Source organism: Amycolatopsis sp. WGS_07, from assembly GCF_045278895.1.
In the GTDB taxonomy this organism is placed as follows: domain Bacteria; phylum Actinomycetota; class Actinomycetes; order Mycobacteriales; family Pseudonocardiaceae; genus Amycolatopsis.
In genome coordinates, this window is sequence record NZ_CP136053.1 from 2,509,352 (window position 1) to 2,621,619 (window position 112,268).

Genomic DNA, 112,268 nt, shown 5'->3' on the forward strand with positions numbered 1-112,268 from the left:
TGCACGGCACGGACGGCCCGCTGCACGTCGAGGACCGGCGGTTCACCCACGAGCTGTCGCACGCGTGGGTGGACAGCGCCGTGTCGTGGGGGCTCAAGCACACCGACGACTTCAACGGCGAGTCGCAGGAGGGGGCCGGGCTCTACCAGGTCACCTGCAAACGCGGCCGCCGCTGGTCCACGGCGGACGCGTACCTGCGACCGGCACTGGAGCGGCCGAACCTGACGGTGCGGACGAACGCGCAGGTCACCCGGGTGGTCTTCGAGGGCACCCGAGCGGTCGGAGTGTCCTATCTGGACAAAGGCGTGCCGACGACGGTCCGCGCGGACGCCGAGGTGCTGCTGTCCGGCGGCGCGATCAACTCGCCGCAGCTGCTGATGCTGTCCGGCGTCGGACCGGCCGAGCACCTGCGCGAACTGGGCATCGACGTGGTCGCCGCGCTGCCCGGCGTCGGCGACAACCTGCACGACCACCCGGCGGTCGGCGTGATCTGGTCGACGAAGGGCACGACCGACATCGCGGACTCGGCGACGCCGGCCGGGCTGGTGCGCTACCAGCTGACCAAACGCGGTCCGCTGGCGTCGAACATCGGCGAGGCAGGCGCGTTCTACTCCACGCGAGACGGCTTGGCCGCGCCGGACATGCAGATCCACGTAGCCCCGACATTGTTCTACGACAACGGAATGCGCGAACCGACCTGCCCCGGCTTCACGTCCGCGGCGACTTTGGTCGACGTCGCGAGCCGCGGGCGACTCCGGCTGAAGTCGGCGAATCCGTTGTGGAAGCCGGAAATCGACCCGGCTTACTACTCGGAGTCGATCGACCTGGAGTCCGTGAAGTCGGCACTGCGTTCACTGATCGAGATCGGCCGTTCGGGCCCGCTGGCGAAGTTCCTGGACCGGCCGTTCCTGCCGGCGACGCACGAACTGTCGGACGAGGCGCTCACCGAGCACGTCCGGGAGAACACGCAGACGCTCTATCACCCGGTCGGCACGTGCGCGATCGGCAGCGTGGTGGATCCGGACCTGAAGGTGCACGGGGTTTCGGGGCTGCGGGTGGTGGACGCTTCGGTGATGCCGGTGGTGCCGCGCGGGAACACGAACGCGCCGACGATCATGGTGGCGGAGAAGGCGGCGGACTTGATCCGGGCTCGATGAACGCTCTGTCGACCTGGCGGGATCTCCTCGCCGCCTGGGCGATTCCGGACACCGTGCAGCCGCCGGAATCGCCCTGGGTTCTGCCGCGCGAGGTGTTTCTGCGGCGGGCCGACCGGCAGATCGCCGATCCGATCGGGGCGACGCACCGGTTGGCCGCCGAGGCGCTGCGGGAGCCGGGCACGGTGCTCGACATCGGCGCGGCGGCCGGGGCGGCGAGTCTGCCCCTGGTCGGCCGGTCGGAAGTTACCGCAGTGACCGCGCTGGACACCGATGACGAGTTGCTCGCCGCGTTCGCCGAGCGGGCTGCGGGCGTTGAGCATCGGCTGTTGTCCGGCCGGTGGCCCGATCTCGCTGTGGAGGCCGGCGCGGCGGATGTCGTGGTGTGCGGGAATGTCGTCTACAACGTCCCCGATCTGGCTCCGTTCGCCGCGGCGCTCACGGCGGCGGCTCGGCGGCTAGTGGTGGTCGAGCTGGCCGCGCGGCATCCGTTGACCGAGCTTAACCCGCTGTGGCAACGGTTTCACGGCATTGAACGACCGGCCGGACCGACTGCCGAGGATTGTGTCGCGGCGCTCTCGGAAGTGGGGATCGAGCCGGAAGTCGTGGCCTGGCGGCGACCGCCGGAGCCGGAGTACGCGGAGTTCGCGACGCTGGTGGACGTTGTGCGGCGGCGGTTGTGTTTGCCGTCGTCCGCGGCGGCCGACGTCGAGCGGGCGCTGCTGGAGATGGGCGTCGACCCTGAGGTGCCGCCAGATCTCGGGTCATCCGGCAGGGAGCTGGTGACCCTGGCTTGGCCCGGCACGAATAGCTGACCGACAAGGAAACCCAGGGCGACGAGCAGGTAGGCGTCGCCGACGAGGTGCTCCCACGGTCCCCACGCGAGTTCCCTCATCCCGCTGGACGGCACAAGCGTGTGCGGCCCGATGACGAAGACCGCGATACCCGCGATCAACGCAGCGGCGGCGTACGGGGTGCGGACCCGGGCGGCGAGGATGAGCGCGGCGGGCACGACCCAAACCCAGTGGTGCGACCAGGAAATTGGCGAAAGGACCAGCACGGCCGCCGCGTTGACGACGAACGCGAGCGGGCCGTCGACGCGCCGCATGACGACTACAGTGGCGATCAGGACGAACGCGGACAGGGCCAGCCACCACAGGTCGTAGGTGCCGGGCAGCAGGGCGAGACGGTTGAGGGCGCCTTGGATGGTCTGATTGGTCGCGTAGGGCGCGCCGCTGAAGCCGCCGGCACCGGTGAGGCCGCCGCCGAAGAAGTACTGGGCGGACGCGTGCGGGGCGATCAGAAAGCCGAGTAACGTGGCTCCGGCACCGGTGATCAACGCATTGCGGATGGCTCGGAAGTCCTTGGCCAGCACAAAGAACAGCAGGAAACCGGCGGGGGTTACCTTGATCGCGGCAGCCAGGCCGACGAGTACGCCGCGTGGCAAGCGTGTGGTCGGCGCTAGGCAATCGACGGCGACCAGTGCCATCAGGACGAGGTTGATCTGTCCAAAAGAGAGGGTCGCGCGTACTGGCTCGAAGGCAAGCGCGGCAACGGTGAGTGCGCACGCGGTTACCGTTGCTGTGCAGCGATTCCAGCCCTGCCGCACTCGACGGACTACCACGTACAGAACGACCCAGAGCGACACGACGGAGACGAGATCGAGCAGAACGGACGCGACGGACAGCGGCGGAAGTGCCAAGGCGGAGAAGAGAATCGCGGCGAACGGTGGATAGATGAACGGCAGCATGGAGCCCGCCGTGGTGGCGGGAAGTGGCCCGTAGAGGTCGCCACCGTGCAGGACGGCGTCCGCGCCGAAGCGGTAGACCTGCAGGTCAACCGGGTTGAAGCTGCTGGTGAGGACCGCTAGACCTGCTGCCGCGGCGAAGGCCAGCACCGAAGCGAGGACCTGCCCGGATTTTCCTTGCCACCACATACGAAGCCGAGTGTAACCTCGCTGCCGTTGCTCAGCTGAATGGCCGAGGCGAACGCTCTTCCCGGTAGGCGTGCAGGATTTCGCGCGCCTCCTCCGCGGAACGGCGGATGCTGTCCGCGACGACGTCGACAAAGCGCGCGATGCCCTCGAGCCGGATAGCGGCCTGCGTGTCGGGACCTAGCACTTCGACGCCGCGCCGCGCGGTTTCCGCGAGGCGGAGGTTGGCGCGGACGGTGGCCATGATCGACTCGTAGAAGACGTCGTCGTCGACCAGGTAGCGCTCGCGGCGGCCCTCGTCGCGTTCCCGCCGGACCAGGCCCTGGTGTTCCAGGAACGCGATCGCCTTCGACACCGACGCGGGGCTGACCTGCAGCCGGCGGACGAGTTCGGCGGCGGTGAGGCCGCCGGAATCGGTGGTGTAGAGCGCGACCAGCAACCGGGCGGTCATTTTGGGCAGCCCGGCGTCGGTGAAGACGGCGGCGAACGCTTCCTCATACTCGCGGACCGCTTCGGCGTCGCGTCCGCCCTCCGGCGAGACCGGCCGAGTCCGGCGGGCGGCCGACTGCCTGCTCCGGTGGGCGCGGTGCTCGGTGGCGTGCTGGGCGAGGTCGGCGCGGTAGCCGGCGGGGCCGCCGTTGCGCAGCACCTCGCGCGTGACCGTCGAAGTGGGGCGGCCGAGACCGCGGGCGATCTCCGCGTACGCGAGACCGTCGGCGAGGCCGAGCGCGATCTGACGCCGGTCCTGCTGCGTGAGCCTGCCACCTGGCATGGGGCCTCCTGTCGTCCGCTGCCGAGGATAGCGTTGATCTTACTGTCATTGCAACGCGCCCGTTGCGTTGACTTCAGCCCTCGTTGCAACGATCCACTGTCGTTTACCTGGTGTTATGCATGTTCAGCGCAATAACCAGGCTGGCACATTTTTGAAACGCAACGTAGCGTTTCGCAGGTCAGAAACCACTGAGGGAAGGAACCCGATCGTGACCGCCACCGAGAACTACCAAGCAGCCGAACTGCTCCTGCGCCGCCCCGCCCGCCCTGGCGAGCTGGTCGTCGGCGACCGCGTCCGTCCACAGTGGATCGACGGCGGGGCGCGGTTCTGGTACGCCGTGAACCACGGCGGCCACAAGCAGTTCTTCCTCGTCGACCCGGCCGCGGGCACCCGCACCCCGGACTTCGATCCGGCACAGCTGCCCGTCGCTACGCCGCCGGGCGGCCCGCTGGACGTGCCCTCGCCGGACGGAAAGGTCGCGGTGTCGCAGCGCGGCGCGGACCTGTGGGCGGTGTCCGGCGACCGGGAATGGCCGCTGACCACCGACGGCGCGCCCGGCTACCAGTACGGCACCAGCCCGGAAAGCCTCGGCAACGGCACCCTGTTGCGCAAGTTCGGGCTGCCGCACCTGCCGCCCGCAGTGGTGTGGTCGCCGGACTCGACCAAGGTGCTGACCCACCGGACGGACGAGCGCGCGGTCCGCGAAACGCATCTGCTCGAAGCCCGGCCCGCGGACGGCAGCGCGCCGGCCCTGCACACGCAGCGCTATCCCTATGCAGGCGACGAAAACATGGCACTCGCCGAACTGGTGGTGCTGGACGTCGCTACCGGCACGACGGTCCGCGCGCAGGCAGAACCGCTGCTCGCACCGATGTTGTCGCCGGTCACGGGCAAGTGGGCGTGGTGGTCGGCGGACGGTTCGGCGGTGTATTTCCTCCGCCAGCCGCGCGACCGGCACACCCTCGCGCTGCACCGGATGGACCCGGCGACCGGCGAGGTCACCACGGTGCTGAGCGAAACCGGGCCGACGCGCGTCGAGCCCAACCAGTGGCTTTACGAGCCGCCGATCGTGCGCGTGCTGGAGAACGAGGTGCTGTGGTACTCGCAGCGCGACGGCTGGGGCCACCTGTATCGCTACGACCTGCACACCGGCGAGCTGCTGAACCAGGTCACCTCAGGCGAGTGGGCGGTGCGGCAGATCCTGCACGTCGAGGCGGAGACGGTGTACTTCGTCGCGTCCGGACTGGTCGCCGAGGATCCGTACCGGCGCACGGTGTGCCGGATCGCCTTGGACGGCACCGGATTCGCCAAGGTGACCGACGATTCGCTCGACCACGTCGTCGCGATGCCGGACAGCATGGCGTACTTCGTCGACTCAGCGTCCACTGTGGATACTCCGCCGGTGTCGACGGTCCGCGACTGGTCCGGTCGCGTGCTGGTCGAGCTGGAACAGGCGGATATCACGAAGCTCGTCGCGACCGGGTGGACGCCGCCGGAACCATTCTGTGTCAAGGCGGCCGACGGGGTCACCGACATCTACGGCGTGCTTTACCGGCCGCACGACTTCGATCCGGCGAAGACGTATCCGGTGGTGGACAACATCTATCCCGGCCCGCAGGTCACCCGGGTCTCGCCGTCGTTCGACCCGGGCGGTATGGGCTTGGACGCGGAACCCCTTGCCGCACTGGGCTTTGTGGTGCTGGCGGTGGACGGACGCGGTACGCCGGGCCGAAGCAAGGCGTTCCACGACGCGTCCTACGGCAAGCTCGCCGACGCAGGCAGCCTGGACGATCACGTCGCGGCATTGCGGCAGCTCGCCGAGACGCGGCCGTGGATGGATCTCGACCGGGTGGGCGCGTTCGGGCATTCTGGTGGCGGATTCGCGACTGTGCGGGCGATGCTGGACTTTCCCGAAGTGTACCGGACTGGCGTCGCGTTGTCCGGCTCCCACGACGCGCGGTACTTCAGTTTGGACTTCGTGGAGGCTTACGACGGCGCGGACAATCCGGAAGCTTGGACCGCTTCGTCCAATGTGGAGATAGCGGATCGGTTGGCGGGCAAGCTGTTGCTGGTGCACGGGGAGATGGACGACCGGGTGCATCCGGATCACACGATGCGGCTGGCGGATCGGCTGATCGCGGCCAACAAGGACTTCGAGCTGCTCATCGTGCCCGGTGCCGAGCACGTGTTCATCGACTGCCTGTCCTATGTCCGCACGCGTGGCTGGGATTTCCTGGTGCGCGAACTGCTCGGCGAGCAGCCGCCTGCCTACCGGCCCGCGCCGATCACGATCGATCCGGAGCTGCTTGGCGAGCTGTTCGCCTGACGATCTCCGTTTTTGTCGGACCCCGTCGATACTCTCGGGCCATGAGCACTTCCCTCTACTACGACGCGAGCCGGGCGACCGCGCTCACCTCAACCGAGACGGCCGCCGTCGAGCGTATCGTCACCGCACACCAATCGAATTTTCCTTACCAGGACGAGGAATCCCTCTTCCTGTACGAGGAGGGCGGCAGCGAACCGGACGCGATCGTGGCCGGGTCCACCAAAATGCCGTTCGATCCGGACCGGGTCATGCCGGTGCTCGAGCAGGTGCTCGGCTCGGTGACCGAGTTGCGCCGTGCCCTTCCGGACGCGGAGTGGCGGGTGCACCTGGACGATTTCGACCTCCCGTGGAACGAGAACGAGGGATATTTCCTGCCCTCGTAATCGTGTCGGGCCTAGGCGACCCGGCGCAGCGCCTCACGGGTGAGGACCGCCAGTGTCGGATAACCGTCCACCGCCATGATCAGATCCGCTTCAGCCAGCAAGGTACGCAGAACATGGACAACGCCGTCTTCACCAGCCAGCGACAAGCCCCACGCGTAAGGGCGGCCGACGCCCACCGCCGTCGCGCCCAAGGCCAGCGCCTTGACCACGTCGGCTCCGGAGCGAACGCCGGAGTCGAACAGCACCGGCGTGCTGCCCGCGGCGTCCACCACGTCGGCAAGGCAGTCCAGCGCCGGGAGACCGCCGTTGGCCTGCCTGCCGCCGTGGTTCGAGCAGTAGATCCCGTCGACCCCGCCGTCGATGGCGCGGCGGGCGTCGTCGGGATGCTGAATGCCTTTGACCAGCAGCGGCAGCTTCGTCAGCGAGCGCAGCCAGGGCAGGTCTTCCCAGGTCAGCGGGTTGCCGAAGAGCTGCGCCCACAGTCCGATGGCGGCCGCCGGATCGTCCTCGGGAGCCTTGCCGAGCCGCTGCCGGAACACCGGGTCGGTGAAGTAGTTGGCCAGGCAATGTCCGCGCAGCTGCGGGAAGTTCGCCGTCGACAGGTCACGCGGGCGCCAGCCGGTCACCCAGGTGTCGAGCGTGACGACGATGCCGCGGAAGCCCGCCGCCTCGGCGCGCTGCACGAGCGACGCGGCGAGGTCACGGTCGGTGGGCGTGTACAGCTGGAAGAACCCCGGAGTGTCGCCCAGTTCAGGGACGAGCGTTTCCATCGGGTCGACGCTCAGCGTCGAAGCGACCATTGGCACGCCCGTGCGCGCGCTGGCCTTGGCGGTCGCGAGGTCGCCGTGCCCGTCCTGCGCGCACAGGCCGATCACCCCGACCGGTGCCAGGAACAGCGGCGACGGCAGTTTCATCCCGAACAGGTCCACCGACAGGTCGCGTTCGTTCGCGCCGACGAACATGCGTGGGACCAGGCCCCAGCGCTCGAATGCCTCGACATTCCCGCGCTGGGTCCGCTCGTCGCCCGCCCCACCGGCCACATAGGACAGTACGGACGGCGGAAGTGCTTGTGCCGCACGCGCTTCCAGTTCCGCGTACGCCATCGGCAGGTCCGGGACGCGGCCGGTCAGCCCGGCGAAGTAGATCTCGTGCTGGAAATCGCCGAAGCCGGGCAACAGTTCTCCTCAGCGCTTGCCGTGCAGGACGGTGACCAGCTTGGCGACCAGCGCGTCCGTGGATTCTTTGCGGGAAAACGAGGTGAGCGTGAGCGGCGCGGTGAACCGCTGCCGCGCCACCGCCTTCGGCCGCGCGAACTCGCGCAACCCCTCCGGGCCGTGGATCCGCCCGAACCCCGAATCGCCGACGCCGCCGAAGGGCAGCGACGCGATGCCGGCGAACGACAGCGGCGCGTTCACCGAGGTCATTCCCGCGCGCAGCCGCGACGCCAGCTCAGCCCCGCGCGCCCGGGAGAACACGGTCGAGCCGAGGCCGTACTTGGTCGCGTTGGCCTTCTCGATCGCCTCGTCCATGTCGCGGACCTTGGCGATGGTGACCGTCGGCCCGAACGTCTCCTCGCGCACGGCCTCGGAGTCCTCCGGGACGTCGACCAGCACGGTCGGCTGCACGTAGCGGTCGCCGACGCTCTCCACGCCGCCGACCAGTGCCTTCCCGCCGCGTTGGAGCGCGTCCTCGATGTGCCGACGGATCACCGCGAGCTGCGAGGGCATGGTCACCGGCCCGTACTGCGCGTCCTCGTCCGAGCCCGCACGCACGTTCTTCGCCTTCTCCACCACCCGCGCGACGAACTCGTCGGCCACCCGCTCGTGCACATAGACACGCTCGACCCCGATGCAGGTCTGGCCGGAGTTGGAGAACGCGCCCCACACCGTCGCATCCGCCGCCGCCTCCAGATCCGCGTCCGTGTCGACCAGCAGCGCGTCCTTCCCGCCCGCCTCGATCACCACCGGGGTGAGCGTGTCCGCGGCGGCGGCCATGATCTTCTTGCCGGTCGCCGCCGAACCGGTGAACGCGATCTTGTCCACGCCGGAGCCGACCAGCGCGGCCCCGGTCTCGCCGAAACCGGTGACCAGCTGCAGCACCGGCTGCTCCGGCACGATCTCGGCGAACGCATCCACCAGCCACTTCCCGACGCCGGGGGTGTACTCGCTCGGCTTGAACACCACGGCATTGCCCGCCGCCAGCGCGTACGCGATGGAGCCGAGCGGCGTGAACACCGGATAATTCCACGGCCCGATCACGCCGACGACGCCGAGCGGGAGGTATTCGACGGTCGCGGCCTGGTTGGCCATCAGGAGGCCGGACGAGCGGCGGTGCTTGCCGAGCACCTTGCGGGCGTTCTTCGCCGCCCACGCGATGTGCTCGATCGCCAAAACGCTCTCGAGCTGGGCGTCCGCGATCGGCTTGCCGGTCTCGTCGCGCACCACCTGGCACAGTTGCGGGAGCCGCCGGGTGAGCACGCCCTTCCAGCGCTGCAGCCGCTCCGCGCGCCCGGCGAAGCCGAGGCCGTCCCACCAGCGGGCGGCCGCCCTGGCGCGCTCGACGGCGGCACCGACCTCGTCGGCCGTGTGCACCGGATAGGTGCCGACGACCTCGTCGGTGGCCGGGCTGAGCGAATCGAACGTCTCGCCGACGGGCGTCGGCTTCGGCTGGACCGCGGTCATCGGCGTCTCCCCGTCTCGGTGAACCCCCAGGCTACGAGGTTGCTGACACTCTGCCAACAGTTGCCCGGGCTTCCCGTCAGCATGTCATCCGGGAGCAGGCGCGGAAAGTCCTCAGACCGGGAGCCCTGGCCGGAAGCCGTCGGCGAACCCGCTCCGGAGCGTAAGGTTGAGCTGACCAATCTGGTAAGGAGAAAACCTGATGCGGATCGTCCATTTCGGACATTCCTGCGTATTGCTCGAGACGGCCGCGGAGCGGATTCTGCTCGACCCGGGCACGTTCTCCACCGGCTTCGAGGCCGAGCGCGAACTGTCCGCGGTGCTGATCACCCACCAGCACTTCGACCACCTCGACGTCGAACGGCTGCCCGGCCTGCTCAAGGCGAACCCGGACGCGAAGCTGATCGTCGACCCCGGTTCGGCCGAGGCGATCGAGAAGCTGCACCTGGAGTTCGAGGTCGCCAACCCGGGGGACGCGTTCGAGTTCGGCGGCACCTCGGTGTCGGTCGTCGGCGGCCAGCACGCGGTGATCCACGCCGACATCCCGGTGATCCCGAACATCGGCTACCTGGTCGACCACGGCGCGTTCTACCACCCGGGCGACTCGTTCTTCGTGCCCGAGCAGAAGGTCGACGTGCTCGGCCTGCCGACCGGAGCGCCGTGGCTGAAGGCCGGCGAAGCGGTCGACTTCCTGCGCGCCGTCGCCCCGCGCCGGTCGGTGCCGATCCACGAGGCGGTGCTGGCCAACCCGGCGATGCACTACGGGCTGTTCCAGAACCTCGCCCCGGAGGGCACCGACGTGAAGGTGCTGGAGCGAGGCGTCGCGACGGAGGTCTAGGCGGGAGCGGTGTGTCGCAGGGAGCCGTAGGTGCTCCCGAAGGCCCGGTTTTCGAGGGCGACGTCCACCGCGTCCAGCAGCGCTTGCCGCAAGCCGGGGCGGCTGAGGTCAGCGGCGTCAATGCCAAGCCGCACCAGCCCGCCTCGGCGCGCGGCCCGCGCGGAAGCCAGCACGAGCGCGAAGCAGCGGACAGTCTCCGTACGGTGCGACTGACTCGCGAAGTCCTGCACCCGCGCGCGCCGAACCTCGCCGGTCACCAGGTCCCGGACGGCGTTCTGGTCGGCACACAGCGTGAAGCCATGCTCCCGCAACGCCTGCACCGTCCCAGGCGAGGCCAGCCAACGCGGCGGCGCGAAGCCGTCGACAGTCACGCCGGTCGCGTCGAGCGCAGCCTTCGCGGCGATGAGCCGAAGCCGCGCTTCGTGCGCGGGAAGCGCGGCGAACTCAGCCTTGCGGCCTAGGTGCACTGCGCGGTGCGTCGGAGTGACGCGGTGGTCGTAACCGTTGAGGAGCACCGAGTCGCCCGCAGCGGCGCGCGTACGGACCCAGGCCGTCACGGGCCCGTCCTCGGTGCGCGCGACATGCAGAATCGATAGCGGGACGCGGCGACGTTCGAGTTCGGCCGCCAAATGCGCACAACGGTGCAGCGTGCGTGTGGTGACCCCGGACAGCGAGACCAGCAGGCGAGCATCCACGCCACCATTGCGCCGCAGCTGTGTGGCGACCGCCTGACGGAACCGTGAACTACGAGTGAGACTTTCGCGGCGGACAGTCACCGTCGAGTCAGCTCCGGCGGTTATGCCGCTTTCCGGCAGTGCCAGATAAGCAGCGACGGCACGTCCTTGGCCGCTGCCGCCAAGGCGTCCGGGACCAGGCCGTTGAGCGACCACGGCCAGAGATCCCACGGCCCACCGCCGGGGACATGCTGCGGAGTGCCCGGCGTGGGCGTCGGCTCCTCGCAGCTCACCGGCGTCAGCCCCGCAGCAAGGAACGCACGCACGTACTCGCCGACGCGATGATGACTCGTGCGCACCCGCGCCGGTGCGCCGTCAACCGTGCGTACAGACGGGATCGACCCGCGCTGGACCTGCTCCGGGTGCACGTCGGACAGCACGAGGTGCCCGCCCGGGGCGAGGACGCGAGCGAACTCCGCGATGACCTGCGCCAGATCCGGTACGTGCGGCAGCGCGAGCCCGCAGAGCACCACGTCCTGCGAACCGTCGTCAACTGGGAGTTCGTGCAGGTCAGCGACGTGGGTCGAGTCAGCCTTGGCGCGACTGAGCATCTCGGGCGAACCGTCGACGGCGACCACGTGATGTCCGCGTTCAACCAGCAGGCGGGTGAGCCGACCGGTGCCGCAGGCGGCGTCGAGCGCCCGGCCGGGCGGGATGGTGTCGAGGATCGACGCAAGGTAGGGCTCGTCGGCGAAGGCAGCGTTCTCACCGCTGTCGTACGCGGCGGCCCAGCGGGCATAACCATCTCGCGGGCCGAGCTGGGTTACCTCAACACCGTCGGCCAGGCCCTGGTCGGCCAGCAGCGCACGGATCTCCGCCAGCCGCGCCTCGACGAACTCGCGGTCGTGCTCGCCGGTGAATGCGCGGAGCAGCGCGGCTCCTTCGATGCCGAGAAGATAGGCGAGGGGATGCTCGTAGCTCACTCTTGCGGAGGCTAACCAGGCAACTGCCGCAGAGCCACTGATTTTCGCGCTACCCTCCCGTGCCATGGCCCTGTGGCGACGGATTACGTGCCACAACAGGAGAAATCGCGACGGATCGTGCTGTCCGCAGGCTCCGTGCAGGCCACCATCTCACCCCAAGAATTGCGAGACTTCGACTGCGGCCGCCTCGAAATCGCGGAGTCGCTGGACTTCCTATTCCGGGTATCCGCGGCAGCACCGACTTCCTTTGCCGAGGAACAGGTACGCACCCTGCCGAAGGACGCCGTGGTGCTGGCCCTTCCGGAAACCCCACCCGCCACGGTACTGACCGGCGACGAGCGGAACAGTTTCCTCGAATGGACTCAGCAGCTCACGGATTGACCGGTTTGGCCGCCTCCACCAGCCGCCGCACCGCGACCGCGACCCGCCCACGCAGATCGGGGTCGATGAGGGTCCCGTTTTCGACCGCCTGGCGCGGAATAGGAATCCGCGCACAAGCGTCGTCGACGATGCGAGTGCCCGCGTAGGTGAGCGTCTTGCGGAGGGACTCGTGCGCGTCCGCACCTCCGGTCGGCGCGGCGGCTGAAGACGCGTTGATCCACGCGACGGGCTTGCCGTACATCTCCCCGCCGCCGATGGTCCAGTCGAGCAGATTCTTAAAGGAACCCGGCAGACCACCGGCGTACTCCGGGGTGCAGAAGAGGACGCCATCCGCCGCACCGATCGCCTCCCGCAACGAAGCAACCTCGGCAGGCAACGGATCCCGATCATGATCGGGATTGAAGTGCGGCAGCCCAGCAAGCCCACCGTACACAGTGGACGGCGCAAACCCGGCCGCGGTCGCGATGACAGCCGCGTTGACCGAACCGGCCCGCAGGCTGCCGCTGATGAGCAGAAGCACGGACCCCAGTGTGCCAGTACGGATGCCGCTGCGGGGATGTCTTTCGGGGCGCGCCTGACTTTTCACCCGCTGCGACCGGGCGATTGCCGCGCGAGGCTGGCGAGCAACCTGCCGAGGAAGTCGTCGGCCGAGCGCGATTCCCGACGCAGCCTGGACTCAGCGACAGCGCGCCGACACCGAAACTGGCCTACCCCTGAGGCAACATCGGCCGAACGCAACTTCCGGCAGACCTCGGGCTCAGCGGCGACAGGTCCGCAGCAATCTGAGAGCTGCCTGTCCGAAGGATTGCTCAGCGAACACAGCTCCCGGCACAGCAGGACCACAACGACGTCTGGCCTGCAACAAGCCGACAACCGCCCCAGCCGAACAGCCACTCAGCCGAACGCAGCCCCGTTCTGCGGCGGCCAGCGATCGAAGCCGCCAGGGCCGGGGTCGCCCGGACCCTGATCGAACTCCGCGGACCGCCCAGACTCAACGGCACCAGGTTCCGCAGCGCAACTGGTAACCGCACCCGCCGGAGCATTACCCCGGCACAGCCCGGACTGAACGGCGGCACCTCGCCACCGGCCCGGCGGATAGCCTGGCCGAGACAGCAGTCAACCAGCCAACCGGTCAGCCGTGCGCAGTCAGTGCACTAGCCTCACTCCCACACCACCCCGCCTCGTTGTCCTTGTGCCAACCCGGCCGCCGCGGCTGCCGCGCGGGTTTCTGGGGCCAGGGGGTTAGGGCCGATTGCTGCGGTTGAGGCTTCGTCTGGTTCCAGCACCGCCACCTTCGCGCCCGCTGCGCGGAGGTTTGCCAGCACCTGCTCGAATGACGGCTCCGTCGGGAATACCTCCGCCGATCCCATCGGGACGATCACCGTCACCTGGGCGGAACCTGTTGCGTAGTCGGCATTCGCGGACGAACGGACACCTCCGTCGACATAACGCTTGCCCTTGATCGACACCGCTGGCCAGACGCCGGGGACCGCGCAGCTCGCTGCTACCGCGTCGACCAGTAGGACGTCGGATGAGCGGTCGAATACCACCGCCTCACCGGTTTCCGCGTCTACCGCAACGATTTTCACCGCACGCTCGGGCCAATCGTGCGACGGCAGGCGGGATTCGATCACCGCGCGGCGCCTCGATTCCGACACGGTTTCCGCGGACAGGGCGAATTTTCCCACTGCACGGCGGACTTCCGCCGCGGTGCCGCCCTCCTGCAGCACCGCGGCGAAATCCTCGCCGAACTTTTCCGCGTCGAACTCGGCCGCGATCTCCGCTGCTTGCTGAGCCGGTTCGGTTTGCCGCTCGTACAACCGCGGCAGCGCCAACCCGCTGCCCAGCTGCGCCGCCACCGCCGCGCCCGCCGACGTGCCGATCAGCACGTCGGCTCCGGTGACGTCCTGGCCCGCTTCCGCCAGCCCGGCCAGCAAACCGGTCGCCCACGCGATCCCGGCGACGCCACCGCCGCCCAACACCAAAGCTCGGCTCATGCCGCTCCTTTCGCCACTGCCCACTCTGCCTTAGGGCACCGACAATTTCCGGAGCGCCGACTCCAACAGGGCATCCGTCTCGGCCCTCGGCAAGGCCAGCTCCAGCAGCGTTTCCGCCACCTCGCGGTACTTCGCCACCCGCGCCGGGCTCGAACTGCTCGCGCTCTCTCGCAGCAACCGCTCGTGCACGATCGACGGCAGGTCCGCGAAATCAAAAATCGTGAACGCCCTGCCCAGATCGGGACGGCGGCCCGCCGGGACCACTCGTACCTGCGCCTTGCCTTCCGCCAGCCTCTCGCGCAGGTGGCGCAACTGCTCCGCCATCACTTCCGCGTCGCCGATCCTCTTGTACAGCGCCGTTTCCCCCAGCACCAGCACACACCGTGTGCCTGACTCGAGCACCGCGCGCCTCGCCAGCCTCTCGGCTACCCGCGCGTCCACCTCGTCCGCCGTCGTGCCCGACAGCAGCGCTCGCGCGTACCCGCTCGTCTGCAACAACGGCGGCACCACCTCCGGGTCCCAGCCGAACACTGCCTTCGCCGTGCGCTCCCACTCCAGGTACGGCTCTTCTCCGCCGCTGTCTATCCAGTCCTGCTCTCGCGCTCCTCGCGCCATCTCCACTATTCGCCTGCGGTCCGGCCCGATCACCCTGCAATGCGCCAGGACCGCTCCGATGTCCTCCGGCTTCGGCAACCGCAGTCCTCGCTCCCAGTTCGTCACAAAACCAGGCGTCATTCCCAGCAACCGGGCCAACTCTCTTACACCCAGTCTTCTTCTCTCCCGCGCCGCGCGTAACTCCAGGCCCAATGCCCTCGCGCGCGGTGTTGCGTACGGTGTGGTCATGGTTACAGTGTGTCAGGGGGTGCCGACAGTTTTCGGGGTTCTCTCCCTAGGGTCCTTCGCTTCCTTCCCCCTCTCCTACAACCACTCCTCCAGCGACAACCCCGTCATCCTCTCGTACGCCTCCACGTACCTCTTCCTCGTCGCCTCCACCACTTCCTCCGGCAACGGCGGCGGCTGTACGTTCGACGCCCTCTCCCAGCCCGACTCCGGCCCCGTCAGCCAATTGCGCACGTACTGCTTGTCGAACGACGGCTGCACCCTTCCCGGCTCGTACCCCTCCGCCGGCCAGTACCTCGACGAATCCGGCGTCAGCACTTCGTCCGCCAGCACCAGTGCGCCCGTCTCGTCCACTCCGAACTCGAACTTCGTGTCCGCCAGCAGGATTCCGCGCTTCGCCGCCAGTTCCGCGCCACGGCGGTACACCGCGAGCGTCGCCTCGCGTAGCTCCTCCGCGCGCTTCGCGCCGATAGACGCGACCACAGCGTCGAACGAAACGTTCTCGTCGTGCTCGCCGAACGCCGCCTTCGTCGCGGGCGTGAAGATCGGCGACGGCAGCTTCGACGCCTCCACGAGGCCTTCCGGCAGCTCTACGCCGCACACTGCGCCCGTACGCTGGTAGTCCGTGTACCCGGACCCCGTCAGGTACCCGCGCGCGACAGCTTCCACCGGCAGCATGTCGAGACGGCGTACGAGCAGCGCGCGTCCGCGTACCTCAGCAGGGATGCGCGGGTCGTCGTACGCGACAAGGTGGTTCGGAACCAGGTCCGAAAGCTGCTCGAACCAGAACACGCTCATCGCCGTGAGCACGCGGCCCTTGTCGGGGATAGGCGTGTCCAGGATGAAGTCGTAGGCGGAGATGCGGTCCGAGGTCACCAGCAGCAGGTGGTCGTCTCCGACCGCGTACAGGTCCCGGACCTTGCCGGCGGCGATCTTCGGGTAATCGGCGAGCGTCGTCACCGCTGCACCCTAACCCGCGAGCCGCTACAGCGAGGATGATGCAGGTCATGGCCTACCGCTGGATCTCGTTCACCTCCGACTACGGGCTGCACGACGGCTTCGTGGCCGCCTGCCACGGGGTCATCGCCGGCATCGCGCCCGACGTACGCGTTCTCGACGTGACACACCTGGTACCGCCGCAACAGGTGCGCTCAGGCGCGGCAGTGCTCGCGCAGACCGTGCCGTCGCTGCCTAAGGCCGTACACCTCGCTGTCGTCGACCCAGGTGTCGGCACGGAGCGCCGTGGCCTCGTGGTGGTCGCGACGCACGGCATATTGGTCGGCCCGGACAACGGTCTGCTCCTACCCGCCGCCGAGGCGCTAGGTGGCGTGTACGCGGCGTACGTGATCGACGTGCGCACGCCGACGTCCGCGACCTTTCACGGCCGAGACATCTTCGCCCCGACTGCCGCACGGCTCGCCCTCGGCGCGCACCCCGGCTCCTTCGGACCCGCCATCCGGGACCTGGTGCGACTGCCGGAACCACTGGTCGCCGCGTTCCCCGGCAAGCTCGTGTCGGACGTGCTGACCGTCGACCACTTCGGCAACGTCCAGCTCGCCGCCAGCCCCGCCGACCTCGAACTAACCGGCTTGACCGGTGAGGTGACGGTGCACAGCGAGCACGTCGCGGTGTCCGCCGCGATCGGCCGGACCTTCGCCGACGTGCCGCGCGGCGCGAACCTCGTCTACACCGACTCCGCGGGCAAGCTGGCCGTCGCTGTCAACGGCGGTTCGGCGGCTTCCGTGCTGCGGATCGGGCCGACTGAGGAGTGCACCATCACCGCGTCGCCGACCGCCAGCTGACCGGGCCGGGTCACCGCCGCCTTCATCCCGAAGAGGACTCCGCCAGCCGGGTCGCGGTGGTACGCCGCGAGCGAGCGAATCGGCTCCGGACCTGAGCGTTTGCCGGTTTCCTGGTCGACCATCGGCACCGCGCACCGGACGCACAGCTTCGCGTAGGCGAACTCGGCGCCGCCCGCCTCCATCCGGCGCACGGAGTCCTCGGCGTGCGGTTCCGCCCAGCCGCGGATCACGAGGTTCGGCCGGAACCGGTCCATCGGCACGGGTTCGCCGCCGCGCTCGGCGATTCGCTCGTTCAGGTGGTCCAAAGAGGACTCCGAGATGACGAGGATCGCGTGCCCGTCGGCGAACCTCGCGGTGCCCGCGGTCTCGCCGCTCGTCACCCGGTCGTGTTCGGGCGTGACTCCGAGCAACACGGACGGCTTCCCGACGACGGTGGAGAACCACTCGGCGGCGTCGGTGCCCTGGTGGACGCCCTCGCCGCTCCAGCCGAAGGTGGCCGCGGGGTGCCGGGGGCCGTCCTTCTTGACCTCGACGGTCAGGTCTTCGATCCCGGGCGCGGACAGGACGAGGCGGGTGCCGCCGTCCAGCAGGCGAGGCCGGACAGCGGCCATGACCGGGAAGCGACGCTGGCTGCGGAAATCGCCGTCGGCCGCGGTGACGATGAACTCGCGGTCGTGCGCGAGACCGGCAGGGGTGACGTCGGCGGACTGGACCGTGGTTCCGGCGCAGCCTTTGACCGGGTAGTACGTGAGCCGAGAGATCGTCCCCATGGGGTCCACGGTACCTGTTGGTCCGAAGGGGACTTGGGAGCGCGATCCCGCGCAGACCGCCACCACGCCGGTATCCTGCGGCCCCGTGGACCTGCTGCCGTTCGACGAGTACGTACGCTCGCTGCCGCGGAAGCGGATGTCAGCAGGCACCCTGCTCCGTGACGAGACCGAGCGTGTCCTTCTCGTCGAGCCGTCCTATAAGGACAGTTGGGACATACCCGGCGGGGTGTGTGACGCGGGCGAGCCACCGTGGCGCACCGCGCGCCGGGAGCAAGCTGAGGAAATCGGCATCGACCGCCCACTCGGCTCGCTGCTGGTCATCGACTACACACCGGACGACGGGCGAATGCCGGAAGGTCTCGCGTTCATCTTCGACGGCGGGCGAATCTCCGCGGCGGAAACCGCCCGGCTCCGCCTCACCGACCCGGAAATCCTGGCCGTGCACCTACTGCCGCTCGACGTCGCGACTCAGCGAGTCGCTCCGTCGCTGGCCAGGCGGCTCCGAGTCGCCTGGGAGGCGGCGCGCACCGGCGAGAACTTCATCCTCTGCGAGGACGGCCAGCCGATCACCGGCTAGCCGTCCCTCACAACACCTGTGACAAGAACTGCTGCAACCGCGGGCTAGCCGGTGCCTCGAACACCTGCTCCGGCGTCCCCTGCTCCACGATCCGTCCGGCGTCCATGAACGCGACCTCGTCCGCCACGCTTCGGGCGAAGCCCATCTCGTGCGTTACCACGATCAGGGTGAGACCCCGCGACGCCAGCCCCGCCATCAGGTCCAGGACGCCCTTCACCAGTTCCGGGTCCAGCGCGCTCGTGGCCTCGTCGAACAGCATCACTTCCGGTTCCATCGCCAGTGCGCGGGCGATCGCTACCCGCTGCTGCTGGCCACCGGACAACGCTGCCGGGCGGTATGGGGCCTTGTCCGCGAGGCCGACTTCCGCCAGGCGGGCCCGGGCGACCTCCGCCGCGTCCTCTTTGGACAGACCGCGCACACTGCGCAGCGGCAAGACAATATTGTCCAGAACGCTTCGATGGCCGAAAAGGTTGAAGTGCTGGAAGACCATCCCCACTCGCTGGCGCAGCGCGTCCGGGTCCGAGGCGATGACGCTTTCGCCGTCCAGCAGCAGATCGCCGCTGTCGGGCTCCTGCAGGCGGTTCACGCAGCGCAGCAGCGTCGACTTTCCGGAACCGGACGGGCCGATCACGCACGTGGTGCTTCCGCTGGGCACCTTCAGGTTTACCCCGCGCAGCACCTCCAGCGTCCCGAAACGGACGTGGATGTCCTTCAGCTCCACCGAAGAAGAACGAATCGCCGTGCTCATATCGCCGCCCCGCCCGCGAGCATTTCGTTGTTCTCCGCCGTCACCTTGCGGCCGGTTTGCAGCCGCTTGTCGATGTAGTTCACCAGGTGCGTCAGCGGCACGGTGATCACTAGGTAGACGACCCCGGCCGCGACCAGCGGGGACAGATTACCGGTGTTCGCCGCGAGATCCTGGCCGATGCGGAACAGTTCCCGTTGCGAGGTAAGGAAACCCAGGAAGTACACCAGGGTCGAGTCCTTCACCAGCGCGATGAACTGGTTCACCAGCGCGGGCAGCACCCGCCGCACGCCCTGCGGGATCACCACCAGCAGCATCGCCTTGGAATAGCTCATGCCGAGCGCACGGCTCGCCTCCAGCTGTCCCTTGTCGACGCTCTGGATGCCCGCCCGGAAGATCTCGCCGATGTACGCGGCGGCGATCAGGCTCAGCGCGGCGATGCCCAGCGGGTACGGGTTGTTCCCGACCAGCCCGCGGGCGAGCAGGCCGACGCCCTGACCGATCACCAGGATCGTCAGAATCGCGGGAAGGCCACGGAAAATGTCCGTGTACACCCGCGCGGGCCAGCGCAGCCAGCGTTTCGTGGACAGCCCCATCACCGCGAGCACCATGCCGAGCAGGGTTCCGATGATAGCCGCCGCCACCGACAGGATCAGGGTGTTGAGGAGGCCGGTCTTGAGCAGGTCCGGGAAAACTTCCCAGATGTACTGCCAGTTGAGGAAAGTGTCGAAAAACTGGTCCATCAGGCTACTTCGTCTTGAAATCCGCGGGAACCGGAATGCTCGGCTCGAACTGCTGGTGCACCTTCGCCCAGGTGCCGTCCGCGACGGCCTTCTTGATGCCGTCGTTCAGCTTGGTCAGCAGCTCGTTGTTGCCCTTCCGCACCGCGTATCCGTGCGGGATGCTGGTCGTGATCGCCTTCGTGACCTTCAGCTGGGGGTTCTTCTTCGCGTAATCCTCCGCGGACACCTGGTCGAACACCGCGCCGTCGACCGCCGCGGAGTTCAGTGCGCTCAGCGCCGCCGCGTCGTTCGGGAACCGGACCGCCTGCGCCTTCGGCGCGTTCGCGGCGAGCCAGGTGTCCGACACCGTGCCCTGCACCACGCCGATCCGCTTGCCCGCCAACGAGTTCTCGTCGGTGATGCCCGCGCTCGCCTTCGCCTCGATGCCGAGCGACTGGTAGTTGTACGGATCGCTGAACGCCACCGTCTTCTTGCGCTCGTCGGTCTGCGCGATCGCCGAGCTGCCGATGTCGAACCGGCCGTTCGCGACGCTGCCGAGCAGCGCCGAGAAATCGGTCGCCACGAATTCCAGCTTCAGGCCCTCTTTCGCGGCGATATCCTTCAGCAACGCGTTGTCGAAGCCGGTGAATTCGCCGTTCTCCTGATACGCGTTGGGCCGCGAGTCACTGAGGGTGCCGACTCGGAGGGTGGTCTCGCCGGCGTCGCCACCGCACGCGGTGAGACCGGCGACCAGTGCCGCCGCGAAGGCGGTGACGATCAGTTTCTTCATGCCACCAGTGTGCCCTCGCATCAGGAGTTCGCCACCGGGAGGCCCGGTCCGCCCTTCTCCAACTCCTTCGCGACCGGCGCTTCCTTGAAGAACTGCGCGTGCAGCCGGGCGACAGTGCCGTCGGCGATCGCCTTGGCCAGACCGTCGTTGATCTTCTTCAGCAGCTCGGGGTTCGACTTGGCGACCGCGAAAGCCGACGGAGTGTCCTTGTCCGCGACGGTGTAGCCGAACTCGAGCGGCACCGCCGGGTTCTGGTCGAGGTACTTCTGGCCGATGTCCTTCGGCACGACCCAGCCGTCGAGGCCGCCGGTCTTCAGCTGCGCAAAACCGGCGTTGTAGTCCGGGAACCGCACGACCTGGGCGCCGGCGAGCTTGCCGGCGAACTCGTCCTGCACCGAACCCTGCACGACGCCGACCCGCTTGCCCGCGAACGAGTTCGCGGCGGGCAGCGCGGCGCCCTTCTTGCTGACGACGGTGGTGTAGCTGGTGTCGTAGCCGTTGCTGAACGCCACGGTCTTCTTGCGCGCGGCGGTCGCGGAGATCGTCGAGCTGCCGATGTCGAGCTGGCCGCCCGCGACCTTGGCGAGCAGGCTGGAGAACTCGGTGCCGACGAAGTCGACCTGGAAGCCCTCGCGCTTCGCGATGTCCCGCAGGAGTTCGTTGTCGTAGCCGGTGAACTTGCCGTTTTCGAGGTAGATGCTGGGCGGCGCGTCGGTGAGGGTGCCGACGCGCAGGGTTTCCCCAGAAGCGTCCGAGGATCCGCACGCCGTAAGGCCCGCGGTGGCGGCGACTACGACGGCGAGCGTGCTGAGGATCTTTCTCATGACTTCTTCCTGAATATCCGGGGTGCGCAGACAGGAAGCGCCAGGCCGCGGGTCGGCGGCCTGGCGCTTCCGGGTTCGGCACGAAGACTAAAAGCTTCGCCCGATCGAGTAATGCCGTCTCAGCACGTGGACGGCGTGCGCGCACTCACAGAATCGGCTGCGGCGCGTAGGCCGCGGCGTCCGGGAATCGCTTCAGCACGTCCTCGACGCGCGCCGCGACTTCTTCGACCTGACGCGGGGCCACGCCGGTGAACGAGATCCGGTCGGCGAGGAGTTCGTCCAGGTCAGCGCGGTTGAGCGGGAGCCGTTCGTCGGCCGCGAGCCGGTCGAGGAGGTCGTTCTCCGCACCGCGTTCGCGCATCGCGAGGGCGACGCCGACGGCGTTCTCCTTGATGGCCTCGTGAGCGGTCTCACGCCCGACGCCCCGGCGCACGGACGCCATGAGCACCTTCGTGGTCGCGAGGAACGGAAGATAGCGATCAAGCTCACGCTCGACCACGGCCGGGAACGCACCGAACTCGCCGAGCACGGTGAGGAAGGTCTCGAGCAGGCCGTCGAGCGCGAAGAACGCGTCCGGCAGCGCGACGCGGCGCACCACGGAATCCGAGACGTCGCCCTCGTTCCACTGGTCGCCAGCCAGCTCACCGATCATCGACAGGTAGCCGCGCAGGACCACGGCGAGACCGTTGACGCGCTCGCAGGACCGGGTGTTCATCTTGTGCGGCATGGCCGACGACCCGACCTGGCCCGGTTTGAAGCCCTCGGTGACCAGCTCGTGCCCGGCCATCAGGCGGATCGTCTTGGCCAGGCTGGACGGCGCGGCGGCGAGCTGGACCACGGTGGACAGCACGTCGAAGTCGAGCGAGCGCGGGTACACCTGGCCGACGCTGACGAAGCGGTTGCCGAAGCCGAGGTGCTCGGCGATCCGCGCTTCCAGCTGGTCCAAAGTGGACTCGTCGCCGAGCAGGTCGAGCATGTCCTGCGCGGTGCCGACCGGGCCCTTGATGCCGCGCAGCGGGTAGCGCTCGATCAGGTTGTCCAGCCGGGAGAACGCGACGAGCAGCTCGTCGGCGGCGGTCGCGAAGCGCTTGCCGAGGGTGGTCGCCTGCGCGGCGACGTTGTGCGAGCGGCCGGCCATGACCAGGTCGGAGTGCTCGACCGCCAGCGCGGCCAGCCGCGACAGCACCGTGGCGACGCGGCCGCGGACCAGTTCCAGCGACCGCAGCTGCTGCAGCTGCTCGACGTTCTCGGTGAGGTCGCGCGAGGTCATGCCCTTGTGCACGTGCTCGTGCCCGGCGAGGGCGTTGAACTCCTCGATCCGGGCCTTGACGTCGTGCCGGGTGACGCGTTCGCGGGCGGCGATCGATTCGAGGTCGACCTGCTCGACGACGCGTTCGTAGTCGTCGAGCACGCCTTCGGGCACCTCGACGCCCAGCTCGGCCTGCGCCCGCAGCACGGCGAGCCACAGCCGCCGCTCGAGCACGACCTTGCGTTCGGGCGACCAGAGCGCCACCAGCTCAGGCGAGGCGTAGCGGGCGGCGAGCACGTTCGGAATGCGGGGCTTGTCCGTCACGCGGCCACGATACCTGCGCAGGTCAGCGCGGCGGTCACCACTCCGTGAAGCTGCCGTCGGGCAGCCGCCACACCGGCGACCGCCAGGCATGCCCAGCCTCGTCGGCGCGGCGGACGGCCTCCTCGTCCACCTCGATGCCGAGGCCCGGCGCGGTCGGGCGCGCGGCATAGCCGTCGGTGAAACGGAACAGCGCGTCGTCGGCGAGATAGGCGACCGGCTCGCGGCCGTCGTGATAGTGCATGCCGAGGCTTTGTTCCTGGATCAGGAAGTTCGGCGTCGCGAACGCCACCTGCAGCGCGGCGGCCAGCGAGATCGGGCCGAGCGGGCAGTGCGGGGCCAGGTTCGCGCCGTACATCTCGGCCAGCGCGGCGATCCGGCGCAGCTCCGAGATGCCGCCCGCGTGCGACGGATCTGGCTGCACCACGGCGACGCCCGCGTCCAGCACCGGCTTGAACTCCCAGCGCGAGAACAGCCGTTCCCCGAGCGCGATCGGCACCGTCGAGGCCTCGACCACCGACTTGACCACGTCCGCGGACAGCTCCGGCAGCACCGGCTCCTCCACGAACATCGGCTGCACTTCTTCGAGCATCTTCACCAGCCGACGCGCCATCGCGGGCGAGACGCGGCCGTGGAAGTCGATCGCCAGGTCCCGGTCGGGTCCGAGCGCTTCCCGGGCCTCCCGGGCACGGGCTAGCGCGGCGTTCGCCTCGGCAGGCGTGGCGATCGGCCCGAGCGGACCGGCGACGTTCATCTTCACCGCGGTAAAACCACGCTCGACCTGCGCGGATACCGCGTCGAAGATCCCCGACGGACGGTCGCCGCCAACCCACGAATACACCCGCACGCGATCGCGCACCGGACCGCCGAGCAGCTCGTGCACCGGGGCGTTCCGCGCCTTGCCCGCGATGTCCCACAGCGCCTGGTCGAACCCGGCGAGCGCGCTGGAAAGCACCGGGCCACCGCGGTAGAAGCCGCCGCGCCGCAGTACCTGCCAGTGGTCCTCGATGCGCAGCGGGTCTTTCCCGATGACCAGCTCGGCCAGCTCGTGCACGGCCGCGCGAACGGTCCCGGCCCGCCCTTCGACGACCGGTTCTCCCCAGCCCGCGATGCCCTCGTCGGTGCTGACCTTGAGGAACAACCAGCGCGGCGCGACGAGGAACGTCTCGATCCCGGTGATCTGCACCTTGTCTCCTAAGCAGAATCCTTCGCGGCCGACCAGCCGCCGTCGACAGTCAGCTCGGCACCCGTGACGAACGACGCCGCAGGCGAGAGCAGGAACGCGATCACGGAGGCGACCTCAGCCGGGTCGCCGAGCCGTCCGGCGGGCGTCGCGCGGGCGCTGCGTTCGCGATCTTCCACGCTGATCCGGCCCCACGCCTCGGTCTGCACTGGACCGGGAAGCACCGAATTCACCCGCACCTCTGGCGCGTACTCCACGGCCAATTGCCGCGCCAGAGAGACCAAAGCGCCTTTGCTGGCCGCGTACGCCGGGTGTCCAGGCAGTCCGAATCGCGCGTGGACAGAGGAAACCAGCACCACGGAGCCGCGTCGAGCCTGTAGCGACGGCAGGCAGGTTCGCATGGCCAGGTACGACGCAGTGAGGTTCACGTCCAGCTGTCGTTGCCATTGCGCGCGGTCGGTTTCGTGCAGTGAGCCCAAAGTCGGCAGGTAAGCGTTGCTGACCACGGCATCGACTTCCCCGGCCAGGTCGAGAACGCGTTGCCACGTCTCGTCATCGGCCACGTCGCCCTGTATCCCGCCGGGTACCGGGGCGAGGTCGACGCCGATCACCCGGTAGCCGTCGGCGTCGAGCTGGAGTGCGGTCGCGGCGCCGATCCCGGACGCCGCACCGGTCACCACGGCGGTACGCATGGTTCGCAAGCATGCCGGGACATCGTGAAGCCAGTCAAGAATAATTAGTAATTTATAATTCTGCTGCTAGGCTGGCGGACATGGGTTACCGGTGGGAGATCACGCACGCAGCGGTGCGCCAGGGCGTCGTCGGGATCGTGCGGACGGCGGACGCCGCGTCGGCCGTCGCCGCGGCGCGGGCAGTGCTCGACGCTGGGTTGAAGTCGGTCGAAGTCCCGCTCACCAACGCGGGCGCGCTCGTCGCGCTCGAAGAGCTGAGCGCCGCGTATCCGGACGCCACGATCGGCGCGGGCACGGTGCTCGACGAGTCGTCCGCGACGGCCGCGATCCGCGCAGGGGCCCAGTTTCTCGTGTCCCCGTCGCTGCACACCGAAGTGCTGCGTACCGCTCATCGGTACGGCGTCGCGGCGTTGCCGGGCACCGGTTCGGTCACCGAGATCGTGCGTGCGATGGAGGAAGGTGCCGATGCCGTAAAGGTTTTCCCCGCTTCCGCGCTCGGGCCACAGTGGATCAAGGACGTGCGCGCCGCGCTTCCGCAGGCTCCGCTCGTGCCGACGGGTGGAATCGCTCCCGAGGACGTGCCACGCTGGCTCGACGCGGGCGCCGTCGCCTGCGGGATCGGGTCGGCGCTGACCCGTGGTTCCGCTGAGGACATCCGGGCCCGAGTGGCCGCATTGGTGAGGGAGAACTAGTGAGCGACGTCGTACTCGTCGGCTGCCGCACCGCCGAAACCGGCGGGAAGGGCACGGGAATCTCGGTTTTCCGGCGCTCGGACGGCGAGCTGACAGTGGATTCGACGTTGCCGATGGTGTCGCCGACCTGGCTGACCCAGCATCCCGCGCTGCCGATGGTGTACGCGACCAACGAGACGAGCTACGGCGAGATCACCTCCGTTTCGGTCGCCGACGGGCTGACCGCGCTCGACGTGGTCGAATCCGGCGGGGCCAGCCCGTGCCACCTCGCGGTGACGCCGGACGGCCGGTTCCTGTTGTGCGCCAACTACGGCGGCGGCAGCCTCGCCGTGTTCGCCCTCCGCGCGGACGGCCGGATCGACGGCCGCACCGACCTGGTGCAACACACCGGCAGCGGGCCGCGCGCCGACCGGCAGGAGGGCCCGCACGTCCACATGGCGGTGTCCTCGGCGGACAGTTCGGTGGTGAGCGCCGTCGACCTCGGCACCGACGAAATCCGCAGCTATTCGCTGTCTCCGGAAGGAAAACTGACGCCGCTGGCGATTTCGTCGCTGCCGCCGGGCACCGGACCGCGACAGCTCGTGCGCGGCTCGGACGGCATCGCTTACGTGGCCGGGGAATTGTCCGGCGAGCTGATCACGATGCGCGAGACTTCGCCGGGAGCCTTCGAGTTCGTCGAGGCGACTCCGTCGACAGTGGCCGGCGGCGAATCGCTGGTAGCGCACCTGGAAGTGCTCGAATCCGGGATCTACCTGTCGAACCGCGGCCCGGAATACATCACGTCGTTCGGCGGCTCGCCGCTGCGGGCGATCGCTGATCAGCCGTGCGGGTCCTTCCCGTGGAATTTCGCGGTGGCGGACGGAATGTGCTACACCGCAGCGTTCAAGGACGACGTCATCTCCGTTTTCCCGTTGGAGGACTTGGGAAACGCTAAGGTGCGCAAGTACCCGGCCGGCTCACCGACGTGCGTGCTTCCGCTCCGGTGACCGACCATCGCCCTCGCGGCCTGCATGGACAGACCGTGGAAACGCTCGCCGCGCGCATCCTGTCCGGCGAATGGCGCGAGGGCATGGTGCTCGACCTTCCCGCGCTGCGCGAGGAGCTGGACATCAGCCTCACCGCGCTCCGGGAAGCGTTAAAGGTTTTGGCAGCAAAGGGAATGATCGGCGCGCGACAGAAGCACGGCACGTTCGTGCAACCGCGCGAAAGCTGGCAGCTCCTGGACGCCGACGTCATGCGCTGGCAAACCACCGCCCGCGGAAACGCTGGCTTGCTGGACGAGTTGGCCGAGGTACGCGCCGTGGTCGAACCCGCGGCGGCGCGGATGGCCGCCGAGCGCGCGACCGTCGAAGACCTCGACGCGATGGCGTCCGCGCTTGACGCGATGGTCGCCGCGCCGGACGCGGAGGCGAGCGTCGAGGCGGATCTGGCGTTCCACCGCGGTTTGCTGACCGCCGCGCACAACAACTTCCTGCTCCAGATCGAACGCGTCATCGCGATCGGACTGGCGGAACGGGACAAGCTCGTCCACAGCGGCGGCCCCACCGACGATCCGGTGCCGAGCCACCGCCGGGTGCTGGACGCCATCGCCGCCCACGACCCGGTCGCCGCCGAGACCGCGATGCTGGAGCTGCTGGTGAAGTCCGCCGCCGACGCCGCCCGGACGCGTCAGGAAACGCCGGGCTGACCGTTCTCAAGGAACGCCCGCGGACTCCCCGAGCGCGGTCCGCAGCATCCGCCCGGCAGCGGCGCGCGGGGCTGGGTCGACCGCGATCAGCGCGTTGACCACCGCCCCGTCCACCAGCGCGACCAGCCGGTCCAGCTCGTCCTTGGCCACCGGCGTCCCGGAGCGGGCGAAGATCTCCGTCAGCAGTTCGTTGAGCTGCTGGGACAACGTCCGCATCAACGGGCGCAGGTACGGCCTCCGCCCCGTCGCGACCAGGCGTTCGTAGCGCAGCAGGACCGCCTCGGCATCCGCCTCCGGGTCGCCGCTCTGCGGGCCGAGCAGCATGTCCAGCACGAGTTCCACGGTCGCCTGCACACCCCGGTTGCGGGTCGTCAGGTCGTCCAGCTGCCGTCGTCCGTTGGCCAGCTCGGTCTGCCCGTGGTGTTCCACCGCGGCGGTGACGAGGTCTTCCAGCGAGTCGAAGTAGTACGTCGTGGACGCCAGCGGCAGGCCCGCCCGCTCCGCGACGGCACGGTGCCGTACCGCGTTGAAACCGCCCTCGGCCAGCAGCTCGGCGGCGGCTTCGACGAGTGCTGCCCGTCGTCGCTCGCCCTTCGGGGTGGTGGCTGCTGCCGTCATGCCCGGATATTCTGCCAGCCGCCTCGTGGGCCGCTGGTCAGAACCGGGGGCCAGCGAAGCGGCGACGCGCGCCAGGTCGGTTGCGTACGGTGCTGGATGCCCGGAAGTACCCGGCACGCTGACCAGCACGAGAGTCCCCCCACTGCCGGTTTCCTGACGCACAGTGACGGCTCCGGCCGGTTGCGTGGGCACGGTCACCGGGGTGCCCCGAGCGAACACCGCCGCGCCGATCGCCCCGTCCGGAAGCGGGAACCCCGCGCCGCGCGACGACGTCGTACAAACGCTGCCTGGGGAAGCCTGCGCGGCGTTCAAGTGGCCTGGAAGCTCGCCAGCGAGGGCAGTGGCGAGCTTCCAGTCCACCCTTGCGCACCCGGAGGTGCCTTCGACCCGAGGGCCGGTCCTCCCGGTTTCGCCGGCTCCCTGCCGAGACGGCTGACCCGGGAAGTCATCCCCATTGCTGAAAGGACGCGCCGCCGAGCCGCCGGGTTGCGCCGGTGCGGCCACGGAATTCGCGGTCGAATCGGACTTCTCGCTCGTAATCCCGACAATTCCCCACGTACCGAACCCAGCGGCCACCACGACGGCCGCCGCACCGACGGTGATCCGGTTGCGCCGGCGCAGCGTTTCGCGCTTCGAGCGGCGCACCACGTCCTCCACCGAGAACGTCGGAGGCGGCACCTCGCCGGGAGCGGCGGAGAACAACGTCTCCGCTTCGCGCTCATCCATTGGTCTCCACCTCCCGTTCCAGCACCTGACGCAGATTCGCCAGCCCGCGCGCCGTCTGGCTCTTCACGTTGCCCTCGCTGCAGCCCAGCGCCGTCGCCGCGGCCCCGACGTCCAAACCGTCGAAGAACCGCAGCACCAGCACCGCCCGCTGCTTCGGCGGCACCTCCTTCAACGCCGCGAGCAGGTCTTCCCTGGTCGCGACGCGTTCGGCGAGCCCTGGACCGTCGTCAACGGGTTCCGGCAGCACCTCGGTCTGCCGCTCCCGCCGCCACGGACGGCGAGACTCGTCGATGACCGCGCGCACCAGCGTCTTGCGCACGTACGCGTCGGTCGCCGCGCGGTCTCTGATCTTCTTCCACCTCCGGTGCAGTGCGACGAACGCTGTCTGCGCGAGGTCGTCGGCCTTGTGCCAATCCCCGCACAGCAAATACGCGGTCCGGCGCACGGCGTCCCTCCTCGCGGCGAAGTACTCCGCGAACTCTTGTTCGTCGCGCTGGTCCACGCGCTTTGCAGCTCCGCTCTGGCCATGTCCGGTGAAGGGACGGATCCGGGGGCGTCCACGGTTGCACGTCCGGCCGGAGACGTTCCACCCCCGCCGCATTGATGCCGCGCCCACCTGTGTGATGTGATCGGACTGTGACCATGACTGGGCAGCTGATCGACTTCCGTTCCGACACCGTCACCCGCCCGGACGCGATCATGCGCGCGGCCATGGCCGAGGCCGAGGTCGACGACAACGTCATCGGCACCGACCCGACCATCGCCGAACTCGAGCGCCGGGCCGCGCAGACGCTCGGCATGCCGGCGGCGCTGTGGACGCCGAGCGGCACGATGGCGAACCTGATCGCGCTGAGCGTCCACCTGCAGCGCGGCGACCGGTTCCTCGCCACCCGCGGCGCGCACGTGCTCATCAACGAACTCGGCTCGGCCGCCTGGCTGGCCGGCGGCATGCCGGACATCCTCGAACACGACGCGGGCCCCGGCCGCTGCCTGCCGGAAACGCTCGAAGCCGCGATCGGCAACCCCGGCCCGTACTTCGCGCTCCGCACCACGCTGTTGTGCCTGGAGAACACGCACAACGCGGCCGGCGGCGCGGTCACTCCGCCCGACGAGCACGCCCAACTGCTGTCCGTGGCGAAGCAAGCCGGCCTCACCGTGCACCTCGACGGCGCGCGGATCTGGCACGCGGCCGTCGCGTTGCAGGTGCCGCCGGCGGCGCTGACCGTCGGCGTCGACACCGTGTCGGCGTGCTTCAGCAAGGGCCTCGGCGCGCCGGTCGGCTCGGTCGTCGCGGGCAGCGTCGAGTTCGTGGAGCGCGCCCGCCGGATGCGGCAGATGCTCGGCGGCGGCGTACGGCAGGGCGGGGTGCTCGCCGCAGCCTGCCTGGTCGCGCTGGACCGCGTCGACGAGCTGGCCGAGACGCACGAGTTCGCGAAACGGCTGGCCGCCGGTCTTTCCGAGCACGGCTGGGACGTGCGGACGCCGGACACCAACATCGTCCTGGCCGGCGTGCCGGACGTGCCGACCGCGGTGAACTGGCTCGGCTCGCTCGGCATTCAAGCCCTGCCCATGGCCGGCAAGGTCCGGTTCGTGACGCACCGGGACCTGTCGTCCGCTGACATCGACGAAGCACTGCACCGGATCAAGGCCGGTGCCTGAAACCCTGGGGGACTTGGGTGACCAACTGGATCGTGTTCGACTACGGCGAGGTACTCAGCCTGCGCACCGCCGCGGTGCCGAAGCTGGCTGCCGCCATGGGCGTCTCGCTGGAGACGTTCGAGCCGGTGTACTGGAGCGTGCGCGACCCGTACGACCGCGGCTGCCCTGACCTGGAGTACTGGACGTCCATCGGCGACCAGGTGGGCGCGAAGGTGGACGACGCGCTGTCGGCCGAGCTGACCGCGCTCGACGTCGCGGGCTGGGGACAGCTCGCGCCGGGATCGCTGGACCTGCTGCAGTCGCTGTCCGAAGCCGGGGCCTCGCTCGCGCTGCTGTCAAACGCGCCCTCGGCGTTCGGCGTGTGGGTGCGCGAGCAGGAATGGGCGAAGCTGTTCAAGCACACGCTGTTCTCCGGCGACGTGAAGGTCGCGAAGCCGGACGCCGAGATTTTCCAGCTGCTGCTGGACAAACTGGGTGCCAAGCCGGACGAGTGCCTGTTCTTCGACGACCGCCAGGTGAACATCGACGGTGCCCGCGCGGTCGGCATCCGCGCGCACCTGTGGGACGGCGCCGAGGCCGCCCGCGCGGCGCTGGCCTGAGCCGCGAACGGCTCCCGCACCTTGTCGGCGCGGGAGCCGTCGTCTGCTCAGTATGGTCCGGCGCCGGTCAGCGGCTGATCCGCTTCGACTGCTTCTTCCCGGTGATCGCCCCGTAGGCCGCGGTGCCCAGGAACAGCACCCCGCCGATGATGCCGATCCACAGCACGGCCTTGAACACGAAGCCGATCACTGACCCGAGCACCATAAAGGCGATCCAGGCCACGACGAGCGCTCCGACGATCTTCCAGAACATGGCTCCTCCGATGCCGTTTCCGCGCCACGTCGGCCCGGTGCCCTCCAGCGTGCCATCCGTACGACGGAAACTCTCTCCATCCGGCCAACGTTCAGGGAAAGCTCCGGGTTCCCCCTGACCGGTTTCCTGGTCGTCTCGCGCGGCGGGTCCGGCGGTGACACTCGGCGTGACCTGCGATGCGGGCGGCAGAGCAAGCCGACAGCTTGGTCACCGAGCCGGCCGGTGCTGGCCGAGACAGCATGGAATGCAGTTTTACGGCTTTACGACTGTCCGTTGAAAGGCACCTACTATCGGACCGTTGTTCATTCGACGCCCCGGACCAATTATCAGTGGTGAATTATTCACCACTGAGTCGGGAGCAAAATCAATGCGCAAGAAATTGATCGCAGGCGGTGCCTTCGCCGTCGCGCTCGCCCTCACCACCGGTGGAACTGCCACCGCGCAGCAATTCTCCGCCGCCCCCTCGGGCACCGGTGGTCCGGCGGTGAAAAACGCCTGTGCGCAGGTGCGCGCGGCAGGCCATATGTCCTGCTTCGCACAGGTGCGCACCGACATCAAGCAGGCCCGGCGCGCCCCCGGCGCAGCCCCTCCGGCTACGGCCCCGCAGAGCTGCAAGCCGCCTATCAGCTGAAGGCCGACGGCGGTGCGGGCCAGACGATCGCCGTCACCGAGTCCGGCGATTACCCCTCTCTCAAAGCAGATCTGGCCGCCTACCGCAAGCAGTTCGGATTACCCGCCGGCGACGTACAGATCGTGAATGAAGACGGCCAGGAGAGCCCGCTGCCGGCCGCCGACCCGGACTGGGCCGTCGAGACCGCGCTGGACGTCGACATGATCGCGGCGACCGCGCCGAACGCCAAGATCCTCGTGGTCGAGGCCAATCAGGCCACCACCGACGACTTGGGCAAGGCGGTGGACACCGCGGTAAAGCTCGGCGCGAAGTTCGTCTCCAACAGCTGGGGCGGCGACGAGTCCGAGGGGAGCGCGGGCGACGCGCACTTCAAGCACCCCGGCGTGGCGATCACCGCGTCCAGCGGTGACAGCGGCTACGGCGCGAGCTGGCCGGCGTCCTCCCCGTACGCCGTCGGCGTCGGCGGCACGACCCTGAAGAGCAGCGGCGGCTCGTACACCGAGACGGCATGGAAGGGCGCGGGCTCGGGTTGCTCCAGCTACGCGGCGAAGCCCGACTACCAGACCGACGCGACCGGCTGCGACAAGAAGGCCATCGCGGACGTCTCCGCGGTCGCCGACCCGGCCACCGGTGTCGCGGTATATGACACCTTCCAGCAGAGCGGTTGGCAGGTCGTCGGCGGCACCAGCGCTTCGTCACCGATCATCGCGAGCGTCTACGCCGATGCCGGCACCCCCGGTGCGCAGGACTGGCCCGCCCAGTACCCGTGGTCGCACACCGACCAGCTGACCGACGTCACCTCGGGCAGCAACGGCAGCTGCGACACCAAGCAGTGGTGCAACGCGGGCGCTGGATGGGACGGCCCGACCGGGCTGGGCACCCCGAAGGGCACCGCCGCCTTCACCAAGTAAGAATCGACAATTTCAGATAGTTCACCTTAACCGGGCAAAATAGCGGCCAGCGATCAGGCAGAACAAATACGACGTTCCGCCCGATCGCTGGTCATTGCCTTTGTCCCACCCGCTTCACTCGATAGGGTTCCGCACAAGGGAAGGCCGCAGCGGAGGGTGACGCGCATTGACGCTCCACGATTATTCGAGTGCGCCGCACAGCCCCGATCAGCGGAATAACCTTGACTCCCTCGATCCAGGCGAACCCTCCTTCGCCGAAACACTGCGCAGCGCGATCGATGCCAGCGGCCTCACCCTGGAACGCATCCGGGCCAGGCTGACCGAGCGCGGAAGCCGGGTCAGCCTGGCGACGCTGAGCAACTGGCAGTCCGGCAGCCGCCAGCCCGAACAACGCCGGTCGATGGAAGCGGTGCGCCAGCTCGAGAACGTCCTCGAACTGCCGATGGGCAGGCTGTCCGGCAGGCTGGGACCGCCCCGGCCGAGGGGCAGGCAAGTCGCCGCCGAGGAGTCCGCGGCGCCCGACGAGCAGTGGCTGGACTCCAGTGAGCTGTCGGCGCTGATGACCGACGCCGACATCGCGCCGCAGAACGGACTGCGCCGGATCAGCTTGCACCTGCGCTGTCACCTCGACTCCGGCCGGGCGGTGCACCGGATCAGCTACCGGCACGTCCTGCGGGCCGAACGGGACGGCCTCAGCCGCGACCTCAACCTGCTGGAACTCTCCCCTGGTGCCCGCAGGCGGCCCACGCTCATCTCGACGCACAACTGCAGGCTGGGCCGCCAGTCGGTGAGCGAAGAGAAGCACCTGATGATCAACGAACTACTCTTCGACAGTGCGCTGCGCCGCGGCGAAACCGTGGTCCTCGAGTACGAGATCGAGCTGCACCCTGAGCCGGGACAGCCGTCCGACAACGGCTGGACCGCCAGTTTCCGGCTGCCCATCCAGGAATTCCTGATCGAGGCCCAGTTCGGTCCCGGCGCCGTCCCCGTCCGCTGCCGGGAGGTCCGCCGCCCGTTCAGCGATCCGACCCCGACCGAACGACCGGTGCGCATCGGCGAATCGGCCAACACGCACGCCGTCATGCTCGGACTGCGCGCCGGGAGGTACGGGCTCGAATGGGACTGGCCCGAGCAGCACGGCTGACCGGACCGCTCAAGCCCACGCGGCGGAACCACGCTGCCTCTCAGCGGCCGATGGCCGGAGATCTCCGAGTTCTCACCTCAGCCAGGCGCCGAGCCGACGCACCCCCTCGGTCACGTCCTCGGTCGCGCCCGCGAAGGAAAACCGCACGTAGCGGCCGCCGTCGACCGGGTCGAAGTCGATGCCCGGGGTGATCGCGAGGCCGGTGTCGGCGAGCAGCCGCTGGCACCAGCTCAGGCTGTCGGTGGTGTGGTCGGACACGTCGGCGTAGGCGTAGAACGCGCCGTCGGCCGGGGCGAGCTTGTCGAGCCCGATCTCGCGCAGGCCGGCGAAAAGCAGGTCGCGATTGCGCCGGTAATGCTCGACGTGCGCGTCCGCCTCTGCGTACGACTCCGGCGTGAACGCCGCGACCGCCGCGTACTGCGAGACCGCGGGCGGGCAGATGGTGAAGTTGCCGGTGAGGACGTCGACCGCGCGGTGCAGCCGCTGCGGCACCAACATCCAGCCGAGCCGCCAGCCGGTCATCGCGAAGTACTTCGAGAACGACCCAAGCACCAGCGCTTCCCGGCCGTACTGCCAGGCGCAATCGAGCTGTTTCCCGTACGAGATGCCGTGGTAGATCTCGTCGCTGATCAGCTGCACGCCGTGCGACGCGCACCAGCCGGAGATCGCGGCCAGCTCGCCCGGCGGCAGCACCGTCCCGGTGGGGTTGCTGGGGCTCGCGACGATGAGCCCGTCGATCGGCCCGAGCCGTTCAAGCTGCTCGACGGTCGGCTGGAAATTCGTCTCGGCGGTGGTGGCGAACTCGACGACCTCGCAGCCGAGGACGTTCAGCAGATTCCGGTACGCCGGGTAACCCGGCCGCGCCATCGCGACCCGCGCGCCAGGGTCGAACGCACTGAGGAACGACAGTAGGAACCCGCCGGACGAGCCGGTAGTCATGACGACGTCGGACGCGGCGACATCGACGTCGTAGGTGCGCCGGTAGTGCCCGGCGACGGCTTCGCGCAGCTCAGGGATGCCGAGCTGTTCGGTGTAACCGAGAGTGTGCTGCCCCAGCGCTTCCTGGGCAGCCTTGAGCACCGGTGCCGGCGCGGGCACGGACGGCTGCCCGGCAGCCAGCGAAATCAGGTCACCGTGACTGCGCTGCCGCGCTTGCGCCGCGGACAGCACGTCCATCACGTGGAAAGGGGGCACACCTGCCCGCAACGCGGGCCCGCCGAAAGCACCGATGTCGACCATGCGGCCAGGCTAACCGGCGGGACCGCGTGCGGGGTGTGCCTTTGCTCCCGTCAGTAACCGCGGTACGCGCCGCCGTGGGCCATCGCCGCGATGCCCGGGACGTTGGACATCGAGCCGTAGCGGTCGAGCGAGTACCGGACGCCGGCGATGATGTTGTCGACCGGGTTGTAGATGTTGTCGTGGCCGGGCAGCTTGTGCGCGTTGAACGTGGAGTCGATGCACTGCATCAGGCCCTTGGACGGGTGGCCTGCCGCGGCGTTGGAATCCCAGTTGTTGATCGCGTTCGGATTGCCGCCGGACTCGTGCTGGATGATCGCCCAGATGTTCTTGATGTCCGCGTCGGTCACGTTGACCCCCGCGGCCTGCAGCGCCTTGATCGCTTCCTGGATCCACTGCTGAACATTGCCGGGCGGAGGCGACGAGGGCGGACCACCGCTCGGGCCGAGCCCGCCGCCACCGGCACCGCCGCCCCCTCCGCCGCCGCTGCCCCCGCCGCCGTGGTGGCCGGTGTGCAGCCCGCCGGTGCTCTGCGGGATGGTGCCGTCGGAGTTCGGGAGCGGGACCTTCGAGTAGCCGCCCTCGATCTGGGTCTTCATCAGGTCCTGCGACTTCTTGACCATGTCGTCGGCCTGCTTGAGGAGCGGATCGATGGCCTGTTCGGCGTTCGTGGCGTCCGTTTGGTTGGCCTTGTTCGCCTCGTCGATGATCGACTGCGACGTCGGACTGGGGGCCGGGCCTTTCTTGTCCGATTTGGCGTACTCAGCCTCGGCCGTCTGCGCTTTCTGCGCACGATCCGACTCGGTCTTGATGCGGTTGTCGATCGCCGTCTTGGCGTTGTTGAAGGCCTCGGTGACCTTGGTCTTGATCCCGCCGAGGTCGCTCGACAGCTGGGTCAGGTCCTTGCCGACGTCGTCGAGGTGCCCCTGCACCTTGTCGCCCGCTTTGGTGATCTGCGTGACGTACTCGACGAAGGCGTCCGCTGCCGGACCCTCCCACACTCCGCCTGCCAACGACTTCGTGGAATTGTTCAGCGCGGCACTGTGGTCGCCCGCCTGCTTCGCGGCGTCGCTGAACTGCTGCCCGGCTTTGCTGATCGCGTCCGGGTTGATCTTGTCGACCTTCTTGGACTTCTCGACAATGCCGTTCCAGTTCGGCGGATAGTCGATCAGCGCCATCCTCTTGCCCCCTCGTGCGTGCTCAGCGGTCTTCGTGGACGGTCAGGTCGGTCTTGTGGACCTGATCGGTCTCCTGGATCAGCCCGGCGGCCTTCTTGAGAATGAAGCTGGTCGCCTCCATCAGCTTCCCGGCCGCGTCGAACTCGCTGTGCACGCCCTGTTTGAACGTGCCGACCGCGCCGTGCACGTCCTTGGAGCCGCCCATCGTGCCGAACGGGCTTTCCGGCTCGTCGTCAACGCCGGTGAGATGCTTCTTGGACTTTTCGAACTCGTCCTTCAGCTTCTCCACGTTCCTGGCGGCGATAGCCATGGAATCCGGATCGTAGACAGGCACCGTTCGTCATCCCCTTCGCGACACTCGCTTCCCGACCAGTTCGGACGCTCCGCTCACCGAGTCGGTTCCCTGTTTACTCTAAGACTTCGAGCGCGTGCCGTGTGCAGTTCTCCCCGACTTCCGACCGTGAACCCCCGGACTGGGTTAGCGCACGGACGAAACGGGATAAAACGGTCGTCCCCAAGGCGTCAAATCGCGGCCTGCAACTCCCGCACCCGCTCCGCCAGCACCGCATTGTCCGCCGGGCTCACCGTCGCCCAGGTGTGGCCGTCCGAATCGTCGGTGAGCTGGAACAGATACCGCCCGGAATCAGTGTCGTAAAAGGCGGCCACATGCGGTGACCGGCGCACCGTCCCGTCCCGCAGCACCCGTTCCGCGCAGAACTGGCCGCGCGCCGCCTGGCCCATCAGCATGCCCGCCAGCTCCTGCGCCTCCCACAACGCCACGCCCTGGTCCTCCAAGGCCGTGACCAGCGCTTTCGGGTCGCCAGCGGCAGCCGTGTCGGCGGCGACGAGCGTGCTGTGCGGCACCGAGATCGACTGGCCGACGCCCGGGTCAAGCGACCCGGCCACCGACACCACCGCGTCGGCGAGCCCGCTGGCGTCGGCGGGGATCAGCCACACCTCGTCCCGGTCGACCACCGCGAGCACGGCCTGGCTGCCCCGGCTCACCGCGCGGCCGTGGATCTCGCGGTCCGCCCACACCCAGACGTCCACGGCTTCCCGCGGCCGCGCCAGCAGGTGCAACTGGTCCAGCACCGTCCCGGATGGACGGCGGCCGCGTGCCAATCGCCGCTCCGCCAGCGAATCCCAGACGGACTCGATCAGTTCGGCCCGTTCGGTGTGCGTGCGCCCCGGCGACGGGACCGCGAGCGCGGCCGGTCGCCCGCCCAGATCGAGCGATTCCCACAGCACGTCGAATTCGAGGGCGGTCAGTACCAGGTTCACGGTCGGCGCACGTCTCCCGTGCCGTCGCCGAGGACGTCGCGCGCGACCATCCGGCCGTCGGCGAACAGATCCTTGTCGTCGACGCCGAAGCGGCGCACGTGTTCGTCGTCGCTTTCCTGCGGAGCCGCTTCGGAAAGGAATTTGGCGTCGCCGCTTCCCGATTTCGGCGCGATCTGCTCGGCTTTCCGCAATGCGACGGCCTCTTCCTCAGGAAGCTCGTCCACCGGCAACGGCCGGGCCAAGCCCTTTGCGGACCGTCTTGCCCGCGTCCTTGCCGTTCGCGATCACCGGAAAGCGCCCCACCGGCCACGCCCGCGCCCAAGGCAGCGGCACCCGCACCGATTTCGCCAGCCGACGCTCCGCCTCCGCGCGGGGCTGGGGCACCGCCGGGGGTTTCGGCGACGGGGGCCGGTGGCGGTGGCGGGACACTGCCGACCAGCCGACCTCGTTGCAGCGCTTGGTTTTCGTGACCGCCGCCGGTGTTTCCGCCCGGACCGCTGGAACGACCGGATCCGCTTGCGCCACCGAGGCTTTCCGAACTACCGACGGTCCCGCGGTTAGCCGGGCTGCCGCCGTCAGATCCGCCAGTCCCACGCGGACCAGTCGGCAGGAACGTGCCCGGCTCTCCCGGCCGCATTCCGCCGGGAACCCGCGTCCCGCCCGAAGCGCCGGGTCCGCCCGAAGTGCTTGGCCCGCTGGGGATTCCCGGCCCGTTGGTCGAACCGACCGACCGCGGTGGCGTGGTCCCCGGAGCCTTCTCCCAGCCCGGCGGCGGAGGAGGAGCAGCTGGCGGAACGTAGTGAGCCGCGACCACCGGCGCAACGGGCCGCGCGGGCGGTGCCTGCGAAGCCGTGCCGTGCACCGGTGTCGGCGGGTCCACGACCGGAGGCGGCGGGGGAACGTACTGCGACTTCACCGACGCCGCGGCGGGCCGCACCTGGCCGTCCGGCGTCACCTCGACCGCCGATGCCGCCCGATCGACCGGGCTCGGCCCGCTGCCGGGCTGGACCATCGTGAGCGATTGCGGCTGCCCCAACGGCTCGGAGGACAGCAGGTTTTCCCCGCTCTGCTGGGCATACGAGTTCAACGCCTCGACCGCCTGGCCGCGCGCGTTGTCCGCGGCCTGCACCTGCGCCGCGTGATCGGTCTCGAATCCGAGGAAGCTCGCCACCGAATCGACGAGCGTGAGGCTCTCCGCGCCTTTGCGCACCGCGGCCGGGTCGGGCAGCTTGTACTTGGTCCGGTTGAACGCTTCCCCTTGCGCGAAAAGCATTTCCGCGGTGTGCGTGACCTTCTGCATCGCGTCCTGCGAGAAGCCAGCCTGATCCGACAGCACCTGCCCGGCCTGTCCGCCCGCCTGGCTCTGCCATTCGACGCCGAGCTTCGCCAGCTGGTCGCGCAGCGTGCGGTCGGTGCCCGCGAGCGCGGTCGCGACCTCCCGCAGCGCCTCGACCGCGGTGGCGATGCTGGCGATCCCGTCGCCGGTGCCGAACTTCTCGATCTCGTCGGCGATGGCGGTGTCGGTCCACCCGTCGAAACGGTGGTCGCGGATCCTGCCCGCGAGTTCGGAGATCTCCACGCGCCCTCCCTAGGTCCGGTTCTTCAGGCCCTGCACGGCCAGGCCGGCGGCCTGGGTGGCGATTTCGCACAACTGCGGCTGACTGAACGCGCCCGCGGTGACCGCGAACTCCTGCGCCGCCATGGTCTGTCCCGCGGCGACGCCGACGAGCACCTCACAGTCGGCGGGTGTGCCGGCCGCGCGGTAGTTCGTGATCGCCGGATAGCCCTCGACGCTGGTCGGAGCCGTGGTCATGCTGTTCTTGCGCCGCGAACCAGTGAGCCATTCCTGCACGTCCGTGCCGATGATCCGCAGGTGCAACGCGTGGAACGGCTCAGTTTTGTCCGAGTCGAACACGCAGGTGGGCCCGTCCTTCGGGTCGGCGGCCTTGCGCGGGACGCTCGTGACCTTCAGCAGGTCAAGCTGCGCCTGGCCGAGCAGATCGCACGGATCGGTCCCGGCGATCGGCAAGTCCGACGGCCGCCCCGGGAGCGCGGCCGCTTTCGTCTGCTGCGCCAGGGAACTCATCGCGGGCTGTACGGGGTACGCGGTGCCCTGCGCGCCCGACGAGCAACCCGCGACACCGAGTACCGCGACAACGGCGAGGATCGGCTTAGTGGATGCCGTGCGCACCGCGGTCCCCGAACGCCGCGGCCTTGTCCGCGTCGCTGGCCTCGTACGTCTTCGCTGCTTCGCGCAACTGTCCGACAAGCTTGTGCAGATTGGCGACGTACGCGCGCACCTGCGCCGCGTACGACTGATCACCTTCCGCGACCACGGTGTTCCACGCGGACATCGCGTTCACGCTCACCGTGTCCGAAGAAGGAGTGTCGACGCGCAGCTCGCCGAGCCGCGTGAGGAGCTTGTCTTCGAGCGCACTGACCTGCTCGTCGACCACCCGCGCGACCTCAAGCAGCTTCGCCGGCTCGACCACGATGTCCGCCACGCCCGGCGCTGCCGGTACGGACGAAGCCAGGTCGGTGAGCGGTGTGCTTCCCGGCATGCGCTAACCCCTCCCGTGATACGGACGGTGACCGTACGGACCCGTTTTGAGGCTACCAACCGGCGCGTGAACCCGAGGCGAACTTCGCCCGAGAAACTGCTCAGGCAGGAGCGCTTACTTCCCCGTTGGCCGCGCGCAGTGCGATATCGGTGCGATGGTGCGAGCCAGCGAGGTGTACGCGCTCGACAGTCTCGTACGCGTGCTTACGCGCCGCCTTGAGCGTCTTACCAGTGCCGACGACGGACAACACGCGTCCGCCAGCCGAAATCACCGCACCGTCGTCGCGACGCCGCGTACCCGCGTGAAGCACGCCTTCGATCTCGCCGCCGGTGATGACGTCCCCAGTACGCGGCTTGCCCGGGTACCCGTCAGCAGCGATCACGACGGTGACCGCGGCCCCGCCCGACCACTCCAGCGGCGGCAGCTCGGCCAGCTTCCCGGTCGCCGTCGCGTTCAGCACCGTCGCCAGCGACGTGCGCAGCAACGCGAGCACAACCTGCGTCTCGGGGTCACCGAAGCGGCAGTTGAACTCGATGACCTGCGGGCCTTCCGAGGTGAGCGCGAGACCGGCATAGAGCAGGCCGGAGAACGGGCAGCCTCGGTCGGCGAGTTCGTCGACCACCGGCTGCACAACCCGCGCGACGACGTCGTACACCAGGTCCGCGGGCGCCCACGGCAGCGGCGCGTACGCACCCATGCCGCCGGTATTCGGGCCGGTGTCGCCGTCGCCGACACGCTTGAAGTCCTGTGCGGGCAGCATCGGCACCACGGTGCGGCCGTCGACGAAGCAGAAGAGCGAGGCCTCCGGACCGTCCAAAAAGGACTCCAGAAGAACCGGGTGCCCGCCGTCGAGCAGCATCAGCGCGTGCTTGCGCGCGACCTCGACGTCCTCGGTCACGACCACGCCCTTGCCCGCGGCGAGACCGTCGTCCTTCACCACCCAGGTGGGACCGAAGCGCTGAAGCGCGGCGTCGAGACGCGCGGGGGTGTCGACGACTTCACTGCGGGCCGTCGGCACCTTCGCAGCCGCCATGACGTCCTTCGCGAACGCCTTGGACCCCTCGATGCGCGCGGCCGCGGCGGACGGCCCGAAGCAGGCGATGCCAGCTTCGCGCACCGCGTCAGCGACGCCCGCGACGAGCGGCACCTCCGGCCCGACCACGACGAGGTCGGCCTTCCACTCCTTGGCCAGGGCCGCGACAGCCTCCGGCTCGGCCAGCTCGACCCCGAGCTGCTCCGCGACCGCAGTCGTGCCGGCGTTGCCGGGGGCGCAAGCGAGCGCCGTGACCGCGGGGTCGCCTGCCACCGCGAGGACGAGTGCATGCTCCCGGGCGCCGGAGCCGATTACCAGTACGCGCACGCCGGACAGCGTAACGGTGGGGGTCGCGCCGCGGCAGCGCGCCGTCCGCGACCCCGGTCCGGACCAGGTGCGCGACTGGTCCGGTCCCGATCGCCCGGTGCCCGGAATCGGGTGCCATCCACCGTTTACCCGGTTGTCAACCGCCCGTCCGGCTGGTGCCGCGCGCGCGACGCTTGCGGCGGTGAGGGTGACGCGGTAGTCGTGGCGAGCTGCGGATCGCCCGGTAGAGAAAGGTCCCCCCCATGAAGCGCAAACGCCTCGGCGTGCTCGCCCTGTCCGGCCTGGCCCTGCTCGGCGTCGCCGGCCTCGCGATCGGACCGGCCGCCGCGAGCGAGGACACGGCCGCAGGTGCGGCCGCGCACGGTCCCCGGCACGATGGCCCGGTGATCGTCGGACACCGGGGAGCGCCCGGCTACCGCCCGGAGCACACGCTCGCGTCGTACGAACTCGCCTACCGGATGGGCGTGGACTACGTCGACGTCGACCTCGTGCCGACCAAGGACGGCCAGCTCGTCGCCCGGCACGAGCCGGAGATCGGCGGCACCACCGACGTCGCGGCCCACCCGGAGTTCGCCGGGCGCAAGACCACCAAGGTCATCGACGGAACCAAGATGACCGGCTGGTTCACCGAGGACTTCACCCTCGCCGAGCTGAAGACGCTGTACGCCAAGGAGCGGATCCCGCAGAACCGGCCGAGCAACCAGCTCTACGACGGCCGCTACCGGATCGCGACGTACCAGGAGGTGCTCGACCTGACCCGGCGGCTCGGCCACGAACTGCACCGCACGCTGGGCACCTACCCAGAGGTCAAGCACTCGACCTACTTCAGCTCGATCGGGAACCCGACCGAACCGAAGCTGGTGTCGATCCTCAACCGCAACGGCCTGAACCGGCCGAACGCGCCGGTGATCATCCAGTCGTTCGAGGTGTCGAACCTGCAGGCGCTGAGCAAGCAGGTGCGCGTCCCGCTGCTGCAGCTGACCGAGGCGAAGGGCGCTCCGGCGGACTTCATCGCGAAGGGCGACAAGCGCACGTACGCGGACCTGGTCACGCCGGCCGGACTGCGCGAGATCGCCAAGTACGCGAAGTACCTCGGCCCGGAGAAGGGCCAGATCATCCCGCGCGACGCGCAGGACAACCTCGGCAAGCCGACCACGCTGATCGCCGACGCGCACCGTGCCGGGCTCGAGGTGCAGCCTTACACCTTCCGCAACGAAAACCCGTTCCTGCCCGCGAACCTGCGCTCGTCGGCAAGCCCGAGCGCGTTCGGCAACGTGTTCGCGGAGGAAGCGGCGTTCCTCAAGGCCGGGGTCGACGGATTTTTCGCCGACCAGCCGGACACCGCACTGGAGTCCGTGCGGGACTTCACCGGCCGCTGATTTTCCTTTGCAGACCTTTCGGCCCGCCGGTGGAAGTCACCGGCGGGCCGTTTCGCGTCAGCCTTGCGGAGCGAGCAGAACGATCGGGATCACGCGGTCGGTTTTCTGCGCGTACTCGTCGTACAGCGGGAAAACACGCGCCATCTGCGGCCAAAGCACCTCGCTCTTCCGGAGACGCGACGCGAGCGCGGGCGGTCAACCGGCGCGCGCCGACCTGCACGCCGACGCTCGGTTCCGCCACGATGTTCTTGAACCACTCCGGGTCCTCGTCGGCTCCGCCCTTGGAAGCGACGACCACGAATTCGTCGCCGGAGGTGCCGTAGATCAAGCAGGTGCGCCGGGGCACGCCGGTCTTGCGTCCGGTCGTGGCGAGCACGAGCATGCGGAGACCGTCGGATTCGTGGCCCTCCGCGCCGTTCGAGGCCAGGTAGGCCCGAGTCTGCTCGGCGACCCAGTCCCACTGGGAGTCAGTGGCGCGGTCAATGTCTTCGGCGACAGCCATGGCGGCGATCCTTTCCGGCGCGGGCGGTGAGTCTCTCGGCCCGGAGACGGAGCCGCCGCGTCGTTCTCGACATCGGGGCGGCATCGAATAGTGAACCGATTCGAGTGATGCGGTCTCGAACATTCGTTCGAGATACTGGTCTCATGTTGATCACCGAAACCCGGACCGCCCTGGGCCGTTCGGAGGAGCTTCCGCCCAGCCACCAGCGAAACCTTGACACCCGCGAACGCCGGGGGCTAACTTCTGCGCACTCTCAATGGTCTGTCCGCATACCTTTCAGGTGGGTGCCCGATGGATGTCTCCGACCAGCAGACCGGCCAACCCGACGAAGACAGCGCTCGCCTGCACGCGCTCGGCTATGCGCAGGAACTGAAACGCACGATGTCGGCGTTCTCGAACTTCGCCGTGTCGTTCACGATCATCTCGATCCTGTCCGGCTGCCTCACGCTGTACGGCTTCGGCATGAAAACCGGCGGACCGGCGGCGATGATCTGGGGCTGGCCGCTGGTCGGACTCTTCGTGGTGCTGGTGGGGCTCGGCATGGCGGAGGTGTGCTCGAGCTACCCGACCGCGGGCGGGCTCTACTACTGGGCGGCGAAGCTGGCGACGCGCAACGGTCCGGCGTGGTCGTGGTTCACCGGCTGGTTCAACCTGATCGGGCAGATCGCGGTCACCGCTGGCATCGACTTCGGCGCTGCCCTGTTCCTCAACGCGTTCCTCGACCTGCAGTGGGGCTTCAGCGCGACACCGGGGCACACGATTCTGTTGCTGGCCATCATTCTCGTGGTGCACGGGGTGCTGAACACCTTCGGCGTGCGCGTGGTGGCGGTGCTGAACAGCGTCAGCGTGTGGTGGCATCTGCTGGGCGTGCTGGTGATCGTGGGCGTGCTCGTGTTCGTGCCGGCGAAGCACCAGAACGCGTCGTTCGTGTTCGGCAGCTTCGTGAACCAGACCGGCTGGGGTTCCGCGCCGTACGTGTTCCTGCTCGGCTTGCTGCTGGCGCAATACACTCTCACCGGCTACGACGCCTCGGCACACATGACCGAGGAAACCAAGAACGCCGCGAAAGCGGGCCCGCGCGGAATCATCAACTCGATTCTCGTGTCGCTCGTCGCGGGCTGGATCCTGTTGATCGGCCTGACGTTCGCGATCCAGGACTACGACGGAGCCGTCAACTCGGCCACCGGCGTCCCGCCAGCACAGATCTTCATCGACGCGACCGGGGCGGTCACCGGCAAATTCCTGCTCCTGATCTGCATCGGCGCACAGCTGTTCTGCGGCATGGCATCAGTGACAGCGAACTCCCGCATGATCTACGCTTTCGCCCGCGACGGCGCGATCCCGGGGTCGAAGATCTGGCACAGCATCAACAAACGAACCCAAACGCCGACCAACGCAGTGTGGCTGGCCGCTGGCGGCGCACTGGTGCTCGCCCTGCCATACCTGTGGAGCGCGACGGCTTACGCGGCAGTCACGTCAATCGCGACAGTGGGCCTGTACGTGGCGTACGTGATCCCGGTGTTCCTCCGCGTCCGCCGCGGCGACAGTTTCGAGAAGGGCCCATGGAATCTGGGCCGCTGGGGCAAACCGATCGGCATCGTCGCGACGGCGTGGGTCGTGGTGATCTTCGTGCTCTTCATGCTGCCCCAGGCGAGCCCCATCACGGTCGACACGTTCAACTACACGCCGATCGCCTTCCTGGTAGTTCTGGGCGGAGCCGCACTGTGGTGGGTCGTGTCGGCACGGAAGTGGTTCACCGGGCCGAAGGTGCAAGGGTCGGCGGAAGAACTGGCTGCGGTGGAAAAGGAACTGAAGGAACTCGGCTAGTCCCGAGGGTTCTGAAGACGACCGGCCGGGCTCCGCCCCGATGAGCGCCCAGCCGCGAACACTGCCGCAGTGAGGCCGGCGGCTCGGCAACCGCTCCACGTTGATGCCTTCAGCGACCGGCAGCCCGCCGATCGCCACCGCATCGATGCCCGGGCGCGTGCCCCTCCTCGACCGCACCGGTCCGTCGATGCCACGCGACCTACCGACAACCAGCTCGCCAGCCGTTCCGCCTCGACGCCAAGCCGCCTAACCCCATCCACGCCATCCGCCCCGCGCAGATGCCTCAGCACTCGCGGCCATCCCGCATCGTTGCCACATAACCCCATCCACCAACCAATAGCGCGTCGACGCCAGCCTGCCTCGCCCATCCACGGCATCCGCCCGCGCAGATGGCTCAGCACTCGCGGCCACCCCGCGTCGCTGCCGCACCACCGACCGATAACCCGTCCACCAACCGACAGCGCGTCGACGCCAACCCGCCTACCCCATCCACCAATCACCCCGCGTGGGCCTCACCGACCACATCTATCCGAAACACCCGCAGCCGCCCCGCGTCGATGCCACATCGCCAACCGCTAGCCCGCCAACCAGCCCCGCGAGTACGCACCCACGCGAACCCCCGGCGGCCGCACCACACCCGTCCACCCACACCCGAAGGGAGTCCCGACACGAACCCACACCATCCGTGCCTCGCCGGATTCATGAGTCAAGATGCGAAGCATGGAGACCTTGACGCTGGTCGGCGTGCTCGCCGGATCGCTGGGGCTGACCGCGATCGCGCGGCGGTTCAACCTTTCCGCGCCGCTGCTCATCGTGGTGGTCGGGCTGGGGATCGCGCTGATTCCGGGCGTTCCGCGGGTCGAGCTGGAGCCTGAGCTGATCCTGACCGTCGTGTTGCCGCCGCTGCTGTACTCGACGTCGCTGGAGAGTTCGATCTCCCACTTTCGTGCGAATCTGCGGCCGATCATCACGCTCGGGGTGCTGCTCGTCGTGGCCACCGCTTTCGTGATCGCGTTCGTGGTGCACCTGCTGCTGCCTGATCTGCCGTGGGCGTCGGCGCTGGTGCTCGGGGCGGTCGTGTCTCCGCCGGACGCGGTGACGGCCGTCGCGATTGGACGACGGCTCGGCTTGCCGCGAGGCGTCATGACAGTGCTGACCGGCGAGAGCCTGGTCAACGACGCGGCCGCGCTCACCTTGTACAAGGTGGCGCTCGCGGCGGTGGTCGGGACGGCCGGGTCGCTCGGGCACGGCTTCGCGGTCTTCGCCGTCGCGACGGTGGTCGGCATTCTCGTCGGGCTGGCCGCGGGCGGGGTGGTCGAGCTGATCCGCACGAGGCTGGACGATCCGCTGCTCGAGTCGGCGTTCGGGATCGTGGTGCCGTTCGCGGCGTACGTCACCGCGGAGCATCTGCATCCGTTCGGAGCGGAGTTCAGCGGGTCCGGCGTGCTGGCGGTCGTCACGGCGGGGCTGTTCCTCGGGCACCGGTCGTTGCGGGCGTCGCCGGCGACGCGGGTACAAGACCGGTCGGTGTGGGCATCGATCGACGTCATGCTCGAAGCGCTGGTGTTCGCGTTGATGGCGCTGCAACTGCCGTTCGTGCTCGACGGGGCGCAGCATGCCGCGCGGGACAACGGGACGCTCGCGTTATCGGCGATCGTCGTGCTGCTCGCGACGATGTTCGTCCGGATTCCCGCGGTGTTCCTGTCCAGCTACCTGCCCCGGTCGCTGCAACTGCTCAGACGCACCAAGCACGATCCACCGGCTTGGCGGTCGCTGGCGGTGATCTCGTGGACCGGCATGCGCGGCGTCGTCACGATCGCTGCCGCGTCCGGTGTTCCTGCGGACACTCCTGGGCGCGCGGAGATCCAGCTGTTCGCGTTCGCCGTCGCGGTCGGGACCGTGCTGATCCAAGGTCTTACGCTGCCGCCGCTGATTCGGTTGCTCAAGGTCCAGGACCCGGACGAGGACGCTCGCGATCAGGCCGAGGAGCTGGCTGCCCGGGAGGTCGCGCAAAAGGCCGCGCACGAGCGGCTGCGCGAACTCGCCCGCGATCAACTGTCCACATTAGACATACCACCGGAGAAGATGAAACGGCTCGAGCAACGGCTGGAGCGCGTCGTGGACACCCGGTTCCGGTTCGCGCAGGCGGCGATCACGCTGTCCGGCGAGGAGCGTCGCGACAGTCCGCAGGCGCAGTTCGCCAAGGCGCGGCGGGAACTCCTCATCACCCAGCGTGCGGCGATGATCGAGGAGAACCGCGCCGGTCGCCTTGACGACGACGTCCTGCAGAAGGTCCTGCACGAACTCGACTTGGAGGAAATGTCCGTAACGACGACCCTTACGAACCGGATGAGTTGAGTTCGCCGGTCAGCCGCCACGTACGCCGGCGGTCCTCGTCGGTGTGCAGGGCGGTCTGGGTGAGCAGCACGTCGGTCGCACCGGCGTCGAAGTAACGCTGCACGCCGGCGGCGACCGTCTCCTCGTCGCCGATCAGCACCAGGTCCGCCGCGCTTTCGACGCCACCCGCGGCAAGCACCCGCTGGTACGACGGGATCGAACCGTAGAAGCCGAGTTCCTGCGCAGCGGCCTCGCGTACCGCATCGACATCGCTGGTCACCACGGCCGGGACGGCGGCGATCACTCGCTTGCCCGGACCGAGCGCGGGCACGATCAGGTTCGACAGCGCCTTTGGGCTGGCCAGATATGGCAGCGTGCCGTCGGCCAGTTCGTCGGTGACGCGCAGCGCCTGCGGCCCCATCGCCGCGACGACCACCGAGATCGGCGTCGCCGGCGCGGGCTCCGACAGATGCACCTCAACCGTCGAGCCGGCGAAGTCGACTTGTTCCCCGGCGAACAGTGCGCGCAACGCGGTCAGGTACTCCCGCAGGTGCCGCACCGGCGGCGGGTATGGCGTGCCGTAGATGGGTTCGAGGAAGTTCTTCGCGCCAAGGCCGATGCCGAGGGTGAACCGCCCGCCGGACGCCTCGCTCGCGGTGCGCGCCGCGGACGCCACCACCAGCGGATGCCGCGGATAGATCGGCACGACGGAGGTGCCGATCTCGATGCGCGACGTCACCTGGCCGGCGAGCGCGGCCACCGTCAGTGCGTCATGGCTCGAGGGCAGTTGGGCGAACCAGATCGACGCCGCGCCCGCCTCCTCGGCCTCGCGCGCTTGGTCCAGCACTTCGGTCACCGTGATTTTCGCCGCAGGAAGGGCGGGCAAGGTCAGTCCGACGCTCATGTCTTCAAATTATTCAGGCGCACCACCGGTTTCTCACCAGCCAAAACGACAACGCGGCTTTGTGCCAGCGGGATTCTCATTCGCCGGGAGCCCCTGCCCGAGTACCCGGGAGACCGCACCCTGGACGCCCGACGACCCAGGAGGACCGATGTCACTGACCGACGTCATCGACGGCACCCGCCAAGCCGTGCAGGCGGACCGGCACAACGCGGCGGTGTCGTTCAGCGTGGACCACGCACTGGTCGCGAACACCGCGACCGTCGTGGACGTCCGCGTGCGCGACCACGCGTTCACCGTCGACGAGCCGCCCGCCCTCGGCGGTACCGACCAGGCAGCCAGCCCGGTCGAGTACGCGCTGGCCGCGCTCGGGTCCTGCCAGGTGATCACCTACCAGTTCTGGGCGGCCCGCCTCGGCATCCCGCTGGACGCGGTGCGCGTGACCGTCGACGGAGACCTGGACCTGCACGGCTTCTTCGGCTTCGACCAGTCGACCCGGCCCGGCTTCAGCGACGTGCGGGTGTCCGTGGAACTCGAAGGCCCGGCCTCGGCCGACGCCTACGAACAACTCCGCCGCGCGGTGGACGAGCACTGCCCGGTGCTCGACCTGTTCCGCAACCAAACCCCAGTCACCACAACGGTTCGCTGAGAAAGCCGATCACGCCGGATTCAGTTCGCCGCGATAGGTCAGTGCCCCGTCAGCGGAAACGCGCCACCGGTCGGGCAGCGTCGGCTCCTTCGCCAGCTGCCCGGCCCTGGCACGTCGGAAGTTGAAGCGGGTACCGGGAAGACCATCCCACGACACCGGATCGCTGAGCTTCGGCTGCTCGTCGAACTCGATGAATTGATCGAACTCCCCGTCGCGGAAATCGCATATCCCGCAAAACTTCGAGGGAGTGAACCAGGCTCCGCCGAGAAATCGCGTGCCTCTCGCCGGGAGCGTCCCTCAAGCCGGAAATCGATCAAGACCACGCGGCTCAGGTCCAGATCGAGGGCACCCTGCGCGGCGAGCCGTACCGGAAATTCCTCGCGTTCCCGCCGAGTCGGACGGGTGCCTTGTCCGAGCCGATCTGTTCGACAGCCTTGGCGTACAGCTCGGTGATCCGCCGCTCGGTCAGGTCGAACTCGGTCGCGAGCTGGAGGTCGGTGCGGTCGCCACCTGGCTCACCAGCAGCCAGGTGGCCAGCGCGATCACGACCGCGGTCGCCGCGGCGGCAGCGGTTACCCACCACCGCAGCTCCGGCAGCTTCCGCACCCGGCCAGCCCGGTCGAGCCAGCCAGCCTCAGCCCAGCCAGCCGCAGCCGGCCAGCCTCAGCGCGGTCAGCCCGGCCAGGCCGGTCCAGCCAGTCCGGCCGATCCGCCGACGCCATCGTCTGTCATGCCGCTCTCATCGAACGCCACACGACAGACGCAACAACCTCAGGCGAACTCGTGCCGCACGATCGTCTGCTCCCGCCCGGGACCGACGCCGATCGCCGAAACCCGCGCGCCCGACAGCTCCTCGATCCGCTCGACGTAAGCCCGCGCGTTGGCAGGCAACTCGTCGTACGTGCGGCAGTTCGAGATGTCCTCGAACCAGCCCGGCAGCTCTTCGTAGATCGGGACCGCGTGGTGCACGTCGGTCTGCGTCATCGGCATGTCCGAGGTGCGGAAGCCGTCCACCTCGTAGCCGACGCACACCGGGACCTTTTCCAGGCCGGACAGCACGTCCAGCTTGGTCAGGAAGTAGTCGGTGATCCCGTTGACCCGCACCGCGTAGCGCGCGATCACCGCGTCGAACCAGCCGGTGCGCCGGGAGCGGCCGGTGGTGACGCCGAACTCGCCGCCCTGTTTGCGCAGGTACTCGCCGGACTCGTCGTCCAGTTCGGTCGGGAACGGGCCGGAGCCGACGCGGGTCGTGTACGCCTTCAGGATGCCCAGCACGGTCGTGATGCGGCCGGGGCCGATGCCGGAGCCCGCGCTCGCGCCGCCGGAGGTCGGGTTCGACGACGTGACGAACGGGTACGTGCCGTGGTCGACGTCGAGCAGCGTGCCCTGCGAACCCTCCAGCAGCACCGTTTCGCCGCGCTCCAGCGCCTGGTTCAGCTGCAGCCGGGTGTCGGCGATGCGGTGCGCGAACTTCTCGCCGGCCGCGAGCACCTCGTCGGCGACCCGGTCGGCGTCGAGCGCCTTGCGGTTGTAGACCTTGACCAGCACCTGGTTCTTGAACTCCAGTGCCGCCTCGACCTTCTGGCGGAAGATCTTCTCGTCGAGCAGGTCCTGCACGCGGACGCCGACGCGGGCGATCTTGTCCTGGTAGCACGGCCCGATGCCGCGGCCGGTGGTGCCGATCTTGCGGCTGCCGAGATAGCGCTCGGTGACTTTGTCGATCGCCACGTGGTACGGCATGATCAAGTGCGCGTCGGCCGAGATCAGCAGCTTGCTGGTGTCGACGTCGCGCTCCTCGAGGCCGGCCAGTTCGTCCAGCAGCACGCCGGGGTCGATGACCACGCCGTTGCCGATGACGTTCGTCACGCCCGGCGTCAGGATCCCCGACGGGATGAGGTGCAGCGCGAAGTTCTCGCCGTTCGGCAGCACGACCGTGTGGCCCGCGTTGTTGCCGCCCTGGTAGCGGACGACCCACTGGACGCGGTCGCCGAGCAGGTCGGTGGCCTTGCCCTTGCCCTCGTCCCCCCACTGGGCACCGATCAGCACGATGGCCGGCATGTGACACTCCAGGTGTTCGGCAATAGGAATAGTGCTCCCGGACGGGGGCACGGGTGGCGCTGGTAAATGCCGGTGCATGACTTTAACGGAGGACGCCGGAGTGCGCGGAATAGTGGTGGCCTGCGGCGCCGCGGCGGATCTGCCCGCACGGCTCGGCGACGTCCCGCTGACGCAGGTCGGCCCCCGTCCCGGCAAGGCGGAAATCGACCCCTTGCTGGGAGAACACGACCGGCTCGTGGTGCTGGGCTCGGACGCCGACCTCGCCGCCGTGGTGGTGCGTCTCATGCGCCGCGAACTCCTCCCGGGCGTGTCAGTCGGTTTCGTGGCCACTGAGCCCGGCTCTCGGGTCGCCCCGCTTTGGCGGCTGCCTTCGGACCCGGACGAGGCGTTCGCGCTCGCGTGGAAGGGCGAGGACGCCGAGATCTCCCTCGTGCGCGACGACACCGGCGGTGTACTCCTCGGGCACGCGACCCTGCGCGATGTCAAGGGCCAGGCGTATTGCGACGAACAGGTGGCTTTCGACGGCGTCGTTTCCGGCATCGAGGTCGCACCGGACGACTCCGGGGTCACCGCTCGCATCACCCGCGGCAAGTTCGTGAAGCGGTCCTCGACGTATCGCGGGCGCGCCTTCCAGCTCGGCTGCGTGCCGACGTCTTCGCTGGTCATCGACGGCGTGCCGCAGGAACGCGAGATCACCCGGCGGACCTGGTACCGGCACACAGTCGATCTTCGGGCGGTCCGCGGCTGACCCGGAGCGCCGGGAGGAGTTCGGTCCCGCGTGGACCCACAGTGACTTTCTGTTTACCGAAGGTCGTTTACCTGTCACCTGACGGTGTTGCGCAGGCCACTTTCGTGGTCAAAGGTGAATCAGTCCCGCACCCGACTGGGGAGGCAGCAATATGCCGACCACTCGTACAGTTCGCAACTCCTTGACCATCCTGGCCGGCGTCGCGCTGCTCGGCTCGGTCACGGTCGGCGTCGCCGACGCCACGCCGCCCGGCATTCCGTCAGCGGACACCGCGAAGAGCCAGCTCGCCGGTCTGACGGTGAAGCCGGACGGCTCGCAGGACGGCTACAGCCGCGACAAGTTCCCGCACTGGATCGACCAGGGCAACAGCTGCAACACGCGCGAGATGGTCCTCAAGCGCGACGGCACGAACGTCCAGGTCGGCTCCGACTGCTACCCGACGTCCGGCAAGTGGACCTCGCCGTACGACGACGCCACGTGGAGTTCTCCGTCCGATGTGGACATCGACCACGTGGTTCCGCTCGCCGACGCGTGGCGCACCGGCGCCTCGTCCTGGACCCAGGACCAGCGTCAGGCCTACGCCAACGACCTGTCCGACCCGCAGCTGATCGCGGTGACCGACAACGTGAACCAGGAAAAGGGCGACAAATCGCCGGACCAGTGGAAGCCGCCGTCCACCGGTTACTGGTGCACCTACGCCAAGATGTGGGTGGCGGTCAAGTCCAAGTTCAAGCTCACCGTGAATTCGGCGGAGAAGTCTGCGCTGACGGACATGCTGGGCCGCTGCTGACCTTTCGTAGCTACCGCGGGCACCGCCGCCGTTTTATGGTCTGAACCATGAGGAAGGTCACGGCGGCGGTGCTGGCGGTGTTCCTGGTGCTCTGCGGAGCGACCTCGGCGTCGGCGGCGACCGGGCGCAGAGTGGTCGTCTATTACCAGACGACGCACCAAAACGGGTCCTACATTTCCCCGCTGGGGCTCACCGACCACGACACCGGCGTCACCGACGTGATCGTCGGAGCCGTGCACCTCAACGACGGCGGAACCATGACGCTCAACGACGATCCGCCGTCGGACCCCAAGTTCACGCAGATGTGGGCCGATCTCGCCACGATGCAAAGCAAAGGCGTGCACGCGCTCGCGTTCGTCGGCGGCGCGGCGAAAGGCAGCTTCCAGCGCCTGGAGCAGGATTTCGATACCTACTATCCGTTGCTGCGCAACCTGATCCGCGACCACTCGCTGTCCGGAATCGACCTCGACGTCGAGGAACAGATGTCGAACGACGCGCTGAACCGGGTGATCGACGCACTGCGCACCGACTTCGGCCCGGACTTCCTGATCACTCTCGCCCCGGTCGCGACCGAACTCAGCGGCGGAGGCGGCCTTTCCGGTCTCGACTACGACCGGCTCTACCGCGAACGCGGCGACAAGATTTCCTGGTTCAACGCGCAGTTCTACTGCGGCTGGGGTTCACTGGCGGACACCTCGGGCTACGACCAGATCGTCAGCCACGGCGTCGTCCCGGCGAGCAAGGTCGTCGCCGGAACGGTCACGAATCCCGCTAACTGCAACGGTTACGTCGACATGCCAACGCTGAAGAACACCGTCAGCAGCCTCGTGGGGAAATACTCGGATTTCGGCGGGATCGACGGCTGGGAGTATTTCAACTCGCTGCCTGGCGACACCGGGGCACCGTGGGAGTGGGCACAGCAGATCGCGCCGACGGTCAAGGGTTAGCCAGTCGCAGGATTTCCCTTGCCAGCGCGTCGTTCTGCCGGAACGAGACCGCGTTCGTACGCGGCCTCGTGAACGCACCAGCGGAACGGACACTCGTGTGCGGGCCCACCGCGAACCGTGTCGGATGTGCGGCTCCGTCCACAGTGACCAGACGGAAGTCGTTGAGCGTCGTGGCAATTCGCCCGGACGGCAACGTCGCGCCATCGACATCCGGCACGGTTTCTTCGGCCAGCGCACCGGTGTCGCGCAGGCTGCGCAACAGCGGATCGGACACGCGCGGGACGCTCGCGTTCGGCAACCGTGCCTCGATCAACGTGCGTGCGGCGACCGTGTCCGGGTGGCTCGCGCTCGACGCGACGAACGTTCCGGCTGCCTCGTCGGCCTCGATCGAGATGTCGGCACCGAGGAACGAGACGACGCCAGCGTCCTCGAGCGCGAGCAGTTCGTCGAGCCGACGTGGCGGCGGACCGCTTGCGTAATAAGAGAAAACCCGTGAAACCAACCGTCCATATCGGACACTTGAGACGCCGCGGTCAGCTGTCCGGTCGCGAGCAGCGCGGGCAGCTGGCCGATCACCGACAGCAGCGCCATGAACGCGCCAAGGTCCGCACTGTGGTGTACATCCGCCCGTCGCGCGAGATCGGACTCGATGTACTTCCGCAGCGCTTTCCCGAATTCCTCACCGGAATCAAAGCGACGGCCAGCGAAAGGCCGGTCCAGCCGCTCCAGGTCGAGCCGATCTTCCAAGGCAGGCACCGCAGTTGCGATCAGAGCGTCCATTTCGGACGTTCCCCACGGCAGGTCGGCGAACTTGTCCGCGAAGACCGCGAAATCGGTCCGTACGCGATCCGGATGCCCGGTGAACAATTCGGTGTAATACGCCCAGGCGAGTTCCTTCGCGATCAGCGGCCACACGTCCGCGCGGAAGTCGAGCGGGCCGGAAAGCCCGTCTATGGCCCGCTTGTCGAAGAACCTGGGCAGCTGCAACGGTTTCCCTCGCAGCCGGTAGCCGGTCTTCGCGTGGTACGGCACCCCGCGCCGGGAACCGACGTGCAGCACCGGCTCGGCGCCGCTCGGGTGGTAACGCAAGCCGCCGCACGGCAACTCCTCGAACCGGCCGCCGCGACCCTCGGTGAGCAACAGCATCAAGTCCACGAACGCGAGCCCGAAACCGCGCACCAGCACCGGTTCCCGAGCGGGCACCGCGGAGTAGTCGACGTCCGCGGTGTAGCCAGCGGGGTAGTAGGACAACTCGTGTTTCTCGGCGAACGCCTCCAGTTCGCGTTCGCGAGAGTCAGGGACCGCATCGAGGTGGCCGACAGTCAGCACCACGGCGTCGGCGGTCACGGTCGTGCCATCGGACAGCCGCACCGTCTCGTCGGCGTCGATGCTCTCCGCAGTGGCGAGGTGTTCGACCACCGTGATTCCGGGCGGCAGTTCGGCCACCACCTTGCGGTAGAACCACTCCAGGTACCGGCTTTGCAACCGCCGAGTCGGGAAATCCGTGGAGGCGAGCGACTCGAATTCGGCGCGGACGTCGTCCGGCACCGGATACGACAGGGTGCCCGCGCGCACCTGCCGCACCCACTCGATCAGCGACGGCCCAGGCCGCACCGGACCGTCGATCCGGACGGTGTCGTCGGTGAACACCGTGACGTCCTCGGGCATCGAGTTCATCCGCAGCAGCGGCGACTGCTCGTACCGCCACACCCGGCCGGGGCCAGGCGGGAACGGGTCGATGAGATGGACTTCGACGCGCCGGTCGCCGAGCAGTTCGGCGGCGTTCGCGGACAGCCGTTCGAGGACGCCGACCCCGCGAGGTCCGGCGCCCACGATGGCGAGCGTGAACGTCGGGAGAGCGGTCACCCGGGCGAAGCTACGCGGCTGAGTGACCGGACGGCGGCCGTTCCACAGTGCGGACGGTCGACACGAACGAGGGTGACACAAACCACAAAGATCGAACTGTCCCCAGCGGAGAGTGCGGAGCGCTATCGTCTGGACACGTGGCGAACTGATCGTGACCTGTCGGATACCGGCGAAAGAACCTAGAGAATCACCAACAGTCACGAGACACTGACCTTGGCAACTCACTTCGTGTGACCGGCCCGTGACCAGGAGGATCTAGGGTCACCCGTTGGTCACTAGTGCGGCACAGTCCGCACACAGCAGCGGGGAGAACACGCATGACGACAGCACCAGACCGGGTCACGTTCCGCGAGGTGTTCGGAGTCGCCGAGTTCCGCGCGATGTGGTTCGGCGAACTGCTGTCGATCGCCGGTGACCAGCTCGCCCGAGTCGCGCTCTCCGTGCTCGTCTACGCCAACACCGGTTCCGCGACGCTGACCGGCCTCACGTACGCGCTGACGTTCTTCCCGTCGTTGCTCGGCGGCATCTTCCTCACCGGATTCGCCGACCGATTCCCGCGCCGGACTGTCATGGTCACGGTCGACCTCATGCGCGCGGTGCTGATTCTGTGCGTAGCCATTCCCGGGCTGCCGTTCTGGGCACTATGTGTGCTCGTCGGCTGTGTTTCCCTGCTGAATCCGCCGTTTAAAGCGTCCCAGCTGGCGTTGCTGCCGCAGGTGCTCGAAGGCGACCGATTCGTGGTCGGCATGGGCATCCGAAGCATGACAGTCCAGTCCGCGCAGCTGCTCGGTTTCGCCGGCGGTGGCGCACTGCTGCTCGCGATGGACGCCCGTCTCGCCCTGGTGCTCGACGCGGGCACCTTCGTGCTCTCCGCGCTCTTCCTCCGTTTCGGACTGAAGTACCGCCCCGCCGCGGCCACCGGAGAGAAGCGCAAGCCGTTCCTCTCCTCGTTGAGCGCGGGCGGCAAGGTCGCCTTCGCGACCGGTGCGTTGCGGTCCCTGATGATCTTCACGTGGCTCGCCGGCCTGATGCCGGTGTACGAAGGCATCGCCGCGCCTTACGTCGCGTCCTCGGGCGGCGGCTCCGAAATGATCGGTTTCCTGCTCGCCGCCGACCCGGTGGGCAGCGTGATCTTCACCTTCATCTACACGCGCTGGGTGCCCGCCGGGATCCGGCCGAAGCTGATCGGCCCGATGACCGCGCTCGCCGCGATCCCGCTGCTGCTGTGCTTCCTGCAGCCGGGCCCGGTCGTCTCGGTGATCCTGTTCGTGATCTCCGGTGGTTTCGGCACGATCGCGCTGCTGCAGGCGACGGCCTCGCTGACGGTCGCGGTGCCGGACGAGAGCCGCGCGCAGACGATGGGGCTGTCGAACACCGGGTTGACCACGACGATGGGCGTGTCCCCGCTGATCGGCGGGGTCATCGCGGACCACGTGAGCGCGCAGACGACGGTCGGAATCTTCGGATTGGCCGGGCTGCTGATCACGATTCCGCTCGCGATCGCGTGGCAGCGGAGCCTTTCCGGGCAGGCTGAAGAGGGGTCAGCGAAGGAAGCCACACGCGCCGAGCCTGCCTAATTTACCCCGGCATGCCCCGCGCGTGAGGCTCTGACCTGCGCGACCTTGCGGTGCTGCTACGCGGTCACTGTTCCTTGCTGCGCATCGCTGGTCACCCTTCATCCGGCGTGTTCGGGAAAAATGTACACACCTAAGGCCCTTGTGGACAGGCGGCAAACGGTCTGAAACTGTGCGTAAGGCGAGTGTCACTGGAGATCCGCGCAAGACCCGGGGGGAAGAATGGTCACATTGGGGGAATTTTCAGGTCTGGGGCTGCGCGATGCGGTTTCCCGGTGGTCGCTCTGGACTCGGCCGCGGCAGTGGGTCGCGGTCACGCTGACGAGCATGGCCGTCACCGCGGTGCTCACCGTGGTGAGCGCGCTGGTGTTCCCGGTCAGCCTCGGCCAGCTCGGCATTCTCGGCATTCTCGCTGGTCTGGCGATCGCGCAGACCGAGGTCACCCGGCAGATCGAGCGGCAGCGCCGGATGTTGAGCCAGGGCCCGCACATCACCGTGACGTCGGTGTGGCTGCTTCCGGCGGCGCTGCTGGTGCCGCCGCAGCTGGTGGCTGCGCTGGGCGTGATCATCTACGTCTACCTGGCGTTCCGAAGCTGGAACGGCACGCGCCCCGGTGAGGCGCACCGCGTCGCGGCCAACGCCACCACGATGATTCTTTCCGGTTTCGGCGCCGCACTGGCCGGCCACCTCGCGGCGGGCCACAGCGTCACCACCGTGGTCGCGGGCGCACTCGGCTATTTCCTGGTCAACACCGCGTTGACCGGCCTTGGTCTGTACCTCACCGACCCGGCGAAGGCGACGCCCGAATCGTGCCTCGGCACGATGGACGACAACCTGCTGGAGCTGGCGACCCTGTGCGTCGGCGGCCTGCTGGTGATGGTGCTGAGCAACGAACCGCTGCTGTCGGTGCTGGTGATCCTGCCGCTGTACGTGTTGCAGCGGTCGATGCTGATCAAGCGGCTCGAGGAACTCGCGACCACGGACCAGAAGACGCAGCTGCTCAACGCCACCACCTGGCAGGACGGCGCGCAGCGCGAGATTTCCCGCGCCGAGCGCGAGAACGGCAGCTTCGGCGCGCTGATGATCGACCTCGACCACTTCAAGCGGATCAACGACACCTACGGCCACCTCGCGGGCGACGACGTGCTCAAAGCCGTTGCCGCCGTGGTGAAACAGGAAACCCGAGCGCACGACCTCGTCGGCCGGTTCGGCGGTGAGGAGTTCGTCGCACTGCTGCCAGCGACGTCGAAGGAAGACGCGATCGTGACCGCGGAACGGATCCGGCAGCGCATCAGCGAGCTGGTGATCCCGACGCGGACGAACGAAGGCGAGGCAGTGACGATCGAACAGCGCACGGCGTCGATCGGCGTCGCCGCGTTCCCGATGGACGGGACAAGTATCGAGGAAGTGATGGCGGCGGCCGACGCTGCCGTTTACGCGGCGAAGAACAGCGGCCGCAACCGGGTTGTCGGTTCGGTAACGCCAACCAGGGAACTCGCGGCGGTCGCCTGACGGACCTCGGGCCCGGCCGGTCTCCTCCCCGATCGGCCGGGCCCATCCTCCGCGAGAGAACTCGGAAATGACGCCCGCACCCGAAATCCGCCTCGCCCACCCCGACGAATTCGCCGCCGTCGCCGCGTTGCGCTGGCGGTGGGTGGCGGAACAAGACGGCCCGCCAGACCGTGACCAAGCCGCCTTCGTGTGCGACTTCGCCGCCTGGGCTCGCGCACACGCTGACACACATCGCTGTCTGGTCGCGGTGCAAGACGAGCAGGTGCTCGGCATGGCGTTCCTCGCGCTCACCCCCAGAGTGCCGACGCCGCACGACTTTTCGCGCATCTGCGGTGACGTGCAATGCGTGTACATCGTGCCGGAAGCACGCGACAGCGGCCTCGGTGGACTCCTGATCGACGAAACCCTGCGGCTCGCCACAGAATTCGGGCTGGAGCGGGTGACCGTGCACTCCTCGGATCGCGCGATCCCGGCCTATCTGCGGCATGGATTCGCGAGGTCGGAGAACCTGCTCCAGAGCGAACCGCGGATCGCGGCCGAGCGGCCGCCTAGCTGAACGTGATCCTCGGTTCGTCCGGGTCATTCCCTTGCGAGATCTCGCGAAAGTAGTGCGCGGTGTTCTGCACGAACGCTGCCGACTCGCGGCAATTCAGGGACATCGCGCGGATCCGTTCGGCGATGCCGCGATAGGTGTCGACCCCTTCGTCGAGGAGGAAGGCACCCGCGTGCTGGTGTTCGAAGTAGACGATCGGATCGCCGATTTCCACGGAGTACACGCAAAACCGCCCGGCCAGCCCGGAATGCCCGCCGCTGTAGGCGGGTACGACGCGGACCGTCAGCTTCGCCGACGTCGCCATCAGGTCGGCGAGGAACCGCAGCTGCCGGGCCATCGTCGCGGGCCCGCCGACGGGATTGCGCACCGCCGCCTCGCCCAGCAGCACCTCGCACGGGACCGCGCCGGGGCCGACGATCAGCGGGCGGCGCATCATCCGGATCTCGGCCTGGCGTTCCGCGTCCTTCAGCGGCAATCCGTCGCCGAGGAACAGCGCCCGCGCGTAGTCCGGGATCTGCAGCAGCCCCGGTACGACGAGCGGCTGCCATTCGACCACCGACGTCGCGGCGCGTTCGCAGGCGAGCAGCCCGCCGAGGTGGTCCGGGTCGGACTGCTTGCCGCGGGCGACCCAGCCCGGTTCGGCGGTGCCGCGCGCCAGTTGCAGGATTCGCTGTTTCTCCTCCCCGACGATGCCGAGCGCGCCGAGGATGCCCGCGACGTCCTCCAGCGCGGGAATCCGTTGTCCCAGCTCCCAATTCGACACCAGCGCGGGGTTGGTGCCGATGCGCCGGGAGAGTTCGCGCAGTCCGAAACGGGCGTCGATCCGGGCCTCGCGCAACGCGGTGCCGAGGGTGCGGATCCGGGGGTGAGCATGGCCGTGCCTCGCATGGCCGCCTTTGTAGGTGTCACCAAATGCGAACACCTCTAGCTGTCACCCGAAGGTGGAAAACGGGCCGGTCGCGCCCCCGTTTTCGGGGCGCGACCGGCCCGTGCGCGTCACTTCAGCCCGGTCGCCTCGGCCGCCGCCGGGTCGGAGTCGGCGAGGAACGTCTTGCAGCGCTCGTACTCCTCGGTCTCGCCGATCTGGCCGGCGGCGGTGCCGAGTGCGGCGAGCGCGCGCAGGAAGCCCTGGTTCGGCCGGTGCGCCCACGGCACCGGGCCGAAGCCCTTCCAGCCGGCGCGGCGCAGCTGGTCGAGGCCGCGGTGGTAGCCGGTGCGGGCGTAGGCGTACGCGGCGACGGTCTCGCCGCCGGCGAGCGCGCGTTCGGCCAGCGCGGCCCAGGCCTCGCTGTAGTCGGGGTGATCGGCGGCCACGGCGGTCGGGTCGGTACCGGAGTCGAGCGCGGCCTGCGCGTCGGTGTGCTCGGGCAGCAGCGTGGGCTCGGGGCCCAGCAGGTTGTGCGTCATGCCGCCATTGTGCCCACGATGTCCCCGGGTCAGAGGAACAGGCTGGTCAGCACGCCTCCGCCGGCCAGCACGAGTGCGGCGATCAGCACGGCGGCGACGGCTCGTTTCGGCATCATGGGCCGACACCATGCCGTGCCGGACCGCGGTCAGGCAAATCCGCCACCCGTAGGGGTGAACCCGGGTTTTGCCCCTTCCGCGACCAGCGGGTCTTGCGGCAGGGGATGATGGCGCCTATGACGAAGGCGGTTGAGGACGTCGCCGGACCGGCGGTCCCGCGTGGCCCGGTCGGCAAGACCAGGCTTTTCTTCGCGACGCACTGGCACCGCGGCGCGCCGGGACAGCCGACGCCGGCCTGGGTGCTGCGGTTCTGTTACGGCATGTGGCTGACCGCGTTCGCGTTCAAGCTGGTCGGGTCGTCGTGGGACATGTCGTGGCACTTCAAGTGGCTGCGCGACGACCTCGCGCCGCCGCATCTGATCAACACCGTCGGCACGGTGATCATCGTCGTGCTGGTGGCGATCCACAGCTACACCGGCCTCGGCTGCGACCGCCGCTCGCTGCGGCTCATGCAGGCCGGGCTGATCGTGTTCCTGGTCGCCGCGCCGCTCGACGTCATCAACCACCGCGTGAACGGCCTCGACCTGACCGCGTGGAGCCCGTCGCACATGATGCTGTACCTCGGCACCGGCATCATGCAGGCAGGCGTCCTGCTCGGCTGGCTGCGGCTGGCCCCGCCGGGCCGGTTCCGCACCGGGGTGCTGCTGGCGCTGTGGGCGTTCTTCCTGGAGAACACCTTCTTCCCGAACGGCCAGCAGGAGTACGGCATCCTCGGCCTGCGCGCGTGGGAACGCGGCACGCCGGAGGCCGAGCCGACGCTGCTTTCCTTCGCCGCCAACCAGATCGGCCACCCGGTCGACCGGGCCGCGGTAATGCACTTCACGATGCCGATCCCGGAATGGGTGTATCCGCTGTGGGGGATCGGTGTTTCGGCGCTGATCCTCGTGCTGGCTCGGAAGACCGTCGGACGCCGCTGGGCTGGCCTGACCGTGGCCGGCGCGTATGTGGCGTACCGGTGCGTGATGTGGCCGCTGCTGCTCGCGCTGGGCTTCCCGGTGTCGACGGTGCCGTTCTATCTGCTGGCGGTCGGGTTGGCGGTGGATCTGGCCTTCCTCCTGCCCTGGCCAGCGGTGACGGGCGCGGTTTTGGTGACGGTGCTGGGGTATGGCGCGTTCTGGGTGCAGGCTCAGTTGCGGCCTTGGCTGCTTGGGGGAGCGCAGACGGAATCGGCACCGCCGGTGGCGTATTGGACGGCGCTGGTGGCTGTGGCGGGGTTGTTCGCGTTGTGGGCTGGGGCTGGTCCGGCGAAGGAGTGGTGGGCTTCTCGGCGCTCAGTCGCGGCGTAGGACGGCGCTGCCATTCGAGTGATTCGCGATCATGAGCGCCCCGGGCTGACTCCTTTCCGGAATACTGCGGACACCAGCAGTAACCTCGGGGAGGGGGTTCCGTGGCGCTCAGTTCGCACGCCCGAAAACGACAGCTTGCCGCAAACCCGGTCGCGCAGCGGTATCCCGGGCTGAATTCCTTGCGGCGCACCATTTTCACCGAGCTGGTGGCCCGTACCGCGGAAGGCTGGCAGCTCGCGGTGCGCACCGGGCCCGCTCCGGCCGCGGACGCCTACCTGATCGGCCGGGTCGGGGTGTTCGCCATTGTTGTCGCTGATCCAGCCCCGGATGCCGGGACGATGCGGGCGGTGCTCCGCCAGGTTGACGAACGGTTCGCCGGACTGTCGCTTTCCGGCGGGCAGCGGGTCGCCGCGAGCGCGGTCACCCCGGTCGTGATCGGCACCCCGGATTCCCCGGCCGGACCACGCAACGCCGGGCCGTTCTGGTCGCTGCCCTTTTCCCGGCTGGACCAGCTTTTCCAGCGCGACGCCGTGCATCTGACCACCAAACAAGCCGCGCGGATCGCCGAGGCGCTGCGACCGCTGCTCGACGGATATGACTGGCCGAAAGTCGAGGCCCCGGCCGCGAAAGCGGAGTCCTTCGAACTGCTCACTGCGGAGAGCGTCGCCGACAACCAGCTGGCGGCAGCGGTGGCCCGGCCATTCGACACATGGATGACGTTCCTGCACCCGGACCAGGCAGCGTTGGCGACGCGAAACTACGGCGGTCCGACCCGGATCAGCGGACCGGCCGGTACGGGCAAGACCGTGGTGGCGCTGCACCGGCTGCGGCACGCAGGGAGGCGGAGCACGGGGCCATTGCTGTTCACGACGTTCGTGCGGAATCTGCCGCCGGTGAGCGAGACTGCGTTTCGGCGGCTGGCACCGGAGATGGCGGACCGGGCGGAGTTTGTCAGCCTGCACTCGTGGGCGAGCGCATTCCTCGCCAACAGGGGAATCCACCTGAACATCTCGTTCGAGACCTCGTTCAGCCTCGCCTGGAAAGCACACAGCGGCGCGCTCCAGGACGACGGACCGCAGTATTGGGCGGACGAGGTGCACCGGGTGATCAAGGGCAGAGGCATTAAAACCCTCGCCGAGTATCAGCGGGTGGTCCGGCGCGGACGGCGAAGGCGTCTCGACAATCGCCAGCGCGCCACGGTCTGGCAGGTGTACTTGGACTACCAAAAGAACCTCGCGGAACGAGACGCCCACGACTTTGACGATCTGCTGGCCCGAGCGCTGGAAGAGCTTGAGCGGCAACCGCTCGAAGTGCCGTACGCCGCCGTGGTCGTCGACGAAGTGCAGGACATCACGCTGACCGGCCTGCGGCTGCTTCGCCTGATCGCCGGCGACGGACCGAACCAGCTGCTGCTCGTCGGGGACGGCCAGCAACAGGTCTACCCGGGCGGCTGGCGGCTTTCTGACGCCGGAATCCCCGTCCAGGGCAGGGGCGAAGTGCTCAAGGTCAACTACCGCAACCGCACCGGCATCCTGGATTTCGCCCGGCGGATCGCCGCGCTCAACGAGGTCGACGACCTGGACGGAGCGGCTGGGGTCGCATTGCGCGACGCGGCGGCGGTCAACGACGGCGGGACCGCGAAGTCGTGGGAGGGCACCGAAGCCGAGCTTCCGGACGCGCTGGCCGCCGCTGTGCGCGACCTTGGCGTCCCGCACGGCGAGGCCGCGCTGATCACCTTCAGCAACAAGGATGCCGTTAAGTGCCGGAAGCTGCTGGAATCGGCTGGTGTCGCCACCCGGCCGATCGAACAGCACACCGGCGAGACCGGCGACCGGCTGTACGCAGGGACCGTGCACAAGGCGAAAGGGCTGGACTTCCGCGCGGTGCTGGTCGTCGACTTCACACAGCCCGAGCTGGAAGACCCGGCCACCGAACAAGAACAGCGCGAGTTGCGTAATCGGCAGCGGCTCGTCGCCGCGACTCGCGCACGGGACTTCCTGTGGTGGGGCGTCGTTCGGTCCTAATTGGACAGCAGGCGGCGGTAATGATCCGTGGCCGGTTTGATGCCGTGGTCCGGATCGGCGTTGTACAAGCCGTCCGGGCCTTTCGGGCCGAAGCTGTACGGTTGATACAGCGTCGCGCAGGACGGTTCGGTTTTGGCGAGTCGTTGCCAGCGTTGCCATTCCGCGTCGTAGCGGGCCAGGTGGTAGCGCATGGCGGCTTTGTCGTACCGGCCGTTCTGGTCGCCGGCGTAGCCGCGCAGCATCACTTCCCAGCCGTGGTGCACGACGCGGTGCCAGGATTGGCCGTAGCGCGCGGACACTCTCAGGTACGTCCGGTCGGCGTGGTTGCGCAACGGGAGCGTCCCGGACAGCGCGACGATTTCGTCCCACATCCGGGCCGCCAAGGCCTTCTCCGCGAGCACCGGCTCGACCCGGCCGTTTGCGACGATTGAGGCATAATCGCTGGTCAAGTCCTTGTCGGAGCCGCCGAGGAACTGGTCGCGCGTCCACATCAGCCGGCCCATCGGGTGCACCACGCTGTAGTGCCCGCGGAGCACAGCGGCCGCCGACAGCAACGCTAGCCGTCGGAAGCGGCGGACTTGCTCGCCGCGCAAGCCGAGCCTCGTTGTCGCGTACTCGGTGAACGCGCCTTCCTCGCCGAGGCCGGTGTTGCGGGCCCACCGCGCGACTACCCAGGTGTTGAGATCGCACCACAACTCGTTCTGCAGATACGGTCCGCGCCAGCCACCGCCGCGCGACCAGGTCCAGATTCCGGCGATAATGGGGTTGTCGACGACCTCCGCCAGCCCGATCGGACCGGTGCGCGGCTGGGTGCGGAATTCCTCGAAGCCGTTGACCACACCGTCGATCACGTAATTCGGGAACGCGCCTTTGCCCTCGTACTCGCGCTGGCATTCCACTTCGATGATCTGCCGGTGCTTGCCGACGCCGATGGTCCGGTTGAACGGGATAGTCCGCCAGAAATCTTTCTCGGTGTGCTTGATCGAGAAGACCAGCTTCTCGTGCGTTTCGACCTGGTCGGTCACCTGTCGGTAGAAGTCCGGGTCGCTGGTCAGCTTGTCGCTGCCGGTGGACCAGGTGCGGTAGAAGACCCGCTTGTTCGCGCGTACGCACATCTCGTCGCGCAGGATGCCGAGCAGTGTCATGTGGCTCGTGGCACCGTTGGTGATCGGGTTGTTTCCGGTGTGGAACGGCACGTTCTGCACGTACGTTTCGCCGGTGCGGACGACAATTCCGTCCAGGTCAGGGAAACGCGCGCAGATCTCGCGCAGCATCAACCGGTGGATCTGCTGAGTGAGCGGCCGGTCGAAGCTGATTCTGCCTTTGCTGTCGAGAATTTGATCACCGTACAGTTCGACCAGGCGTTTCGGCAGCACGATGATGTCGGTGAAGAAATACGCCGCGATACCCGCCGCGTGCGCTCGCGCGATGTGTGCGTCGATCTTCTTCGCCGCCGCTTCGACCCAGGCGCGGCCGTCCGAGCCAGCGGGAAAGATGCGCTGGTCGAACGTGTCGAAGGTGATCGCGGTCTGCGGCGGGATGAACTCGTTGATCACCTGACCGTCGTAGCCGTAGCTCTTCAACGTCGCGGGATCGTTGAAGCGACTGGAAAACAGCGGTTCACCGGGGTTGTTCTGGACCATATCGAGCAGGAACGGCAGCCGTCGGCCGGCGGGTTCCGCGAACGCTGTCCCGGCGGTGGCCGCGAGAGCCGCGAGCGCGATCCCGCCGCGCAACGCCGTCCGCCGACTGGTTTCCCACGCTGCGCCCATGCCTGCGGCCTCCCACAATGATCAGAATAGATCTGATGTATTTACCCGAGAATAAGAAGTGCGCCAGACCGAGTCAACCGCATTCATATCCATGAACAACAGGTCAGATCAGACAGATTCCTTGCTCTGCGCCCGGCAGACCTGATACCCCTGGAAGACCAAGACATCTGATGACTGCCGCCGCGACGAAGTGGATGCGATCATGGACCAAGCAGGATTCAGCCGCCGCAGCATGCTCGCCGCGGCCGGTGCCGCCGGACTGCTCGGCCTCACCGCGCCCCGCGCGCAAGCCGCCCCCGCCGCCACCCCGTGGTACCCCTCAGCCAAATTCGGCATCTTCATCCACTGGGGCGCCTACTCGGCCGCAGCCTGGGGCGACGCCAAACATGCCGCGGAGTGGTACCTCTACGCCATGAACGTCACGGATCCCGCGCGCGGCACCGGAACCCGTGACCACCACCTGAAAACCTACGGCGCGGACTTCGCCTACGACCAGTTCATCCCGCGCTTCACCGCCCGCCGCTACAACCCGCACTCCTGGGTACGCCTGTTCGAACAGGCTGGTGCCCGGTATTTCGTGCTGACTTCCAAACACCACGACGGTTTCCAGCTGTTCCGCAACACGGTGTCAGACCGCAATTCCGTCCGGTTAGGCCCAGGCCGCGACCTAGTCGGCGAACTGTTCTCCGCCGCCGCACACTCTCGACTCAAACGCGGCGTCTACTACTCACTGGGCGAGTTCTACAGCCCCGCACTCGGCACCGCGCCGAGAAACCCTTACACCGGCGCGGAAATCCCCTACACCGGCTATCGTCCAGTCACCGACTACGTGACACAATACGAGCACGCGCACCTGAAAACCCTGATCGACCAGTACGACCCAGACGTACTGTGGGCAGACGGCCAGGGCTACCACGAATTCGGCGGCGGCCCGATCTTCCGGCCGAAGACCTGGGACTGGCGCAGCGACGAAATTCTGTCCTACTACTACCGCAACGCCGCCGACCGCCCGCACCCGAAGAGCGTCCTGGCAAACGACCGCTTCGAGGCTTCGCATGCGGATTTCGTGACAGTAGAAGGGGATAACAAGAAGTACGTCCTGCGCCCCGACCCGTGGGAAGCCTGCCTGAACATCGGAAAGTCGTGGGGATACAACGAAAACGAGGACCCGGCGAAGATCAAATCCTCGGTACAGCTGATTCGCCTGCTGGCCGAAGTCGTCAGCAAGAACGGCAACCTGTTGCTCAACATCGGCCCCCGCGAGGACGGCACCATCGCGGATTGGATGAGCACCCGCCTCCTCGACATGGGCCGCTGGCTACGCATCAACGGCCGCGCGATCTACGGTTCGACCCCGTGGCAACGAGCCATGGACGGCGACCTCTGTTATACCCGCACGCGCGGCGCGTTCAACCTGATCCCGCTCCACTGGCCGGGCGCGCGGCTTCTCGTGCCGGGGGATGTCCCGATCGGAGCCCGCTCGCGAATCCGCTTGCTGGGCGGGCATTCCCGGCCGTTGCCGTGGAGCCGAACGGCGGATGGGGTGGTGATCGAGCTGCCCGCACGGCGAACGGACGACTTCGGGGAGGACTTTCCGGCGGTGCTCACGGTGACGGATTGGTAGGTGGCGCAAACCGCTATCCTCCGACGGTACTCAACCTGGCGCGGATCACCGCGCACCGTAATCCGGAGGGTCCGTTGCCGAAGGTTCCTAACTCTCGAAGACCCGGCCGTGCCGCAGTTAACGCGCTGCGGGCCCTTCTGGAGCAGCACAATCACATCGTTCAAGAGGTCGACGGCCAGAACGACTTCGGCGAGGATCTACTCGTTACGTTCACCGAGGACGGCGAAGTCACCGGCGACCTGGTCAAGATCCAGGTCAAAGGCGGCCGTTCGTGGCGCAGGGCCGATGGGTACGCCGTACCGGTCGGTGACCACGGCAGTACCTGGGCCGATGGCAACATCCCGGTGCTCTGCGTTGTGCACGACCCGGATACCGACAGTCTCTACTGGGCCAACGCCACCAAGCAACTGCGGTCGGCGCGGCGCAACGGCGAGGCGCTCAAGACGATCATCGTCAGCCCGGACCCGGAGTTGGACGACGAATCCATCGCGGACTTCGTCGCCGAGGTCAGGCGCTACCTGAGCCGCTATCGCGGTAACCGAATCATCCAGGCTCAGCTAGGCGAGATGGCAGGCGTCGAGTTCGGTCCATCGGACATCGTGCGGCACCACGTGAACGTATACGGCGAGGATCTGATCTTCTGGCAGCGCAGAGGCGAGGGATTCGCAACCCTGTTGCACAGTGACCTCGACTGGCACCCGGAGCACTTTGGCCCTGAGCATTTCTACCCTGACGGTCGACCAGGTCTGCTTTCCGGCACGCCCGTAGTGGCAGGCACGATACTGAACGCGGGTGAAGCAAGTTGGTTGGCGGCCTGCTTTGACGCGGCTCGGTGGGCCCGCGAACCAATTGCCGATGATCCGCCGCTTCAGACCAATGACGACGCACGTGACAACTACGTGGCCAGACGAGTTGAACATCGCCTTCGGGTCGAACCCGGGGCTTTGCCACGGTCCCTCCAGAAGCTTCGCAACGAAGCCGTGAACGACCCTGATTTAGCCGCCATTGCCGCGGAGCTGGAGTCGGATGCCACGGTCTCTGCCGAAGCGCTCTCGAAACCTTGGGATGAGATGTCGGAGAAATCTCGCCGGCTAGTCACGTTTTACCTGGTCAAAGAAGTGCACGTAGGTTCGCCTTCGCTGCCGATCGACAAGCAGTTCCAAATCGAGTGGCGACACTCCCAGTCGACCGGGGAATACGGTTTCAACGCGCGGGTCGGACAACCGAGCACTCACATGTCTTCGCACCGGGAGCGCGTATCAGCCTATCGGCTAAGGCCGGGTGACCGGATCTACTGGCTGAGCCGGTACGGAAACGAACGCGGCCGGGAGGTATCGGCCGTCTGGGATTCTGAGGACAATCCCGGCACCGTCTGCGTGCGTTTCGATCAACTTACGCTGGCCGACACCTTCTGGCCGGGAGAACGGTTCGTCCGGAAAGTGTCGGCCAACCGCGGGTGATGGAGCCCCCGGTCACCAGCCGCGTTCGCGCCACTCCGGCAGGCTCGGTCGCTCCGCGCCCAGTGTCGTGTCCTTGCCGTGGCCGGGATAAACCCAGGTCTCATCCGGCAACTCGCCAAAGATCTTCTGCTCAACATCATCGAGCAACGACGCGAACCGAGCCGGATCCTTCTCCGTGTTCCCAATCCCGCCAGGAAACAGCGAGTCCCCCGTGAAAACGTGCGGAATACCCTCCGGATCCCGATAAACGAGCGCGATGCTCCCCGGCGAATGCCCGACCAGATGCCGCGCCGTCAGCTCGACCTCCCCGACCTGGATGGTGTCGCCGTCATCCACCGGGACGTCGATGCGCGCCTTGATTCCCTCGACGTCGTCGCGCCCAGCGTAGGTGCGGGCACCGGTAGCCTCCGCGACCTCGGCCAGCGCGATCCAGTGGTCCCAGTGCTGATGCGTAGTCACGATCGACGCGAGACCGCGGTCGCCGATCAACTCCAGCAGCGTCTGTGGGTCAGCCGCCGCGTCGATCAGCAGTTGTTCGCCGGTGGCTCGGCAGCGCAGCAGGTACGCGTTGTTGTCGATCGTGCCGACGGAGACTTTCGAGATGGTCAGGCCGCTGGTCTCCCGCACGTCAGCGGGGCCGCCGGTGGTCACCACTCCGGTGTACGTCATGGAAGTCCTCCCTCGTCGTCGTCCACCCAACCGACGTGGCAGCTAACCGTCAACTGGGGCAGCACGCGGCTGCGCTGGATTTCTTGCGCGGAGTTTGAGTCGGAGCGCTAGGTTTCGGGGATCGGTGTCCCGTTCGACCACACGCACGGCGACGTGCTGGTGAGGAACAGGCCGCCGGCGGAATTTGCTTGGAGTGCCATGCGGAAACCGTCCGCGTTGTTCTCGACCCAGAGGTATTCGTTCGGCGGGTTGTTGTCGAGCACGCGGAAGTTGTGGTTCTGCCACCAGGCGCGGAGCGCGTCGAAGTACCGGGGGAAGTTGTCTTTCGCCAGTCCCTCGATCCGGTAGTCGCGGCTGGCTAGGACGCGGTTCTTGGCACCGTGGTCGCTGGGGTCGCTGCAGTCGCCTCGCTGTTCTGAGGAGAACAACGTGTACCGCGCCTCGGCGGGCAGCGCTTCGCGGGCCTTCAGCGAGTAATCCTCGACCTGCAGGTTGGCCTGGTCAGCCGTGATCGTGGGCTGCGCTCCGCTCCCGCACGCAGTCGACATCAGCACAGCGGCAAAGCAGCTCATGCCCGCAGCTTTCCGCGGATTGACCACGCCAGTCCCCTCAATAGCAGGCAAAAATAGGAAGGCCGCCCCGACCAAAAGATCGAGGCGGCCTTCCGCGAGCAAACGCCGTCAGCCCAGCTTGTTGCCAGCCGAGCCGAGGGCCTGGGTCGCCTCGACGACGCGGGCCGCCATGCCGGCTTCCGCTGCCTTCAGGTAGCTGCGCGGGTCGTAGACCTTCTTGTTGCCGACCTCGCCGTCGATCTTCAGCACTCCGTCGTAGTTCTTGAAGAAGTGGTCCGCGATCGGGCGGGTGAACGCGTACTGCGTGTCGGTGTCCACGTTCATCTTCACCACGCCGTACGACACCGCCTCGCGGATTTCCTCCGGGAGCGAGCCCGAGCCGCCGTGGAAGACCAGTTCGAAGGGCTTCGAGCCGGCGTCGAGGCCGAGCTTCTTCGCCGCCGCTTCCTGGCCGCCCTTGAGCACGTCCGGGCGCAGCTTCACGTTGCCCGGCTTGTACACGCCGTGCACGTTGCCGAACGTCGCGGCCAGCAGGTAGCGGCCCTTCTCACCGGCGCCGAGCGCGTCGATCGTCTTCAGGAAGTCGCCCTCGGCGGTGTACAGCTTCTCGTTGATCTCCGCCTCGACGCCGTCCTCCTCGCCGCCGACGACGCCGATTTCGACCTCGAGGATGATCTTCGCCGCCGCTGCCTTGGCGAGCAGCTCCTGCGCGATCTGCAGGTTCTCGTCAAGGTCGATCGCCGAACCGTCCCACATGTGGGACTGGAACAGCGGCAGCCCGCCGCCGCGGACGCGTTCGGCGGAGATCTCGATCAGCGGGCGGACGAAGCCGTCCAGCTTGTCCTTCGGGCAGTGGTCGGTGTGCAGGGCGACGTTGACGTCGTACTTCGCCGCCACCACCTGAGCGAACTCGGCCAGCGCGGTCGCGCCGACAACCATGTCCTTCACCTTCTGCCCGGACGCGAACTCCGCGCCGCCGGTGGAGAACTGGATGATCCCGTCGCTTTCCGCCTCGGCGAACCCGCGGATCGCGGCGTTCACGGTTTCCGACGAGGTCACGTTGATGGCCGGGTAGGCGAACTCGTTCGCCTTCGCCCGGTCGAGCATCTCCGCGTACACCTCGGGGGTGGCGATGGGCATCGGTTCCTCCTCGAGACGACTGGCTTCTACAGCGGCATCGTACGAGGTGGACCGGCCGGGCCGACCGGTCCTACCTCACACGAGACGAAACCGACTGGAGCGATTCAGAGCAGCTCGGCCGCGATTGCCCGGTAGGCAGGGAACGGATCGTCGTCCAGCGCCTGCACGCTGACGTGCTCAGCGCCCGCGTCGAGGTGCGCCCGCAGGCCCTTGGCCAGCGCTTTCGCGTCGCCGTGGACGGCGAGCGCGTCGATCAGGCGGTCGCTGCCCTTCCCTGCGATGTCTTCCTCGGAGAAGCCGTATTTGCGCAGGTTGGCGGTGTAGTTGGACAGGCCGAGGTAGAACTGCACCGTCTTGCGGCCGGTCTCGCGCGCCCGCTCCGGATCTGTGTCGAAGACGACCTTCTGCTCGGGCGCGAGCAGCGCCGCCGAGCCGAGGATCTCCCGCGCGGCCCGGGTGTGCTCCGGGGTGGTCAGGTACGGGTGCGCGGCCGCGGTGCGGTCGCGGGCGAGTTCGAGCACCTTCGGACCGAGGGCGGCGAGCGCGAGCGATTCCTTCGGCACCCCGGCCGCGTCGAGCGCGTCCAGGTATTCGACCAGCGCCGCGTACGGCTTCTTGTACTCCTGCGTGTGCTCGCGGTGGCCCGCGCCGACCCCGAGCAGGAAGCGTCCCGGGTGCTTTCCCTCGATCCGGTGGAACGCCTGTGCGACGCTCTCGGGCGCGTCGGCCCAGATGTTGACGATCCCGGTGGCGACCTTGATCCGCTCGGTCGCGTCCAGCACTTCGTCGACGATCGCCAGGTCGCCTCCGGGCGAACCGCCGAGCCAGATCGTGCCGTAGCCCAGTTTCTCCACCTCGGCGGCGAACGCGCCGTCCACCTGAGCCGACATCCGCCACACGCCTAGCTTGCCCAATTCGATAGCCATGCCCCGCCCAACGCACGGGAACTCGGTTTTCCTCCCGCCGCGGCCGGATTAGGTTCGAAAGCATGACGAAGCTCGGCTCCACGGAACTGGACATCCACGGCCTCAACCTCGGCTGCAACGTCTTCGGCCACACAGCGGACGAACCCACGTCATTCGCTGTTCTCGACGCGTACACCGCGGCCGGCGGCAACTTCCTCGACACGGCTAACACCTATGGCGGCGGTGGCGGTTCCGAAACGATCATCGGCAACTGGCTCGCCAAGCGCGGCCGCCGCGACGACATCGTCCTCGCCACCAAGATCGGCGCCGGGGAGCAGCGGCCGGGCCTCGCCGCCGCGAACATCGCCGAAGGCGTCGAGGAATCCTTGCGCCGCCTGCAAACCGACCACATCGACCTTTACTACGCGCACAAGGACGATCTCGACACCCCGCTGGAGGAGACGCTCGCCGCGTTCGACCAGCTCGTGCGCGCGGGCAAGGTCCGCTACATCGCGGCCTCCAACTACGAGCCGGACCGGCTCGCCGCCGCACTGTCCATTTCGGACGAAAACAACCTCGCCCGATACGTTGCCCTGCAACCGCATTACAACCTCGTCGAGCGGGATTACGAGCGGGAGCTGGCCCCGCTGGTCGCCCGCGAGAACCTGGCGACGCTGCCGTATTTCGGGCTGGCCATGGGATTCCTCACCGGCAAGTACCGTTCGAAGGACGAGCCGGGCGACTCGCCGCGTGCCCCGCGAGCGCTGAAATACCTCGACGAACGCGGCGAACGTGTGCTCGCCGCGCTGGACGAAGTGGCTGCCGCGCACCAGGCTTCGGTCGCCAGCGTCGCGCTCGCGTGGCTCCGTCAGCAGCCGACCGTGGCCGCCCCGATCGCCAGCGCGCGCAACCCCGAACAGCTCGTCGATCTGCTCGCGTCGGTCGAGCTGAATCTGACCGACGCCGAACTCACCGCTTTGAGCGAAGCGTCGAACTGATACCTACCGATTAGTAGCTTACTGCGGGTAGGTTGTTGTACGGTGCCCTCCGAACAGGCGAAAACCGGCTCAGGAGGGCACCGTGGCTCAGCAGAACCAGGTCGACGGCAAAGTCGTGCTCATCACCGGAGCCGCTCGCGGGATCGGAGCCGGCCTGGCCGAGCGGCTCTCCGCGCGCGGAGCCAAGGTCGCGCTCGTCGGGCTCGAAGCCGACGAACAGGAAGCGGTCGCCAAGCGGATCGGGCCGAACGCGAAGTCCTGGGAAGCCGACGTCACCAGCTGGGACGACCTCGAACGCGTCACCGCGGGCGTCGTCGAGCACTTCGGCGGCATCGACATCGTCATCGCCAACGCCGGCATCGCGACCGCCGGATTCGTGCGCTCGGTGGACCGCGACGCGTTCGAGCGGGTGATCGAGGTCGATCTGCTCGGCGTGTGGCGCACGTTCCGCGTCACGCTCCCGCACGTGATCGAACGCCGTGGCTACCTGCTTGGCATCTCCTCGCTCGCCGCGATCACGCACGCACCCGGCATGGCGAACTACGCCGCCGCGAAGGCCGGCGTCGAAGCGTTCTGCAACAGCCTGCGCGCGGAGGTCGCGCACCTCGGCGTGAAGGTCGGCGTCGCGCACCCGACCTGGATCCGCACCGACCTGGTCGAAAGCGCCGACGCGCATCCGGTGTTCGGCAAGCTGCGCTCCGGGATGCCCGGCCTGCTCGGCAAGACGTACCCGCTGGACGTCGCGCTCGACGACCTGGAGGCCGGGATTCTGCGCCGCGCCAGGACGATCCACGTGCCACGCTGGGTCGGCGGACTGAAGCTGCTGCGCTCGTTCCTGCCGCCGATCGTCGAATTCGGCGCGCGGAGCCGGGTGCCGGCGGCGGACCGGGCCGCGCTGAAGGACGTCGAGGAACGCGGCGCGTTCGAGTCGTCGGTCAACGGCCACGGCGGGCGCGCGGCCACGAAGCGCAGCTAGAGGAGCGGCCATGTCCCGTCGCGACCAGATCCGGATGACCCCGGACGAGGTGCAGGCCTATCTCGCCGAGCAGAAGGTCATCAACGTGGCCTCGATCGGCCCGAACGGCAGGCCGCACCTCACCGCCCTCTGGTACTACCCGCACGAGGGCGGGGTCGCGACGTGGACATACGGCACCTCGCAGAAAGCCAAAAACCTGCGGCGGCTGCCCGAAGCGACCGTGTTGATCGAAAGCGGCGAGGCGTACGACCAGCTGCGCGGGCTGTCCTTCGAGGCGGACGTCGAGTTCGTCGAGGACACCGACCAGGTCACGGCCATGGGGATCGCGCTGATGATGCGCTACTCCGGCGCCGAACCGGGCGCACCGGTGCCGGACGAGCTGCGGACCTTCATCGAACGGCAGGCCCCGAAGCGGGTCGGGCTGATCCTGCGTCCGACGAAGGTCGCGAGCTGGGACCACTCGAAACTCGCCGGGGTCTACTAGGGAACGAGGGCGACGAAGCTCAGCCCTGAGGTGCGTTCTGCCAGGTCAAGCGCGGTTTCTGCTTCGTCAAGGCCCACCGTGAGCAGCTCGACCGCCGACAGGTCCAGCACGCCGGAGCGGATCAGGTTCCACACCGTCAGCACCGTCTCGTCGTTGCTCATCCAGGAGCCACGCAGGGTGAGCCGACGGTGCATGAAGTCGCCGTACGGAATGGCCAGATCCTGGCGTACCCCGCCGACGAGCACCATCGTGCCGCGTACCCGCAGGCTGTCGTAGGCGGCCATGGTCGCGTCCGCCGTCGGCGTGGCCCCGAGCGCGTCGAGGACCACGTCCACCGGGCCGATGCCTGCCGCGTCCGTCGCGCGATCGCCGGTCAGCTGGTGGGTGCGCACGCGCGGGCCGAGTTCGGCCAGCCGGTCGAGCGCCTTTTTGTTGCGCCCCACCGCGGTCACGGTCGCCGCGCCTTCCGCCAAGGCCAGCAGCACTGCCGCGCCGCCCATCTGACCGGTCGCGCCGAGCACCGCGACGTCGCGGCCAGCCAGCGGACCCGCGGCGTGCAATCCCTCCGCGGCGACGCAAAGCCAGGTCAGGAAAGACAATCGGGCCGGGTCTGGGTAATCCTCCGCTCCGGGCAGCTTGATCATCGTTTCCTTGGCACACAACGCTTTCTCCGCGAAGACGCCGTCGTGCCACACCTCGCGCATCCGGTCCGTGCGCTCGCTGCCCGCACCGGAGCCGCCGAGACCGACCCAGCCAACCAGGATTTCGTCGCCGCCACCCGCGTCGAGCAGCGCCGTGTCCAGCACGATGTCGCCTGGCGCGACATGGAAGACGTCAGGTGCCACGTCGATCACGCGCCCAACGCAGGCGGGGCCAAGGACCAGCGGAACCGGCAGACCGCCGCGGCCGCCCGTCACCACCACGTTCGTATAAGCCGGGACGTGCGCGGCGAGCACCTCCACGACTACACCTCCGCCCTGAAGAGCGGGTTCTGGCACCTCAGAGAGGCGCAGGCCTTGTGCATCAACAGTCCAAGCTCGCATGCGACCTAGCCTCGCGCGCAGTTAAGCTGGTATCCAGAATCGCGTTATTCTGGTACTGGAGGTTCTAGGGTGAGCGTCGAACTGGGCACCTTCCTGCGCAGCCGCCGCGAACGGATCTCCCCGGCCGACGCGGGCCTGCCGTCGACCGGCCGCCGCCGCACCCCCGGGTTGCGCCGCGAGGAGCTGGCCCTGCTCGCCGGAATCAGCGCCACCTGGCTCACGTATCTCGAACAGGGCCGCGACGTCCGCCCGTCCGGCCAGGTGCTCGACGCACTGGCCCGGGCGCTGCGGCTGACCAACGCAGAGCAGGAACACCTGCGCCGTCTCGCCGACGGAGGAACGACGCCCGAAGACGCTCCCGAAGAGGCTGCCCCGGAGGTCGCGAAAGTCCCGGCCTTGCTGGGCGACAACCCCGCGTACGTCACCGGCATCTGCTATGACCTGCTCGCCTACAACGACGCCGCCGCGGAGCTGTTCCGGAACATCACGCCAGGGGCCAACATCGTCCGCTGGATGTTCACCGAGCCCGCCGCGCGCGAGGTCCTGGTCGACTGGGAGCACGAGGCGCGCAACATCCTGGCCCGGCTTCGCGCGATCGCCGGACGGCATCCCGACCACCCGCGCGTGACCCGTCTCGTGGCCGAGCTGACCGAGGCGAGCCCCGAGGTGCGCGAGTGGTGGCCGCACTACGAAATCCAGTTCAGCCACGCAGGTCACAAGCGCTTTCGGCACCCCCGGCTTGGCGTGCTCACCGCGACGCACGCCGCGTTCCACGTGGCCGAGCGTCCGGAGCAGACGCTGGTGGTCTATCAGCTGCCGAACGGTACTGGCGAGTAGGAAGTACTTTGAAGTAACTGTTACCTGAGGTAACATCAACGCTGCCAGACCCCCAGCGCAGCGGAGGCCGACAAGATGACCGAGCGGTTCAAGGTCGTGATCGTGGGTACCGGATTTTCCGGGCTCGGCCAGGCGATCCAGCTCGAAAAAGCGGGCATCCGGGACTACGTGATCCTGGAGAAGGCCGACGAGGTCGGCGGCACCTGGCGGGACAATTCGTACCCGGGCTGCGCGTGCGACGTGCAGTCGCACATGTACTCGTTCTCCTACGCGCAGAACCCGGACTGGAGCCGGTCGTTCTCGCCGCAGCCGGAGATCTTCGACTACCTCAAGGGCATCGCCGACAAGTACCGGCTGCGCGACAAGATCCGGTTCGGCACCGAGATCACCGGCGCGCACTGGGACGAGGGCGAACGCCGCTGGACGGTGGAAACCAAGGGCGGCACCGAGTTTTCCGCCCAGTTCCTCGTCGCCGGCGTCGGCGGGCTGCACATCCCGCAGATCCCGAAGCTGCCGGGGATCGCCAAGTTCAAGGGCCAGACCTGGCATTCGGCGCAGTGGAACCACGAGTTCGACCTGACCGGCAAGCGGGTCGCGGTGATCGGCACCGGAGCGAGCGCGGTCCAGTTCGTACCGAAGATCGCGCCCGAGGTCGCCGAGTTGACGCTGTTCCAGCGCACGCCGCCGTGGATCATGCCGAAGCCGGACCACGCGATGCCGGGCTGGGCCAAGCAGCTGTTCAAGCGCGTTCCGGGCACGCAGCGGCTGTACCGCAACGCGTTGTACTGGATGCTCGAAGCCCGCGCGATCGGGTTCAACGGGCATCCGAAGCTCATGCAGGCCGCCGAGGTGATCGGGCGCAGGCACATCGCGAAGGGCATCAAAGACCCCGCGCTGCGCCGGAAAGTCACGCCCGACTACACGATGGGCTGCAAACGCGTCCTGCTGTCGAATGACTATTTCCCCGCACTGGACCGCCCGAACGTCGACGTGGTCACCGACGGTGTCGCGGAAGTCCGCGCGCACAGCATCGTCGACACCGCCGGGGTCGAGCACGAGGTCGACGCGATCATCTACGGCACCGGCTTCAAGGTGACCGACGCGCTGGAATACCTCGACATCACCGGCGTCGGCGGCCGCGATCTCGCGAAATCCTGGGCCACCGAAGGGATCCAGACGCACAAGGGGATCACCGTCTCCGGGTTCCCCAACCTGTTCTTCCTGCTCGGCCCGAACACCGCACTCGGCCACAACTCCGTGGTGTTCATGATCGAATCGCAGTCCCGCTACGTGGTCGACGCGATCCGGCTGGCCGATTCGCGCGGTGCGGCGGCACTGGACGTGCGGCCGTCGGTGCAGGACGAATTCCAGGAGCAGATCCAGGAAAAGCTCGTCAAGGGCGTGTGGACGCAGGGCGGCTGCAAGAGCTGGTACCTCGACGCGAAGGGCGTCAACCGGACGATCTGGCCGGGCTTCACGTGGCGGTACTGGCTGGAGACGCGACGCGTCGAGCCGAGCGACTACGAGCTGAGCGGCCGGTCATGAGCGCCGACCACGAGCAGATCGTGCTCCACGCGCGCGACGTGGAGTTCGACTTCTCCAAGCTGCCGATGCACTGGATTCCCGGGCAGCCGCAGGCCACGCACAGCATCAACGTGCTGCATCTGGCGCTGCCCGAGGGCGAACGCTGGTTCGTCGAGGTGTTCAAACAGGCCGTCCCGCTGATCCGCGACGAGCGGCTCAAGGAGGACGTGCTCGGGTTCATCGGCCAGGAGGCGATGCACGCCGAGGCGCACGACGGAGCGGCCGAACACCTGGAGTCCGCCGGGGTTTCCGTGCGGCCCTACATCGCGCAGATGGAGTGGATGTTCCGGCGTCTCCTCGGCGATCGGCCCGGATCGAGCCGGGAATGGCTGATCGAACGGCTCGCGCTGGTCGCCGCGATCGAGCACTACACCGCGTTCCTCGGCCAGTGGATCCTCGACGCGAAGGAACTCGACGCGGCCGGTGCCGACGAGACGATGCTGGATCTCCTTCGCTGGCACGGCGCCGAGGAAGTCGAGCACCGTTCGGTGGCCTACGACCTGTTCTGTCACCTCGACGGCCGTTACGGTCGGCGGGTGCGTTCGATGCTCGTGGTGACGCCGGTGCTGGCGTGGGTTTTCCTGCGCGGGACCCGGTTTCTGATGAAGAACGACCCGACGCGCCCAGGCCGCACCAGCTGGCGGGCCTACCGGCGCGCCGCCCGTCAGGGGCTGCTGCCCGGACCGCGCGAACTGCTGCGCGAGATCCGGCCGTACTTCCGGAAGTCCTATCACCCCACCGAAACCGGCAACACCGACCAGGCGGTGGCGTACCTGGCGAGTTCACCCGCCGCGCAGGCCGCCGACGCGCCGCGATGACCGCACCGCAGTTCCCGCCCCGGCTCGACGGCAGCGGCAGGCGCGACCGGCTGATGTCCACTTTGGTCGCGGTCGGCGCGGCTTATCGAAAACTGGCCGAGGTTTCCGGCCGACGCCGTCCGCCAGTGCGGGAAGTCGACCGCTGGCTGCCGTTGGTCGTCGATGCCGTGCGCGCCGAGGCGGACGGTGTGGTGAGCCTGCGGCTCGTGCGTCCGGACGGAAGTCCGCTGCCCGCTTGGCGTCCGGGCGCGCATATCGACCTGATGCTGCCCTCGGGGGAAGTGCGGCAGTACTCGCTGTGCGGCTCGCCTTCGGACCTGTCGCACTACCGGATTGCCGTGCGGCTCATCGGTTCCGCGTCCGCTGAGGTGCATACACTCACGGCCGGAACTCGCGTCACGGTTCGCGGGCCGCGCAACGCTTTCCCGTTCGTCACCGCGCCCGCGTACCACTTCGTGGCAGGCGGAATCGGGATCACGCCGATCCTGCCGATGGTGCACCGTGCGGCGGAGAGCGGCGCGGAGTGGCGGCTGGTCTACACCGGCCGCGACCGGGAATCGATGCCATTTCTCGACGAACTCCCGGCCGAGCGGGTGCGGATCCGGCCGGACAAGGAGTTCGGCATTCCCGCGTCCGGCGCGGAACTGCTGGAGGAAATGCCTTCCGGCGCTTCGGTTTACTGCTGCGGCCCGGTGCCGATGATCACCAGCGTCCGCGTCGATCTGGCCCGCACGGACGCCGCCGCGGTGTACTACGAACGGTTCGCGCCGCCGCCGATCGTGGACGGCGAACCGTTCCGCGTGGTGCTGCGCCGCAGCGGCCGTACTCTCGACGTGCCCGCCGACCGCTCCACGCTCGACGTGGTGCGCGACGTGCTGCCAGACGTGCCGTACTCGTGCCGCCAAGGGTTCTGCGGCACCTGCGAGGTGGCGGCCGAGGACGGCGGGCGCGTCCGGATCTGCGTCGACCGCGGGCCCGCCGTCCTCGAGCTTTAGCCCTGCGCGGGAACCCAGTCGCCGAGGACCGGCTTGAACTCGCGGACAGTGCGCTCGGCCACCACGCCCTCGAGCGCGTACGGGTCGTTGTCGATCAGCTTGGCCAGCGCCTCCTCGTCCTCGGCCTGCCACAGCACCAGGCCGCCGGTGTTGTCGGCGAGCGGACCGGCGACCGCGACGCGACCAGCCGCTACGTGCTCTTTCAGGTACTCCCGGTGCCGCGGCCGGACGTCGGCCAGCTTCTCCTGGACGTAGCGGATTTCGACGAGGTACCAGGCCATGCGCTTACTCCCGGGGTGAGCACGACAGTGACCCCGCAAACGCTACCGGTGACCGCCGGGCGGACGCACCATGCGAGCGGTGGCAGCGCAGTGCCAACCCGATAGGCTAGGCACGGGTCGGAACCTGTGTGCACGCTGTGCCTATCGCGCACCAACGGGCAGCCCGAGCGGACACGTCGAGGACAGGCGGGGATACATGCTGGAGGGGAACGCGGAACGCAGCGTCGAGGCGACCCTCGGCCACCTGCGGACCATGGACGGGCCGGTCCCGGCGCAGCCGCCGACCGCCCCGTTGAACCTGGAAGACCTCTACCGGCAGCACCGGATGCGGCTCGTGCGGCTCGCGATCCTGCTGGTCGACGAGCCGGCCACCGCCGAGGACGTCGTGCAGGAGGCCTTCACCGGCCTGCACCGCAACTGGGGCAGGCTGCGCGACGCCGCGGCGGCGGTCGGCTACCTGCGCACCGCGGTGGTCAACGGGTCGCGCAGCGTGCTGCGCCGCCGCAAGACCGCCCGCGAGTACGTGCCCCCGCACGCGGTGAACGCCCGGTCCGCGGAAAGCCTCGCGATGCTCTCCAGCGAGCACCAGGCCGTGGTCAACGCGTTGTCGAAGCTTCCGCCGCGCCAGCGCGAGGTGCTCGTGCTGCGGTACTACGGCGGGCTGAGCGAAGCGGAGATTTCGGAAGCGGCGGGCATTTCGAAGGGCACCGTGAAGTCAACCGCCAGCCGGGCGCTGGAGGCGTTGCAGAAGGCAATGCAGCCGCCTCAGTGACCTGGGCGGACCAATCTCGCGCTGGTCGGCCCTCCTTGGTCCAGACCAATATATGCTGGACGGCGTGAAGCACGCCGGAGACTTCGTCATCACGGGCGGCCGCGTCGTGGCCCCGGACCGCGTACTCGACGACGGCTGGCTCGCCGTGTCCGGCGGGCAGATCGCCGCGGTAGGCACCGGAACGCCCCCGAGCAGCCCGGACACCGCGACGGTGGACGTCGCCGGGGCGCTGGTCGTGCCCGGTTTCGTGGACACCCACTGCCACGGCGGTGGCGGCGGCTCGTTCTCGACGCTCGACCCGGACGAGATCCGCACCGCGGTCCGCGCGCACCGCCGCCACGGCACCACGACCATGCTCGCGAGCCTGGTCTCCGACCCGATCGACCTGCTCACCGAGCAGATCGCGGCGCTGCGCGAACTCGTGCAGGAGGGCGACCTCGCGGGCATCCACCTGGAGGGCCCGTTCATCTCGCGCGCCCGCTGCGGCGCGCACGATCCGGACACTCTGCGTGAACCGGACACCGGCACCGTCGAGAAGCTGCTGCGCGCCGGACACGGTTCGATCCGGATGGTCACGCTCGCGCCGGAGCTGAACGGCGGCGTCAAGGCGGTCCGGCAGCTGGCCGAGTCGGGCGTGATCGCCGCGATCGGCCACACCGACGGGGTCGCCGACCAGCTGGTCCCGGCCATCGACGCCGGCGCGACGGTCGCCACCCATCTGTTCAACGGCATGCGCCCGCTGCACCACCGCGAGCCGGGCCCGGTCGGCGTGCTGCTCGACGACGAGCGCGTGACGGTTGAGTTGATCTGCGACCTGGTCCACCTGCACCCGACGGTCGTGCGGCTGGCCGCCCAGCACGCGGGCCGCGGCCGGACGGTGCTGATCACTGACGCCATGTCGGCCACCGACGCCGCCGACGGCCGCTACACCCTCGGCAGGCTGGAGGTCGACGTCCACGACGGCGTCGCCACCTTGGACAACGGTTCCCTGGCCGGGAGCACGTTGACCATGGACAACGCCTTCCGCAACCTGGTGAAGGGCGCCAAACTCGACGTACTGGACGCGGTCCGGGCGACCTCGGCGCGACCCGCCGAACTGCTCGGCATCGCCGACCGCACGGGTGCGCTGCGACCTGGACTGGCCGCGGATGCCGTGATCCTGGACGACGACCTGCGCCCGTCCCGGGTCCTGCACCGGGGCGAATGGGTGGCCGAGGCGGGCCGGGCTACCTTGAGTACGTGACGGCCTAGCACTTCGACAGGCGGACGGAGCGGATGAGCGAGCCGAAAGACCCAGAACGGCTACTGGCGGATGCGCTGCGTGCACAAGCCGTCTTCGCTCCGCACGTCCTGCCGAACCCGGTCGAAGAGCCTGGCAACGGCGAGGGCGCCGCGTCCCCGGAGGCTGGCGCGCCTGGAACGTCCGGCACGGGCTCGTCCGGCGCGGGTGCCGCTGGTTCTGGCACCGGATCGTTCGGCGCGGGTGCTCCTGGCTCCGGCACGGGGTCCTTCGGCGCGGCTGGCGGCCCTGGTTCGTTCAGCACGTCCGGCGGGCCTGGCATGCCCGGCCCCTCCGGCGCTCCCGGCGAGGCGTCCGGCGCACTGTCCGCCGCCCCGTCACAGACCGGCCCCACCACCGAACTGCCGCCCAACTACGGCCTGTTGTCCGGGGCAGGCGCGGACTCGCTCGCCCGCGAACGCGCCGCCCTCGACGCGGCCGACCACACCTCGCCCGGCACCACCGGCTCGATCCCGCCGGTCGGAGCCAACGACGCGACCCTGCGCCGCCCCGCTCAGGCCGCGCAGAGCGGCCCGCTGCCCGCGCACTGGGTGCTGCTGCTGGCGGTGCTGCTCGGGCTCGCCGCCGGGTCCGTCATCGGGCTGCTCACGCTGATCTGAGCCTCGCCAGCTGGCCGCGCCCGCCGCGCTTCACCGGTCCGCCAAACCTCTGCGCTCGCCACTCGCCGTGTCCGCGAGCCCGCCGTGCCCACCCGAACTTGCCCGGACGGGCGCCCTCGGCGGGCACTCCCGGGCCGATTTCTTCACTCCGATCCCACACCGATGACCTGCGATTCCTTGCCCGGTGAGGCCACTGCGAGTCACCCTGTACCGTTTTCGGTGTGATTCTCGCCCAGAACACAGTGACCACCATGTCCCTGCTGCCGTCGTGGCTGGACCCGCAGCATCTGCTGAACGGGCTGACGGTGCCCGTGATCGCCGTGCTGTGCTTGATCATCTTCATCGAGAGCAGCATCTTCCCGGTGCTGCCCGGCGACTCGCTGCTCTTCACCGCGGGCCTGTTCATCGCGAACGGCACGCTGAAGGCTCCGCTGTGGCTGGTGTGCGTGCTGGTCACGGTCGCCGCGCTGGTGGGCAACGTCGCGGGGTACTACCTCGGCTACTTCGTCGGGCCGAAGCTGTTCAGCAGGCCGGATTCGAAGTTCTTCAAGCAGGAGTACGTCGACAAGACGCACTCCTTCCTGGAGAAGCACGGTCCGAAGGCCGTCGTGCTGGCGCGGTTCGTGCCGTTCGTGCGGACGTTCATCACGTGGATCGCCGGCATCGGCCGGATGGACCCGAAGCGCTACTTCACGTACACGGTCATCGGCGGCATCCTCTGGGCCGCGGGCATCACCGTGCTGGGTTCGCTGCTCGGCAACATCGGTTTCATCCGGGACAACGTCGACGCGATCTTCGTCCTCATCGTGCTGGTGTCGGTGGTGCCGATCGCCATCGAGTACCTGAAGAGCCGCCGCGAGAAGAAGGCGGCCCCGGCCGACAATTCGGCCGACGTCACGCAGCAGATTCCGCGCGTGCGCGACTGACTCTCAGCTCTCACACGACGAAGCGGCGTCCGGACTTTCCCGGACGCCGCTTCGTCGTTTCCGGATCAGTCGGTCATCGAGAACATCGACCCCGGGTTGAAGAGATTTTCCGGGTCGAGGGCCTGCTTGATCTGCCGGTGCACGCGAATCCCGACCGGCCCGATCTCGCGGGCGAGCCATTCGCGCTTGATCTTGCCGACGCCGTGCTCGCCGGTCACCGTGCCGCCGAGCGACAGGCCGACTTCGAGGATCTCGTCGAACGCCTGCTGGGCGCGCGCGAACTCTTCCTCGGAATCGGGCGCGTACACGATGGTCGGGTGCATGTTTCCGTCCCCGGCGTGCCCGACGACGGCGATTTTGAGGCCGACTTTTTCGCTGATCCGCTCGCAGCCGCGGATCAGTTCGGCGATCCGGGTGCGGGGCACGCTGACGTCGTCGGTGAGCCAGACGCCGTAGGTCTCGAGCGCGGTCAGGACGACGCGGCGGGCCTGCAGCAGCATCTTGCCCTCTTCGAGGTCGTCCGTGGCGTAGACGAGGTCCGCACCGCAGTCGGTGCAGATCTGTTCAAGCAACGCCAGTTCGCGACGTGCTGCCTCGCCGCCAGCGTCGGACTGGCCGAGCAGCAACGCCTGACAGTCCGAACCCGCGCCGAGGTCGGTGTTGAGGTAGGTCTCGGACGCCTTGATCGACGCCGCGTCCATGATCTCCAGCAGCGACGGCACCAACCCCTCGCGCACCGCCCGCGCGACCGCTTCGCCAGCCGCCTCGGTGGTGTTGAACCCAGCGACAAAAGTGGCCGGGGCCTGCGGAAGCGGCCGCAGCGAGACGGTCGCCTGAGTGATGACGCCGAGCGTGCCCTCGCTGCCGATGAACAGCTTGGTGAGGTCGTACCCCGCGACGCCTTTCACCGTGCGGCGACCGGTCTTCAGCAGCGACCCATCGGCGAGCACGACCTCCAGTCCAAGCACCGAATCCGTGGTCACGCCGTACTTCACGCAGCAAAGCCCACCCGCGTTGGTGGAGAGATTGCCGCCGATGGTGCACCAGTCGTAGCTGGACGGGTCAGGCGGATAGAAGAGGCCGTGCTTCTCCACCGCGGACCGAAAGTCGAGGTTGACCACCCCCGGCTGCACCACCGCGAGCCGGTTGCCCGCGTCGACCTCGACGATCTCGTTCAGTTTGGTCAGCGACAGCACGACACAGCCGTCGATGGCGTTGGCCGCGCCGGAAAGCCCGCTACCCGCCCCGCGCGGCACGATGGGGACTCTCGCTTCAGCACAGGCACGGACCGTCGCCTGCACTCCCGCGGTATCCGCCGGAAGCACTACCGCCAGTGGTTTTCCCGAGGGAGCGAGCGGCATCATGTCGCGCGCGTAGGCGTCGGTGACGTCAGCGTCGGTGAGCACCGCGGCCGGGCCGAGGTCGTCCCGAAGCCGCTGGAGGAGGGCGTCGTTGCTCATCTCCGCATGGTAAACCGGGATCTCCGCAGTGCGGAATATTAATTCCGATATTAGCTGGTCCGCAGGGCACGCAGGACGGTGTCGCGCGTGTGCGGGGTCCCCGGAGGCGCGGGCCTCACCCGCGGCCGACTCTCCTTGACGAGGACGGTCCACTCGTCGCCGAGGACCTGCGCGATGTCGTCAGGCTGGCAGTAGTCGCCGTGCTCCTGCCCGAGATCCCGTGGATCGTGACTGCCGAAGAGGAACGTCCCGCCCGGAGCGACCGCGTCGAGCAGCTTCCGCAACACCCGGCTGTCCTTGCGAAGCGGGAAATACTGCACGCTGACGAGGTCAAACGCCCGAGCCGGAACCGGACTGGCGGCCAGATCCGAACACACCCAAGCAATCCCAGCGTTAGCAGCGGCCGCCCGCTGCAAGGCGGTCCGGGAGATGTCGAGCGCCGTCACCTGCCAACCGCGCGAGGCCAACCACCGCGCATCGGCCCCCTCACCGCACCCAACGTCCAACGCCTGCCCCGGCGGCAACCCCTCGACCTCGGTAACCAGCACACCGTTCGGCTCACCACTGAACAACTGCTCCTGGCTGCGATAGAGATCCTCCCAAGCCTGCGCGTCCTGCGGCTGGCCTTGTGCTTCGGACTTTCCGGACGGAACCATTTTCGCGACCACCTCCACCCGTTCACGATTCCGCTGGCCGAGGTTGACGGCAAGATTCTTTGCTGGAACCGCAAAACTGGTGGGGGTGGGGCGCTTCTCCAGCAACGGGCGCTGGTGACAGCCGGATGGGATGCTGCTCGGATGCCGCATTTTGTTTGCTGGCAAGGGAAATGGGCTCGGCTGACAACGAATTGCGCCGCCCCGCTTCCAGCTGCGCTCCGGTTCCGCCTGACCGCTCACCAGTCGCAGCAGGCGAGGTCCGGCCACCACCGCCGGTGACCGCGCCCGGCAGGTGGCGCGGACGAGCGGCCCCCTTGCGCAGGCTGCCACCGGCCACGCGGCGATTCCCGCCCAGGCCGGTCAGGAACCGGGTTCCGCACCACCGCCTAGCTAGGCAGGTCCGTGGGCAAGCCCAAACCAGCTCGGCCCAGGCCAGTCGGTCGCAGCAGGCGGCGGGTCAGCTCCGGTCACCGCCGCAGGTTGGTGCACCGACCGTCCGGCAGGCGGCCCGAGCCACGGCACTCCGGCTCGGCGCAGGTGGCCGCCAACCGGGGCGGGAGTCGCTGCCCTGCCGGGCGGTACCGGCTCCGCGCCCCGCTCAGCACAGGTCGCCAACCGCGCAGCAACTCGTGCCCGGCCGAGCGCACCAGGTTCCGGACCCGGGCCCAGCGCAAGCCGCAACCGCACGGCAGCCCCTGCCCAGCCGAGCGCACCAGGCTGCGGACCCCGAGCCAGCACGAGTCGCCAACCGGCGCAGCGGCCCCTGCCCGGCACCGGTTTCGCGCCTAGCTCAGCACGGGTCACCAGCCGCGCGACGGCCCCTGCCCAGCCGAGCGCACCGGGTTACGGATCTCAGCCCAGCACGGGTCACCACCCGCGCAGCGGCTCGTGCCCAGCCGAGCGCACCAGGTTTCGGACCCCGGCCCAGCACGGGCCACCGGCCGCACGGCGATCCCTGCCCGGCACCGGTTCCGCGCCCCACTCAGCACGGGTCACCAGCCGCGCGGCGGCTCGTGTCCGGCTGAGCGCACCGGGTTCCGTGTCCGGCGAGGCGGCGGTGCCGGGGCAGAGGAACCCAGCCTGGGCCGCGTGCGGCGAGTGCGTCATGCGGACATCGCGGCCTCCTCCGGTTGGGTGGTCTGCGGGCGGTTTCGGCGGCGTCCCAACAGGAAGTACGCCTGCAGTGCCGTGTACACGAGGATCGCGGCACCGACCCACGCGCTTGTGTGCAGTGCTGTCACGAAGGACTCGCGGGCGGTGTTCAGCAGTTCCGCTCCTTCGGCCGCGGGCAGGGCGTGTGCGGTGGCTACTGCGCCGCCCAAGGTGTCGTGGGCTGCGGCGGGGGTGGTGGCGGGCAGGCCTGACTGGTAGACCGCCGTGGCGAGGCTGCCCAGTAGGGCGGTGCCCAGTGCGCCGCCTAGTTCGTAGCCGGTTTCCGAGATCGCTGACGCGGCACCGGCGCGGTTGACTGGGGCGGCGGAGATCACGAGGTCGTTCGTCAGGGTCTCCGACAGCGCAACTCCGCCGCCGACCAGGACGAATGCCACTACGACCGCGGCCAGGCCGGCGTCGGCGCCGATGGTGGTCAGGACCAGGAAGCCGGCCGCGCCGAGCAGGAGGCCGAGGCTGATCAGGACCGGGACCCGGACTCGGCGGGCGAGCCAGGCCGCTGCCAGGGCACCGACCACTCCGGCGACCGTCGCGGGCAGCATCCACAACGCCGCGATCAGCGGGGTCAGGCCGAGGACCAGCTGCAGGTACTGCGGCAGCAGGAACAGCAGGCCGACCAGCGCGAATACGCCGAGCAGGTTCGTGATCACCGAACCGGCGAACTTGCGGTTGGCGAAGAGCCCGAGGTCCAGCATCGGCTGCTCAAGCCGCCGCTGCCGGCGCACGAACACCACGCCCAGCGCGAGCCCGGCGACCATCGCGGCGCCAGCCGACCAGGTGAGCCCCGACGTCGCGGCGATCTTCACGCCGTAGACGACCGGCAGCATCGTGCCCAGCGACAGCAGCGCCGACCACGGGTCGAAGCGGCCCGGGTTCGGGTCGCGGAACTCCGGCAGCAGCAGCGGGCCCGCGACGAGCAGCAGCACCATCACCGGCACGTTGATCAGGAAGACCGAACCCCACCAGAAGTGTTCGAGCAGCCAGCCGCCGACGACCGGGCCAACCGCCATCCCGCCGGAGAACGCCGCGCTCCAGATCGCGACCGCGGTGCGCCGCGTGCGGTCCTCGGTGAAGATGCTGCGGATCAGCGACAGCGTGGACGGCATCAGCGTCGCACCGCCGACGCCCAGCAGCGCCCGCGCGACGATCAGCATCATCGGCGACGTGGCGAACGCCGCGAGCACCGAGGCCGCGCCGAACGCGGCACCGCCGATGAGCAACAGCCGCCGCCTGCCGATCCGGTCGCCCAGCGTGCCCATGAAGACCAGCAATCCGGCCAGGACGAACGAGTAGACGTCGACGATCCACAGCTGTTCCGCGCCCGTGGGCGCGAGATCCTCGCTGAGGTAGGGCAGGGCAAAGCCCAGGACTGTCGTGTCCACGCTGATCAGGAGGACCGGCAGCACCAGAACTGCCAAAGCCCACCACTGGCCTCCGCGCCGCACCATGGCGCACTCTTCCTTTCTTGAACCGTCTTTCTTATACCGTCCAGACGGTACAGTTTTGTTCCTGAGGTAGAAGGTAAACCGTCTGGACGGTATAGTCAAGGCGATGCCCAAGCCTTCAGCACGTGAACGCATCCTCGGCTCGTACGAGGTCATCCTCGCCGACCGCGGCCCGGCCGAGATCACCCTCGACTCCGTCGCGGCGCACGCCGGGGTGTCCAAGGGCGGCCTGCTCTACCACTTCGGCTCGAAGGACGCCCTGCGCGACGGCCTTCTCGAACGGCTGGAGCGGCTGACCGACGAAGACCTCGAACGCGCGCGCAACGCACCCGAAGGGGTGGTCCGGTACTACCTGCGCTCGGCGATCACCGACGTCGCGAGCGACCTGGCGCTGCACCGCACGACGATGGCCGCGATCCGGCTGGTGCTCAACGACCCGATCGCGGCGGAGGTGACCCGGCGCTGCACCGCGCGCGCCCGCGAGCTGATGCTGGAACACGTCGAGGATCCGCTGACGGCGGAGCTGGTGCTGCTGGTCGGCGAGGGCCTCTACATGCGCGCGGCACTGGGCGAGGAGGCGACGGAAAGCCTGCTGGAGCGGATCGACGAGATCGCGGACCGGCTCGAGGCCGGGGAGCCGGCCAAGGCAGTGATCGCGGCGGGGCAGGGGAAAGGCTGAGGAGCGGGGCCGCGAGACGCCGACGCGGTTGGGCTATTCAGGCACCGAGCGCCGGGAGCGGCTGGGCCGATTCAGGCACCAAGCACCGGAAGCGGCTGAGCCGATTCAGGCACCGAGCACCGGAAGCGGTTGGGCTGATCGGGCTGAGCCGAGGCAGGGCACCGAACGCGGCTGCCCGCGGAGGGACCGAGCCGCCGGGACCGCCGCGCGCATGACGAGGCCAGTGCATCTGGACCGACGCGGGGCCACGGCGGGACTCGCCCGAATACCGGTGCGCACATGCGGGGCACGGGGTTAGCCAGCAAGCCAAACCCCAAACGCGATCCACGCCCGATGCGGCCCGAGGTCGAATCCACGCCCGTCCCCCGAACGAAGCCGCGATCCACCCCGACATCAAAAGCCCAAGATGCGAGCCACGCACCAAACCCAAGGCGCGCGAGCACAACGCGGGCCACGCGCCAAAACCCAAGGCGCGCAAGCAAAACCCAGCCCAGCCGACCTCTCAGCGAGCCAGCCCGTAAACCCGCTCGATCTCCACCGTCAGCACCAGCCGCCGGTCCGCCACCATCGCCTCGCGGTACTCCGCCCAGTCGGGATGCTCGCCCGCCACCTCCCGGTACAGCGCGATCAACGCCTCCACCGCCTCGTCGTCCGGCGACGACGCGACCGGCGACAGCACCGCCCGCCCCTCCGCCACCGCGTACGACCAGCCATCCGGCGACGACACGTGGTAGCTCACCCGCGGATCCCGGCGCATGTTCTTCGTCTTCGCGCGCGTATCCGTAATCGACACCCGCAACTGCCGCGCCTCCCGATCGAAGTGGTGCGTCACCGTCGACAGCTGAGGACGGCCGTCTCGCTTCAGGGTCGCCAGGACGCCCCGCTTGCTCGCCGCGATGAGGTCGTAGAGCGCTGTGTCGTCAGTCATACCCCTATGAAACCCCGGCAAGACGGATCTGTTCCCGCCCGAGACCCCCAGTGACCAGGGGCGTCCCAATATCGGGAGAAAACGGACGCTACCCCTCCGGTTGAAATCTGCTTGCATGCGGCAACTAAAGTGTCTTGTGACACAACCACGGGTCGGCCGCTTGCGAAATACGCCGTACGGGCACACTCTTGCTTGAGGCAACTAGTTGCAGTCGCCAACCAATGGTTTGCTCCATCCCAAGGAAGACCCACATGGCACCTCAGAACTCCGCCGTCAGGCCCGAGGCCGACCTCGACCTTGCCGACCAGCTCGGACACGAGCTGGTCCGGTTCATGCGCTTGATCACCAAGGCGAAGTCACAGGTCGCCAAGCACGGTCCGGACGGGATCGAAAGGGCCGCGTACGCGATCCTCTTCTGCCTCGTCCACGAAGGTCCGCAACGCACCAGCAAGCTGGCCGAGTTCCTGCACTCCGAGATCTCCACGATCAGCAGGCAGTCCAGTTCGCTCGTGCAGCACGGACTCGTCGAACGGCAGGCCGACCCCGAGGACGGCCGCGCCTGCTTGCTCGCCCCGACCGCCGAAGGCCTTCGCGTCTTCGACGAAAACCGCAAGCACCGCGCCCGGTGGCTCGCCGACGTACTCGGCGATTGGAGCCAGGAGGAGCGCGAGACGCTCAACGAGCTTCTCGCGCGGCTCAACACAGGTATCGAAAAGAACGATCCGTCGCTGTCCGACACCACGGCGACGGCACAGGCCAAGGGGGCCTCGAACGCATGACGTCCACCGTTGAAAAACAACCTCAGTCGCGAGGGGGAGCGCCCGCCGAAGACGGCGAAGGCGGTCCGCGGCTGACTCACCGCCAAATCGTCACGATCATCAGCGGCCTGATGTGCGGCATGTTCCTCGCCGCGCTCGACCAGACGATCGTGGGCACCTCGATCGTCCGGATCGCCAACGACCTGCACGGCTTCGACCTGCAGGCGTGGGCGACCACGGCGTACCTGATCACGTCGACCATCGCGACGCCGATCTACGGCAAGCTGTCCGACATCTACGGCCGCAAGCCGTTCTACCTCGCCGCGATCGCGATCTTCGTCGTCGGTTCGGCGGCCGCGTCGTTCTCGACGTCGATGTACGAACTGGCCGCGTTCCGCGCGGTGCAGGGTCTCGGCGCCGGCGGTCTGATGTCGCTGGCCATGACGATCATCGGCGACGTGGTCCCGCCGCGGGAACGCGCTCGCTACCAGGGGTACTTCCTCGCCGTGTTCGGCACTTCGACCGTGCTCGGCCCGGTGCTCGGCGGCTTCTTCGCCGGCTTCGACAGCCTCGGCGGCCTGCACGGCTGGCGCTGGGTCTTCCTGATCAACGTGCCGATCGGTGTCATCGCGCTGTTCGTCGTCGCGAAGGTGCTGAACGTCCCGCACAACCGCCACGACCATAAGATCGACTGGTGGGGCGCGCTCACCATGGTCATCGCCGTGGTGCCGTTCCTGATCGTCGCCGAACAGGGCCAGAAGTGGGGCTGGGGCGACCAGAAGTCGATCTGGATGTACATCATCGGCGGCGTCGGCATCGTGCTGTTCATCGTCGTCGAGAAGCTCATGAAGGACGCCGCGCTGATTCCGCTGCGGCTGTTCAAGAACTCGACCTTCACCGTGGCCATCATCGGCGGCGTGATCGTCGGTGTGGCGATGTTCGGCGCGATCACGATGATCCCGCAGTACCTGCAGGTCGTGCAGGGCTACACGCCGACCGAATCGGGCCTGCTGATGCTGCCGCTGATGGTCGGCATCATGTCCAGCTCGATCATCTCCGGCAAGATCACCTCGAAGACCGGGCGCTACAAGATCTTCCCGGTCGTCGGCACGATCCTGATCGCCGCGGGCGCGTTCTTCTTCGCCATGGTCAAGTACGACACGGCGATCTGGCACCCGCTGCTGGCCGCCCTGATCATCGGCCTCGGCCTCGGCCAGTGCATGCAGACGCTGATCATCGCGGTGCAGAACGCGGGCCCGCGCAAGGACATGGGCGTGTCGACCGCGTCGGCCACGTTCTTCCGCCAGATCGGTGGTACCGCCGGGGTCGCGGTGTTCCTGACGATTCTGTTCAACGTCCTGCCGGGCAACATCACCAAGGCGTTCGGCGGGCACCTGCCTCCGGGCGCGGGCGCCAACCTTGGCGACCTGTCGAGCAACACGAGCGTCATCCAGACGCTGCCGGAAGCGGTGCGCACGCCGATCCTGATCGGCTTCACCGACTCCATCACCACGGTGTTCTGGGTGGCGGGCGGCGTCGCGCTGCTGGCCACGCTGGTGCTGCTGTTCATGAAGGAGATCCCGCTCGCGGGCATGAACCCGGCGGCGGCCGCGGTCGAAGGCGGCGAGGCGCTGCTGGACCTGGACGAGAAAGCTCCGGTTTCGGACGACGACACCGCGGAGTTGAAGACGGGATCGCTGTTCGAGGAGGCCCCGAAGCAGGAGCCGGTGCTCGTCGGAGCCGGGGGCAGGCATGCCCTGACCAACGGCCACGGCGACGCGCAGGCGGTGGCTGACGCCCGGCCGATGCCGATCACCAACTCGGTGGCCGACGCGGAACTGGGCATGACCACCGGCGGCGTGCCGGTCACCGGCCACGTGCGCCGCCAGGACGGCAGCCACGTGAGCGCGGCCGCGCTGACGCTGATCGACCAGCAGGGCCGTCAGGTGGCGCGGGCGACCGGCAACGGCGACGGCAGCTACTCGATCCCGACCCAGGGTCCGGGAACGTACGTGCTGATCGTGTCCGCTCCCGGGCACCAGCCGCAGGCCTCCAGCGTGATCGTCGGCGGGCACCCGGCGAAGCTGGACGTCACGCTCACCGGCTCCGGCGAGCTGACCGGCGTGGTCCGTTCGATCGGCACCGCGACCCCGCTGGCGAACGCGACGGTCACGCTGACCGACTCGCGCGGCGAGGTCAACGGCGCGTTCATCACCGCCGAGGACGGTGTCTACACCTTCAGCGGCGTCGGCGCCGGGCAGTACACGCTGGTCGCGAGCGGCCCGCACTACCGCCCGGTCGCGGTCACCCTGACGGTGCCCGACAGCGGCGTGCTGCGCCACGACGTCGAACTCGCCGGCGCGGTGCTGCTCCAGGGCGTCGCGCGCACCGAGGGCGACCGGATCGTGCCGGACGCGCGGATCACCGTGCTCGACGCGAACGGCAACGTCGCGGCGGTGGCCCGCACCGACAGCGAGGGCCGGTACGTGGTCAGCGACCTGCCGATCGGCTCCTACACGGTCGTGGCCAGCGGATACCCGCCCGCCACGAGCCAGGTGACGCTGGACGACGGCGAGGCGCAGCACGACGTGCGGCTGAGCTACGACCAGGCGCTCGACGAGCTGGTCGACCGGTCATGAGCGGGGGCCTGCGCGCACAGCTGCGCTCGAACGGCGGATGGCCGGTCGAGAACGCGGTGCTCACGGTCACCGACTTGAACGGACGACAGGTCGCGCGGCAGGTCACGGACGCGAAGGGGGCAGTGGTCACCGATCCGCTGCCCCCGGGCGTCTACACCGCCGTGATCACCGCGCCGGGGTACACGCCGCTGGCCCGGACCGTGCAGATCGGCTCCGACGGGGCCGGGCTGCTCGGCGACATCGCGCTCGTGCCGGTCTCCGGCGCGGTCGAGCTGCCGCCGGAGGGTCCGTGGACGATCGACCCGATGCACTCGTCGGTGGTCGCCACCGCGCGGCACATGGGCATCGCGAGCATCAAGGTGCGGTTCCCGGACGTGGCCGGGCGGATCGACGTCGCGCGTCCGGTGGAGCGGTCGACGGTGCGCGCCGAGATCAAGGCGGGCAGCATCGAAAGCGGCATCAAGATGCGCGACGACCACCTGCGTTCGGCCGAATTCCTCGACGTCGACGCGTATCCGCTCATCACGTTCGAAAGCACCGGGCTGTCCCAGCTCGGCACGGACAACTGGGCGCTGCGCGGCGTGCTGACGCTGCACGGCGAACGCCGCGACGTCACCCTCGACCTGCGCTACACCGGACACGGTCCGGACCCGTGGGGCGGCGTGCGTGCCGCGTTCCACGCCGAAACGCAATTGCACCGCAACGATTTCGCGATCAACTACAGCGCGATGGTGCGGGCCGGCGTGGCCGCGATCGGCACGACCGTCAAGGTGGAGCTGGACATCGAGGCGGTGCAGGGCGAGTCCCTGCCGCAGTTCTGAGAAATCCGCGACAGGCCGCCCGGGAACTGTTCCGGGCGGCCTGTTCGTTGTTAAGGGCGAAAAGGGTGAACAGTCTGGTTACCCCAGGAATACCCAAAGTCACCGAATGCGGAGGATTTGATGGTTGCGTACTGCAGCCGGTCCCAGCCACGTAGGCTCTTCGCGTGAACCTCGCCGCCGCCCAGCCCGCGCACGCCGCGGGAATCGGCCTGAGCTGGCTGGATACCGCCGGCCCGGTGCTCGTCTGGGTCATCGTGCTGTCGTTCGTGCTCATCGAGTGCGCGCTCATCATCGGGCTGTTCCTGCCGGGCGATTCCCTGCTGTTCGGCGCCGGAGTGGTGCTGGCCCAGCACGGATCCGACCTCAACGCGTGGCTGCTGTCCGGGGCCGCGCTGCTCACCGCCGTGTTCGGCAACCAGATCGGCTACTACATCGGCCGCGGCGCGGGCACCACGCTGATCGCCCGGCGCGGCGGGCGGATGCTCAACCGGCACAACCTCGAACGCGCGCAGGAGTTCCTGGACCGCAAGGGATTCTTCGCGATCGTCGCGGCGAGGTGGATCCCGTGGATCCGCACGCTGGCCCCGCTCATCGCCGGAGCCGCGCGGATGGATTCGCGGCGGTTCCTGCTCGCCACCACCGTCGGCGGGCTGCTGTGGGTGCCGACGCTGGTGCTGCTCGGCTACTACGGGGCGGGCCTGCTCGACGCCATCCCGTGGGTCAAGACCGCGGCGCTGTGGGTGAGCATCGCGTTCTTCGTGTTCGGCACCGGATACGGCGTGCTGCGCTACCGCCAGGAAATGCGGCGTCCGGTCGACGAACCCGACGACGCGCACGCCTGAGTTCTCACGCCGGGTCGGACCACACTTCCAGCTGGATGCCGTCCGGATCGCGGAACACGATCACCGCCGAGCCTTCGAAGGTCTGCGATTCGGTCGCGGGCAGGTAGGACACGCCGTACTCCCGCAGCCGGTCCTCCCATTCGGCGACCTCGGCGCGCGACGACACCGAGAACGCGACATGGTCCAGACCAGTGCGTCTTTCGTCGAATACCGGCCGTTCGGTGTCCGGATGCTGGACCAGCACCACGGAGAAACCGTCTCCCGCCGAACGCAGGACTACCTTGCGGACCCCGGTTTCCGGGTCTTCGCGCCGATGGCTTTCCTCGAGGTCGAGCACCCGGACGTACCAGGGAACACTTCGGTCCACATCGGTCACGGTGAGCGCCAGATGGTGCACAGACGTGAGCTTGGGCATGACTTTCGCGGCCGTCCTTTCAACCCCTCGTTCCAGACTGGCACACCGGGACAACCGCGACGGACGAGTTCACCGACTTCCGGGGTCAATCGTGATCTGGCCGTCTCCGGGCGTCTCACAGTCCGGGAGGATCAGCGGCCGCCGCCGACCTCGAGCACCGCGCCCACGGTGAAGGACGCGTCCGGGGACAGCAGCCACAGCACGGCCGCGGCGATCTCGCCCGGCTGCCCCGCGCGCCGGAGCGGGATCACGGCGCTGAACCGCTCGGGCCGGTCCGGCATCCCCGCTGCGGCGTGCAATCCGGTCTCGACCAGGCCGGGCGACACGACGTTGACCCGGATTCCCTCGTCGGCGACCTCCTGCGCGAGGCCGAAGCTGAGCGTGTTGACCGCCGCCTTGGACGCCGCGTAGTGCACCCATTCGCCCGCCGACCCGGTCCGCGAGGCCGTGGAAGACACGTTCACGATCGCGCCGCCGGACCCGCCGTACCGCGTCGACAGCCGGCGCACCGCCTCGCGGCAGCACAGGAAAACGCCGGTGACGTTGACGTCCAGCACCCGGCGCACGGTCTCGGCGCGCTGCTCGTCGAGCCGGCCCGGGGTGTTGCCGGTGATGCCTGCGTTGTTCACCACGCCGACGAGCGGGCCCAGCTCGGCCGCCGCCGAAAAAAGGTTGCTGACCTGCTGTTCGTTGGAGACGTCGGCACGGTACGCAAGCGCTTGCGCGCCGTGGGAACGCACCCGTTCGGCGACCTCCTCGGCCGGGGCCGGGTCGCCGGAGTAGTTCACCACCACGTCGTAACCGCGGGTGGCGGCCAGTTCGCAGATCGCCGCGCCGATGCCCCGGCTGCCACCGGTGACGACCAAAACCCCCACGAGCACTCCTTAACCAGGTTTCAGCGGCTCCACGAACTGGGCGTCGAGCCACCGCATCTGCGCCATCCACATCCACCACGTCGCGTCGTCCGGACAGTGCTGCCCGTCGACCGCCTCGCCCTGCAGCCACGCCCCCAGCAGCGCGGTGATCGCCGTGCACACATCCAGCAGCGCGCGTCCCCACCACCATTGGTGCATCGGGGTGTGCAATTCGAGGACACCGCCGTGTTCCGGCAGCACCGACAACGCCCACTCAAGCCGGGTGCGGACCTCGGCGAGCACCTCTGGTTCGAGCTGCGGTTCGCCGCTGGCCTCCCGCATCCGCTCGACCAGCAGCGCCAGCCGCGGATCCGGGCCGTGCACAGCGGGTTCGGAAAGCCGCCGCTCGACCAGCGTCCGCAGCCCGTTCAGGTGCGTGCGCACCAGCGGGACGTACGGCGGGTACAGCACGGCGATCCTGGCCTCGCCCGCCCGATCCCACGTGACCGCGCCCGCGTAGGGGTCCGTCGTGGCCGGGTCCTCGAACAGCACCTGCTCAGAGGGCGAAATTCGTCAGCGGCAGGTTCTCGAGCACCAGGTCGGCGCGGTCGCGGGTGTTCGCGATCAGGTCCGCGTTGCGCTGGTCCGAGCCGAGCGCGCGCTGCCGGGCCTCGACCAGCGAACGGCCGTAGCGCCGGTGCCGCGACACCAGCCGCTCGATCCGCTCCGGTTCGTCCGGGGCGAGGAACCAGGCCTCGGTGAGGTACTGCCGCACGCCGCTCCACGGGTCGTCCGGAAGCAGCAGGTAGTTGCCCTCGGTGATGACCAGCTGCACCTCGGGCGCGACCGGGACCGCGCCGGCGATCGGCTCTTCGATCTCGCGGCGGAACTCCGGCGCGTACACCGTCTCGCAGCCGTCGGCGAGCCGGCGGATCAGATGCACGTAACCGGCCGCGTCGAAGGTGTCCGGCGCGCCCTTGCGGTCGGTGCGGCCGAGCCGCTGCAGCTCGACCTGGGCCAGGTGGAAGCCGTCCATCCCGACGACCGCGGCCCGCGAGCCGAGCGCGTTGGCGATCGCCCAGGCCAGCGTGGTCTTGCCGGAGGCGGGCGCGCCGATGATGCCGAGCACGTGCCGTTCCCGCGGTTTGGCCAGCTTCTCGGCCCGCGCCAGCAGATCCTCGAACGCCGTCATCGCACTCCCTCTTCTCTGCTCTTCGCCAGTTCCCCGACCGGCCCGGTCCACGAGCGCGGACCCACGTGCCGGACACGTTCCGCGGCCACCGCGTTCGCGTAGCCGATCCAGTCCGGGACCGCGTTGTCCCGTGCCGCCACGGCGTACGCGAGCGCACCGTGCCACACATCCCCGGCCCCCAGCGTGTCCCGCGCCTCGACGGCCGGAACGGGGACCTGCCCAGAGTCTTCCGTAGTGCTCCAGGCGACCGGCTCCGGGCCCGCCGTCGTGATCGTCACTGACACTCCGCGTTCGGCCAAACTCGGTGCGGGAGCACGGAACCGCGCTGAACAGGCTGCCACGTGGACCAGTGGCAGCAACTGGTCCAGTACCGGTTTCCAGCTGCCCGCGTCGAGGATCACCGGCACCTCGCGAGCGCGGGCTTCCCGCGCGACAGCAAGCGCCAGCTCGGGATGGTGCCCGTCGACGAGAACCGCGCCTACACCGTCGAAAAGCGGTGCCAGGTCAGGCAATTCCAGGGGCTGGTCGGCGGCAGCGTTGCGGGAGACGACGGTTCGTTCGCCGTCGCCGTCTCGCACCACGACCGCGCTTACCGGCGGCGCTTGCGTGCGTTGTGGTGCGAGGTCGACCAGGTCAACGCCGCAAGCTTCCAGGTCAGCGCGGGCGAGCGCGGCCAGCGGGTGTGTACCGAGAGCCGTCACGAGAGTCGCTTCGGCACCGAGCGCCGCGACGGTCACCGCGGCGTTCGTCGCTGGCCCACCGGCCGCGACATCCACCTGCAGCGACTGCACTTTCTCGCTCGGTTCCGGGAATTCCTCGACCCGCTGTACGACATCGACGGTGCACAGCCCCGCCAGCAGCACTCGCACGTCAGGTCAACCCGGCGTGCGTGGTGGACGCGACCTCGACGACTTCGCCGTTCTCGTCGAGCTTCAACGCACCGGTGAGCAGGCCGACGACCTGGTTCATGCTGTGCGTCTTCGGCGACACCACGGCGACCCGCTTGCCGAGCCGGTGCACGTGGATCCGGTCGGCGATTTCGAAGACGTGCGGCATGTTGTGGCTGATCAGCACCACCGGCAGGCCGCGCTCGCGGATCCGGCCGATCAGCTCCAGCACCTTCGCGGATTCCGCGACGCCCAGCGCGGCCGTCGGCTCGTCCATGATCACCGCTTTGGTGCCGAACGCCGCCGCGCGCGCCACCGCGACGCCTTGCCGCTGCCCGCCGGACAGCGTTTCCACCAGCTGGGTAATGGATTTGACCTTGATGCCGAGGTCGTCGAGGATCCGCTGCGCTTCGGTGCGCATGGCCGCGCTGTCGAGCTTGCGCAACCCGATGCCGAACGGTCCCTTCAGCCGTTTTTCCCGGCCGAGGAACATGTTCGACGCGATGTCCAGTGCCGGCGCGACCGCCAGATCCTGGTACACCGTCTCGATTCCGTAGTGCCGAGCGTCCAAAGGGGACTTGAAGTGGACCGTCTTGCCGTCCACTTTGATCTCTCCGGCATCCGGCACCACTGCACCGGACAACGCCTTGATGAGACTGGACTTTCCGGCCCCGTTGTCGCCGACCACGGCAAGCACCTCGCCGGGGTAGAGGTCGAAATCGGCACCGTCGATGGCGGTGACCCGGCCGTAGCGTTTCACCAGGCCGCGCGCGGAAAGCGTGGGCTGCTGCTCGTTCGAGGAAGTCATGACTGCTGCTGCCTCCGTGCGATCCGGTCCACGACCACCGCGGCGATCAGCAACGCGCCGGTCGCCAGGTCCTGGTAGTTGCCGTCCACGCCCATCTGCGTCAGCCCCGAGCGCAGCACCGCGACGACCAGCGCGCCGAACAGCGTGCCCAGCACCGAACCGCGGCCGCCGAACAGGCTCGTGCCGCCCAGGACCACGGCGGTGATCGAGTCGAGGTTGCCGAGCTGGAACTGGTTCGGGTCGGCGTTCGGCGTGCGGCCGAGCGCCTGCCACGCGGCGATGCCGAAGCACAGCCCGGCGACGAGGTAGACCGACAGCACGGTGCGGTTGACCTTGATCCCGGACAGCCGCGCGGACTCCGGCGCGTTGCCGACCGCGTAAACGTGCTTGCCCCACGCGGTTTTCGTGAGCGCGTACCAGACGGCGAGGAACATGAGCAGCGCGAGCGTCATGCCGTAGGTGATCGGGATGCCGCCGAAGAGGTACCGCTTCGTGCCGAGCCAGGTGAGCAGCCCGTCGGAGACCGGAACCGCCTGTCCGCCCGCGATCAGCTTCGCCACCGCGGTCAAGCCGGTGAACGTGCCGAGCGTGATGATGAAGGCGGGCAACTTGATCCGCGTCGCGAGGGTGCCGATGAACAGGCCGACGACGACCGTCAGCACGACCCCGGCGATCAGGGCGAAGAAAACGTTGGTGACCGCCGCCAGTTTCGCCATCACCAGCGTTGCCACGACCATCGACGACGCGTTGGAGAGGTCGATGCCCGCGATCAGGATGATCAGCGTCTGGCCGAGCGCGAGCGTGCCGACCACCAGCGACTGCTGGACCACTGTGGACAGATTGTCCAGGTCGAAAAAGGTGTCCGTGGCGAAGGAAAACACCAGTACCGCCACGACCAGCGCCAGCGCCGGGCCGACCGCGGGGGCGCGCAGGAAGAACTCGCCGAGCGTTTCGCGCTCGCGGTTGTTGACCGTCTTTGCCGTCGCGGTCGTCATTTCCCGCCTCCCCAGCAGTTCTGCAGACCCCAGGCGGTGTCCTTGCTCGGCACCCCCGGCATCGGGTGGTCGGTGATCGCGGTCGAGCCCGTGTTCACGAACCCGCTCGGCTTCTTCCCGGTCTTCGCGTACTCGACCGCCGCGAGCACGCCCTGTTCGGCCATCTTCCGCGGGAACTGCATCACGGTGACGGCGAACTGGCCGTTCTTGACGTTCTGCACGCCCTCGCAGCCGCCGTCGATCGAGCCGACGGTGAGCTGGCTGTTGAGGCCCCGTGCCTTGAGCGCCGCGTACGCGCCGCGGCCCATCGGCTCGTTCATCGTGTAGACCGCGTTGAGGTCGGTGGTGCGCTGGAGGAGGTTCTCCATGCCCTGCTGGGCGAGGCTCTGGTCGCCGTTGGCGTTGGCGTGCCCCTTGATCTGCGGCGCGCCGTCCTTGAGCCCGATGCCCTTGAGGAACCCGCCGTGCCGCTGGGTGTCGACCGAACTGCCCGCGGTGCCGTCGACCATCAGGATCTTCGGGTCCGCGCCCTTCAGCGCCGCCTTGACGTACGCGCCCTGCTGCTCGCCGGCCGCGAAGTTGTCGGTGGCGAAGGTGGCGTCGACCGCGTCCGGCGGTTCGGTTGCGGTGTCGAGGGCGATCACCAGGATGCCTGCGTCGCGAGCGTCCTTGATGGCCTTGAGCACGCCGGTGGACGAGCTTGGCGTGATCAGGATGGTGTTGACGCCCTGCTGCATCAGGTTCTCGATGGCGCGCACCTGACCGTCGTTGTCGCCGTCGAACTGACCGGCGAGCGCGCTGAAGTCAGCGCCGTTGGCCTTCGCCGCGGCGGACGCGGCATTACGCAGTTCGACGAAGTACGGGTTGGTGTCGGTCTTCGTGACGAGGCCGACCTTGGCCTTGCCGCTGCCGCCGGTTTTGGAGCTGCCGCCCCAGTGACGTTCGACGGTGCACCCGGCGGTGGAGACCGCGACAGCGGCCGCCAAAGCGAGTGCGGTGAGACTCCGGTGTCTCATGGAGATGCCCTCCGAATCGAGGTGCGAGCTTGCCGATGGACGGGAAGGTAGACAGACTCAGGGGTTGACGCAAGCGTTTGCGCAAACGCTTGCCGACGCTCCTGGTTTCGCTCTCTTGGTGAAGGACAGACATGCCGCGACCCCGCTCCGCCCGCCCGACCCAGCGCGACATCGCCGAAATGGCGGGCGTGTCGATCACGACGGTCTCACACGTCGTGAACGGCACGCGGGCGGTGGCCGAGGAGACGAAAGCCGCGGTGCTGCGGGCGATCGAGACCACCGGGTACACCGGCGACGCGATCGCGCGTTCGCTGGTCACCGGGGGTACGCGGTCGATCGGGATGGCGATCTCGCTGGTCGCGAACCCGTACTTCGCGGCGCTGATGCACGCGATCGAGCGGGAGGCGTCGGCAAATGGCTACACCGTGCTGCTGGCGGACACGCACGACACGGCGGGCACCGAACGGGACGTGGTGCGCGCGCTGCGGTCGCGACGGGTCGACGGCCTGCTGATCACGCCCGCGCCCGGCGACGGGTCGGTGCTCGGCGAACTGGTGTCGCTGGACGTGCCGACCGTGCTCATGGACCGGCTCACCACCCGGACCGACATCGACCAGGTCGGCGCGGAGAACATCCAGGCGACCTCGGCGCTGACCGCGCATCTGGCGTCGCTCGGCCACCGCCGGATCGGCATGATCTCCGGCGCTCCTGGCCTAACGACGAGCGACGAGCGTGTCCTTGGCTACCGCCTCGGCCTTGGTCGCTCGGGCCTGACCTGGTCGCCCGACCTCGTGGCGTGTGGACAGTCCTCGCGCGACGGCGGCGGACTGGCTTTGAGCACGCTGCTGGCCCTGCCGGAACCGCCGACCGCGCTGGTGGTCGCCAACGACAGCATGATGGTCGGCGTCCTGCACGAGGCGCGGCGGCGTGGTTTGCGGATCGGCCAGGACCTGCCGGTGGTGGTGTACGACGACGTCGAGTGGGCCGATCTCGTGGACCCGCCGCTGACGACCATGGCCCAGCCGATCGACGAAATCGGCAAGCGAGCGGTGCAGTTGCTGCTGGCTCGACTGGCGGATCCCGGCCGTCCCGCCGAGACTGTGCGGTTGCCGCCAACCCTGCGGCACCGGGCTTCGTGCGGGTGCTCGTAGCCTGCGGTCTTGACTGCCCGGTGTAACCAAGCAGGTGCTTCGTTCACTCACCTCAGTGATTCTCGGGACCCGATCGTCTCGGACCCTCTCGCCGGTGGCCCAACACTGGCTACTGTTGGGTAGGTATCGACGACGAGGGCCATGAGAAATGACCGTTCTGGCGCCGGAGGTCTCCCACTGGGACCTGCCGGTCACCCATCGGTTCGGGGTGGCATTGGGGAGGCACGCCAGCCCGTACCACGACCAGTTGCTGCGTGCCATCCGCGGCGCTGCCGCGCGCGCGGGTTGCGACCTGCTGCTGGCCGACACCAGCGATTCGGCGCGCGAGGAAGCCGAAGTGCTGCGCGCGCTGCAAGCGGACCGGGTCGACGGCGTCCTGTTGGTGCCCGCCCCCGGTGACGAGGCCGTGGTCAATGGGCTCGTGCGCACCGGCGTGCCCACCGTGCTGGTCGACCGCGTCGCCGGCCGCAACGACGTCGACCAGGTCGGGTCGGAGAACTTCCAGGCCATGTCCGCACTCGTCGAGCACCTGGCCTCGCGGCGGCACCGGCGGATCGCGCTGATCACCGGAGCCGAGGGCACCACCGTCAGCGAAGAACGCGCCCTTGGCTACCGCCTGGGCCTGGGCCGCGCCGGGCTGCGATACCACCCGGAACTGGTCGCGTCCGGCCAATCCACGGCAGGTGGTGCCGCCCGCGCCGCGGCCAAACTCCTGGACGGCTGGCCATCGCCGACCGCCCTGGTCGTCGCCGGCGAGGCGATGCTGATCGGCGTGCAGTGGGAAGCACACCGACGGGGCATCCGGATCGGGTCGGAACTGGCCGTGGTCGGTTACGGCGACATGGACTGGGCCCGCACGGTTTCGCCCGGCGTGACGACGATGGCGCAACCGATCTCAGAAATCGGCCGCCGGGCGGTGCAGCTGCTGCTGGCCCGCTGCCGGGAGCCGGAACGCCGCCCAGAATCAGTCCGCCTCGCGCCGCGGTTCCTGCACCGCGCTTCCTGCGGCTGCTGACTGTTATAGGGATGCCGCCGCTTCCAACAGCATCCATCCTCCAATTTGGACAGACAAGTCCCGCTGCGCTTTGTTTGACGGGTTCTCCGCGGGCTTCGACCACTCCGCACTGAACAGCGGCCCGGTTTTCTCTTGCGCTGCCCCGTTCCAGCATGCTTCGGCTGACTTCTGCACGAGGTTCTTCGCCGTTTCCGCTTCCGGCCTTGGCAGGTTCTTCGCCGCGAGGGCCAAGTAGCGGGCGAGGATCGCGGAGAACAGCCCGCCGTCGCCTCCTTCTGAGCCGGGCAGGATTCCTTCGGGTGCCATGTGTTCTTCTACCGCCCGGATGGTGCGCGCCGCATCGTCCGGGCGGTCCTGTTCCAGGCAGGCACCAAGGTAAACCCCTTGGCAGTACGAGAAAATATGCTTGACGACTTCACCGGTGTCCGCGCGAATCCCATCCCAGACGAGGCCGGTTTTGGGGTCTACCAACGTATCGGTGAGCCATTGCGTCATTTCCCGCGCACGCTCGCCGTCACCCGACCGGGCGTGGAAGATGGCCGCCGGACCGTTCGCGGGGGTATTCTTGAAGGAGTCGCCGCGCCGCCACCAAATTCCTCCGCCAAGGTCTTCAGTCCAGCCTTCATGCAGCCGTTTGTCGATGGCTTCGAGCGCTTCGTCCACTGTGGACAGATTGTGCTTGCGCACTCGTTGCAGGGCGAGTCCTAGCCAGGCGATGTCGTCGTAGTAGTCGTTGACCCACGAGCCGAAGTTGCGTCGGTGCACCGTCGTGATGAAGCGGTCGATCAGCCGCGCCCGCTCGCCGGTGGGTGCACGAAGCTGCGCGTCGACGAGGCTGTCGAGGAGATGGGCCTGCCACCAGTAGTTCCAGTGCCAGTGGAACCGCTGACTCACGGTAGGCGGCCAACCGCTGCGGCCGAGGGCTGTGCCGGGGATTGCCCATAGGCGACGGAGATGCCTGGCGCACACCGCCCGCTCGGCTGCCGCAGCACGAGCGGTGGCCTCGGCACGAGCAGCCGCAGCAGCATGCTCGGCCGCAGTGGCATGGGCAGCCGCCTCGGGCTGACTGACCGCTTCAGCCTGCCCGGCTGCTTCAGGCCGCTCAGCCGTTCCGGCCTGCTCAGCCCTTTCGGCCCGCTCTGCTGCTTCTGGCCGCTCAGCCGCCTCGGCCCGCTGTGCCGCTGCGGACCGCTCGGCTGCCTCGGTCTGCCCGCCTGCTGCAAGCCGCCCGATCGCAGCGGGCCGTCCAGCCGCCTCAGCCCGCTCAGCCCTTTCGACCCGCTCCGCTGCTTCTGGCCGCTCAGCCGCCTCGGCCCGCTCTGCGGCCGCGGACCGCTCGGCTGCCTCGGCCTGCCCGCCTGCTGCAAGCCGCCCGATCGCAGCGGCCTGCCCGGTTGCCGCGGGTTCCTCGGCGGCCGCAGCACGCTCACGCGCCTCAAGTCGCCCGACTGCCATAGGCTGTTCGGCTGCCGCGTGCTGCTCAACTGCCTCGGCTGCAGCGGACGGTCCAATTGCCTCAGCCCGCTCTGCGGCCGCAGACCGCTCGGCTGCCTCGGCTCGCCCGGTCGCTTCAGCCTGCCCGGCTCCCTCAGCCTGTTCAGCCGCCTCGACTCGCCCGACCGCTTCAGCCTGCCCGACTGCTTCAGGCCGCTCAGCCGTTTCGGCTCCTCCGGCCGCAGCGGTCCGCTCGGCTGCTGCGGCCTGCGCAGCGGGGTCGGTCGCATCGCCGTGCGCAGCAGAGTCCCTGCGCGCAGCAGAATCGTCAGGCTCGGCGGTCATAGATCGATTCTGCCTGCACAGTGGGAAACTTGCCTCCCCACGGCACTGCCCGACCAGCAAACAACCCCGGTAGGCGCGCGTCCCCACCGAACCCCGCGGTCAGTGTCGAGGCTGGGGAGTCGTGAGTGGCCATCCCGGTTAGAACCGGCATAGCCACTCACGACCTCACCAGGCCTTGGACAGATCCGCGTGCTGTCGAATCCACGCGTGCATCACGATGCCGGCCGCGACGCCTGCGTTGATCGACCTCGTCGTGCCGAACTGGGCGATGGACACCACCTTTGCCGAGTCGGTCTGCGCCGCCTCGGATAGGCCGGAGCCTTCCTGGCCGAAGAGGAGCAGGCACTCTCGGGGCAGCACGGCGGTTTCCACTGGCTCGGCACCGGGGGTGTTGTCCACGGCCACCACGCTCAAACCCGAAGCTGCGGCGAACTTCAGCAGGCTTGCGACGTCCTCGTGGTGGCGGAGGTGCTGGTAGCGGTCCGTGACCATGGCGCCCCGGCGGTTCCAGCGGCGGCGGCCGACTATATGCACTTCCGCGGCGGCGAAGGCATTCGCCGTACGGACCACTGTGCCGATGTTGTGGTCGTGCTGGAAGTTCTCGATCGCGACGTGGAACGGGTGCCGCCGGGTGTCCACATCGGACACGATCGCCTCACGACGCCAGTAGCGGTAGGCGTCGACCACGTTGCGGCGGTCGCCGTTGGTCAGGAGTTCGGGGTCGTAGCGCGGGTCGTCTGGCCAGGTTCCCGGCCAGGGACCGACGCCGACCTCCTCGCGGTTCACCCACTCGGTGGGGCCCGCTTCGGGGGTTCCGTCGTCACGAAGGACGATTGTCGCTCAGCCGAGGCTGACGCCGTGCGCCGGACTGTCGTCGTGGCGGTGGCGCCACCGCAGGTACGCGCCCAGGTACGAGATCACCAGCACCGCCAGCGCCACCGCGATCACCACCGGCAGCAGCGAGCGCGGGACCACCGTGCCGTAGAGGTAATACGCGTTGAAACCGCCGGGCAAGTCGCCCAGACCCTGCTGATGCCGGAAGAAATTCTCCAGCGCGGTGAGCGGGCACGGAATCGGCGTGACATTGACCAGCACGCCCCACACCGCGAAGAAAACGTGCCCGAAAATGATCTTCGGCCACCGCCACGCGAGGAAGCCGCCGAAGCCGATGAAGAGCAGGGCGAGGATGTGCACCGCCACCGTGACGTCGGCGAGAACGTGCGCGACCGTCGTGTCCACCTTCGCCCCCTTCCAGTGCACCTACCAGCGACGTTACTCCGATTTACCGCACTGGGAGCGGGAAATAGGGGGACCTGATGTGATGTTCGACCCACCGGAGCAACGGTTCACCCGGCAGGTAACGGAGGGATCACTCCGGGTAGGAGACCGGCCGGGAAGGCCGCCACGATCGACCCAGCGGCGGCGTAAACGGCTCCGCTCCGTACATCTGGAGGGAGGCGAATCGGTGGGTGAAAGCGGCGGGAAAAGCTGTTGACGAACGCGGTGAAAGGGGAGCGATCGGTGCGAGGGGAACTACTTTGATTGGGGGCAAGGGTCCGGCCGGTACGAAGTGACTGCGGGGGCTGGCTAAGAGCAACCGCTCAGCAAGGGAGCACTGCCCGAGCAACCCGCGCTCAGCAAGGGAACGCCGCCGAGCAACCCGCTCAAGCGGTGAACGCTGCCGGAGCAACCTGTTCAGCCAGTAAAAGCCGCCGGAGCAACCTGCTCAGCCGGTGAAAGCTGTCCCGTCGATGTCCGTCACCACCAAGCGCACCCGTGCGCCCGCCCACTCAGTCCCGTCGAGCACTTCACGCACTCGAGCCTCAGCGGCCGACAGCAACGGCGGCAGCGGCAATCGCAAGGCCACCAACCGGACCTCCACCGACTCGGGCGTCAGGTCCACCGAGCCGCCGGCTGGGTCGGTGGGGAGCCAGCTGATCTCCGCGGCCACGCTTGTCGCGGGGCGGAGGCCGTCGACTGCCGCCAGTGCGTCGGCGAGTCTTCCGGCTAGCGAACGCGGATCGGTCACTGCCGCTCCACTTCGATGTCCAAAATGGACACTCGGACGGCGTCCACGGAGCGGCCGGTCTGTGCGAGGACTTCCCGGAACACGGCGCGTTGCACCGCACGGCCCACGGCGGCGGCCTGGTCGGCTCCCGAGATGATGACGTCCACCTCGACGGTCAGGCGGTCGTCGTGGGTGCGGACCCGGACGCCGTCGGCGGGGGCCGGTTCCAGACCCTTCCATCGTTGCCGGGCAGCGCGGGTCCAGGCGGTCGCCAAACCGCGCAGGCCGGGTTCCAGGCGCACTACTCCGGCGGTTTCGGCGGCCGCCTGCGCGGCGACGCTCGCGATCACCGGGGCGGCGATCACGTATTCGGCGGTCATTCCCCGTCCTCGTACACGTCTTCCACCAGCAGATCCAGGCTGACCAACGAAATACCCACCCGTGAGGTCGCGGCGGCGGACACCAGTTCTCGTACGCGGGCCAACGTGTCAGCGCCGCTCGTGTTCCCCAGGCGCGTCGTGAGGGTGAGTTCTACCTCGACCTGCGCGGCACCCGAGGGGTCGACACCGACCTTGCGCACCCGCACCCGGCGGGCGCGGACGTTGCCGGCGGAATCGGCCGCGTAGCGGAGCACGACGGCGACGGCTTGTTCGCTCACCTCGACGGAGCCCGGCTCGGACGCGGGGAGGTCCAGCATCTGGCCGCGGCGCACTTCGGCGCGGACGGCCGACATGATCCGGCCTACCAGGTCCGGCGGGGTCGGGTCCGGCTCGTCGATCAGCTCCTGGGTCGCCGAGCGCAGGGCCAGCAGGCTTTCCCTGGCGGTGCGGCAGTGGACGCAGTCGCGCTGGTGCTCGTCGGTCTCGTCCAGGTGCTCCCAGACCGTCTCCAGTTCCCGGCCGCACGGCAATTCGTAGTCCTGGTTCACCTCCACGGCTTCATCACCTCCGCCAGCTGCGCACGGGCCCGGGCGATGCGCCCCCGGACCGCGGTGGGGTTCGCGCCGACGATCTCGCTGATCTCGTCGTACGACCGGCCGTGCACCTCACGCAGCAGCCAGCACGCCCGCTGCTGCGGGGTGAGCGTCAACAGCGCCTCGTCGAGCGCCGCGAGCTGGCCGCTGACCTGCGCCGCGTGCTCGGGCTGGGTGTCGCGCCGCGGGGACTCGGCCAGGTCGAGGTCGACGTCGGCCTGCGGGCGGCGCGCCCGGATGACGTTGAGACAGCGGTTGGTGGTTCCGCGGTACAGCCAGCCGACGAACGCCTTGTCGTCGTTCAGCTGCGCCAGCTTCCGCCACGCGCCGAGAAACGCCTCTTGCACTACGTCCTCGGCGTCGCCGCGGTGGTGGAGCATTTTCAGGGCAAGCCGGAACATCGGGCCCTGATAACGCAGCACGAGCTGTTCGTACGCGCGCACGTCGCCGTCTCGCGCACGGCCGACGAGGGTGGCGTCGTCGAGCGGGACACTGGTCGTGGTCACGGCACCCCCTTCCGTCAGGGGGACACCGCGGAGCGGGCATTCGTCACGCACGCATTGTGAGTGACGGTGCTCACTTTCGCTCGGCTGAGCACTCAGCTGAGCCCGAGGTCGTCCTTGCTCAGCAGGTACCGGTACTCGAGCCCGGCCTTCTCGATGGCTTCCCGCGCGCCGGTGTCGCGGTCGACGACCGTGGCCACGCCGACGACAGTGGCCCCGCCCTCGCGCAGCGCCTCGACCGCGGTGAGCACGCTGCCGCCGGTGGTGGAGGTGTCCTCGACGGCCAGCACCCGCTGCCCGCGCACCTCCACGCCCTCGATCCGGCGCTGCATCCCGTGTTCCTTGATCGCCTTGCGGACGACGAACGCATCGAGCACCACGCCCTCCGCCGCGGCGGAGTGCAGCATCGCCAGCGCTACCGGGTCCGCGCCGAGGGTGAGCCCGCCCACCGCGACGTAGTCCCAGTCAGCGGTGAGCTGCCGCAGCAGCTTGCCGATGAGCGGGGCCGCCGCGTGCTGCAGGGTCGCCCGCCGGAGGTCGACGTAGTAATCGGCTTCCTTGCCCGAGGCCAACGTGACCTTGCCGTGCACGACGGCCAGTTCGCCGACCAGCCTGGCCAGTTCGAGCTTCGCAGTTTGATCCAACCCGGGGTACGCCACGGCCGAGAGTCTTACACACGCCACCGACAACTTCCGCGCGTCACTCCCCGGTCGCGACGGCGGTCACCGGACGCGTCCGCGTCGCCACCCATGCCGGGAGGACGGCGGCGATCAGCGCGAGCGCGACCGCGGTCGCGACGATCACCAGGTAGATCGACACTGGCCCGTCCGGCAGCACGCGGCCGGTCGCGACGAGACAGAACGGCACGATCGCGCCGGCCGACACCACGGTGCCCAGCAGGACGCCGATCGCCGCGATCAGGCCGCCCTCGCCCGCGGCCATCCGCAGCACCTGTCCTCGGGTGAAGCCGCCGAGCCGCTGCAGGCCGAACTCCCGCCGCCGTCGCGAAGTGGCCATGACCAGGGTGTTCACCACCGAGATCACCGTGTAGCCGACGATCATGCCGACCAGCAGGTAGTTCACCCACGCACCAGTCTCGTCGGCTTTGGCGTTCGCGGCGGCCAGCGTGGTGCGGTCGCCGACGGACACCGGGAAACCGGCGGTCGCGGCGGTCAGGCTGTGGGTCAGGCGGGCCTGGTCGACGCCGGGTGCGGCGCGGACGAGCACCTGCTTGGCGAGACCGGCGGTGGTGTGCCCGGCGAGCAGGTCGGCGGGCAGCAGGAGCTGTTCGGCCCCGGCCCGCTGATGCACGATCGCGACGATGCGAAGGGTCCGGTCGGTCCCGTCGCCGAGACGGAGCGTGACGGACTCGCCGACCGACCGGGATACCTCGGCGGTGTCCGGCAACGCGATCGTGTCACCGGTGAGGTCGGCGAGGTTGCCGCGGACGACGGTGGCGGCGGTGGTCGTCGCGTCGGTGAGGCCGAGCGCCGGGTAGCCCTTCTTGGTCTGGTTCTCGTCGAACGGCGCGGTGATGAACGCCCGGCTGCTGACGTACGTCGAGACCGCGGCGACGCCGTCCGCGTGCCGGACGCGGTCGATCGCTTCGGGAGAAACTCCAGTCGGGCCAGCGACAACCGCGTCGGCGCGGAGGTCTTCGGAGAAGGCTTGCGCGGAAGCGGCGGTAGTCGTGGTCTGCAGGTAGATGTTGGCGGTCGCGATGCCGACGGCGAGCATGATCGGCGTGACCGCGCCGGCCACGCGGGTGGCCGCGTTGCGCGTGTTGGTGATCGCCAGCCAGCCGGTGACGCCGCTGACCAGGCGCAACGGACCCTGCAACACGATCGCGGTCAGCTTCGTGACGCCCGGGCTGATCATCGCGACGCCGATCGCCCACAGCATCACCGCCGGGCCCGCCGTGCTCGCCGCGATGGGTCCCGTCATGACCGCGAGCGTCACGATGCCCAGCGCGGTCCCGCCGCCGAAGCACAGGATGGCCACGATCAGCCGCACCGGCGTCAGCCAGTGGCGGGGCACGGAGGCTTCGGCGAGCGCTTCGGTCGGCCGGATGCGACCGACGCGGAATCCGGCGACCAGCGCGGAAAGCCCGACCGCGAGCAGGGTCGCGCCCGCCGCGATGAGCATCGGAATCCAGCCCTGATGGAACTGCACGGCGGGCGAAATGAACCCGCCCGAGGTGAACTGCTCGAACAGCCATCCGCCGAACACCGGGCCCAGCGCGGCCGCGACTCCGGTCGCGAGCACGCCGATGACCAGCGCTTCTCCGAGCACCATGCGACGCAGCTGCCGAGGGTCGTGCCGATCGCCCGCAGCAGAGCCAATTCCCGCTGCCGCTGCCGCACCGACAGCATCAACGTGCTCGCGATGACGAACACTGCGACCGAAATGGACAGTCCACCCGCGACGCCGGACAACGGGATCAGCCGTCCGCCGCTCGCTTGCGCCTCCGGGAATTCGGCGAGGCCGCGCTCATCCCCAGTCAGCACGGAAACGCCCGAACCCAGCTGCAACGCGGTGGGATTGTCAGTGACGACACCGAAATAGTCGACCTTGCCGGGGTGTCCGGAGAGCTGGTCGGCCACGTCGTCCGCGAAGAACGCGTCAGGCTGATCACTCGTCCGCGCGACGCGGTATTGCCGCATCGTTCCTTGCACAGCAAGGTCAACGGTGGCTCCAGCCGACACGCCGGTAGCTGCGGGCAGCACGACTTCGTCAGCACGCGGAGCGGGGCCCGGCAACCGAGCCGATTCCCAGCCGTGCGCGGTCAGCGGCTGCTTCCCCAGCGATACCGGGAAGTTCACTGCGCCGACCACAGTGGACACTCCAGGCGTGGCCCGGATCTGGTCCGCCAGTGAACGGTCCAGCCGGACCCGCTCAGCCAGATTCACCGACTGCGTCTTGGGCTTGTCGGAATGCTTCTGAAGCTCGAAATCCTGTTGTCCGGCAACGACGGCCGACGTCCAGGCCAGCCGGTGCGGCGGCGTGGCGGACCGGATCCCGGTCTCCATCAGGCCGGCGCAGGCGGACACGATCACCGCGCCGAGGAACGCGGCCACGAACGCGGCGATGAACCCGCCGGTGCGGAAACGCAAGGTGCGCAAGGCAAGGCTGAACATCAGAACCCGCCCACCGGCATCCGGTCGGCCCACGCGCCGAGGTGCGTCATGCGTTCCGCGACCGCCGTCGCGGTCGGCCGGAGCAGCTCACCGGCGACGCGGCCGTCCGCGAGGAAGACGACCCGGTCCGCGTAGGACGCGGCGACCGGATCGTGCGTCACCATCACGACGGTCAGCCCGCCGCGCACCGATTCCGAAAGCAGGCCAAGGATTTCCCCGGCCGTGCGAGTGTCGAGCGCACCGGTCGGCTCGTCGGCGAACAGCACCGCCGGACGGCTGACCAGCGCGCGAGCGATCGCCACCCGCTGCTGCTGACCGCCGGACAGCTGGCCCGGCAGATGCTTGCGCCGGTCGCTCAGGCCGACGTGCCCGAGCATCTCGGCGACGCGGCGTCGGTCCGCCCGACGTCCGGCCAGCCGCAGCGGCAGCACCACGTTCTGCTCGACGGTCAGCGAAGGCAGCAGGTTGAACGCCTGGAAGACGAACCCGACCTTGTCCCGGCGCAGTTTCGTCAGCTGGGTCTCGGAGAGGGTGCCCAGTTCCTGGTCGTCGAGCAGCACCGAACCGCTGGTCGGCCGGTCGAGTCCGGCCGCGCAGTGCAGGAACGTGCTCTTGCCCGAGCCCGACGGGCCCATCACCGCGGTGAACCCGCCGCGCGGAAAGGACAGGCTCACCCCGTCCAGTGCCGTGACCCGGCCGTACTCCTTGCGGACGGATTCGAGCCGCACCGCTTCC

At 68.6% G+C, this 112,268-nt stretch carries 112 protein-coding genes and 4 pseudogenes (2 of these 116 running past the window's edge); 50 read left to right on the forward strand and 66 right to left on the reverse strand.

From position 1 onward, the window contains the following. Positions 1-1,157: the 3' portion of a GMC family oxidoreductase gene (locus RPX00_RS11690; protein ID WP_406639534.1), read on the forward strand. It extends 412 nt beyond the left edge of the window; 1,157 of the gene's 1,569 nt are visible here — the last part of the coding sequence; its start codon lies off the left edge, out of view; the stop codon is at positions 1,155-1,157. Continuing rightward, positions 1,154-1,594, forward strand: a pseudogene (locus RPX00_RS11695) (class I SAM-dependent methyltransferase); the annotation flags it as partial. The gene RPX00_RS11690 and the pseudogene RPX00_RS11695, both read left to right, overlap by 4 nt. A gap of 83 nt (positions 1,595-1,677) precedes the next feature. On the opposite strand, the gene RPX00_RS11700 reads toward RPX00_RS11695, so the two are convergent. Further along, on the reverse strand, positions 1,678-3,051 hold the full coding sequence (locus tag RPX00_RS11700; RefSeq protein WP_406639535.1) for a glycosyltransferase 87 family protein: 1,374 nt from the start codon (positions 3,049-3,051) through the stop codon (positions 1,678-1,680). Positions 3,052-3,121: 70 nt separating this feature from the next. Beyond that, positions 3,122-3,859 (reverse strand): MarR family transcriptional regulator, encoded by a 738-nt coding sequence (locus tag RPX00_RS11705; RefSeq protein ID WP_406639536.1) that lies wholly within the window; start codon positions 3,857-3,859, stop codon positions 3,122-3,124. Between the two features lie 208 nt (positions 3,860-4,067). Between RPX00_RS11705 and RPX00_RS11710 the strand changes: the two genes are divergently transcribed. Both RPX00_RS11710 and RPX00_RS11715 read left to right on the forward strand, forming a co-directional pair. Continuing rightward, on the forward strand, positions 4,068-6,185 hold the full coding sequence (locus RPX00_RS11710; RefSeq protein WP_406639537.1) for a DPP IV N-terminal domain-containing protein: 2,118 nt from the start codon (positions 4,068-4,070) through the stop codon (positions 6,183-6,185). A gap of 41 nt (positions 6,186-6,226) precedes the next feature. Then, a complete protein-coding gene (locus RPX00_RS11715) occupies positions 6,227-6,568 on the forward strand; it encodes a hypothetical protein (RefSeq protein WP_406639538.1) in 342 nt (113 codons plus the stop codon). A gap of 11 nt (positions 6,569-6,579) precedes the next feature. Here RPX00_RS11715 and RPX00_RS11720 read toward each other — a convergent pair whose 3' ends face one another. Both RPX00_RS11720 and RPX00_RS11725 read right to left on the reverse strand, forming a co-directional pair. After that, positions 6,580-7,743: an alpha-hydroxy-acid oxidizing protein gene (locus tag RPX00_RS11720; protein ID WP_406639539.1), complete on the reverse strand. Its 1,164-nt coding sequence runs from the start codon at positions 7,741-7,743 to the stop codon at positions 6,580-6,582. Positions 7,744-7,752: 9 nt separating this feature from the next. Continuing rightward, complete coding sequence (locus RPX00_RS11725) at positions 7,753-9,249, reverse strand: aldehyde dehydrogenase family protein (protein WP_406639540.1); 1,497 nt, start codon at positions 9,247-9,249, stop codon at positions 7,753-7,755. Positions 9,250-9,448: 199 nt separating this feature from the next. On the opposite strand from RPX00_RS11725, the gene RPX00_RS11730 reads away from it, so the two are divergent. Next, the gene (locus RPX00_RS11730; RefSeq protein WP_406639541.1) at positions 9,449-10,084 is read left to right on the forward strand and encodes an MBL fold metallo-hydrolase; all 636 of its coding nucleotides are present in this window, start codon (positions 9,449-9,451) and stop codon (positions 10,082-10,084) included. Here RPX00_RS11730 and RPX00_RS11735 read toward each other — a convergent pair. Together RPX00_RS11735 and RPX00_RS11740 are read right to left on the reverse strand one after the other, a co-directional pair. Beyond that, positions 10,081-10,779: a DUF2334 domain-containing protein gene (locus RPX00_RS11735; protein WP_406639542.1), complete on the reverse strand. Its 699-nt coding sequence runs from the start codon at positions 10,777-10,779 to the stop codon at positions 10,081-10,083. The genes RPX00_RS11730 and RPX00_RS11735 overlap by 4 nt on opposite strands. 101 nt (positions 10,780-10,880) lie before the next feature. Then, on the reverse strand, positions 10,881-11,741 hold the full coding sequence (locus RPX00_RS11740) for a class I SAM-dependent methyltransferase (RefSeq protein WP_406639543.1): 861 nt from the start codon (positions 11,739-11,741) through the stop codon (positions 10,881-10,883). 72 nt (positions 11,742-11,813) lie between these two features. Here RPX00_RS11740 and RPX00_RS11745 point away from each other — a divergent pair, with 72 nt between their 5' ends. Next, entirely contained in the window at positions 11,814-12,122 is a 309-nt protein-coding gene (locus RPX00_RS11745) for a hypothetical protein (RefSeq protein ID WP_406639544.1), read from the forward strand. Here RPX00_RS11745 and RPX00_RS11750 read toward each other — a convergent pair. The 4 genes from RPX00_RS11750 to RPX00_RS11765 form a co-directional block, all read right to left on the reverse strand. Beyond that, positions 12,112-12,588: an NADPH-dependent FMN reductase gene (locus RPX00_RS11750; RefSeq protein WP_406642876.1), complete on the reverse strand. Its 477-nt coding sequence runs from the start codon at positions 12,586-12,588 to the stop codon at positions 12,112-12,114. The two genes, RPX00_RS11745 and RPX00_RS11750, sit on opposite strands and share 11 nt — an antisense overlap. A gap of 694 nt (positions 12,589-13,282) precedes the next feature. Then, entirely contained in the window at positions 13,283-14,119 is an 837-nt protein-coding gene (locus tag RPX00_RS11755; RefSeq protein ID WP_406639545.1) for a patatin-like phospholipase family protein, read from the reverse strand. Positions 14,120-14,149: 30 nt separating this feature from the next. Further along, positions 14,150-14,962: a helix-turn-helix domain-containing protein gene (locus tag RPX00_RS11760; protein WP_406639546.1), complete on the reverse strand. Its 813-nt coding sequence runs from the start codon at positions 14,960-14,962 to the stop codon at positions 14,150-14,152. 75 nt (positions 14,963-15,037) lie between these two features. After that, positions 15,038-15,919 (reverse strand): phosphoribosylaminoimidazolesuccinocarboxamide synthase, encoded by an 882-nt coding sequence (locus RPX00_RS11765; RefSeq protein ID WP_406639547.1) that lies wholly within the window; start codon positions 15,917-15,919, stop codon positions 15,038-15,040. Between the two features lie 47 nt (positions 15,920-15,966). On the opposite strand from RPX00_RS11765, the gene RPX00_RS11770 reads away from it, so the two are divergent. Beyond that, positions 15,967-16,761 carry an S-adenosyl-l-methionine hydroxide adenosyltransferase family protein gene (locus RPX00_RS11770; protein WP_406639548.1) on the forward strand — a complete coding sequence of 265 codons (795 nt, stop codon included), beginning with the start codon at positions 15,967-15,969 and terminating at the stop codon, positions 16,759-16,761. Here RPX00_RS11770 and RPX00_RS11775 read toward each other — a convergent pair. Then, positions 16,644-17,531 carry an MOSC domain-containing protein gene (locus tag RPX00_RS11775; RefSeq protein ID WP_406639549.1) on the reverse strand — a complete coding sequence of 296 codons (888 nt, stop codon included), beginning with the start codon at positions 17,529-17,531 and terminating at the stop codon, positions 16,644-16,646. The two genes, RPX00_RS11770 and RPX00_RS11775, sit on opposite strands and share 118 nt — an antisense overlap. Before the next feature lie 85 nt (positions 17,532-17,616). Here RPX00_RS11775 and RPX00_RS11780 point away from each other — a divergent pair, with 85 nt between their 5' ends. Next, complete coding sequence (locus RPX00_RS11780) at positions 17,617-18,108, forward strand: NUDIX domain-containing protein (RefSeq protein ID WP_406639550.1); 492 nt, start codon at positions 17,617-17,619, stop codon at positions 18,106-18,108. A gap of 7 nt (positions 18,109-18,115) precedes the next feature. Here the strand turns inward: RPX00_RS11780 and RPX00_RS11785 are convergent, their stop codons facing one another. From RPX00_RS11785 to RPX00_RS11815, 7 genes are all read right to left on the reverse strand, one after another. After that, entirely contained in the window at positions 18,116-18,856 is a 741-nt protein-coding gene (locus RPX00_RS11785) for an amino acid ABC transporter ATP-binding protein (protein ID WP_406639551.1), read from the reverse strand. Next, entirely contained in the window at positions 18,853-19,596 is a 744-nt protein-coding gene (locus RPX00_RS11790; protein ID WP_406639552.1) for an amino acid ABC transporter permease, read from the reverse strand. Before RPX00_RS11790 ends, RPX00_RS11785 begins: the two co-directional genes overlap by 4 nt. 4 nt (positions 19,597-19,600) lie before the next feature. Then, positions 19,601-20,365, reverse strand: coding sequence for an ABC transporter substrate-binding protein (locus RPX00_RS11795; RefSeq protein ID WP_406639553.1), 765 nt, complete (start codon positions 20,363-20,365; stop codon positions 19,601-19,603). A 20-nt stretch (positions 20,366-20,385) separates the two neighbouring features. Beyond that, positions 20,386-21,189 carry a substrate-binding periplasmic protein gene (locus RPX00_RS11800; RefSeq protein ID WP_406639554.1) on the reverse strand — a complete coding sequence of 268 codons (804 nt, stop codon included), beginning with the start codon at positions 21,187-21,189 and terminating at the stop codon, positions 20,386-20,388. A gap of 145 nt (positions 21,190-21,334) precedes the next feature. Beyond that, positions 21,335-22,762: an adenylosuccinate lyase gene (gene purB, locus RPX00_RS11805; protein ID WP_406639555.1), complete on the reverse strand. Its 1,428-nt coding sequence runs from the start codon at positions 22,760-22,762 to the stop codon at positions 21,335-21,337. 34 nt (positions 22,763-22,796) lie between these two features. Then, on the reverse strand, positions 22,797-23,945 hold the full coding sequence (gene dgoD / locus RPX00_RS11810; RefSeq protein WP_406639556.1) for a galactonate dehydratase: 1,149 nt from the start codon (positions 23,943-23,945) through the stop codon (positions 22,797-22,799). 8 nt (positions 23,946-23,953) lie between these two features. Beyond that, complete coding sequence (locus RPX00_RS11815; protein WP_406639557.1) at positions 23,954-24,634, reverse strand: SDR family NAD(P)-dependent oxidoreductase; 681 nt, start codon at positions 24,632-24,634, stop codon at positions 23,954-23,956. Positions 24,635-24,714: 80 nt separating this feature from the next. On the opposite strand from RPX00_RS11815, the gene RPX00_RS11820 reads away from it, so the two are divergent. Genes RPX00_RS11820 through RPX00_RS11830 form a run of 3 tightly spaced genes read left to right on the forward strand, consistent with a single transcriptional unit; the run spans position 24,715 to position 27,013 of the window. Next, positions 24,715-25,326 carry a bifunctional 4-hydroxy-2-oxoglutarate aldolase/2-dehydro-3-deoxy-phosphogluconate aldolase gene (locus RPX00_RS11820; protein WP_406639558.1) on the forward strand — a complete coding sequence of 204 codons (612 nt, stop codon included), beginning with the start codon at positions 24,715-24,717 and terminating at the stop codon, positions 25,324-25,326. Beyond that, positions 25,326-26,312: a lactonase family protein gene (locus RPX00_RS11825; RefSeq protein WP_406639559.1), complete on the forward strand. Its 987-nt coding sequence runs from the start codon at positions 25,326-25,328 to the stop codon at positions 26,310-26,312. Before RPX00_RS11820 ends, RPX00_RS11825 begins: the two co-directional genes overlap by 1 nt. After that, complete coding sequence (locus RPX00_RS11830) at positions 26,309-27,013, forward strand: FadR/GntR family transcriptional regulator (protein ID WP_406639560.1); 705 nt, start codon at positions 26,309-26,311, stop codon at positions 27,011-27,013. The genes RPX00_RS11825 and RPX00_RS11830 overlap by 4 nt, the downstream gene beginning before the upstream one ends. 6 nt (positions 27,014-27,019) lie before the next feature. Here the strand turns inward: RPX00_RS11830 and RPX00_RS11835 are convergent, their stop codons facing one another. Both RPX00_RS11835 and RPX00_RS11840 read right to left on the reverse strand, forming a co-directional pair. Next, on the reverse strand, positions 27,020-27,631 hold the full coding sequence (locus tag RPX00_RS11835) for a TetR/AcrR family transcriptional regulator (protein WP_406642878.1): 612 nt from the start codon (positions 27,629-27,631) through the stop codon (positions 27,020-27,022). A gap of 718 nt (positions 27,632-28,349) precedes the next feature. After that, positions 28,350-28,859: a SigE family RNA polymerase sigma factor gene (locus RPX00_RS11840; RefSeq protein ID WP_378303734.1), complete on the reverse strand. Its 510-nt coding sequence runs from the start codon at positions 28,857-28,859 to the stop codon at positions 28,350-28,352. A gap of 140 nt (positions 28,860-28,999) precedes the next feature. Between RPX00_RS11840 and RPX00_RS11845 the strand changes: the two genes are divergently transcribed. Together RPX00_RS11845 and RPX00_RS11850 are read left to right on the forward strand one after the other, a co-directional pair. After that, a complete protein-coding gene (locus RPX00_RS11845; RefSeq protein ID WP_406639561.1) occupies positions 29,000-30,016 on the forward strand; it encodes a threonine aldolase family protein in 1,017 nt (338 codons plus the stop codon). Between the two features lie 17 nt (positions 30,017-30,033). Then, complete coding sequence (locus RPX00_RS11850) at positions 30,034-30,615, forward strand: HAD family hydrolase (protein ID WP_406639562.1); 582 nt, start codon at positions 30,034-30,036, stop codon at positions 30,613-30,615. 67 nt (positions 30,616-30,682) lie between these two features. On the opposite strand, the gene RPX00_RS11855 is transcribed toward RPX00_RS11850, so the two are convergent. Continuing rightward, on the reverse strand, positions 30,683-30,868 hold the full coding sequence (locus RPX00_RS11855; RefSeq protein WP_344266394.1) for a hypothetical protein: 186 nt from the start codon (positions 30,866-30,868) through the stop codon (positions 30,683-30,685). 367 nt (positions 30,869-31,235) lie between these two features. On the opposite strand from RPX00_RS11855, the gene RPX00_RS11860 reads away from it, so the two are divergent. The 3 genes from RPX00_RS11860 to RPX00_RS11870 all read left to right on the forward strand — a co-directional run bounded on the left by RPX00_RS11860 (position 31,236) and on the right by RPX00_RS11870 (position 33,554). Then, positions 31,236-31,499 (forward strand): hypothetical protein, encoded by a 264-nt coding sequence (locus RPX00_RS11860; protein WP_406639563.1) that lies wholly within the window; start codon positions 31,236-31,238, stop codon positions 31,497-31,499. Between the two features lie 122 nt (positions 31,500-31,621). Further along, on the forward strand, positions 31,622-32,410 hold the full coding sequence (locus tag RPX00_RS11865) for a hypothetical protein (RefSeq protein WP_406639564.1): 789 nt from the start codon (positions 31,622-31,624) through the stop codon (positions 32,408-32,410). Between the two features lie 166 nt (positions 32,411-32,576). Next, positions 32,577-33,554 carry a hypothetical protein gene (locus tag RPX00_RS11870; RefSeq protein WP_406639566.1) on the forward strand — a complete coding sequence of 326 codons (978 nt, stop codon included), beginning with the start codon at positions 32,577-32,579 and terminating at the stop codon, positions 33,552-33,554. A 72-nt stretch (positions 33,555-33,626) separates the two neighbouring features. Here the strand turns inward: RPX00_RS11870 and RPX00_RS11875 are convergent, their stop codons facing one another. From RPX00_RS11875 to RPX00_RS11895, 5 genes are all read right to left on the reverse strand, one after another. Then, positions 33,627-34,793, reverse strand: coding sequence for a pyridoxal phosphate-dependent aminotransferase (locus tag RPX00_RS11875; RefSeq protein ID WP_406639568.1), 1,167 nt, complete (start codon positions 34,791-34,793; stop codon positions 33,627-33,629). A 50-nt stretch (positions 34,794-34,843) separates the two neighbouring features. Next, positions 34,844-35,968, reverse strand: a complete 1,125-nt coding sequence (locus tag RPX00_RS11880) for a transglycosylase SLT domain-containing protein (protein WP_406639569.1) — start codon at positions 35,966-35,968, stop codon at positions 34,844-34,846. A 22-nt stretch (positions 35,969-35,990) separates the two neighbouring features. Next, a complete protein-coding gene (locus RPX00_RS11885) occupies positions 35,991-36,302 on the reverse strand; it encodes a hypothetical protein (RefSeq protein ID WP_067577414.1) in 312 nt (103 codons plus the stop codon). 188 nt (positions 36,303-36,490) lie between these two features. Beyond that, positions 36,491-37,249, reverse strand: coding sequence for an ESX secretion-associated protein EspG (locus tag RPX00_RS11890; protein WP_406639570.1), 759 nt, complete (start codon positions 37,247-37,249; stop codon positions 36,491-36,493). Then, positions 37,246-37,473, reverse strand: a complete 228-nt coding sequence (locus RPX00_RS11895; RefSeq protein WP_406639571.1) for a hypothetical protein — start codon at positions 37,471-37,473, stop codon at positions 37,246-37,248. Before RPX00_RS11895 ends, RPX00_RS11890 begins: the two co-directional genes overlap by 4 nt. A 627-nt stretch (positions 37,474-38,100) precedes the next feature. Here RPX00_RS11895 and RPX00_RS11900 point away from each other — a divergent pair. Beyond that, positions 38,101-38,391, forward strand: coding sequence for a hypothetical protein (locus RPX00_RS11900; RefSeq protein WP_406639573.1), 291 nt, complete (start codon positions 38,101-38,103; stop codon positions 38,389-38,391). A 270-nt stretch (positions 38,392-38,661) separates the two neighbouring features. After that, positions 38,662-38,841 (forward strand): hypothetical protein, encoded by a 180-nt coding sequence (locus RPX00_RS11905; RefSeq protein ID WP_406639574.1) that lies wholly within the window; start codon positions 38,662-38,664, stop codon positions 38,839-38,841. On the opposite strand, the gene RPX00_RS11910 is transcribed toward RPX00_RS11905, so the two are convergent. The 3 genes from RPX00_RS11910 to purD form a co-directional block, all read right to left on the reverse strand. Beyond that, positions 38,838-39,440 (reverse strand): DUF3558 domain-containing protein, encoded by a 603-nt coding sequence (locus RPX00_RS11910; protein WP_406639575.1) that lies wholly within the window; start codon positions 39,438-39,440, stop codon positions 38,838-38,840. The genes RPX00_RS11905 and RPX00_RS11910 overlap by 4 nt on opposite strands. Continuing rightward, positions 39,421-39,810, reverse strand: coding sequence for a type VII secretion target (locus RPX00_RS11915; protein ID WP_406639576.1), 390 nt, complete (start codon positions 39,808-39,810; stop codon positions 39,421-39,423). Before RPX00_RS11915 ends, RPX00_RS11910 begins: the two co-directional genes overlap by 20 nt. Positions 39,811-39,910: 100 nt before the next feature. Then, positions 39,911-41,170: a phosphoribosylamine--glycine ligase gene (purD, locus tag RPX00_RS11920; protein WP_406639577.1), complete on the reverse strand. Its 1,260-nt coding sequence runs from the start codon at positions 41,168-41,170 to the stop codon at positions 39,911-39,913. A 242-nt stretch (positions 41,171-41,412) separates the two neighbouring features. Between purD and RPX00_RS11925 the strand changes: the two genes are divergently transcribed. Next, positions 41,413-42,549, forward strand: a complete 1,137-nt coding sequence (locus tag RPX00_RS11925) for a glycerophosphodiester phosphodiesterase (protein ID WP_406639578.1) — start codon at positions 41,413-41,415, stop codon at positions 42,547-42,549. 57 nt (positions 42,550-42,606) lie between these two features. Here RPX00_RS11925 and RPX00_RS11930 read toward each other — a convergent pair. Next, positions 42,607-43,174: pseudogene (locus tag RPX00_RS11930) on the reverse strand (nitroreductase family deazaflavin-dependent oxidoreductase). Positions 43,175-43,342: 168 nt separating this feature from the next. On the opposite strand from RPX00_RS11930, the gene RPX00_RS11935 reads away from it, so the two are divergent. After that, positions 43,343-44,878: an amino acid permease gene (locus RPX00_RS11935; protein ID WP_406639579.1), complete on the forward strand. Its 1,536-nt coding sequence runs from the start codon at positions 43,343-43,345 to the stop codon at positions 44,876-44,878. 720 nt (positions 44,879-45,598) lie between these two features. Further along, the gene (locus tag RPX00_RS11940) at positions 45,599-47,236 is read left to right on the forward strand and encodes a Na+/H+ antiporter (RefSeq protein WP_406639580.1); all 1,638 of its coding nucleotides are present in this window, start codon (positions 45,599-45,601) and stop codon (positions 47,234-47,236) included. Here RPX00_RS11940 and RPX00_RS11945 read toward each other — a convergent pair. Then, positions 47,217-48,119, reverse strand: a complete 903-nt coding sequence (locus tag RPX00_RS11945) for a TIGR03564 family F420-dependent LLM class oxidoreductase (RefSeq protein ID WP_406639581.1) — start codon at positions 48,117-48,119, stop codon at positions 47,217-47,219. The genes RPX00_RS11940 and RPX00_RS11945 overlap by 20 nt on opposite strands. A gap of 148 nt (positions 48,120-48,267) precedes the next feature. Between RPX00_RS11945 and RPX00_RS11950 the strand changes: the two genes are divergently transcribed. Then, complete coding sequence (locus tag RPX00_RS11950; protein WP_406639583.1) at positions 48,268-48,765, forward strand: OsmC family protein; 498 nt, start codon at positions 48,268-48,270, stop codon at positions 48,763-48,765. A 385-nt stretch (positions 48,766-49,150) separates the two neighbouring features. On the opposite strand, the pseudogene RPX00_RS11955 reads toward RPX00_RS11950, so the two are convergent. Both RPX00_RS11955 and RPX00_RS11960 read right to left on the reverse strand, forming a co-directional pair. Next, positions 49,151-49,246 (reverse strand): annotated as a pseudogene (locus RPX00_RS11955) (pentapeptide repeat-containing protein); the annotation flags it as partial. A 290-nt stretch (positions 49,247-49,536) separates the two neighbouring features. Next, a complete protein-coding gene (locus RPX00_RS11960; protein ID WP_406639584.1) occupies positions 49,537-50,823 on the reverse strand; it encodes an adenylosuccinate synthase in 1,287 nt (428 codons plus the stop codon). Between the two features lie 76 nt (positions 50,824-50,899). Here RPX00_RS11960 and RPX00_RS11965 point away from each other — a divergent pair, with 76 nt between their 5' ends. The 3 genes from RPX00_RS11965 (at position 50,900) to RPX00_RS11975 (ending at position 53,308) form a co-directional block, all read left to right on the forward strand. After that, a complete protein-coding gene (locus RPX00_RS11965; RefSeq protein WP_406639585.1) occupies positions 50,900-51,571 on the forward strand; it encodes a hypothetical protein in 672 nt (223 codons plus the stop codon). Positions 51,572-51,722: 151 nt separating this feature from the next. Then, positions 51,723-52,361, forward strand: coding sequence for an HNH endonuclease family protein (locus RPX00_RS11970; RefSeq protein ID WP_406639586.1), 639 nt, complete (start codon positions 51,723-51,725; stop codon positions 52,359-52,361). Positions 52,362-52,408: 47 nt separating this feature from the next. Further along, positions 52,409-53,308 carry a glycosyl hydrolase family 18 protein gene (locus tag RPX00_RS11975; RefSeq protein WP_406639587.1) on the forward strand — a complete coding sequence of 300 codons (900 nt, stop codon included), beginning with the start codon at positions 52,409-52,411 and terminating at the stop codon, positions 53,306-53,308. Here RPX00_RS11975 and RPX00_RS11980 read toward each other — a convergent pair. Continuing rightward, positions 53,298-55,174, reverse strand: a pseudogene (locus tag RPX00_RS11980) (FAD/NAD(P)-binding protein). The gene RPX00_RS11975 and the pseudogene RPX00_RS11980 overlap by 11 nt on opposite strands. Before the next feature lie 317 nt (positions 55,175-55,491). On the opposite strand from RPX00_RS11980, the gene RPX00_RS11985 reads away from it, so the two are divergent. From RPX00_RS11985 to RPX00_RS11995, 3 genes are all read left to right on the forward strand, one after another. Then, on the forward strand, positions 55,492-56,751 hold the full coding sequence (locus RPX00_RS11985) for an MFS transporter (protein WP_406639588.1): 1,260 nt from the start codon (positions 55,492-55,494) through the stop codon (positions 56,749-56,751). Positions 56,752-57,075: 324 nt separating this feature from the next. Next, positions 57,076-58,260 (forward strand): GGDEF domain-containing protein, encoded by a 1,185-nt coding sequence (locus RPX00_RS11990; RefSeq protein ID WP_406639589.1) that lies wholly within the window; start codon positions 57,076-57,078, stop codon positions 58,258-58,260. Positions 58,261-58,327: 67 nt separating this feature from the next. Then, positions 58,328-58,816, forward strand: a complete 489-nt coding sequence (locus RPX00_RS11995) for a GNAT family N-acetyltransferase (RefSeq protein WP_406639590.1) — start codon at positions 58,328-58,330, stop codon at positions 58,814-58,816. On the opposite strand, the gene RPX00_RS12000 is transcribed toward RPX00_RS11995, so the two are convergent. Both RPX00_RS12000 and RPX00_RS12005 read right to left on the reverse strand, forming a co-directional pair. Beyond that, on the reverse strand, positions 58,809-59,735 hold the full coding sequence (locus tag RPX00_RS12000) for a helix-turn-helix domain-containing protein (protein ID WP_406639591.1): 927 nt from the start codon (positions 59,733-59,735) through the stop codon (positions 58,809-58,811). The two genes, RPX00_RS11995 and RPX00_RS12000, sit on opposite strands and share 8 nt — an antisense overlap. 74 nt (positions 59,736-59,809) lie before the next feature. Then, the gene (locus RPX00_RS12005; protein ID WP_406639592.1) at positions 59,810-60,220 is read right to left on the reverse strand and encodes a DUF3151 domain-containing protein; all 411 of its coding nucleotides are present in this window, start codon (positions 60,218-60,220) and stop codon (positions 59,810-59,812) included. Positions 60,221-60,453: 233 nt separating this feature from the next. Here RPX00_RS12005 and RPX00_RS12010 point away from each other — a divergent pair, with 233 nt between their 5' ends. Continuing rightward, the gene (locus tag RPX00_RS12010; RefSeq protein WP_406639593.1) at positions 60,454-61,623 is read left to right on the forward strand and encodes a hypothetical protein; all 1,170 of its coding nucleotides are present in this window, start codon (positions 60,454-60,456) and stop codon (positions 61,621-61,623) included. Between the two features lie 101 nt (positions 61,624-61,724). Further along, positions 61,725-63,647, forward strand: a complete 1,923-nt coding sequence (locus tag RPX00_RS12015) for a UvrD-helicase domain-containing protein (RefSeq protein ID WP_406639594.1) — start codon at positions 61,725-61,727, stop codon at positions 63,645-63,647. Here RPX00_RS12015 and RPX00_RS12020 read toward each other — a convergent pair. Further along, complete coding sequence (locus RPX00_RS12020) at positions 63,644-65,419, reverse strand: hypothetical protein (RefSeq protein ID WP_406639595.1); 1,776 nt, start codon at positions 65,417-65,419, stop codon at positions 63,644-63,646. The genes RPX00_RS12015 and RPX00_RS12020 overlap by 4 nt on opposite strands. A 202-nt stretch (positions 65,420-65,621) precedes the next feature. Between RPX00_RS12020 and RPX00_RS12025 the strand changes: the two genes are divergently transcribed. Continuing rightward, the gene (locus RPX00_RS12025; RefSeq protein ID WP_406639596.1) at positions 65,622-67,043 is read left to right on the forward strand and encodes an alpha-L-fucosidase; all 1,422 of its coding nucleotides are present in this window, start codon (positions 65,622-65,624) and stop codon (positions 67,041-67,043) included. A 74-nt stretch (positions 67,044-67,117) separates the two neighbouring features. Continuing rightward, positions 67,118-68,503, forward strand: a complete 1,386-nt coding sequence (locus RPX00_RS12030) for a DUF4365 domain-containing protein (RefSeq protein ID WP_406639597.1) — start codon at positions 67,118-67,120, stop codon at positions 68,501-68,503. 12 nt (positions 68,504-68,515) lie between these two features. Here RPX00_RS12030 and RPX00_RS12035 read toward each other — a convergent pair whose 3' ends face one another. The 4 genes from RPX00_RS12035 to RPX00_RS12050 form a co-directional block, all read right to left on the reverse strand. Continuing rightward, entirely contained in the window at positions 68,516-69,172 is a 657-nt protein-coding gene (locus RPX00_RS12035) for an MBL fold metallo-hydrolase (RefSeq protein ID WP_406639598.1), read from the reverse strand. A 107-nt stretch (positions 69,173-69,279) separates the two neighbouring features. After that, positions 69,280-69,744 carry a hypothetical protein gene (locus tag RPX00_RS12040; protein WP_406639599.1) on the reverse strand — a complete coding sequence of 155 codons (465 nt, stop codon included), beginning with the start codon at positions 69,742-69,744 and terminating at the stop codon, positions 69,280-69,282. Positions 69,745-69,852: 108 nt separating this feature from the next. Next, positions 69,853-70,884, reverse strand: coding sequence for a class II fructose-bisphosphate aldolase (gene fbaA, locus RPX00_RS12045; protein ID WP_406639600.1), 1,032 nt, complete (start codon positions 70,882-70,884; stop codon positions 69,853-69,855). 104 nt (positions 70,885-70,988) lie between these two features. Then, positions 70,989-71,810, reverse strand: a complete 822-nt coding sequence (locus RPX00_RS12050; protein WP_406639601.1) for an LLM class F420-dependent oxidoreductase — start codon at positions 71,808-71,810, stop codon at positions 70,989-70,991. Positions 71,811-71,872: 62 nt separating this feature from the next. Between RPX00_RS12050 and RPX00_RS12055 the strand changes: the two genes are divergently transcribed. The 3 genes from RPX00_RS12055 to RPX00_RS12065 all read left to right on the forward strand — a co-directional run bounded on the left by RPX00_RS12055 (position 71,873) and on the right by RPX00_RS12065 (position 74,247). Further along, entirely contained in the window at positions 71,873-72,787 is a 915-nt protein-coding gene (locus RPX00_RS12055; RefSeq protein ID WP_406639602.1) for an aldo/keto reductase, read from the forward strand. Between the two features lie 82 nt (positions 72,788-72,869). Continuing rightward, positions 72,870-73,763: an SDR family oxidoreductase gene (locus RPX00_RS12060; protein WP_406639603.1), complete on the forward strand. Its 894-nt coding sequence runs from the start codon at positions 72,870-72,872 to the stop codon at positions 73,761-73,763. 10 nt (positions 73,764-73,773) lie between these two features. After that, complete coding sequence (locus RPX00_RS12065) at positions 73,774-74,247, forward strand: pyridoxamine 5'-phosphate oxidase family protein (RefSeq protein ID WP_406639604.1); 474 nt, start codon at positions 73,774-73,776, stop codon at positions 74,245-74,247. On the opposite strand, the gene RPX00_RS12070 is transcribed toward RPX00_RS12065, so the two are convergent. Continuing rightward, entirely contained in the window at positions 74,244-75,209 is a 966-nt protein-coding gene (locus tag RPX00_RS12070) for a zinc-binding dehydrogenase (RefSeq protein WP_406639605.1), read from the reverse strand. The two genes, RPX00_RS12065 and RPX00_RS12070, sit on opposite strands and share 4 nt — an antisense overlap. A gap of 150 nt (positions 75,210-75,359) precedes the next feature. On the opposite strand from RPX00_RS12070, the gene RPX00_RS12075 reads away from it, so the two are divergent. The 4 genes from RPX00_RS12075 to RPX00_RS12090 all read left to right on the forward strand — a co-directional run bounded on the left by RPX00_RS12075 (position 75,360) and on the right by RPX00_RS12090 (position 79,524). Then, positions 75,360-76,127 carry a helix-turn-helix transcriptional regulator gene (locus RPX00_RS12075; RefSeq protein ID WP_406639606.1) on the forward strand — a complete coding sequence of 256 codons (768 nt, stop codon included), beginning with the start codon at positions 75,360-75,362 and terminating at the stop codon, positions 76,125-76,127. 75 nt (positions 76,128-76,202) lie between these two features. Further along, positions 76,203-77,672 (forward strand): flavin-containing monooxygenase, encoded by a 1,470-nt coding sequence (locus tag RPX00_RS12080; RefSeq protein ID WP_406639607.1) that lies wholly within the window; start codon positions 76,203-76,205, stop codon positions 77,670-77,672. Next, positions 77,669-78,529, forward strand: a complete 861-nt coding sequence (locus RPX00_RS12085) for a metal-dependent hydrolase (RefSeq protein WP_406639608.1) — start codon at positions 77,669-77,671, stop codon at positions 78,527-78,529. The genes RPX00_RS12080 and RPX00_RS12085 overlap by 4 nt, the downstream gene beginning before the upstream one ends. Further along, positions 78,526-79,524 carry a PDR/VanB family oxidoreductase gene (locus tag RPX00_RS12090; protein WP_406639609.1) on the forward strand — a complete coding sequence of 333 codons (999 nt, stop codon included), beginning with the start codon at positions 78,526-78,528 and terminating at the stop codon, positions 79,522-79,524. The genes RPX00_RS12085 and RPX00_RS12090 overlap by 4 nt, the downstream gene beginning before the upstream one ends. On the opposite strand, the gene RPX00_RS12095 is transcribed toward RPX00_RS12090, so the two are convergent. After that, positions 79,521-79,805: a YciI family protein gene (locus RPX00_RS12095; RefSeq protein WP_406639610.1), complete on the reverse strand. Its 285-nt coding sequence runs from the start codon at positions 79,803-79,805 to the stop codon at positions 79,521-79,523. The two genes, RPX00_RS12090 and RPX00_RS12095, sit on opposite strands and share 4 nt — an antisense overlap. Before the next feature lie 196 nt (positions 79,806-80,001). Between RPX00_RS12095 and RPX00_RS12100 the strand changes: the two genes are divergently transcribed. The 4 genes from RPX00_RS12100 to RPX00_RS12115 all read left to right on the forward strand — a co-directional run bounded on the left by RPX00_RS12100 (position 80,002) and on the right by RPX00_RS12115 (position 83,402). Beyond that, entirely contained in the window at positions 80,002-80,577 is a 576-nt protein-coding gene (locus RPX00_RS12100) for a SigE family RNA polymerase sigma factor (protein WP_051172562.1), read from the forward strand. A 52-nt stretch (positions 80,578-80,629) separates the two neighbouring features. Continuing rightward, the gene (gene nagA, locus RPX00_RS12105) at positions 80,630-81,820 is read left to right on the forward strand and encodes an N-acetylglucosamine-6-phosphate deacetylase (RefSeq protein ID WP_406639611.1); all 1,191 of its coding nucleotides are present in this window, start codon (positions 80,630-80,632) and stop codon (positions 81,818-81,820) included. A 317-nt stretch (positions 81,821-82,137) separates the two neighbouring features. After that, entirely contained in the window at positions 82,138-82,476 is a 339-nt protein-coding gene (locus RPX00_RS12110; RefSeq protein ID WP_406642880.1) for a hypothetical protein, read from the forward strand. Between the two features lie 221 nt (positions 82,477-82,697). Continuing rightward, a complete protein-coding gene (locus RPX00_RS12115; RefSeq protein WP_406639612.1) occupies positions 82,698-83,402 on the forward strand; it encodes a DedA family protein in 705 nt (234 codons plus the stop codon). A gap of 65 nt (positions 83,403-83,467) precedes the next feature. On the opposite strand, the gene RPX00_RS12120 is transcribed toward RPX00_RS12115, so the two are convergent. The 4 genes from RPX00_RS12120 to RPX00_RS12135 all read right to left on the reverse strand — a co-directional run bounded on the left by RPX00_RS12120 (position 83,468) and on the right by RPX00_RS12135 (position 88,289). Then, on the reverse strand, positions 83,468-84,862 hold the full coding sequence (locus RPX00_RS12120) for an FAD-binding oxidoreductase (protein ID WP_406639613.1): 1,395 nt from the start codon (positions 84,860-84,862) through the stop codon (positions 83,468-83,470). Between the two features lie 50 nt (positions 84,863-84,912). Next, on the reverse strand, positions 84,913-85,623 hold the full coding sequence (locus RPX00_RS12125) for a class I SAM-dependent methyltransferase (RefSeq protein ID WP_406639614.1): 711 nt from the start codon (positions 85,621-85,623) through the stop codon (positions 84,913-84,915). Positions 85,624-86,385: 762 nt separating this feature from the next. Beyond that, on the reverse strand, positions 86,386-86,625 hold the full coding sequence (locus RPX00_RS12130) for a hypothetical protein (protein WP_406639615.1): 240 nt from the start codon (positions 86,623-86,625) through the stop codon (positions 86,386-86,388). Then, positions 86,622-88,289 (reverse strand): MFS transporter, encoded by a 1,668-nt coding sequence (locus RPX00_RS12135; protein ID WP_406639616.1) that lies wholly within the window; start codon positions 88,287-88,289, stop codon positions 86,622-86,624. The genes RPX00_RS12130 and RPX00_RS12135 overlap by 4 nt, the downstream gene beginning before the upstream one ends. On the opposite strand from RPX00_RS12135, the gene RPX00_RS12140 reads away from it, so the two are divergent. Further along, complete coding sequence (locus RPX00_RS12140; protein ID WP_406639617.1) at positions 88,240-88,812, forward strand: TetR/AcrR family transcriptional regulator; 573 nt, start codon at positions 88,240-88,242, stop codon at positions 88,810-88,812. The two genes, RPX00_RS12135 and RPX00_RS12140, sit on opposite strands and share 50 nt — an antisense overlap. Before the next feature lie 502 nt (positions 88,813-89,314). Here RPX00_RS12140 and RPX00_RS12145 read toward each other — a convergent pair. Continuing rightward, a complete protein-coding gene (locus RPX00_RS12145) occupies positions 89,315-89,740 on the reverse strand; it encodes a PPOX class F420-dependent oxidoreductase (protein ID WP_406639618.1) in 426 nt (141 codons plus the stop codon). 251 nt (positions 89,741-89,991) lie between these two features. On the opposite strand from RPX00_RS12145, the gene RPX00_RS12150 reads away from it, so the two are divergent. From RPX00_RS12150 to RPX00_RS12165, 4 genes are all read left to right on the forward strand, one after another. Further along, a complete protein-coding gene (locus RPX00_RS12150) occupies positions 89,992-90,519 on the forward strand; it encodes a MarR family winged helix-turn-helix transcriptional regulator (RefSeq protein ID WP_406639619.1) in 528 nt (175 codons plus the stop codon). Next, positions 90,516-93,137, forward strand: a complete 2,622-nt coding sequence (locus RPX00_RS12155) for an MFS transporter (RefSeq protein WP_406639620.1) — start codon at positions 90,516-90,518, stop codon at positions 93,135-93,137. The genes RPX00_RS12150 and RPX00_RS12155 overlap by 4 nt, the downstream gene beginning before the upstream one ends. Next, positions 93,134-93,958 carry a YceI family protein gene (locus RPX00_RS12160; RefSeq protein ID WP_406639621.1) on the forward strand — a complete coding sequence of 275 codons (825 nt, stop codon included), beginning with the start codon at positions 93,134-93,136 and terminating at the stop codon, positions 93,956-93,958. Before RPX00_RS12155 ends, RPX00_RS12160 begins: the two co-directional genes overlap by 4 nt. Before the next feature lie 164 nt (positions 93,959-94,122). Beyond that, positions 94,123-94,800 (forward strand): DedA family protein, encoded by a 678-nt coding sequence (locus RPX00_RS12165; RefSeq protein ID WP_406639622.1) that lies wholly within the window; start codon positions 94,123-94,125, stop codon positions 94,798-94,800. A gap of 4 nt (positions 94,801-94,804) precedes the next feature. Here RPX00_RS12165 and RPX00_RS12170 read toward each other — a convergent pair whose 3' ends face one another. From RPX00_RS12170 to RPX00_RS12205, 8 genes are all read right to left on the reverse strand, one after another. Further along, the gene (locus tag RPX00_RS12170) at positions 94,805-95,215 is read right to left on the reverse strand and encodes a VOC family protein (RefSeq protein WP_406639623.1); all 411 of its coding nucleotides are present in this window, start codon (positions 95,213-95,215) and stop codon (positions 94,805-94,807) included. Positions 95,216-95,346: 131 nt separating this feature from the next. Continuing rightward, entirely contained in the window at positions 95,347-96,090 is a 744-nt protein-coding gene (locus tag RPX00_RS12175; RefSeq protein ID WP_406639624.1) for an SDR family oxidoreductase, read from the reverse strand. A 9-nt stretch (positions 96,091-96,099) separates the two neighbouring features. Then, the gene (locus RPX00_RS12180; RefSeq protein WP_406639625.1) at positions 96,100-96,621 is read right to left on the reverse strand and encodes a hypothetical protein; all 522 of its coding nucleotides are present in this window, start codon (positions 96,619-96,621) and stop codon (positions 96,100-96,102) included. Positions 96,622-96,625: 4 nt separating this feature from the next. After that, positions 96,626-97,261 (reverse strand): nucleoside/nucleotide kinase family protein, encoded by a 636-nt coding sequence (locus tag RPX00_RS12185; protein WP_406639626.1) that lies wholly within the window; start codon positions 97,259-97,261, stop codon positions 96,626-96,628. Continuing rightward, complete coding sequence (locus RPX00_RS12190; RefSeq protein WP_406642882.1) at positions 97,258-98,124, reverse strand: PfkB family carbohydrate kinase; 867 nt, start codon at positions 98,122-98,124, stop codon at positions 97,258-97,260. The genes RPX00_RS12185 and RPX00_RS12190 overlap by 4 nt, the downstream gene beginning before the upstream one ends. A 7-nt stretch (positions 98,125-98,131) precedes the next feature. Continuing rightward, positions 98,132-98,956, reverse strand: a complete 825-nt coding sequence (locus tag RPX00_RS12195; RefSeq protein WP_406639627.1) for an ATP-binding cassette domain-containing protein — start codon at positions 98,954-98,956, stop codon at positions 98,132-98,134. Continuing rightward, complete coding sequence (locus RPX00_RS12200) at positions 98,953-99,951, reverse strand: ABC transporter permease (RefSeq protein WP_406639628.1); 999 nt, start codon at positions 99,949-99,951, stop codon at positions 98,953-98,955. The genes RPX00_RS12195 and RPX00_RS12200 overlap by 4 nt, the downstream gene beginning before the upstream one ends. Further along, positions 99,948-100,967: a substrate-binding domain-containing protein gene (locus tag RPX00_RS12205; RefSeq protein WP_406639629.1), complete on the reverse strand. Its 1,020-nt coding sequence runs from the start codon at positions 100,965-100,967 to the stop codon at positions 99,948-99,950. The genes RPX00_RS12200 and RPX00_RS12205 overlap by 4 nt, the downstream gene beginning before the upstream one ends. A 131-nt stretch (positions 100,968-101,098) precedes the next feature. On the opposite strand from RPX00_RS12205, the gene RPX00_RS12210 reads away from it, so the two are divergent. Together RPX00_RS12210 and RPX00_RS12215 are read left to right on the forward strand one after the other, a co-directional pair. Continuing rightward, a complete protein-coding gene (locus tag RPX00_RS12210; protein WP_406639630.1) occupies positions 101,099-102,118 on the forward strand; it encodes a LacI family DNA-binding transcriptional regulator in 1,020 nt (339 codons plus the stop codon). A 148-nt stretch (positions 102,119-102,266) separates the two neighbouring features. Beyond that, entirely contained in the window at positions 102,267-103,133 is an 867-nt protein-coding gene (locus tag RPX00_RS12215; RefSeq protein WP_378303611.1) for a LacI family DNA-binding transcriptional regulator, read from the forward strand. 3 nt (positions 103,134-103,136) lie between these two features. Here the strand turns inward: RPX00_RS12215 and RPX00_RS12220 are convergent, their stop codons facing one another. The 10 genes from RPX00_RS12220 to RPX00_RS12265 all read right to left on the reverse strand — a co-directional run. Next, positions 103,137-104,102: a glycoside hydrolase family 76 protein gene (locus RPX00_RS12220; RefSeq protein ID WP_406642884.1), complete on the reverse strand. Its 966-nt coding sequence runs from the start codon at positions 104,100-104,102 to the stop codon at positions 103,137-103,139. A 975-nt stretch (positions 104,103-105,077) separates the two neighbouring features. After that, complete coding sequence (locus RPX00_RS12225) at positions 105,078-105,698, reverse strand: TrmH family RNA methyltransferase (RefSeq protein ID WP_406639631.1); 621 nt, start codon at positions 105,696-105,698, stop codon at positions 105,078-105,080. Between the two features lie 54 nt (positions 105,699-105,752). After that, positions 105,753-106,151 (reverse strand): DUF2784 domain-containing protein, encoded by a 399-nt coding sequence (locus RPX00_RS12230; protein WP_406639632.1) that lies wholly within the window; start codon positions 106,149-106,151, stop codon positions 105,753-105,755. A 487-nt stretch (positions 106,152-106,638) separates the two neighbouring features. Beyond that, positions 106,639-106,941, reverse strand: a complete 303-nt coding sequence (locus RPX00_RS12235; RefSeq protein WP_406639634.1) for a hypothetical protein — start codon at positions 106,939-106,941, stop codon at positions 106,639-106,641. After that, a complete protein-coding gene (locus RPX00_RS12240; protein WP_406639635.1) occupies positions 106,938-107,300 on the reverse strand; it encodes an Asp23/Gls24 family envelope stress response protein in 363 nt (120 codons plus the stop codon). Before RPX00_RS12240 ends, RPX00_RS12235 begins: the two co-directional genes overlap by 4 nt. Further along, the gene (locus tag RPX00_RS12245) at positions 107,297-107,854 is read right to left on the reverse strand and encodes an Asp23/Gls24 family envelope stress response protein (protein ID WP_406639636.1); all 558 of its coding nucleotides are present in this window, start codon (positions 107,852-107,854) and stop codon (positions 107,297-107,299) included. Before RPX00_RS12245 ends, RPX00_RS12240 begins: the two co-directional genes overlap by 4 nt. Then, on the reverse strand, positions 107,845-108,399 hold the full coding sequence (locus tag RPX00_RS12250; protein ID WP_406639637.1) for an RNA polymerase sigma factor: 555 nt from the start codon (positions 108,397-108,399) through the stop codon (positions 107,845-107,847). The genes RPX00_RS12245 and RPX00_RS12250 overlap by 10 nt, the downstream gene beginning before the upstream one ends. Before the next feature lie 92 nt (positions 108,400-108,491). Next, positions 108,492-109,055, reverse strand: coding sequence for an orotate phosphoribosyltransferase (gene pyrE / locus RPX00_RS12255; RefSeq protein WP_406639638.1), 564 nt, complete (start codon positions 109,053-109,055; stop codon positions 108,492-108,494). 40 nt (positions 109,056-109,095) lie between these two features. Next, positions 109,096-110,691, reverse strand: a complete 1,596-nt coding sequence (locus RPX00_RS12260; protein ID WP_406639639.1) for an FtsX-like permease family protein — start codon at positions 110,689-110,691, stop codon at positions 109,096-109,098. A gap of 841 nt (positions 110,692-111,532) precedes the next feature. Then, positions 111,533-112,268, reverse strand: the 3' portion of a protein-coding gene (locus tag RPX00_RS12265; RefSeq protein WP_406639641.1) for an ABC transporter ATP-binding protein. It continues 11 nt past the right edge of the window; 736 of the gene's 747 nt are visible here — the last part of the coding sequence; its start codon lies beyond the right edge, outside the window; it ends in the stop codon at positions 111,533-111,535.

Bases quoted from the DNA above. Each gene is read 5' to 3' on its own strand.
- RPX00_RS12260 (WP_406639639.1), bottom strand. From the start codon at position 110,691: ATGGTGCTCGGAGAAGCGCTGGTCATCGGCGTGCTCGCGACCGGAGTC.
- RPX00_RS12040 (WP_406639599.1), bottom strand. From the start codon at position 69,744: ATGAGCTGCTTTGCCGCTGTGCTGATGTCGACTGCGTGCGGGAGCGGA.
- RPX00_RS11705 (WP_406639536.1), bottom strand. From the start codon at position 3,859: ATGCCAGGTGGCAGGCTCACGCAGCAGGACCGGCGTCAGATCGCGCTC.
- RPX00_RS11935 (WP_406639579.1), top strand. From the start codon at position 43,343: ATGGATGTCTCCGACCAGCAGACCGGCCAACCCGACGAAGACAGCGCT.
- RPX00_RS12205 (WP_406639629.1), bottom strand. From the start codon at position 100,967: ATGAGACACCGGAGTCTCACCGCACTCGCTTTGGCGGCCGCTGTCGCG.
- RPX00_RS12080 (WP_406639607.1), top strand. From the start codon at position 76,203: ATGACCGAGCGGTTCAAGGTCGTGATCGTGGGTACCGGATTTTCCGGG.
- RPX00_RS12200 (WP_406639628.1), bottom strand. From the start codon at position 99,951: ATGACGACCGCGACGGCAAAGACGGTCAACAACCGCGAGCGCGAAACG.
- RPX00_RS11960 (WP_406639584.1), bottom strand. From the start codon at position 50,823: ATGCCGGCCATCGTGCTGATCGGTGCCCAGTGGGGGGACGAGGGCAAG.
- RPX00_RS12095 (WP_406639610.1), bottom strand. From the start codon at position 79,805: ATGGCCTGGTACCTCGTCGAAATCCGCTACGTCCAGGAGAAGCTGGCC.
- RPX00_RS12160 (WP_406639621.1), top strand. From the start codon at position 93,134: ATGAGCGGGGGCCTGCGCGCACAGCTGCGCTCGAACGGCGGATGGCCG.
- RPX00_RS12055 (WP_406639602.1), top strand. From the start codon at position 71,873: ATGACGAAGCTCGGCTCCACGGAACTGGACATCCACGGCCTCAACCTC.
- RPX00_RS11815 (WP_406639557.1), bottom strand. From the start codon at position 24,634: ATGCGTACCGCCGTGGTGACCGGTGCGGCGTCCGGGATCGGCGCCGCG.
- RPX00_RS11760 (WP_406639546.1), bottom strand. From the start codon at position 14,962: ATGACCACACCGTACGCAACACCGCGCGCGAGGGCATTGGGCCTGGAG.
- RPX00_RS11945 (WP_406639581.1), bottom strand. From the start codon at position 48,119: ATGAGCGTCGGACTGACCTTGCCCGCCCTTCCTGCGGCGAAAATCACG.
- RPX00_RS11785 (WP_406639551.1), bottom strand. From the start codon at position 18,856: ATGAGCACGGCGATTCGTTCTTCTTCGGTGGAGCTGAAGGACATCCAC.
- RPX00_RS12025 (WP_406639596.1), top strand. From the start codon at position 65,622: ATGGACCAAGCAGGATTCAGCCGCCGCAGCATGCTCGCCGCGGCCGGT.
- RPX00_RS12215 (WP_378303611.1), top strand. From the start codon at position 102,267: ATGACCGTTCTGGCGCCGGAGGTCTCCCACTGGGACCTGCCGGTCACC.
- RPX00_RS11995 (WP_406639590.1), top strand. From the start codon at position 58,328: ATGACGCCCGCACCCGAAATCCGCCTCGCCCACCCCGACGAATTCGCC.
- RPX00_RS11970 (WP_406639586.1), top strand. From the start codon at position 51,723: ATGCCGACCACTCGTACAGTTCGCAACTCCTTGACCATCCTGGCCGGC.
- RPX00_RS12155 (WP_406639620.1), top strand. From the start codon at position 90,516: ATGACGTCCACCGTTGAAAAACAACCTCAGTCGCGAGGGGGAGCGCCC.
- RPX00_RS11855 (WP_344266394.1), bottom strand. From the start codon at position 30,868: ATGTTCTGGAAGATCGTCGGAGCGCTCGTCGTGGCCTGGATCGCCTTT.
- RPX00_RS12240 (WP_406639635.1), bottom strand. From the start codon at position 107,300: ATGACCGCCGAATACGTGATCGCCGCCCCGGTGATCGCGAGCGTCGCC.
- RPX00_RS12020 (WP_406639595.1), bottom strand. From the start codon at position 65,419: ATGGGCGCAGCGTGGGAAACCAGTCGGCGGACGGCGTTGCGCGGCGGG.
- RPX00_RS12100 (WP_051172562.1), top strand. From the start codon at position 80,002: ATGCTGGAGGGGAACGCGGAACGCAGCGTCGAGGCGACCCTCGGCCAC.
- RPX00_RS11715 (WP_406639538.1), top strand. From the start codon at position 6,227: ATGAGCACTTCCCTCTACTACGACGCGAGCCGGGCGACCGCGCTCACC.
- fbaA (WP_406639600.1), bottom strand. From the start codon at position 70,884: ATGCCCATCGCCACCCCCGAGGTGTACGCGGAGATGCTCGACCGGGCG.
- RPX00_RS12050 (WP_406639601.1), bottom strand. From the start codon at position 71,810: ATGGCTATCGAATTGGGCAAGCTAGGCGTGTGGCGGATGTCGGCTCAG.
- RPX00_RS11770 (WP_406639548.1), top strand. From the start codon at position 15,967: ATGGCCTACCGCTGGATCTCGTTCACCTCCGACTACGGGCTGCACGAC.
- RPX00_RS11925 (WP_406639578.1), top strand. From the start codon at position 41,413: ATGAAGCGCAAACGCCTCGGCGTGCTCGCCCTGTCCGGCCTGGCCCTG.
- RPX00_RS12130 (WP_406639615.1), bottom strand. From the start codon at position 86,625: ATGACGCACTCGCCGCACGCGGCCCAGGCTGGGTTCCTCTGCCCCGGC.
- RPX00_RS11795 (WP_406639553.1), bottom strand. From the start codon at position 20,365: ATGAAGAAACTGATCGTCACCGCCTTCGCGGCGGCACTGGTCGCCGGT.
- RPX00_RS12120 (WP_406639613.1), bottom strand. From the start codon at position 84,862: ATGAGCAACGACGCCCTCCTCCAGCGGCTTCGGGACGACCTCGGCCCG.
- RPX00_RS11975 (WP_406639587.1), top strand. From the start codon at position 52,409: ATGAGGAAGGTCACGGCGGCGGTGCTGGCGGTGTTCCTGGTGCTCTGC.
- nagA (WP_406639611.1), top strand. From the start codon at position 80,630: ATGCTGGACGGCGTGAAGCACGCCGGAGACTTCGTCATCACGGGCGGC.
- RPX00_RS12010 (WP_406639593.1), top strand. From the start codon at position 60,454: ATGACGAAGGCGGTTGAGGACGTCGCCGGACCGGCGGTCCCGCGTGGC.
- RPX00_RS11730 (WP_406639541.1), top strand. From the start codon at position 9,449: ATGCGGATCGTCCATTTCGGACATTCCTGCGTATTGCTCGAGACGGCC.
- RPX00_RS12005 (WP_406639592.1), bottom strand. From the start codon at position 60,220: ATGACGCACAACCTGCTGGGCCCCGAGCCCACGCTGCTGCCCGAGCAC.
- RPX00_RS12170 (WP_406639623.1), bottom strand. From the start codon at position 95,215: ATGCCCAAGCTCACGTCTGTGCACCATCTGGCGCTCACCGTGACCGAT.
- RPX00_RS12065 (WP_406639604.1), top strand. From the start codon at position 73,774: ATGTCCCGTCGCGACCAGATCCGGATGACCCCGGACGAGGTGCAGGCC.
- RPX00_RS12145 (WP_406639618.1), bottom strand. From the start codon at position 89,740: ATGACTGACGACACAGCGCTCTACGACCTCATCGCGGCGAGCAAGCGG.
- RPX00_RS11950 (WP_406639583.1), top strand. From the start codon at position 48,268: ATGTCACTGACCGACGTCATCGACGGCACCCGCCAAGCCGTGCAGGCG.
- RPX00_RS11990 (WP_406639589.1), top strand. From the start codon at position 57,076: ATGGCCGTCACCGCGGTGCTCACCGTGGTGAGCGCGCTGGTGTTCCCG.
- RPX00_RS11860 (WP_406639563.1), top strand. From the start codon at position 31,236: ATGCGCAAGAAATTGATCGCAGGCGGTGCCTTCGCCGTCGCGCTCGCC.
- RPX00_RS12090 (WP_406639609.1), top strand. From the start codon at position 78,526: ATGACCGCACCGCAGTTCCCGCCCCGGCTCGACGGCAGCGGCAGGCGC.
- RPX00_RS11725 (WP_406639540.1), bottom strand. From the start codon at position 9,249: ATGACCGCGGTCCAGCCGAAGCCGACGCCCGTCGGCGAGACGTTCGAT.
- RPX00_RS12085 (WP_406639608.1), top strand. From the start codon at position 77,669: ATGAGCGCCGACCACGAGCAGATCGTGCTCCACGCGCGCGACGTGGAG.
- RPX00_RS11875 (WP_406639568.1), bottom strand. From the start codon at position 34,793: ATGGTCGACATCGGTGCTTTCGGCGGGCCCGCGTTGCGGGCAGGTGTG.
- RPX00_RS12195 (WP_406639627.1), bottom strand. From the start codon at position 98,956: ATGACTTCCTCGAACGAGCAGCAGCCCACGCTTTCCGCGCGCGGCCTG.
- RPX00_RS11985 (WP_406639588.1), top strand. From the start codon at position 55,492: ATGACGACAGCACCAGACCGGGTCACGTTCCGCGAGGTGTTCGGAGTC.
- RPX00_RS12185 (WP_406639626.1), bottom strand. From the start codon at position 97,261: ATGACGGCGTTCGAGGATCTGCTGGCGCGGGCCGAGAAGCTGGCCAAA.
- RPX00_RS11790 (WP_406639552.1), bottom strand. From the start codon at position 19,596: ATGGACCAGTTTTTCGACACTTTCCTCAACTGGCAGTACATCTGGGAA.
- RPX00_RS11835 (WP_406642878.1), bottom strand. From the start codon at position 27,631: ATGACGGCAGCAGCCACCACCCCGAAGGGCGAGCGACGACGGGCAGCA.
- RPX00_RS12110 (WP_406642880.1), top strand. From the start codon at position 82,138: ATGCCCGGCCCCTCCGGCGCTCCCGGCGAGGCGTCCGGCGCACTGTCC.
- RPX00_RS11755 (WP_406639545.1), bottom strand. From the start codon at position 14,119: ATGAGCCGAGCTTTGGTGTTGGGCGGCGGTGGCGTCGCCGGGATCGCG.
- RPX00_RS12135 (WP_406639616.1), bottom strand. From the start codon at position 88,289: ATGACCTCGTACGAGCCGAGGATGCGTTCACGTGCTGAAGGCTTGGGC.
- RPX00_RS11915 (WP_406639576.1), bottom strand. From the start codon at position 39,810: ATGCCGGGAAGCACACCGCTCACCGACCTGGCTTCGTCCGTACCGGCA.
- RPX00_RS12210 (WP_406639630.1), top strand. From the start codon at position 101,099: ATGCCGCGACCCCGCTCCGCCCGCCCGACCCAGCGCGACATCGCCGAA.
- RPX00_RS12140 (WP_406639617.1), top strand. From the start codon at position 88,240: ATGCCCAAGCCTTCAGCACGTGAACGCATCCTCGGCTCGTACGAGGTC.
- RPX00_RS11880 (WP_406639569.1), bottom strand. From the start codon at position 35,968: ATGGCGCTGATCGACTATCCGCCGAACTGGAACGGCATTGTCGAGAAG.
- RPX00_RS11800 (WP_406639554.1), bottom strand. From the start codon at position 21,189: ATGAGAAAGATCCTCAGCACGCTCGCCGTCGTAGTCGCCGCCACCGCG.
- RPX00_RS11940 (WP_406639580.1), top strand. From the start codon at position 45,599: ATGGAGACCTTGACGCTGGTCGGCGTGCTCGCCGGATCGCTGGGGCTG.
- RPX00_RS11775 (WP_406639549.1), bottom strand. From the start codon at position 17,531: ATGGGGACGATCTCTCGGCTCACGTACTACCCGGTCAAAGGCTGCGCC.
- RPX00_RS11845 (WP_406639561.1), top strand. From the start codon at position 29,000: ATGACTGGGCAGCTGATCGACTTCCGTTCCGACACCGTCACCCGCCCG.
- RPX00_RS12150 (WP_406639619.1), top strand. From the start codon at position 89,992: ATGGCACCTCAGAACTCCGCCGTCAGGCCCGAGGCCGACCTCGACCTT.
- RPX00_RS12035 (WP_406639598.1), bottom strand. From the start codon at position 69,172: ATGACGTACACCGGAGTGGTGACCACCGGCGGCCCCGCTGACGTGCGG.
- RPX00_RS11965 (WP_406639585.1), top strand. From the start codon at position 50,900: ATGACTTTAACGGAGGACGCCGGAGTGCGCGGAATAGTGGTGGCCTGC.
- RPX00_RS11820 (WP_406639558.1), top strand. From the start codon at position 24,715: ATGGGTTACCGGTGGGAGATCACGCACGCAGCGGTGCGCCAGGGCGTC.